We start from the raw sequence: 111,838 nt of genomic DNA, 5'->3' as shown, positions 1-111,838 counted from the left end.
GTATACCCCATCGTTCCTCGGCCATGCAAGGTGCGGTGGTGGATTTGATTACCCCCCAGGGGTATGCCGAGCAGGGGGAATGACTCGGCGCCGCAGGGTGAGGGGGTGATGGGAGTGCGGCGGCGAGCCGAGCGACCGCTGCGCTCCGGGGCGCGTCGGCTCGTTGGTAAGCGTGGTGCGAACGATCAGCGCGCCCCGGGGCCTCGCCCGTGTGAGCATCTGGCTCAGGCGCTGGTGACCCGTGTCAGACCATTCTGGCGTGGGTGACTAGCTCACGAGTGCGGTGACGAGTCGTTCGACGGCCGGACGCGGATCGGGCGTGCCCGGCCACGACATCATCAGCAGGTGGTGGCAGGTGCCAACGAGAGCAAGGGCCGCCGCGCCCGCGTCCACGCGGCTGGGTACCCGGCCGAGCTCCCGCTCCGCCTGGAGGTAGTCGGCGACGGTCTCCTCGATCGCCGCGAAGCCGGGGGCCCCGGCCTGGAAGGCCTCCCGGACCCGCAGTGAGGCGGCTGGCCGGGTCATGGCGAGGCCCGAAAGGGCAGGGCCGCCGGAGGCGAACAGAGCGAGGACGACGGCGTTCAGGTTCCCTGTCACCGTGCTCTGTCCGACGAGCCGGGGAAGGGCCCCGGCCCGCTCGGCGGTGCGCGCGAACCGGTCGAGGACGAGCTCGGCCACAAACTCGTCGAGGCCTGCGAAGTGCGTGTGAAGCAGCCCCTTGGCGCATCCCGCCTCCGTGGTGACGGCACGGCTGGTGAGGGCGCCCGGCCCGTCCCTCTCGACGACGCGTTCCGCCGCCGCGAACAGGCGCTCGCGCACGTCCGGGGTCGCCACTCCGCGCGGTGACATGAGCCTGCCCGTCCTCTCTGTCGTGTGTTGCGCCGTCCTTACGGACGGATCGTATGGGCATTGCCAGTATGGGCGCACGCCCATACTGTGTTGCATGCCAGTTTGGGCGTACGCCCATTCCCTATTTCACCTTGAGGAGACTTCATGCCGGAGATCGTCAACACCCAGCAGGCGCAAGCGTGGAACGGTTCCGAAGGTGACCACTGGGCTCGCCACCAAGACCGCTGGAACGCTGTCAACGAAGGCTTCAACGAGCCCCTGCTGACCGCCACCTCCATCACAGGCGACTGCCACACCCTCGACCTCGGTTGCGGTGCCGGCCAGACCACGCGCCTCGCCGCCCTTCGAGCCCCCGAGGGTCGTGCGCTCGGCCTGGACCTGTCCGCACCGATGCTCGCCGAGGCGCGCACGCGTGCGGCGGTCGAGGGAGTGGCCAACGTCTCCTTCGTCCAGGGCGACGCTCAGGTGCATCCCTTCGAGGAGGCCGCGTTCGACGCCGCCATCAGCCGTTACGGCGTGATGTTCTACACGGACCCCGAGAAGGCGTTCGCCAACATCGGACGCGCCCTGCGCCCCGGCGGCCGCCTCGCCTTCATCTGCCCCTCCGCCCCGGAGCTCAACGGCTGGGTGACGGCCATGACATCCCTGGAAGGCATCCTGCCGACGGGCGACTTCCGCACACCGGGCGACGGGCCCGGCATGTTCTCCTTGTCCGCACCGGAACGTGTCCGCTCCGTCCTCATCGCTGCCGGCTACACCGACATTACGGTCGACGAGGTGACGGCGTACGGCACCTGGGGCCAAGACGCCGCGGACGCTGCGGACTTTCTGCTGGCCACGGGCCCCGGGCGCCATCTCATGCAGCAGGCCGACCCGCCCACCCAGGCCCGCGCCCGCAAGGCGCTCACCGCCCACTTGGCCGCCCATGAGACGCCCGACGGTACGGTTCGCCTTCTGAGCACCTCCTGGCTGGTTACGGCGGAACGCCCACAGGGCTAGGCAGTCCTTCCGGCCTGTCGCGCTCGGCCGGGCGGCTGAGTGCCGTGACGTCGCGCGAACTTCGGATTAGGACGGCAGGACCGGGCGAGCGCCGCAGGTTGCGACGAGCGCGCGGGGGGTTCCGCTCGTCGTACCGTGCGCCTCCAGGGCAACGCCCGGTCCTTGCCGTTCGGACGTGGCTCCCGTGCCGCCGGGGCCGCGTCGCGTGCATCATCCTGGTGCAGCGCCGAACCCCAGCCAAGCGCCACAGGTTGCGTAAAGACGCGATGGCGCGATGACGCCACAGTTTCGGCCGACGGAAGGTTCTCGGGTTGCCGGTGATGTTGCAACGGGCGGCGTGGGGAGCCGATGCGGTATGGAGTATTGATCCGCCTCGCGTACCAGGGGTACCGCAGGCGACGGTAGGCCAGAACATCGATGGCGGCGCCTTCGGTCCGAGGGAGAGCGCGTTGAAGCGGAGAGGGCTCGGATCCGCGCCAGGGTGACCATCACGTGCCTCTGAGGTCAGGCCGAGCTGCGACCACGTCTCGCAGAAAGCTCCTCTTGGAGTAGAAGGTGCGCTCGGCTGTCCAGCCGCGGGTGCCGAGGTGGGAGCGGAGCCAGGCGTCGACGCGATGCATTTCGCTCAGGACCTCGTCGCGATCCTGTGGGAGCACGCTGCGAGAGCGCAGGTATTCCAGCTCACACTGAGAGAGGACGACCTCGGGTGCTGCGAGGAGGGCGCAGCGGTCGAGGAAGATCCCGTAGATGTGTCCCGTACGCATGGATTCGCATTGGATGTCGTAGCGGACTCGTTGGAAGGGCGGCATGGCTCGCACCTGGAGGCCCAGCTCGTCGCGCAGGTACGTCTCGAAACGGTCCGGTGAGACATCGATGCCGTGCACCAGCTCCTCGCGGCGGGCGAAGCTGTCCTCCTTGAAGTACTTCCGCTTGAGGACGTGCCCGGCGGTGACAGTGGGGATGAAAGAGGCGTAGCCGATCTCGGTGTCAGGGCCCGTCACGTTGAAGAGGTGGTTCTCCGTGTGGTGGATCTGGAACTCGTTCCGGAACTCCGGTCGGCAGTCTTCCAGCTCGCCGTCGCGCAGTGCCTTGAGCAATTCCATGGCCTCAGCCCAGATGTCGGGCGCGGGGTCGAGGGTGTACTTGAACTCCAGTTCAGTGCCCTCGAAGTGCTTGCGGAAGTATCGGCGGTGGTTGTTCAACGCCATGCTCGATGCGCGGTGCGCGTCGAGGACCGGACCCAACCAGTGCAGGGCCTCGACCGGGCCGTGGCCGATCGAGGTCTGGGAGGTCCGAAGGAAGCAGGCGTCTTCGGGATGGAACTGGATCTGTGCGTACGCGTCGTAGCCACCGCCGGAGGCTTCGGCCAGGTAGCACAGTGGCACCAGGCTGGGCGTCGGCTGTGTGCCGATCAGGTCGCGCAGGGCGGGGCCGGCGATGCCGTCCGGGAACAGGTCCTCTCCGTCGATCAAGGACGACCCGAGCCGGGTGCCGCTGCTGGTGAGGGCTACGGCGGAGCATGCTCCGAGGAGACCCCAGCGGACGATCACGGTGGTGGCCGGCCGGCAGACCTCCTGCGGAGGGACCTGGATGAGTACGAGGGGATCGTCCGGGCGCCGTGAGGCGGTCCGGTTGAGGTGGTGGACGCCACCGAGCACTACCCAGGAACGCGTGGCAGTTGTGCTGGAGTTCATGACCCGGGTGCCTTTCGTGAGGTGGCTGAGGCCCGCGGATTTGCTGTCTCGGGCCGAAGTACGGTCCGGCAGGACACGACCCGCTCCCGGGAGAGTGGCCCTGCGCCACGGGGGTGGAGGACCGGCCTAGGGTGGTGTGTGTGAGCCAAGGTGATGCTGTTCAGGTGGTCATGGACGAGGCTGTCGCGGATGCCCGCCTCGCCGCGTTGGAGTTTGATGACGCGCGTGCGTGGCTGGAGGAAGCCCGACAAGGTCCGATGGAGCCGCTGGCGGCCGAGGTCTGGGTCACCGACCCCGCCTCTGAGTACGTGCTGCTGGTCAAGCACCGTGTGCGTGGATGGGTACCGCCCGGTGGCAAGGTCGAGCCCGGCGAGACGCCGCGCGTCGCTGCGGCTCGAGAGCTGTTGGAGGAGACAGGACTGCGGGCAGCCCTGTTGGCGGAGCCAGCGGCTGTGGCGGTGCGGTCCTACCGAGCCGACTGGTCTCCCACCTTGGGCCTTTCCTACGCCGCCATCGTCGACCGTGCGGTCCCACTCGGAGGAGAACAGGGCCAGCCGGCCGCCTGGTTCCGTCTTGACGAGGAGTGGCAGAGCGTGTTTCCGGACGATCGGCACCGCATGCGCGCGCACGCCCGGCGTTTGGCTGCCAGGCTGGAGTTGGGCGCTCGCTGAGAGGGCCCCTCGTGCGTCGCTCACAGGACGGTGTCGACCTGAGCGAGGGCTGCCGCAGGGAGGGTGATCAGCCGGAGGGCGTGGAGAAAGTGGCACCACACCGGGGTGAGGCCCGGCAGCCGTTCGAACTCCTCTCCACTTACGTGGCCTTCGGCGTACGTGACCGTTCGAAGCGCGGCGCATTGGAGCTCGTCCGGGCGCATCCACCGAGGTGCCCGGACTTCCGCAGCCGAGGGGCGCAGGGCGCCTTCGGCTTCGGCCTGGAAGATCCACCATTGGTGCCCGACGGGCTCCGTCGCCGTGCGGCGGCACCGGTTCGGGCGCCACTGCGCCAGCAACGGGTGCAGCCGAGTGACGGTGAGGCCGATTTCCTCCGAGACCTCGTTCCGGGCGGCCTGCTCGGGGCTGCCGTGCTGGTCAACGTGGCCGGCGACCGGCGCCAGGCCCACTGGCGGCGTCATCCGTTCGAACAGCAACAGTCCGGCGGGGCCGGAGATCAGCACCCCGACGCTGGTGTGATCACAAGGGGTCTCTCCGAGCCTCGGCGAGGCCTGGGCCGGTGTCACGGCGCGTCCGCGGGCCGCTGGGCGACGACGACGAGCCAGCTCGTCACGGTCGGCGTGTCAGGGGTGGTCAGGGCATAGGCGGCCTCCAGGATCTCCATGCGCTGAGCATGGGTGAAGCCTCGGTCCGCCGGCCGGGCGAAGACGGGGATGGACAGCCACGCCTTCTTCTCGGCCATTGTGCTGTGCTGGGCGGTGACCTCGGAGTTGACGACCGTCAGCCCGGCGGCGGCCAGCTGGGCTGCGACCTGCTCCAGCGGCATCATCGGCGCCGAACGGGTGGCCGACGGTGGGGTGTAGCCGTGGTCCCGGGCGGCGACTTGGTTGATCAGGGTGTTGAGCGACGGACCTGTGCGCACGGCGTGTTCGTCGGGGTGCCGTACGCCGGCGAAGCCGCCGCCGATGTTGAAGGCGAACAGGCCGCCGGGCCGCAGGGCGCGTGCCACGGCGTCGAAGACGGCGGGGGTCTGGGTCTTCCAGATCGCCGAGTTGCACACGACCGCGTCCACCTCGCCGGTCGGCACATGGGCGGCGAGCTGCTCGGCCGGCGCCGTGATCCAGGACAACCGGTCGTCGGACAGCGTGCGCTTGCCGACACGCTGCATCGCGGCGGCGTTGTCCACGGAGAGGAGCCGCGCGCCGGCGGGGAGCTGGTCGAGGATCGCGCGGGCGGTTGCACCGGACCCGCCGCACAGGTCCACCACCAGGCGGGAGTCGGCCAGCCCGACCCGCCGGGCGAGGTCACTGCTGGTGGCGTTGTACATCGGGTGAGTACGGGTGAAGGCTTCGTACGCCAGGGCGTTGGCATCCTCGTCCCAGCCGAGGAGGGCGTCCTGGGGAGTCATAGCGCCTCGCTTTGCGGGCAGCGGCCGGGGCGATGCCGGGGCCGGGGAGGGAATCAGAAGAGGGCGGACTGGACGGCGGTGGCCGGCGAGGAGAACTGCGGGCCGAGGTTGATCCGGTGGCCCTTGAGGACACCCAGGTCCAGCAGATAGGGCAGGTCGTCGCCGTCGAGGGTGGCGAGGACCTGAGAGCCGACGCAGGCGAGCACGGTCAGGCCGTGCTCGCCCTCGCGCGGATCGTGCGGGTACAGGCCGAACTCGGTGTCGGGGGATCGGAGCAGGTCGCCTTCGCTCGGTGGCGTCCACGGCTGCGGCACGGCCGGGATGCTCATGTCGGCCAGAGCCTCGGCTGCCTGGCGAAGGTGCTGCTCATGGGCGGCGCGGGCCGGGGCGAGGTCGCGCTCCCCGGCCAGGGCCTTCAGCTTGGCTGCGGCCCGGACCGTCTGCGTCAGGCCGAGGCGGCGCGTGAGGGCGTCCTCGGCGAACCTCACCGTACGCCCGTCCGAGCACATGGTGAGGAAGGTCGCCACGAGGGCTCCCTGTTCGGCGAGGCGCGAGCGACCCCGTGGCTCGGCCGCAGTCCCGACCTTGGTGGTGCCGTCGGCGAACGTCGCCAGGTACAGCCAGTGCGGCTGGGCCATGTACGAGGCCAAGGCGGGAGGTACATGGCCGCCGGCGTGGAACTGATGGGCGAAGCGGAAGTCGTCTCGTGAGGTGCAGGTGACGCACTGGGCACCCGTCTCGGCCGGCGCTCGGTGGGGGCAGGCAACGGCTTCGACATGGAGGCGATCGACGAAGCGGTACCGGCCGGTGCACCACCGGCCGGTACCGGTGACTTGGTAGCCGAGGCGCCGGCCCATGATCCCGGCATACACCAAGGGCCCGTCGGGCATCGGGGCGAGCAGCAGTTGGGGTGCGCCGTTTGCCCAGGTGATGCCGTGGCATACGTGTGATCCGCTGGTGGGTACGGGCTGGTCCATGGTGGGATTCCTCGTCGGTCAGGGGCGTGATGGTTCAGACGGTCAGACGCAGCCGGCCGGCCAGTGCGCTCGCAGCCGCCTTGAAGACCTCGTCCCGGTCCAGGCCGGCGACGTCGAGCCACTCCCAGTCGCCGTACGCCGCCTTCTCGCGCATGTGGTCCAGGACGGTCTCCTGGTAGGCGATGAAGTCTTCGTCCGCTCCGCCGGAGTGTCCGGTCTCCAGGGAGGTGAACGACCCTTTGCGGGCGAGGGCTTCGCGGGCGCCGATGTCGAGGAAGAACACCAGGTCGGGCTCGGTCAGGTGCTCGAAGACCTGCTCGGTGAGTCGGTTGGGGACCTTGGGGTTGGCCGCGTACCGGGCGGCGATCTTGTGGGGGGAGTTGTCGAGGATGACGTGGGTGCCGGCGGCGAGCGCGGGCTGGACGAGGAGCTGATCCTGCAGGGCGTACCAGGAGGCGAGCGCCAGCAGCCAGTAGTGGTCGCCGCACGCCCGTGCGACGCGGGCGTCACGCCGGTAGACGAGCTCGTTGAGGCGGTCGAGGTAGGCCGACAGCTCCGAGGCGGCGGCCTGGGTGCTGTGCTTGCCGATGAGGATCGTCTCGTGGCCGGCCTCGTTCAGGCCCTGGTGCAGGCGGGCGGCGAGGGTGGACTTTCCGGCGCCGTCACCGCCGACGAAGGTGATCAGCCGTCCGGTGGGTCGGTCGGTCGGCGGGCTGGTGGTCATCGGGTTCCTTCCACGGAGCGGGCCGGGTGACCGGCCAGACGGAGGGTGATGATGGTGCGGATCCGGTCGACGAGGACGGCCCGGCGGCGCAGAACCTGCTCGTGGCGCTCGTTGGACAGGTCGGCCGGGTAGATCGAGGCCAGGTTGTTGGAGATGACGTGGAGGTAGCCGAAGCCGATCCCCGCCTGGTTGGCGGCGGCACCCATCGGACCGATCTCCGGGTCGACGAAGGCGTACGAGGGCGAGTGCCGCGCCAGCCAGTCGCGGTCCTCCAGCAGGATCGAGGGGGAGGAGACGTGCAAGCCACTGTGGACTCCGCCCTGGGAGGCGGCGAAGTCGCCGAAAAAGTCGTCCCAGCTCACCAGCGACCCGCGCAGCAGGCTCGTGTTGCCCGTCGCGAGCCAGGCGTTCGGCTCGATGGCGGGAGTCAGCGAGCCGACCTTCCCGACGTACACGACGTCCCCCGCTCCGAGCTCGGCGAGCCGTGCGACGACCTGGCCGGCCACGTCGCCCCAGATGCTGTGCAGGAAACCGAGATGGACCACCCGGCGGCCGGCGATGTCGCTGCGCTGCCAGGCGTAGCCGGGTCCGCGGGTCCAGACCCCTTCCTTGGGGGCGAGATGCTGCAGACCCCAGCCGACGATGACCAGGTCACCGTCGAGGGGCAGGGTGAGGGCATCGAGGGCTGCTCGGCACTCCTGCTGCTCGGGAGGCTGGTAGGTGACGACGTCGGCGGGACGGCCAGTCATGGCCAGGTAGGTGGCGATGATCAGCGCGTAGTGCTGGACGTAGTCGGCGCCCGGGTAGGCCCGCACGATCAACTCCCGCCCATAGGCCGTCGCCGTTGGACGCTCGATGTTGAAAAGCTTCCCGGTCTTCTCGTACCGCGAGATGATCGCCGTGCGGTCGTAGTCACCCACCACACGGATGCTGTCCCAGTTCTGGTCCTGGGCGAGGTGGTGGACCTTGAGCTGCAGGTAACGGAGCAGGCTGTCGGGCCCCATCGTGTGCTTGTGGAAGTCGATCGGGGCTGCGCGCAGCAGGCCGGGGGCGGGTTCGGCGAGTACGGAGGTCATCGGCGCTCCTCGGCGATCGTGACGGTGCTGCCGGCCGCCGCGCGGACGACGGCGATGTTCTGCCGGATCAGGCCGAACCGGCTCTCGGGAATCGGGCCGAGGTTCTCGACCCGAGGAGTGGAAGGCTTCTCGTACGGCCCTTCGGGCAGAAGGGCGATGCCCATCGCGCCGAGGATGACCGGTGCCGCGCCGTCCACGGAGGAGATCCACTCGTGCTCGCGCTGCTCGATCAGCTCCAGATGACCCGTACGGCCCAGGCCCAAGAGCCGGTAAACGAGTCGGTCGTCCACCAGGCCGCGGTCCTCCAGGTACGCGGTCGCCATCCACCGGTTTCGGCACAGCTGGCCCTCGGCGTCCGGACGGCGCGAGGCCGGCAACGCCACGGCCCCGACCCAGTCGCTCGTCACGAGGGCGTCATACGTGCGCCGCCAGTCCTCGTCGTCCGCAGCGTGCAGGACCGCGCACAGCCGGAAGTCCTCGCCGCACAGCTCCCGGATCTCCCGCGCGGCCCGCTCGCTCGCGTCCAGCGTCGCGGCACCGTCCCGCATCACGTCCGGCAGGATGATCTCCCGCGCGGACACCGCCCTCGCCGCCTGCACGAGCTCGGAGGCGGGCAGGGCGTACCCGAGGTCGAAGAGCCCGTTGTCGACGACGATCTCGGCACCGCGTTCGGCCTCCCGTGCGAAGAAGGCCCGGTACGACTCGTCCGCCAGGACCCACTGGGCGGCCACGTGATGGACCCGAGCGGGGGACTGGCCGACGAAGTGGTGCATGTGGCCGGCGGGGGCGATGACGGAGAAATCGATGCTCTTGGTCATCAGCACACCCTCCGCTGCCCGGCGGCCACGGTGAGGAACTGCTGGGAGAGGACCGGGTCCGTGACGAACCGGCCGCCGGCGTGCACCGTGGTGGTGCGGGCCTCTTCCATCCGCACCCCGCGCATGCTCATGCACAGGTGGAGGCCGCGGACGGCGACCGCGACGTCCTCGCGGCCGATCACACCGGCGAGGTGCTCGGCGATTTCGCGGGTGTAGCGTTCCTGGACTTGGAGCCGACCGGCGAAGTGCCGGGCGACGCGGCCGAACTTGGACAGTCCCACCACCTCGCCCTCCGCCAGATATCCAGCCGTGACCTGCAGGTTCATGGGGATCATGTGGTGTTCGCAGAGCGACCAGACGCTCATGCCGCCCACCACGACCAGCTGGCCCGCCAGGTGCGACTCGGTGAAGGAGGTGACCGCCGGCGCGCTGGCCGGGGCGAGGAAGTCGCTCCACCAGGCCGCGACCCGCTTCGGCGTCTCGGTCAGGCCCTCGCGCCGCGGGTCCTCGCCCAGCTCGACCAGGAGCTGGCCGATGAGGTCGGCGACCCGGCCGGTGTTGATGCCGGGCGCGGGCTGCCGGGGTACGGCCGGCGCCGCCGGGGTGACGGTGGTACTCGTCATGTGGGTCTCTCGCTTTCGCAGTTGAAAGGGGGAGTGGTTGGTTGCCTGGTCAGCGGCCCTTGGGATCGGCGAAGGCCAGGACGTGAAGCCGGGTGGTGAGGTGCCAGTGCCTGGCCGCGACCGCGTCCGCGAGTTCCCGGGTGGTCGACGTGATCGCCTCCGCGGTAGTGCCCTCCGGCATCACCCACACCGGCGCGAGACCGTGCCGGTCCACCAGTTCGGCGATCCGGTCGACGTCGGCGATGGAGGAGGCGACGAACTTGAACACGGCCCGCTCGGAGTCGACGAACGCCTGGAGCACGGAGGGCGCGATGCTCTTGGCCTCGTCCATCCCGAAGCTCGCCAGCTTGGGCGACACGTTGAACCTGACACCGTCGAGCAGCAATGCGGGGTCGGGCATGACCGTGCCGTTGGTCTCGAACTCGACCCGGCGGCCCTCCTGCAGCAACCGCCGGATCAGGGGGACCAGACCCCGCTGCTGGAGCAGCGGCTCGCCACCCGTGATGACGACCAGCTCGACCGGAGACGACATCACCCACGCCACGAGGTCCGCCACGGACTGCCTCGTCGACACCTCACGAGGGTCGTACTGGGACCAGTCCCACGTCTCCTTCGTGTCGCAGCACTCGCAGGTCAGGTTGCAGCGGGACAGGCGAATGAACAGAGCCGGGTGGCCGAGGCTCGGGCCCTCGCCCTGGAACGTGGGCACCTCGACCCCGAAGCGCTCGGCGACGATCAGCTGCGGCGCCGGAGCCTCGCGCGCCTCCGCTGTACGGGCGATCACGTGGTGGCCACGTCGAACCGGGCCCAGCTCCGCCGGGTCTCACGGACACGGACAGCGACCAAGCGCCCGGCGATCCCCGGCTGCACGTTCTGGATGAACCAGCCGGCCAGGTGCCGCGCCAGCAACTCGGACGTCGGCTCGAAGTCGAGGACCTCGTGCAGGTTCTGGTGGTCGAGCTCGGTGTTGAGGTACCGCTTGAACGGAGCGAGGTCACCGAAGTCCGTCACGAACCCCGGCTCCTGCAGGGCGGGCGCCGTGAGGATGATCTCGACCTCGTAGGTGTGGCCGTGCTGGCGGGAGCACTTGTGCTCAGGCGGGAGGCCGGGGAGCCGGTGGCCGGCCTCGAAGTCGAAGACCTTGCCGATGGTGAACCTGCCGGACGGCAGGGGAGCCGTGGAGCTTTTCACGGAGTCCCTTTCTCGTGATGGGCAGTGAGGCGGGCGCGCCAGGCGTACGCCCCCGGTCTTGGTGCGGTGCTCGCGACGCGCGAGGTTCGGGCCCGGACGCCGACGCGTCAGTGGTCGTCACAGATCTGGTGACCGGGCGGGCCGGCGGCCGGCGGACGCCTTTCACTCGCGCGGTGACGGGCATGTCCGGCTGCAAGCGGCGTTACGGAGGATCCGTGTCGAACGTGCAGGAGCGGTCTGACGGGCATGGCGTGAGCTGTTCCGGACGCTCGGTGCGCAGGCTTCCACGATGCGGCCTGAACTGATGGACCGTCATTGCGCTTGTGGAGTAGGAACATTGACCCCTTCGGTCAATGCCTGTCCCGGTGCCCCCCGGGCCTGGATAGTTGAGGGCATGGCGGAGCGGCGAAGGGGCGGACGGTGGGGAAAGTAACGCGCGAACGGCGTGCGGAGATCCAGCGTGAAGCGACCCGATTGCGGGCTCAGTCCCAGCGTGACGGCAACACCCAGGAGCGGACCGTCACCGTTCTGAGGGCGGCGCTCCCCGAGCTCACGGCGCTGGAGGCGTGGCGTCTGGCTCTGGGGTGGTCGCGGGCACAGGCGATCCGCGAGGTGGCGGAGGTCTACGTAGCGGACGGCCTGCTGCCGCCGAACCTGTCGCAGGCCCTGCTGTGCCGGTACGAGCACGGGCAGGCGCAGCCCGGCGACGAGTACAGAATCATGATCTCCCGGGCGTACGGGGCGCGGCCGGATCAACTCGGTCTTGAGACACGCCACCTGTGGTGCAGTACGTGCGCAGCCCCACTGCCACTCCACTACGGTCAGCGGCAGCGCGAGGATTCGAGCATCGACCGAAAGGAATCCATGACGACCGCGAGCGGGCTGCCCGCCATCCGTGAATCCGTGCAGTGGGCCGTCTTGGACGCGCCCGAGGGCTCTGCTTCGCTCGTCGCCCTGGCCGAGGCCGCCGTGGAGCACTACGCCCTCAACTACAGCAAGCACCCGCCGTCCACCCTCCACGACGAAGTCCGTGCGACCCGCAACCTGCTTTCCACGGTGGTCGCTGCCGCCGACCGGGAGACGGCCCGCGGCCTGCGCCGACAGGTCGGCTGGCTGTCGGCTCTCCTCGGGAACCTGGCCTACCACCTGGACGACCGCGCCGGAGCCCGCGCTCACCTGACCCTGGCGGGAGCCATCGGCCAGTCCACCGGCGAGGCGGCCCTCACCGCCTGGTCCAGCGGAGCCCTGGCCATGGTCGCCACCGCCCGCCGCGACTGGGAGCACGCCCGCGGGCACGCCGAGCACGGCCTCCAGCACGCCCCCGCCGGCCTGCGCCGCGCACAGCTCCTGGGCTGGGCCCTGCTGCCGACGCTCGCCGCACTCGGCCACGCCTCCCGCGCGGATGACGTCGTCAGCGAGAGCGACGAGATCATGCGCTCCGCCGACGAGCTCCCGGGCCGCTTCGGATATGACCGTGCCGAGCACCGCCTGCACGTCGCCGAGGCACACCTGACCCTGGAGCGCTACGACCGGGCCGCCGACGTAGCCCGCACGTCCATCGCGGCGGCCCCCGAACACACCCCGGGATGGGTGGCGGCCACCCTCGTCCTCGCCCTCGCCGAAGCCCGCGACGCCCCCGATGAAGCAGCCGGTCGCGCGCTCAACGTCCTGGACCTCATCCCGCCTGCGAGGCTGAGGGCCACCGCCCGCACTCGTCTTGCCCGCCTCACCCAGCTCCTCGACCCGGCGGCGAGCGGTGCGGGCGCCGAGCTGGCGGAGCGTCTGCGTGCTCTGCCGGCGCCGATTCGTACGGACGGCACCGCCGCGTAGCCACCTGCCAGGAATAGCCACCCGTTCCCGCGGTAAGAGCCTCGAACGGCCCTTCACTGGGCGCCCCTTTCCATGGCGGTCAGGCGGCGAACGGGAAACCGCCACAGCATCCACGCGGACAGCAGGAGGACGATCATTCCGGCGGAGGTGCCGACGGCGCAGGCCGGCGGGGCGGGAGGTGCGAACAGGGTTTTCACGGGGCGTCCTTCGGGGTGATGTGAGGCGTGGGCAATGAGGCGGTGCCGTACGCGATCCAGCCGTGTCGGAACGGCCGGCCAGGACGGCCGACGCGCAAGCGGGATCAGCTGATGGCGTTGGCTGTCGCGATCGACGGCCGCTCTTCGGCGGACAGATCCGGGGGCCATCGCGTCTCGGGGATCGTGGGCGGCTGCCTCAGCAGGGGGAAGCCCTCAGCGGGCCGCGGCTACCCCCGAAGTCGCGTTGCCGGTCCCGTCTGCGGCGTACGGGCGGTGAGGGGGCGGCCGTCGGGCTGGGCGAGCGGACTGTTCTGTCCCGCTGGACGGGGAGTGTGGGCCGAGGTTGACGTCGGCTCGTTCTCGCTCGACGGCTCCAGGAGCCCCCAGGCGTGGGCGAGACCGATCAGGTGCACCGAGTCGGTGGCGCCGGTCGTGAACAGGAGCGCCTCCGACTTCGTACGCAGGTCGGCGGGGGCGATCCTCGCGGCGAGCGCGATGTCGGCCTGCCGGGACCGCGTCGCGATGGCCCGAAGGAGCAGTGTCTCGTCCGCGGTGAGCGCTGGTGCCGGCCTTCCGGGCTCGGGCGCCGTCGCCTCGCCGCGTCCCAGCAAGGCGTGGACGATGACGGCCCGGCTCGCTCGGGGAGGCAGGCCGAGGTGCTGGCGGATGTCCTTCTGGTACGTGTGGACCGTCGAGGTCGACAGCCCCTCGGCGGCGGCGATGTCCGTGTTGGTGGCGCCCAGCACGAGGTGCTGGGCGATGCGGCGGAGCGAGGGGATCAGAGGCGGCGTCGGGGATGTCTCGGTCATGTGGATTCCAGGTGTCTGTCGGTGGGGTCGGCGCTCTGTCGGCGGCGGTTCGGGCCACCGCGAGGGCGGAAGTCGGTGCCGGCTTCGGTCAGGAGGGCGTGGACGAGGCCGTAGGAGCGGCGAGCGGCCTTGGCGAGGACGGGGATCGAGGCGCCGGCCCGGTACTGCGTGGCAAGCCACGTGCCGGCCGCCTCGCGCTCGACGGGGTCGGTAAGCCGGCGTCCGGAGGTGAGGCACTCGGGCGGTGGACTCGCGAAGGCGAATCCCTCCTTGGGCTCAAGGTGGGCGAGCAGCTCGGGGTGGGCTTCCAGCAGGGCGAGGGTCGCCAGACCCAGCCAGGCGTTGTGCCAGGGCCGAGTCCAGGAGGGAAACGGACCGGGAGCCACGGCGAGGAATCGGGCCCGGGCCCGGGCGAGGCTCGGGTGCTGTGACGTCTCACCCGAGAGCGCCCCGGTCAACGTCCGCAGGATTGAGCGCAGCCGGTCCTGCTGAGCGTCGAGTGCGGTGAGCGTACGGGCCTCGTGCCGGCGCCAGACATTGAGTGCGTCGGCCGCGGCGGCCACGACCTGTGCCCGATCGAGGGATACCTCGCGCGTGACGGCCATGGGCGCGTCACAGTTCCAAGGGAACACGGAGGCCGTTGCGGCACCCCCTCGGTCGGCGGAGACGTGGTCCTGCGCGGCGAGCTGATGAACGGCCTCGTCGGCGAGCGGGTAGTCGATTTCGAAGAGGCGCGCCACCACGCCGCTCTCGGGCATGCCACCCTGCAAGGCGTAGACCCCGGCGCGCACTTCGTCGGCCAGCCAGCGGACGAGTACCTCGAGCTGCCATTCAGCCGGGGCGAGCGGTTCGCGCGTACAGGCCCGGGGGACAGGCGGGCGGATCGTGTGCCGGTGTACGGGGACGAGGCCCGCGCGGTGGTGCTGGCCGGTGGGCGTCATACCGTCGCCGCCCTGGCGGGGAGCCGGCCGTTGCCCGCGCTGCGGGCCGTGGTGACGGCAAGGACGCCGTGGACGATCCCGACGTGGGAGAACGCCTGGGGGGAGTTGCCGAGCTGTCGGCCGGAGTAGGGGTCCCACTCCTCGGCGAGGAGTCCAAGGTCGCTGCGGATGCCCAGCAGGACGCCCAGGTGGATCTCGGCTTCGTCCATGCGGCCGATCGCGGCGAGCGCGGCGATCAGCCAGGCCAGGCAGATGACGAAGGTGCCCTCGTCCCCTGCCAGCCCGTCCACGCCCGGCTTCTGGCCGTCGGTGCGATAGCGCAGCAGGAACCCACCCTGCGTGGACAGCTCGCGCTGGACCGCCTCCACCGTGCCGACGATCCGCTTGTCCTCCGGGGGGAGGAAGCCGCAGGTCACGATCTGGAGCAGGGAGGCGTCCAGCTCCGTCGAACCGTACGACTGGGTGAAGGTGTTGCGCTCCTCGTCGTACCCGCGCTCGCAGACCTGCCGGTGGATCGCGTCACGCAGCTCGCGCCACTGCTCCAAGGGCCCCTGGGCGCGTCCCGACTCGATGAGCCGGACGGCCCGGTCCACCGCGACCCACCCCATCACCTTGGAGTGTACGAAGTGCCGGCGCGGCCCTCGGACCTCCCAGATCCCCTCGTCCGGCTGCTCCCACAGCTGCTCCAGGCACACAACCAGGTCGATGACGAGAGGGGCCACGACCGGCGCGAGCTCCGGATCGTGCTCCTGCGCCGTGTACAGGGCGCCGACGATCTCGCCGTACACGTCAAGCTGGAGCTGTCCGGCCGCGCCGTTCCCCGTACGCACGGGGACGGAACCCTCGAAGCCCGGCAGCCAGTCGAGTTCGGTCTCGGGCATCTCCCTGCCGCCGTCGACCCGGTAGATCGCCTGCATGGTCTCCGGCCGGCCTCCGATGACCGACTTCAGCCAGCCGACCCAGGCCCTCACCTCTTCCTTGTACCCGCAGGCCAGGAGGGCCTCGACCGTGAGGGCGGAGTCCCGAGGCCAGCAGTACCGGTAGTCCCACTGCCTGCTGCCGCCGATCTCCTCGGGCAGCGACGTCGTCGCCGCGGCCACGAAGGCACCGGTCGGTTGGTGTTGGAGGGCCTTCAGCGTGATCAGCGACCGCTCGACCGCGTCCCCGTGCGGGCCCGAGTAGGTGGACCGGCCCGCCCAGGCCACCCAGAAGTCCCCGGTGGCCTTCAGCAGCCCGGCCGGGGCCGGCGTCGGCGGCGGTTCGTCGTGCCCGCGCTGCCACGACAGGACGAAGGTGACTTCTTCACCTTCCGCCACGGTGAACTCGGACACGATGTCGGGACCGTCCACGCGGCACGGGGCCTGCGTGTCGAGCCACAGGTGCCCGTCGCCCTGGTCGGCGAGGGAGAGCCGGCCGGACGCGTGGACCTGCGGCCTGCCGGGATCCTGGCTGGGGCGGCCGTAGCCGGGGCGGGCTCGCAGTGTGGACCGCATGGGCACCCGGCCGCTGACGCCTCGGACGATCCGCACCAGACGGAGGGCATCATCGTCGTCCGTGACCGGCATGAAGTCCACGAGCTGAGCGGTGCCGTGGGGGGTGATCCAGGAGGACTCCAGGATGAGGGTGCCGTCGGTGTAGCGCCGCCGGTCGGCCGGTGCGGACGGCTGCCCGCTCGGTCCGGCGGGGCCGATACGCCAGAGACCGTGCTTCTCTGCGCCCAGCAGCGCGGCGAAGTACGCCAGCGAGTCGAAGCGCGGCCAGCACATCCAGCTGATGCTGCCGTCCCGGTCGACCAGCGCGCCTGAGCGTAGGTCGGAGACGTAGGCGAGGTCCTCGATGCGGCCGACCCGCGGTACGGGGCGGACGTCTTCCGCAGGGGTACGAGGGGAGGGGATGCCGATCACGCCGCCACCGCCGACGGCAGGACGCGGTGCGGGGCGACGATCTCGCCGTCGGGGAGCAGCTCTCCGGTGTCCTCGAAGAGCAGCACGCCGTTGCACAGCAGGCTCCACCCCTGCTCGGGGTGGTGTGCCGTGAGGCGAGCCGCCTCACGGTCGGGGGACACGGCGCTCGGGCACGTCGGCCGGTGTTTGCACATGGAGAGGTCCTTGGAGAAGGCCGAGCAAGCGGAAGGGACTTGCGGTGATGGGGACAAGGAGCAGGCGACAGCCAGGACGACGGTCAGGAGGCCGCCCGCGAGGAAGGAATCGGGCCCGCGCGTCGGTCGCGCGTCATGTTTCGTCCCCGCACACCACGTCGAGCACGGTGAGCAGAGCCAAGGCGAACAGCCGCAGGTACCGAAGCAGTTCCATGCCCTTCGGTCGCGCTTCGTGGAGGGCACGCAGACGAGCAATGTCGGCGGCGGGGGCCGAACGCAACGAGGTCAGGGCGATCACCTGCGGCGTGGCGCGCCGCAGCCGGACGACTAGCCGAGCCGCGTCCTCCTGGGAGATCGGCACCGGCTCCATGTCACACGGGGACCGCCGGAATCGGAGGAGCCGATGCCCGGGCCGAACACCGCGTCCGCTCGGCGGCGATGGCGACGACGGCAGCGTGCCGTCCAGGACCTCGTTGAGGACGGAGATCAGCCCGTCGTCGATGCCCTCGTGTGCTACGGACCTTGCGAGGGCACCCCGGAGCCTTTTCAAGGTGGCTGGGTCGCCACGGGCGATCAGCACGCGGACCCCTGCGGCTCGGTCGAGACGCGGGCCCAGGTGGTGTGGTTCTTGTTGCTGGTGCCCCAGGCGGTGGCCAGCTTCTCCACCAGGTGGAGCCCTCTACCTTCCGTCGCCTGCTCCCCGGCCCTCTTGAGCTTCGCCGGCTTCGAGCTGCTGTCGGTGACCTCGACCAGCAACTGGCCATCGCTGCGCTCGATGCGCAGGCCCACGGCCTGCGGGGCGTCGGCTCCGCCCCCGTGCTGGACGGCGTTCGTCATCAGCTCCGACACGATGAGGACCGTGTCGGCTGCCACGTCCGGGGGGATACCGTCCCAACGCTCCATGGCGCCGGCCGTGATCCGGCGCGACATTCCGATGTACGGCGGCGCGCTGGGCAGGAACACCTCGACGGTGTTCCACAGCGGTTCGGCGTGCGACGGCGGACGTCCGGGGGTTCGGGGGAAGTGCTCATGTGCCATAGGGGGCTCCTCAGGCGTACGAGGCGACGGTAGTGGTCGTCGTGAGCAGGGTGGGCACGGCTCAGTCCTTGGCCGCCGTGACGGCCGGTGGGTGGTCGCTATTCGGTTCGCCGTGTGGCGAGCAGCGGTAGGTGCGAGCCGTGACTGGCGGACTCGGCGGCCGGGAAGGGCAGCACTGCGAGACCCGCTCAGTTCCAGGGGATCGGGTGAGTTCGGGAAGAATCTCCGCGACGCAGTCGGCCAGGGGCTGGCGAGTGTCCAACACGCTCTTCGGATCCAGGACCGCGCAATGGCTGTCCCCAGGCGACTCGAAATCGGCTTGGTGCGCTCCGCACACATTCGATGACGTGCTGGCGGTGACCTATGTCGGCGGCGAGATGCCGGAGCGCTCGCACATCGCGGGAGTGCGTGAGTGGGTGAGCGTCGAGGACCACAGGGCAACGGGGTGCTGGTGGAGATTCCACACAGCAGCCTGCAGCAACCACTCGTAAAGACGGGAGGCCTGCTCACGAGACGCGGTGAGGGCCGTCGGGAACAGTACGGTTCGAAGTTCGGCGAGCAGGACGCCGTCGAGAGCGACCGCGAGATGCTCCGCCAGTTTCGACTTCTCCGTCCGCGGGCGACCGCCGATGGCGACGATCACGGCACCTCCATCGGTGTGCGGCGGAGGTCCGCGCGTTCGCGGTCCGCCTCTTCGGCCAGGCGAAGAAGGCCCATACGCCCTTGCCGACGACCTTGCCGTTGCGGGTCGCCGGGGCGGCCGTCCAGTGGTCTGCGATCGCGGAGACGAGCCGGAGACCTCGTCCGTCCTCCACGGTGGCGTGCGCATATGGTCTGTACGGGTGCCTCCGGCGAGTGGTCGGTCACCAGGATGCCGAGGGCGGCACCAGGCTTGACGGGGAGCGCGAGTCCGATCATCTCGGGTTCGCCGTGGTGCCGCGTGCGGCCATGAAGCACCGAGTTGGTGACCAGCTCGCTGGCCGCGAGGAGGACGCGGTCCGTCAGCTCGTCTTCTCGGGTGAAACCCCAGGCGCTGAGCTGGTCCTGGAGGAAAGGCCGTGACCGGGGCACGGCCTGTTCCGAGTTCGCGAGCCGGATCGTAGTCAGCTCCGCCTCGACGTCTTTCGCCAAGGCAGTGAGGAAGTGCCCGGTTTTCCACGTCGTCGTCATTGAGTGCACCCCCAATCCTGGATGGCGGGTGCCGCCGGCCGCTGTGCGGAGCGCGGTGGCGGCACCCGCGAGCTCACGGGCCAGGACGGTCAGGTGTCGTGGCCGGCGAGCGGCGTGTGTTCTCGGGGAGCCCGAGGAGGGCAAGAGTTGCCCCCGTGGACCAGGGGCGGCAACCGTCACGGTTCACGTAAACGTGACGTGCTTGCGTGACGCTTCACGTATTTCCAGGGCCGCACTCGGCGGAGCCGCGTTTTCTTGACACAGAGCGGACGGCATGTCAGTACGCTGGTCGGCGAGTTCGAAGGGAATCGACTTCATGCGACGTGGTTCTGGATCTCATGGTCCGTCCTGCGCAAAGCGGTTACGTGAGAGCGGTGCCGAACGCGGACACGCGGCCGACGAGATCGCCCGCACGATTCAGGCGCACTGCTCCGTCTCCCTCTTGCGCGCACAGCGTCTGGCCAGGGGCCTCACCCTGGCCGAGGCAGCGGAGCAGGTCCGCGAGCTCGTCTCTGACCTGGACAGGGCCCCCCGGGTCACCGTGGAACAGCTTCGGCTCTGGGAAACGGGAAGGCATCAACCGCGCCGCTCCACCGTGCTCGTGCTCGCCGCGTTCTACGGCTGCGCGCCCGGTGATCTGGGTCTGGAAGACACCGAGGCGGTCGCCGGCGTCGTCCTTCGGGCAGAGTCCTGGCACGGGCCCCGCGCCGAGGTCATCCCCGTGTCCTCCATCGGCGAGCGGGTCCCGACGGCTGGCGAGCACTTCTCGCACAGGGTCGACGCCGCGAGGCGTGCGGTAGACCGTACCCTCGCCTCTGCGACGGTCAACGCCAGCCAGTTGGACCACATCGATGAGATGGTCCTTTGGGCCAGCCAGGAGTACATCTCCACCCCGCCGGCCCTGATGCTCACCCGACTTCTGGACCTCCTTGCGGAGGTCGAGGGGCTGGCCGCATGCCGACAGCCGGCCGCCGTCCAGGTCCGGCTCTCTGAGCTGACGGCGATGCTCTCCACGTTGACTGCCGACGCGCTCATGAAGCTCGGCGACCTCGCACGGTCGCGATCTTGGTACGCCACAGCGCGTACCGCTGCGGACGACAGCGGAAACTCGGAGCTTCGAGCTCGCGTCAGGGCTCAGGCGGCGATGCTGCCCTTCTATTACGGTCCGGTCGCCAACGCGGTGAATCTGTGCCGGGAGGCCAGGGTGATCAGCAGCAGAGCACGGTCCAGTGCCACGCACGCCTTCGCGGCAGCAGCAGAGGCTCGGGCCCTGGCCAAGCTTGGCGCCGATGCCGAAGCTGAAGCCGCACTGCGCTATGCGACGAAGGTGTTCGAACAGTTCGGCGGAGATTCCGCGGACGATGCCTTCGCCTTTCCGGAGCGCCGCTACCTCCTCTACAAGAGCGGGACGCTGACCGCTCTCGGGCACACGCGCGCGGCCCGCCAAGTCCAGGAGCAGGCGCTCGTCCTCTACCGGGACCAGACAGGAATCGACCCCGCCCTCCTCCGGCTTGAAGCGGCCATCTGCTACGCGCGGGACCGAAGCCCCGGCGAAGCATGCCAGCTGGCCGGCAGGACCTTCCTACGAATGGACCCCGCCCACCGCACACCCATCGTGGAGGAAAGAGCCCGCGAGGTCGTAGAGGTCCTTCCGCCGGCGATACGGGCAAGCCGAGCGGCACGGGAGCTTCTTGAGATCATCGAGCTTCCGCAAGGCCGGATGTGACAGGACGGGCCCTCGTCGGGAAGCCTGTGCGACATGACAATCACGCCGGCCCCCGGTGGGTTCGACGAGTACGAGATGTACCAGGTACTAGAGCGCGCCTGCGCGAAGGTCGGCCTCGACGGCCGCGACGCACGCCTCCTTCGCGGGCACACCAATGCGGTCCTTCTCCTTGAGAAGGAGCAGGTTGTGGCCAAGATCGCTCGGAAGGGAACGGACGTCGAGAGCGTTGCGCGCACGGTCGCCTTCGTGCGATGGCTCGTCGAAGCAGGCTTTCCCACTGTCCCTCTTCACCCTTGCGAGCAGCCGCTCGTCGTCGATGGGCAGGCTGTCACCTTCTGGACCTACCTGCCGCAGCCCGAGCATCCGGTGGCGGCCGGGCAGCTGGCCGGGCCCCTCAAGACGCTCCACTCGCTGCCCCCACCTCCCCTTGCCCTTGCCGAGCACGACAACATTCGTGCGATCCGCCGCTCTCTGGCTGCGATCACATGTCTCCCTGCTGCGGCGATCCGCTACATGGAGGATGAGGCGGACCGCCTCGAAGGGGAACTGCGGGAAGTCCAGTTCGCCCTGAGCCCCGGGCTGATACAGGGCGATCCGCAGCACCGAAACGCGCTGCACACCCCCGATGGCTCTGCGGTCCTATGCGACTGGGACACGATCGCCCAAGGCCAGCCGGAATGGGACCTTGTTACCGTCGAAGTCCATTGCCGCCGATTCGGCTACGGTCAAGCCCACTACGAAGCGTTCGCGGACGCCTACGGGTGGGACGTCAGGAAATGCACTGGCTACTCGGTTTTGCGCGATATCCGAGAACTGCGCATGGTTACCACTAACGCCAGGAAAGTCCGACATGCTCCCGCGTCGTTGAGTGAGATCCAGCGGCGAGTCGACGGGCTAAGAAGGCGGGACGGACAGCTCCCCTGGAACATCCTCTAGGGGTTCCACCTGGACCCTCTGGCCGAAGGTGCCTCGCCCTCAACCTCGGCCCCCGCTACATCATCCTCGGAGCCCTCGACGCCCAGGCCGTCTGCCGAGCCGTTCACCCCGAGGACCACGCCAGCCGATACCCCCACACCGACGACTACCGCCTCCACGTAGCCGCCGGCTGTCCGTCTCCTCCGCGCCGACGCGAAGGAGACGGACAGCGGTCGATGGAAGGAGCGCCAGCCGATGGACCATGCGCTCGCGGCCGAGTTTCACCGCCGTGCCGAACAGGACCAGGCGGCCCGCCGTCGCGTGTTCGAGACCAGCGACGGACAGGACCTCGCCCGGATCGACGCGGGCAACACCCGCTGGCTCAAGGGGGTTGTCGCTCGGTTCGGTTGGCCGGGTATCACGCTCGTCGGCGAGCAGGGGGCCGACGAGGCGTGGCTTCTCGCCCAGCACGCGGATCGGGACCCCCACTTCCAGCGGCAGATCCTCGGTCTCCTGGAGGATGCCGTCGGTGTCGGGGACGCCCCTCCCCATCATCTCGCCTACCTCACCGACCGTGTTCTGGTCGCCGCTGGCGAGCCCCAGGTGTACGGGACCCAGTACACGCAGGACCCGGACGGTAGAAACCTGCGCCCCTATGCAGTGATTGATCCCGAACGGCTCGACACCCGGCGTGCTGCGGTTGGTCTTGAGCCGGCCGCGGAGTACGACCGCCGGATGCGCGCCAGCTATCCCCGGAAGGGCAGCTGACCTCAGCCACGGCCTCCGCCAGAGGCTCGCAGTTCCGAACTCCCGTTGCCGTAACTCTTCAGCTGCCCGTGAGCTGTATTCGCCTACGGCAGACATGAGATTCCGGTCTATGGCTGGAACTTCCGCCAACGGCATGTCAATCTTCAACGTCCCGCGAAGCGGTATTCACGGGCCGGGGCGTGCAGGAGAGAATGGAGTAGGGGGAGAGAGGGTGACTCGGGTTGGACCTCGACGCTCGTGGCCCCGTAGGCGTCATCTCGCAGAGTGTTGTTGCGCGGGCTTTCCGGTCGGCGCGGGGACGGACTTCTCTGCTCGGCAGTCACGCCGCTCAAGGGGCCGGCCATATATACCATCGAATCGCCGGTTAGGTGAACCGGCGATTCTGTAGACCATGGATCGTGTTCGCGCTGACAGTACCTGGCGGTGGAGTTGGCGAGAACCCGGTGCTGCCAGTCGGATGAGGCGGGCCACCGGTTCGAGGAGGTAAACGTCCACCCCAGCGGTGCTCGCGTTCGTCGAGATCGTGTCGGTGGGTTACCTCACGCTGAGGCGCTGCTCCGCGCCGCGAACCGAGGAACATCCATGGTGAAGGAAAAGTGTACGCACGCTGTCCGCGGCCCGTTGGTCAGGGTGCACTGGGCGCCGCGCTCCCTTACTGCGGCTGAACGGCGACGTTTGGCATCGTTGCTGTTCGGCGCGGATCCCGGTCGACGTGGTGGCCCTTCGCGATAGGGGTTGGCTTCTAGAGGTAGGCGGTTTCTCAGGCTGCTTGCAGCTCTGGGTAGACCCTCCAGTCAGGAGGTCGGGGGAATTCGAGAATGCGTAAGATTGTGCTGCCTAGGCGATCGCGGAAAATTCGCGTCGCTATCTATCTGCGGGTCTCCACAGTAAAACAGCTCAAGGGATACGGGCTTGAGGTTCAGCTCGACGAGTGCCTTGCCTGGCTGGACTACAAGCTGGGGAAGGGCTCGTACGTCTACGAGGTCTACACGGACGGAGGGGTCTCGGGAAAGCTGGCGCATCGACCGGACCTCGATGCGCTGAATGACGATCTGGCGGCGCTGCGCTACGACCTCGTGATTTTCGGCAAACTCGACCGTATCGGTCGGACCATGCGCGACATTCACCGCTGGGTCTACGACACGACGGACATAGAAGTAGTCGACGGGGTCAAGGTGCGCGTTGCGACCGCGGACGGTCGGATCGACAGCGAAGACGACATGTTCGGCATCCAGCTCAGCCTCTTGGCTTACATGGCTGAGCTGGAACACGCCATGATCCTCGACCGAACGATGGGCGGGCGTGAGAAGAAGCTCGCGCAGGGTGGATGGCCTGGAGGTGTCGCTCCTTTCTGGCTGGAGCTCCCAAAGAAGGGTGTGACCGGGCCCCCCACTCTTCGTGAGAAGGGAGTCCGCTTTCTCGAAGTATCGGCTCGGCTCCTGGCCGATGAGCTGCTCCGTGCCGAAGAAGCAGCCACTGCGCTTAACGCGTTGGGTTTTGAGACCGCGCGCGGGCTCCCCTGGACGGGTGCGAACCTCATTCGGACATGGATGCAGACGGCGTTGGACGGATACATCATCTACCGCAACGTCGACAGTGGGCGAGGCTCCGTGCGCCTCGGCCCCGACGGCAAACCGCTCTATGGAGAGACCGTTCGCATCCCCGTGCCCGTCCCATTGCCGGCCTCTCGCGTGCGGGACGTGAGGAGAGCGCTCGCCCGGCACTCGTTCACAAAGGAGAACCACAAGGACTACCTCCTGTCTCGGCGTGTCACCGCACTCTGTGGCGCCCACTACGTCGGCGCCCACCGCGAAGCGCGGGGCCGAACCGCCTACCGGTGCACGGGGCGCCGCTCCGACCCACCCTGCGACTGTCAGGAGATCCTCGCCGCGCCGCTGGAGGACGTCGTGTGGCGTGAGGTGGTGCGCACGCTGGGGGATCCGGAGAAGCTGAGGACCCTCGCTGAAGAGTGGCTTGGGGACCTGCCCGGTGAAGCGCAGTTGTACGAGGAGCGCCTTGCCGCTCTCGACGAGGAGCTGGAGCGAAGCCAGCGCTTGCGGAAGAAGAAGCTCGTGGCCTTGGCCGAAGTCCTGGCCACGGATGAAAGCGACGACGTCGAGACGGAATTGGAGATCAAGGCATCCATCGCAGAGGTGAAGGATGAACTTCAGAGCAAGGAGCGCCGGCTTCGTGATCTGAGGGCGGATGCGGCTGAGCGCCTCTTGGAGGTTCAGCAGCGGGAGGAGCGGGTTCACGAGGTCATCGATCAGGCCCTTGATGTGGCTCCCCGTCTCGCTGCTCTGGAATTCGCCGAGAGGTTGGATCTGCTTGATCTTGTCGACATCGAAGTCCGCGTCACCAGCCACGTTCCCGGAATGGTGCGAAATGCTGGTTGCCCCTTCGAGGGATGGCTCGAGGAGCGGGGGCAGCTCGTACCCCCAGAGCTGACGGACGATGAGTGGCAGCGGGTTGCAGCGTGCTTTCCGGTCCCCAAGAAGAAGACTCGCATCGTTCCGCCCCGGGTGGCGTTCGAGGCATCCCTCTACAAGGTGCGCCATGGGCTGCAGTGGAAGGACCTGCCCGAGGAGGTTCTGCAGGGCCACCGGCCTACCAGCATCTACCAGCGGGCCCTCGGGTATCTGAAGGACGGTTCCTGGGGAGCCGCGGTGCGCGCGCTGGGTGACTATGAAGGAACGTCGCTGCCGCCGCTGTACGTCCTTCCCGACCTCGACATCACCGGTTCCTTCGATCCTGCCCTCGCGACCCTCCCGGAACCGACTGTGAGCTGCGACGATGACGAGACGACATGTGAGGGGGTGGCGGAACGAAAATCAAGCTCTTCATGGCCTACCCCGGCGTCTTCTACAGCGACGACGGCCGGATCCTGCGGGCCATGCAGCGCGGCGCCGCCAACGGCGGGCTGATCATGATGCACGCGGAGAACGGCATCGCGATCGACGTCCTGGTCGAACAGGCCCTGGCCCGCGGCGAGACCGATCCGCGCCACCACGGCGAGGTCCGCAAGGCCCTCCTGGAGGCCGAGGCGACCCACCGCGCGATCCAGCTGGCCCGGGTGGCCGGCTCGCCGCTGTACGTCGTGCACGTGTCGGCCGAGGAGGCCGTGGCCGAGCTGGCCGCCGCCCGCGACAAGGGCCTGCCGGTCTTCGGGGAGACCTGCCCGCAGTATCTGTTCCTGTCGACGGACAACCTGGCCGAGCCGGGCTTCGAGGGCGCCAAGTACGTGTGCTCCACGCCGCTGCGGCCGCGCGAGCACCAGGCGGCGCTGTGGCGGGGCCTGCGGACCAACGACCTCCAGGTGGTGTCCACCGACCACTGCCCGTTCTGCTTCAAGGGGCAGAAGGAACTCGGCGTCGGCGACTTCTCGAAGATCCCCAACGGCCTGCCGGGCGTCGAGAACCGCATGGACCTGCTCCACCAGGCCGTCGTCGACGGCCACATCTCCCGGCGCCGCTGGATCGAGATCGCCTGCGCCACCCCGGCCCGCATGTTCGGCCTCTACCCGCAGAAGGGCACCATCGCCCCGGGCGCCGACGCGGACGTCGTCATCTACGACCCCCACACCACCCAGACCCTGTCGGCGGCCACCCACCACATGAACGTCGACTACTCCGCGTACGAGGGGAAGACGGTGACCGGCCAGGTCGAGACCGTCCTGTCGCGCGGCGAGGTCGTCATCGAGCGGCGCGAGTTCACCGGCCGCGCCGGGCACGGCAGCTTCATCCCCCGCTCCACCTGCCAGTACCTGAACTAGGAGGCCGCCCCTTGGACTTCGGACTCGTCCTGCAGACCGACCCGCCCGCCTCCCAGGTCGTCGGCCTGATGCGCCGGGCGGAGCGCAACGGCTTCCGCTACGGCTGGACCTTCGACTCCGCCGTGCTGTGGCAGGAACCCTTCGTCATCTACAGCCAGATCCTCGAGCACACCACCAAGCTCCACGTCGGCCCCATGGTCACCAACCCGGGTACCCGTACGTGGGAGGTCACCGCCTCCACCTTCGCCACCCTCAACGACATGTTCGGCAACCGGACCGTCTGCGGCATCGGCCGCGGGGACTCCGCGATGCGCGTCGCCGGCCGCAAGCCGAACACGCTCGCCCGGCTCGGCGAGGCCATCGACGTCATCCGCGACCTGGCGGAGGGCCGCGAGGCCGTCGTGGACGGCAATCCGGTCCGCATCCCGTGGGTGAAGGGCGGCAGGCTGCCGGTGTGGATGGCCGCCTACGGCCCGAAGGCGCTGGCCCTGGCCGGTCAGAAGGCCGACGGCTTCATCCTCCAGCTGGCCGACCCCTTCCTGACCGAGTGGATGGTCAAGGCCGTCCGGCAGGCGGCCACCGACGCCGGCCGGGACCCCGACGCCCTGACGATCTGCGTCGCCGCCCCGGCCTACGTCACGGCCGACGCCTCCCCGGAGGCGCTGGCCCACGCCCGCGACCAGTGCCGCTGGTTCGGCGGCATGGTCGGCAACCACGTCGCCGACCTGGTGGCCAGGTACGGCGAGCACTCCTCGATGGTGCCCGAGGAGCTGACGGCGTACATCAAGAACCGGCAGGGCTACGACTACAGCCACCACGGCCGCGCCGACAACCCCGACACCGCCTTCGTCCCCGACGAGATCGTCGACCGCTTCTGCCTCCTCGGCCCCGCCGAGGCCCACCTCGACAAGCTCCGCCGGCTCAGGGACCTGGGCGTCGACCAGTTCGCGGTCTACGACATGCACGACAACCGGGAGGGCACGATCGACGCCTACGGCTCCGACATCATCCCCGCGTTCCGCTGACGCGTCCGACGGCCGGGCGGGGGACCCGGCGGCCTTCGATCACGAACGGCGCGGGGACGACGGTGCTGTCAGCAGGTGTGGTCGACGAGGTCGAAGGACGCGTAGTGGTCGGCGGTGTAGTAGTCCTCCCGCTCGGCGCTGCCCGTGACGATGCGGCGGGCGCCGCGCGTCGGGGAGCCGGGGGTGATGACGGTGTACTCGTGGTAGTAGCCGGTGGTCCGGCTCGGCAGGATGCCTTCGCGGTTGGAGAAGACGCTGCCGTCCTGGCGGAAGGGGTAGGGGCCGCCGCTTCGGATGAGGCCGAGGGTGTCGTGCGCCTGGGCGGGAAGGTGGGAGGAGCAGATGCTGCCGACCCTCGAAGGGGCGGTGACCAGGACGCCGGCGGGGGGAGGGGCGGCCGCCGTGGCCGGCCCGGCGAACAGGGTGGACAGCAGCGCGGCGACGACCGGGAGGGTGAACCGTGGGGGGATTCGCATGCGCCGATGATGACGCGCGTAGACGTCGGTGCGTCAAGAACAACTCGGCAGCGTTCACCGGCCGTTGCCGCAGTCCACACTCACGCGGCGGGACGGTGAACGACTTGTGCGCACGCCGCCTCCGCCCGGCGCCGGCGGTCCTGACCTCCGGCGGGTGTCAGCCCGCCTTGCGGTAGGCGCCGGCGGGGCGGACCAGGGGCCGGCCGTACCGGGCGTTGATCGCGTCCAGCACCGGCTCGACCCGGTGGCGGGCCTCGCGGGCCGGGTCGAGGGAGAGCTGGGTGCCGGGACCCTCTTCCGCCGGGGCGAGGTCTTCGGCGGTGAGCACGAGGCGGCGGATGCGGGCGCGCTGGTAGGCCATGGCGTCCCAGATCCGCCACAGGGCGGTGCGCAGGTCGTCGGTGTGGGCCGAGGGGGCGGGCAGGCGACGGGTGCGCTCGACGTCGGCGCCGTCGGCGAGGCGCACGGTCAGGGTGAGGCCGCGGGCGATCTGCTCGCGGGCGCGGAGCCGTTCGGCGAGGGTGGCGACGAGGTCGAGGAGGGCCGCCCGCAGCAGGACGGGGTCGAGCACGTCGCGCTCGAAGGCGTGGCTCACGGTGGCGGCCGCGGGCAGGCGGCCGGGGGTGACGGTCCGGCGGTCGATCCCTCGCGCGCGGTCGCGCAGGAGTCTGCCCTGCTTGCCGACGAGCCGGCAGACGACGTCCTCGGGCTGCTCGGCGAGCGCGCCGACGGTGTGCAGGCCGTAGCGGCGCAGGGTCTCGGCGGTCGTGGCGCCGACCCCGTACAGGGCGGAGATGTCCAGCGGGGCGAGGAACCGCTGCTCCGCGCGCTCGTCGGGCAGCCACAGCACCCCGGACGGTCCGGTGCGGGCGGACGCGGTCGCGGCGGTCGCCCACGTGCTGGCGACGCCGATGTGGACGTCGATGCCCTGGAGCAGGGCGCGGACGCGGGTGCGCTGCGCGAGCGTGCCGGGGTCGGCGCGGTGGACGCGGAGCGTCCCGCCGATCTGGACGAGCGCCGCGGCCGGAGGGAGGGGCCGCACGACCGGGCTGACGTCCTCCAGGAGTGCGAGGAGCGCGCGGTGGGTCTCCGGCTCGACGTCCGGTCGGCACCGCACGTGCAGGATCACGGATGCGCTCACGCGGTCACCTTCTCCCCGCGTCCCCCACGCACCAGCGCCCGCAGCTCGACCCGCCCGGCCGGTCCCGCGCCGGGCGCCGCCCAGTGCGTGTGCCAGTGCAGCCGTGTGGACAGGCGCAGCAGGCGCCGCCGCAGCGCGGTGGTGCCGCCGGGGCCGGGCGCCGCGAGCGCGGCATAGGTGGCCGTCCACGCGGTCTGGGTGCGGACGAGGTCGAGGGGAAAGGGCTGGTGCTCCACCCTCCTATCAAAACACTTGTTCGATTTCTGGCGCCACCCGAGCCAGGGGTGACCCCGGCGGGTCAGCCCTTGCGGACCTCGTGCGGCGCGTGGCTGTCGTGCGCGTGCCCGCGCTCGACGGCGACGAAGGTCAGGCGGGAGTTGTCCACCAAGGGCGAGAGGTCCCCGTCGGCCACCCGGGTCGAGCCGGAGATCACCACCTCGCGGAGCGCGGGATGGGCCGCGAGGGGAGCGAGCGAGGCGATCTCGCCGCTGTTCTCGAGTTCCAGCCTCCGCAGCCGGGGAAGCCCGGCCACAAAATCGATCGCGTCGGTCTTCGTGGACAGAAGGGACACGTCCGTCAAGGCCGCTGCCCCGGACAGGAGTTCGGCACGGGCCAGACGCCCGTCGTAGAACCGGAGCTCGTCGAGACCTGGCAGGAGTGCGGCCCCCTTCGCATCGGTGACATGGTTCCGCACGGATTCGATGCGGAGGCTACGGAGGGCGGGCTTGTCGCCGAGTACGGAAAGGGACTCGCCCTTCCACCGGGTGATCACGAGGTCTTCGACGGACGTCAGCGCGTGGACGCTGCGGGCACCGGCCGGCCACGGGATCTCCAGCTCCCGGAGGTTCACGAGCCCGGACAGGTCCAGGGCCCGCGCGGCGGACGCGGGAAGGCGCAGCCGTTCGAGCCCCGTGCACCGGGCCACCGGGGAGAGGTCCGCGATCCCCTTCAGGACGCGGAGGCTGCGCAGCCCGGTGAGGCCGGGCAGGAAAGCGAGGTCGGGACCCGCCTTCCGGTCGGTGGGCGCCCCGACCACCAGGCCGTCGCAGGTGCCGTCCGCGAAGCGCTCGGCGTGGACGGGATCCCACGGCTCGTCGATCACGAACATCTCGGCCCGCCCGTCGGGCCGTCGGATGATCTTCAATTCGGCTTCCGGTTTCCTCGGGGCGGGCCGGGAGGCGGCCCGCACCCTGTCATCTTCGACGGCCGGCGTACGTCCGGGACAGCCGGGTCTCGCCGGCGCGGCCCCGCGGGGCGGTCAGGACCGCGCCGGCGCCCGCGGCGAGGGCGGGGCGGGCGCGGGCGGTGAGAGCAGTTCGGCCAGGCCCCGGCGGGTGGCGGCGATGACGACGCGGTCCTGGGGGCGCAGGACATGACCGGGATGGAGGTCCCACAGGAGCGAACGGTGGTCGCCGTCGTGGCCGGTGTGGGCGAGGTCGGGGGAGCGGGACTCCGGACCGGCGGTGTCGAGGGCGAGCACCCGCCAGGCGCCCGGACGGAAGGACTCGGCGACGGTGCGGCCTTCGAGCTGTGGGTTTCCGGCGACGAGGAGGGCGGCGAAGAGCAGGACCTTGCGCTCGACGGAGATGGCCCCGAGGATCTGGCGGCCCATCATGGCGCCCGCGAAGGCCGGGGCGGCGAGATGGGTGACGCTGCGGCTGCGGGTGACGGCATCCGGATGGGCGGAGCGCAGGGTGCGGTAGACGGCGGCCGCGAAGTCGTCGTCGTACAGCCGGAGCGCGACGCGCAGGTCGCTCCTGAGGGTCCGGGCGGCGAGCGTGGCCTCCAGATTGGTGGTGTCGGAGCTGGTCAGGGCGAGCAGGGCGTCGGCCCGGTGGACCCGGGCCGCGTCGAGGACGCCGTCCTCGGTGACGTCGCCGAGGACCACGGGGACGCCGAGGTCCCGGGCGAGGGGGATGCCGCGGGCGTCCGGGTCCTGTTCGACGCAGACGACGGGGATGTCCAGTTCCCGCAGCCGGGTGAGGACCCGTGCGCCGATCTTGCCGAGGCCGAGCAGCACGATGTGCCCGGAAAGACCGCGCGGCGGGCGGCGCAGCGCCCCGGCCGCGCGGAAGGTGCCCAGGGCCTCCAGCGCTCCGGCCATGAGCAGCGGCAGCAGGGCGAGACCGACCAGGCCGGAAAGGAGCTGGAGGACCTGCCGGGCGGGCGTCTCCTCCAGGGCCGGATCGTTGATCGAGAACAGGTCGAGCAGGGTCAGGTAGGCGGCGTGCACGGGGTCGGCGTCGGTCAGCGCGGCCGTGGTCACGGTCAGCGCCAGGACCGCGGCGACGATGCCGGCGAGCGACCAGCGCAGACGGGCTGAGAACACCTCCCCGAGCGGGACACCGCCCCGGGTGAGCCGACGGGACGGCAGGACGGGGCCACTCCGGCGGAGGGCTTCGAGGACGACCGTGCCGCGGCCCGCCGAGCCCCGTACGGCCCGGTCGTCCGGCAGCAGCTCCGGGCCCTGGGCGCCGCTCGCCTCGGAGCCCTCGCTGCCGGCCGGGTCCGCGGTGGTCGAGGACAGCAGCGCCAGGGTGCACAGGCCGGGGTCCGCCACCTCGCCTCGCCTCGGCGCCGGGCGTTCGGCGGCGCGCAGCAGCAGCCCGTCGGCCTGGACGACCCTGCTGGTGTCGGCGAGGGCGGTGGCCACGAGCGCCGGTGCCGCGGTGTCGGCGTCGGAGAGCACGGTCGTGGACGCCTCCAGGGCCGCCCGGTCCGCGCCCGGCACGGCCACCAGGGCCGCCTGGTCGAGGAGTTCCTCCAGGTGGCGGCCGAGCTTGCGGTTGTACATCCGCACGACCAGCCGCAGCGCCGGGTTGAGCCTGCGCGCGGCGAGCGCGGCCCGCAGGTTCGTCTCGTCGTCCTCGTACAGCAGCGCCAGCGCCGCCGCCCGGTCCGCGCCGGCCCGCAGCAGTGCCTCCCGCGTGGGCGCCGGTGCGGCCATCTCGTGCGGGGGCTGTCCGCCGCCCGGGTCCGCGCCCGGGGCCGCGACCTGGTCCGCGGGCGCACCGGCGGTGACGAGGAGGACGACGCGCCGGCGGTAGACCTCGCGCAGCTCGGCCGCGAGCCGGCGCGCCAGCCCGTCGTCCCCGCAGACCACCATGTGCCCGCCGTCCAGCGGCCCTTCCTGGCGCGGCAGTGCCGTCATGCTTCCCCCCGTGGGTGCCGCCTCGGATCACGTGGCGGCCCTGTGTGCCCGCCGCGTCTGCGGCGCTGTGGTCCGCCGTCACGATGAGGGTTCCACACGCGGGCACCCCTGTTCACTGCCGGTTCCCGGCAGTCCTGACGCCTCCTCGATGCCGCGCGCTCTCCAGGCCGCAGGCGGCGGGCACGACCGGACCCCGGTTCAGGTGCCAACGGGCCGGCGGCCGGGCGCCGTTCAGGGCGCCCGGCGCGGCGGTCGTGCCGCGCGGCTCGGTGGTGCGGCGATGGTCTCGCCCGGCTCGGCACGTAGTCCGGCGGCCGAACGCGATGACCGGCCGGGCGGGCGACCTCGGCCCGCCGGTCGGCGAGCGCGCGGGGTTCGTCGGGACCGTTCGAGGACTGCACGGAACCGTCCCGCCCCGTAGGATCGTGCGCTGGTGAGCCGGGAAGTCCGGTCGGCACCGCCTTCCGTCCGCCCACGAGGAAAATCCGGCCGTGCCCCTCTCCCTGATGCTGATCGCCCTCTTCGCCCTCGCCTTCCTGATCTTCGACCTCGTGCTGTGCGTCCGGGTGTGGTGGATGACCGAACTGCCCCTGTGGCGCCGGATCCTGCCCGCGACCCTGCTGTGCGCGGCCGTGGCGGCGAGCATCGGGCGCGCCTGGGGCGTCACCGCCGTCGCCGAAGCCGTGGCCTTCCCGCTGAACGCCGCCACGGCGCTGCTCGGGATGTTCGAGCTGGACCGGCAGCGGGCCCGGCGGGCAGCCGCCGAAGGACCGGCCGAGGGGGCGACGTGAGCACAGGAGCCGACCGCGCTCTGCCCGTCGGCCGCGCCCGGCGCGGCCGTAAGGAGCCTCAGGGAGCGGGGAGATGAGGGAGGAGCGAGACGTGGAGGAGTACGAAGGTCTGCTCGCGGACGTCGCGGCGACCGGCCGGCGGCTGAGCCGGGACGAGGTGGAGCGGCGCAGGGAGTCCGGGGAGCAGGCCGCCCGCGAGGGCCGCGCCCTGCGCGCGTCGATCGGCCATCACCTGGCGGCGGTCCGGGCCGCCTGGCCCGAGCAGCCGCTGTCGCGGCGGGCCACCCTGGACCTGCTCGCCGTCGTCGAGCAGTCCGTCGACGCCTTCGCCGGAGGATTCGAACGGGCCCAGCGCCTGGCGGTGCGTCAGGAGGAGGCCGAGCGACGCGAGTTCATCGACGACCTGCTGTACGGCCGCAGCGACCTCGGGCGGATAGCCGAGCGCGCCGAGCGCTTCGGCCTCAGGCTCTCGCAGGCCCACGCGGTGGCCGTCGCGCGCGGTCCGCAGTCCTACGGCGAGGCCGACCCGGTGCCGCAGCGGGTGGAGCGGTCCCTCCTGGGGAGGTTCGGCGACCGGCACGTCCTGCTCACCACCAAGGGCGGCCGGATCGTGTGCGTCGCCCCGGGCGACCAGGCCGACGTCCTCACGTACTTCGCGAAGCAGTCCTTCGCCGCCACGGGCGGCGGCCAGGTGGCGATCGGCCGGCCCCAGCCCGGTCCGCGCGGTGTCGTCCACTCGTACGAGGAAGCCCTCGGCGCCCTGGATCTCGCCGACCGCCTCGACCTCGACGCGCCCGTCCTGTACGCGGCCGATCTGCTCGTCTATCCGGTGCTGACCCGGGACCGGCAGGCCATGGAGGACCTCGTCCACAGTGTCCTCGGCCCCTTGACGTCGGCCCGCGGCGGCGCGGAACCGCTCCTGGACACCCTGACCGCGTACTTCGACAGCGGATGCGTCACCACGCAGGCCGCCCGCCACCTCAACCTGTCGGTGCGGGCCGTCACCTACCGCCTGGACCGCATCCACCGCCTCACCGGCACCGACCCCACCGACCCCGCGAGCCGCTACACCCTCCAGACCGCCACCATCGGCGCCCGCCTCCTCGGCTGGCCAGGAAAGAGCCTCTGAGCGGGCCCGCCGCCGGCCGGGCTGAGGCCCCCGCCTCGCGCCCTCGGGCCCCGCTCCGCACCCCTCCGAGGGAGGACGGTGACGCTTTCGTCACCGGGTCGGGTATGTCCGGCGGGCGCCCGATCGCCTTGAATGGTGGACGTAGGCGAACGACGCGCGGACGCGAACGACGCGCGCGAACGCGAACGAAGCGACGGGAAGGGCGGATCGTCATGGGGCGCGTCACGAGGAAGCGGCGGTGGACCGCGGTGGTCGTCGCGGGGGCGGCGGTGGCGGTGGCGGGGCTGCTGTGGTTCAAGCCCTGGGCGCTGTGGGTCGACGAGACGGTGAACGAGGCGCTGCCCTCGGCGGAGGCGACACCGAGGGCACCGCGGACCGGCGCGCCCTCCGTCCCGGCCGCTCCGTCACCGGCCGGTCCCGTCACCGTCGCTCAGGGCCGCTTCATCAGCCACGAGCACGCCACGACGGGCGTGGTGAAGGTCGTCCGGCTCGCGGACGGGTCCCATACGCTCCGGATCGAGGGCCTCGACACCAGCAACGGCCCCGATCTGCGCGTCTGGTTGAGCGACGCGCCGGTGAAGGAGGGCACGGCGGGCTGGGGCGTCTTCGACGACGGCGAGTACGTCGACCTCGCCGGACTGAAGGGAAACAAGGGCGACCAGAACTACCCGCTGCCGGCGGATGTCGACTGGTCGGCGTACCCGAGCGTCAGCATCTGGTGCGACCGGTTCGACGTCTCCTTCGGAGCGGCGGCGCTCGCCCGCGCCTGAGGCCCGGGGCGGGTGGGAGTGGCCGGGCCGGGCCGGGCCGGGAGGCGGCGGGCCGGTCCGGGAGGCGGCGGGCCGGACGGGGCAGGGCGCCCCGCGGGAACAGGTTCTTGCTCACCGTCCCCCGGCCGTCCGGAGGGCCGGCGCCGTCCGCCGCCGACCGTCCCGTCCGCCGGGTGCGGGCCAGTGCCCGCGCACGTAGGGTGCCGCTCAGGAGCACCCGTAGCGGAGCCCGTAGGCACCCCGTACGCCTCCCGTACGCAGCCCGGACCCCTCCCCGGCGTCCCGCTCCGAAGGTCCCGAGCGAGTACCGGAGGACCCCGTGCCCGACCAGGCCGACAGCCGCCTCACCGTCGTCGTGATCACCCACAACCGCCGGGACCAGCTGCTCGCGACCCTGGACCGGCTGAGCCGGCTGCCCGAGCGGCCCCCGGTGATCGTGGTCGACAACGCGTCGGCGGACGGCACGCCCGAGGCCGTGTCCCGGCACCACCCCGACGTCGTCGTGCTCACCCCGGGCCGCAACCTCGGCGCGCCCGGCCGCACCCTCGGCGTGCGCCGGGCCCGCACGCCGTACGTGGCCTTCAGCGACGACGACTCCTGGTGGGAGCCGGGGTCCCTGGCGCGGGCCGCCGACCTGCTGGACCGGCACCGACGGGTCGGCCTCATCGCGGCCGGCGTGCGGGCCGGGCCCGGCGGCGCGGACGACCCGCTCAACGACGTCCTGGCCCGTTCCCCGCTGGGTCACGACGACGGCCTGCCCGGGCCGCGCGTGCTGGGCTACCTGGCCTGCGCCGCGGTCGCGCGCAGGGAGGCGTACCTCGCGGCGGGCGGCTACCACCCGTTGTTGTTCATCGGCGGCGAGGAGACCCTCCTCGCGTACGACATCACCGCCCGCGGCTGGGACGTGTGCCACTGCCCCGAGGTGGTGGCCGTGCACCACCCGGTCGGCGGCGTCCGCCCCGGCCGCCCCGCCGCCCAGCGCCGCAACGGCGTCGTCACCGCCTGGCTCCGCCGCCCCCTCCCCGTCGCCCTGCGCCGCACCGGAGAACTCGCCGCCGACGCCTGGAGCGACCCGGAGGCACGGCAGGCGCTGCGCGGGGTGCTGACCCGGCTCCCGGCGGCCCTCCGCGACCGGCGCCCGCTGCCCGCCCCCGTGGAGGACGCGGCACGCCGCGTCGACGCGAGCACCCGCACGCGGTGAGCACCGCCCGCCCGGCGCGGGCTGTCGGCTGACGGCCGCACCTGCCCGGGGACGGCTCAACCGGGGGCGGGCCCCCGGTCACCGTCACCCCGTGGCGCCCCCTCACGGCCCGCCCCCGCCCCCTCCCGTGACCGGAGCGGCCACGGCCAGCACCAGGAGCGTGGCGTCGAGGGCGGACAGGGCCAGGAGGGCGAGGAAGGGCACGCGGCCGCGCAGCAGAGCGGGCGGCCCGGCCGAGGCGGTGAGGCAGACCGCGAGGGTCACGCCGATGAGGCCGGCTCCGGCGGGCGACACGCGGCCCGTCGGACCGGCCGTGAGCAGCACGCAGGCGGCGAGGGCCAGGACGGCGGCCGACACCACGGACCCGCGCCGCCCCACGCGCTGCGGCAGCCCCCGCACCCCGGCCGCGAGGTCGTCGTCGAGGTCCGGCAGGACGTTGGCGAAGTGGGCACCGGTCCCGAGCAGCGCCGCCGCGACGGTCAGCCACGGGGGCGGCCACGGCCGGCCCGGGAGCGTCAGGGTCAGAAAGGCGGGCAGCAGCCCGAAGGCGAGGGCGTACGGCAGCCAGGACAGGACCGTCCGCTTGAGCCACAGGTTGTACGCCCAGCCGGCGGCGACGCAGCAGAGGTGCACCACACCGGCCCCCAGCCCGCAGGCCAGCGACAGCGGGACGCAGACGAGCAGGGCCACGCAGGCTGCCGTGCCCACCGTGCCCGGCCGCGCGGCGCCCGTGGCCAGCGGCTTGTCACGGCGGCCCGCGGCCCGGTCGCGCCGCAGGTCGAGCCGGTCGTTGCACCAGCCGATCGACAGCTGGCCCGCGACGACCGCGGCCACCGCGCCGGCCGCGGAAGCCGGGCCGAGGCCGAACGCGGCGGCCAGCAGCCCCGCGAGGACGGTCACCGTCGCCGTCGGCGCCGGGTGACTCGCCTTCAGCAGACCGACCACCGCCCCGGGCCCCGCCGACCGGGTGGCCGCGGCGGCGGCGAGGGGGCGGGGGCCTTCGTCCGTGGTGGGGCGCACCCGCTCCACGCTAGGCGACGGCGCGCCCACGACCGCCGGGTTGAGCGCGTCGGCGCCCCTCCGTCCCTATGTTGGAGCAATGACCCGCGTCCTCGCGGTGAGCACGGCCTCCCCGCCGCACCGCTACCCGCAGCACGAGACCACCGGAGACCTGGTCCGCGGCCTGCCGCCCGCACCGGCCCGGGGTCTCGCGCGTTGGCCGCACGCGGAGACCGGTGGGGAGGGCCGCCCGCTCGCCGTGCCGCTCGACCGTCACCGCGAGCTCTCCGGGCACGACCTCGAACCCGGGGACGTCACGGCAGGGATCTGCCGGCGCGGTGGCCCCGAGATCCTGGACGTGCCCGCCGCCGGACCCGGCCTGCCGCCCGCACCGGCCCGGGGTCTCGCGCGCCGGCCGCACGCGGAGACCGGTGGGGAGGGCCGCCCTCTCGCCGTGTCGCTCGACCGTCGCCGCGAGCTCTCCGTGCACGACCTCGAACCGGGGGACGTGACGGCATGGATCTGCCGGCGCGGCGGCCCCGAGATCCTGGACGTGCCCGCCGCCGGACCCGGCCTGCCGGCGCCCGAGACTGGACGCGGAACTCGCGGCGAGCCGCCGCGCCCTGGCCGGCCACGGCGGCCTGCCGTCCGCGTCGGTGCCGCGGATCCCGGCGGACACGCGGACCGGCCCGCCGCCGCCCGGATCGGCGGGCCCGATGCCCGCCTCCGGGCCCGGCACCTCGTCCGAGCGCGTCGTCCTGACCTGGTGAGGCTGCCGTGACCGAGACCGTGACCCTCACGGCGTACACCGTCCTCGTCCTGCTGGTCGTCGCCGAACGCTTCGTCGAGCTCGCCGTGGCGCGGCGCAACGGCGCCTGGAGCCGGGAGCGGGGCGCCCGCGAGTACGGTGCCGGGCACTACCCGGTCATGGTCGCGCTGCACGGCGCGCTCCTCCTCGGCTGCCTCGTCGAACCCTGGGCGGCCGACCGGCCGTTCCTGCCGCTGCTCGGCTGGCCCGCGCTCGCCCTCACGCTCGCCGCGCAGGCCCTGCGCTGGTGGTGCGTCGGCACGCTCGGGCCCCGCTGGCACACCCGGGTGCTGATCGTCCCCGGCCTTCCCCTCGTCGCCGCCGGCCCCTACCGCTACCTCCGCCACCCGAACTACGTCGCGGTGGTGGCCGAGGGCGCCGCCTTGCCCCTGGTCCACACCGCCTGGCTGACCGCCCTGGCGTTCTCCCTCCTGAACGCGGCCCTGATCGCCGTCCGCGTCCGCTGCGAGAACACCGCGCTGGCGCCGTCCCGCGCGCTTCCCGCCACCGGTGCCGCGCCGTGATCGACCTCCTCGTCGTCGGCGGCGGTCCCGCGGGACTGGCCACCGCCATCCACGCGGCCCGGCGCGGCTTCGACGTGATGGTCGCCGAACCCCGGCCCGCGCCCATCGACAAGGCGTGCGGCGAGGGGCTGATGCCGGCGGCGGTACGCGCCCTGGGCGCCCTCGACGTACGGGTGCCCGGCCGGCACCTCCGGGGCATCCGCTACGCCGACGCCGACGGCGGCCACAGCGCGGAAGCCCCCTTCCGCGCCGGGCACGGCCTCGGCGTGCGCCGCACGGTGCTGCACCAGGCACTCGCCGCCCGGGCCGCCGAGCTCGGGGTCCCGGTCGTCCCGCACCGCGTCCGCCGGGTGGCCCAGTCCGACACGTACGTGACCGCCGACGGGATCACCGCCCGCTATCTGGTGGCGGCCGACGGACTGCACTCGCCCACCCGGCGCGCGCTCGGCCTGGGCGTGCGGCCCGCCGCCGGACGGCGCCCCGCGCTCCGGTACGGCCTGCGGCGCCACTACGCCGTCGAGCCGTGGACCGACCTGGTCGAGGTGCACTGGTCCGCCCACTGCGAGGCGTACGTCACTCCGCTCGGACCACGGCAGCTCGGCGTCGCCGTCCTCACCTCCCGCCACCTGCCCTTCGACGACCAGCTGGCCCATTTCCCCGCGCTGGCCGGCCGGCTGCGCGCGGCCGAAAGGACACCGGTCAGGGGCGCCGGGCCGCTGCGTCAGCAGGCCCGCACTCGGGTGGCCGGCCGGGTGCTGTTCGCCGGGGACGCCGCCGGGTACGTCGACGCGCTGACCGGTGAGGGCCTCACCCTCGCCCTGACGGCGGCGGACACCCTCGTACGCTGTCTCGCCGAGGGCCGCCCGGAGGCGTACGAACCGGCCTGGTGCCGTCTGACCCGCAGCTACCGGCTCCTGACGCGATCCCTGCTCTGGGTCCGCAGCCAGCCCCCGCTGGCGCCTCTGATCACACCGGCCGCCGCCCGGTTCCCCGGCCTCTTCCGGAGCGCCGTGAACCTGCTGGCCTGACCGCTGCCGGACCGGGGCGGAGGACGCGCCCCCACCGGCAGCGGCCGGAGCAGGGTGTCGGGCGTGGTGGCCGCCCGTGCCGCCCGGGAACTCCTCACCGGCGCCGTACCGGCGGGAGTCCACCACATCGAGCGGCTGCCCTCCCTCGCGGACCTTCCCGGACGGCTCGCCCCCGACGGGGGCACCGCCCCGCGTGCCGGCCGGGCACCGGCGCGGACCCGAGGCGCCTCGGTCGTCGACGGCAGCGGGGGCACCGCGGCCGTGGCCACGGTGCCCCCGAGCGGAGCCCCTCCGGTCAGCGCGGTGCGCTCACCGGCCCTGCCGGATCCAGACCGCGGTCCGGATCCGGGCCACGGCCCTGGACCGGATCACGGTCCCGCACCGGGCCGTCGTCCCGAGCCGGATCCTGGCCCCCGCGTTCCGGTGCGTCCCCGCCGTGCCGCTCCGCCCAGGCCTCCAGGGCGGACCGGCAGGCGTGGTCCAGGTGGTGCGCCCCCGAGAGGTCGAGGACGACCCGGCGGTCCCCGGGCAGGGCCTCCAGGCTGTCGAGTATCTGCGGCAGCTTCAGGAAGGTGACGGTCCCGAGGATCCTCACCCGCACCGTCCCCGCCCCGTCGTCGGTGTGCTCCACGCGGAGGTGCGAGGCCTCCCAGGCGGCCTTCGCCACCGACAGCACGAGGCCGATCACCACCCCCTCGAACATGCCGACCGCGACGATCGCGACCGCCGTCACGACCAGGACCAGCGCCTCGCCGCGGTGGGCGCGCCACAGGGTCGCCACCCTCTTGAACGGGATCAGCTTCCAGCCGGCGTGGACGAGGATCCCGGCGAGGGCGGCGAGCGGGATGTACGCGAGGACGGCGGGCAGCAGGGCGGCGAAGAGCAGCAGCCACAGCCCGTGGAGGACGCGGGACGCCTTGGTGCGCGCGCCCGCCTCGACGTTGGCGGAGCTGCGCACGATCACCGCGGTCAGCGGCAGGGCGCCGAGCAGCCCGCTCAGGGCGTTGCCCGTGCCCTGGGCGACGAGCTCCTTGTCGTAGTCGGTACGCGGCCCGGGGTGCATCTGGTCGACGGCCGCCGCGCAGAACAGCGACTCAGCGGAGGCGATCAGCGTGAAGGCGAGGACGGTGCCGAGCACGGCCGGGTTCGCGAGCGAGGAGAAGGCGTCCGCGCCCGGCAGCCGCACGGCGTCGAAGACCCCGCTCACCTGGATGGTCGCCACCGGCAGGTCCGCCAGCGCGGTGACCAGGGCGGCCAGGGCGACCGCCGCCAGTGCGCCGGGAACCGCCCGCGCCCGGCGGGGCAGCCGGCGCCAGAGCACCACGACGAGGACGGTGCCGGCCGCGACGGCGAGGGAGGAAAGGGCCGTCGTGTTGCCGACGGCCTCCACCAGAGCGGCCGGCAGGCCCACGAGCTTGTCGATACCGGAGGCGGGAGCCGGGACGCCGGCCGCCGCGTAGAGCTGTCCGGCGATGATGACGAGACCGATGCCGGCGAGCATTCCCTCGACGACGGAGAGGGAGATGGCCCGGAACCAGCGTCCCCAGCGCAGGAGGCCCACGGCGACCTGGAGGAGACCGGAGAGCAGCACGATCACGCCCAGGGCGGGCAGCCCGAAGGCGCGGACCGCTTCCAGGACGAGGACCGTGAGGCCGGCGGCGGGGCCCGAGACCTGAAGGCTGCTGCCGCGCATCATGCCGGTGACCACACCGCCGACGATGCCGGTGATCAGGCCGAGCTCGGCGGGCACGCCGGAGGCGACGGCCACGCCGATGCACAGCGGAAGGGCGACGAGGAAGACGACGAGCGAGGCGGCGAAGTCCTGCCGCAGAGCGGGGAGGCGGCGGACGGAGGAGGGAAGCGACATACGGATCCGCCCCCTCACAGGGTCTCGAAGGAGTCGGTCTCGGGGCGGTACTCGTGCACGGCCCCGGTGTGCACCTCGTAGTACCAGCCGCGCAGCCGCAGCCGGTCGTCCGCCAGGCGCCGCTCGACGCAGGGGTAGGAGCGCAGGCGGAGCAGCTGGGCGAGGACATGGCCGCGGACGGCGTCGGCGACGGCCGGGTCGTCGGGGCGTCCGGCGGCGCCCTCCGGTACGGCGTGGGCGAGCCAGTCGCGCACGGCCGGCACGGCGCTGAGGTCGTCGCCGCGGACGAGGGCGCCCACGGCGCCGCAGTGGGAGTGGCCGCAGACGACGACGTCCCGGACGCCGAGGACTTCGACCGCGTACTCGATGGTGGCGGCTTCCCCGGTGGGGCCGCCGTTGTCGTACGGGGGCACGATGTTGCCCGCCGTGCGCAGCTCGAAGAGCTGCCCGGGCCGGGCTCCGGTGATGAGGGCGGGGACGACCCGGGAGTCGGAGCAGGTGATGAACAGGACGGCCGGGGACTGTCCCGCGGCCAGCGGGGCGAACTCCTCAGGGCGCTGTCCGAATCGGCGGGCGTTGTCGATGAGGGGCTGCATGGATGTTTCCTCCTGGCGCGCCCTGGGGGCGCGTCGGGCTGACAGGTCGGCGCATGGACGTTTCGCCTGTCAGCACAGGAACACCTGGAGCACGGCCGGGCCGGTGGCGGTGGCGGGTCTCGGCCGGCCGTCGGGGAGGCCCCGCGGCCCGGCCGGGGTATCGGTGCGGGGCGCCGCGGGGACGGCCGCCGCGGGCGGCCCCGGCGGGCCGGCCGGTGCGAGCGCGGCACGGCGCCGGTCACGGTGGAGGGCGCTCCCGCAGGGCGTCTCCAGCTCGCCGTCCCCGCGGTGACGGATCTCCTGCGCCGAGCCCGGCCCGGCGCCGAGCTGCTGGACGTGAGGCGGCATGGGCCTGCTGCCCCCGGCCGGGTCGGCCGGCGCCGCGACGGCGCAGGCACCGCAGAGGAGGGTGAGGACGAGCGCGAGGAGGAGGGCCGGGGCCGCGCGCGCGGCCGAGGACACCCGCACGAGGGCGGTCGCCGGCATGGGGCCTCCCTCCGTCGTACCGTCACCGATTTCCCCAAGACACGTTCAAGGGCTGGTCAATGGAGAGTAATGCGGCCAGGTGAACAAAGGCCCTCAACACCCCTACGTGCGAAGGGTTTTCGAATGGAATCAGCCGCAGATTGACGCGAACGGGTGCGGGGACCGGAGGAAGCGGAGGGTCGTGCCGCAGCGCCCGCGCACGGGGGCCGGCTCGTCAGGGCCCCCAGCCGGGACGGCCCGGACCGCGCACGGCCCGAGAGGTCGGGGAGCGCCCTCGGTCATACCGGAGGGTGAGTGACCGCCGTCGATCTTTACCCCTCCGGCCCGATGGCATAGCCTGCCACGACGCGGAACGGCTCGAGCACAACAGAAGGCGGTCGTCGATGTCCGGCACGGAATCCTCCGACTACACCCAGCGGCTGGCGCGGCTGGAGAGCTCGGGGATCAAGCGGCTGCTGCCCACCCAGGCGCCGTACCGCTGGAACCTGAAGCGGCTCGCCCTCGGCCGTGTGCTCGACGTCGGCTGCGGCATCGGCCGCAACCTGCTGAACTGCGGCCCCGAGAGCGTGGGCGTCGACCACAACGCGACCTCCGTCGCCACCTGCCGTGAGCGCGGCCTCACCGCGTACACGCCCGACGAGCTCGCCCGCGCCGAGGACTGCGGCCCCGGGTCCTTCGACAGCCTGCTGTGCGCGCACGTCCTGGAGCACATGGACGAGGAGCTCGGGAACTCGATCCTGGCGCAGTACCTGCCGCTGGTGAAGCCGGGCGGTTCGGTCGTCCTGATCTGTCCGCAGGAGGCCGGTTACAAGACCGATGCCACGCATGTGCGGTTCGTCGACTTCGACGGCCTGCGCGCCCACGCCGAGAAGGCCGGCCTGACGGTGGAGCGCACCTACTCGTTCCCGTTCGCCCGGTCGGTCGGCAAGGCCTTCCCGTACAACGAGTTCATCCTGGTCGCCCGCACCCCGGCCGCCTGAGCCCCTTCCCCCGGCCGGAGCCGGGGGCCTCAGGGCATGGGCGCCGGACCCCAGCCGGGCACGTGCGCCGCCGCTGAGCGCTCCCAGGCGGCCACGCCCCCGGCGACCGGCCAGGCACGGGTGATCTCCGGAGCCCGTTCGATCGCCCGCAGGGTGTCCGCGAGCCGGCGGCTCGCCACGGAGGCCTTCACCCCGGCCAGCGGATCGTCCTCCTCCAGCGCCGCCGCCCGGGACTCGTACTCCTTGATCGGCCGGGCCGAGCACATCGCCACATAGGCGGCGTCGACCCGCCGCGCCAGCATGAGGACCTCCGGCCGGCCGCCCTCCGCGAGGGCCGCGACCAACCGGTCGTGCCCGTCGAGGACGACCGGCGAGTTCAGCCCGCTGACCCACCACAGCAGTACGGGCGGCAGCACGCCCTCCCGGTACTGGCGGCGGTACGCCTTCACCCGGGCCGCGTCCGGCGCGGACAGGGCCCGCAGCGGCAGCAGGTCGCGGGCGTCCTCCTCCGGATCGCCGTACCCGAACCAGGTGAGGTGCCCCCGGTCGGGATCGTGCGCGAGCAGCTTGGCCCAGTTGCCGTCCGCGAACCAGCCCGGAGCCGGCACGTCCAGATTCCAGTCGCCCTCGTGCAGCGGCCCCTCGGCGGCCCCGCGCAGCTGTGCCGCCGCACGCGCGGCCCACCGCTCCCTCCAGGCGTCCGAACCGGCCGCGGCGAACCGGGCGACGGCCCGCGCCGTGTCCGCCCGCCCCGGCGCCAGCGGCGAGCGGTACGCCCCGGTGCGCGCGTAGTGCACCCCGTGATGGCTCGCCCGCTGGCGCGCGAACAGCACGGGCCGGCCACCCTGCACCAGCATCAGCCGCCCGCCGTCCGCGCACTCCGTCCGAAGCCCCGGCCGCACCGGGTGGTCGATCCGCATGGCAGGAGCCTAAGGGGGCCGCTACGGCACCCGCGCCGTCCACTCACGGGTCGCGAACTTGGTCTCCGCCAGCTCCTTCGCCAGCGCCAGCTCCTCCTCCGTGACCCGGCCCTCCGTCAGGCCGTAGCGGCCGCGGAAGGAGGCGATCATGCGGTCGATGACGGCCTCGCGCGGCAGACCGGTCTGGCGCCGCAGCGGATCCACCCTCTTCTCGGCGCTCGCGGTGCCCTTGTCGGACAGCTTCTCCCGGCCGATCCGCAGCACCTCCGTCATCTTGCCGGCGTCGATGTCGTACGCCATGGTCACGTGGTGCAGCACCGCGCCGTCGCCGCCGACCATGCGCTTCTGGGCGGCGCCCGCGATCTTCCCGGCCTCGGTGGCGATGTCGTTCAGCGGCTGGTACCAGGCCCGGATGCCCATGTCGCCGAGCGCGCCGAGCACCCAGTCGTCGAGGTACGCGTAGCTGTCGGTGAAGGAGAGCCCCTGCACCAGGGCGTCGGGGACCGACAGCGAGTACGTGATGGTGTTGCCCGGCTCGATGAACATGGCGCCGCCGCCGCTGATCCGGCGGACCACCTCGATGCCGTGCCGCCCGGCCGCCTCCGCGTCCACCTCGTTGCGCAGCGACTGGAAGCTGCCGATCACCACGGCGGGGGAGGCCCACTCCCAGACGCGCAGCGTCGGCGGCCGGCGGCCGGCCGCCACCTGTGCCGTGAGGACCTCGTCGAGCGCCATGTGCAGGGCCGGCGGCTGCGGCGGCTCGTGGATCAGCTGCCAGTCGTAGTCGGTCCAGTCCGTGGCGTGGGCGAGGGCCCGGCGGACCGCGACGCCGATGCCCTCCGTCGACAGGCCGAACATCTCCGTGCCCGGCGGCAGCGCCCGGTCGATGCGGGCCGCCAGGCCCGCGGCGTCCGTGTCGGCCGGAGCGCCCTCCAGGGCCCGGTCGATCGCCTCGATCGCCTCGTCCGGCTCCAGGAAGAAGTCGCCCGCGACCCGGACCCGGCGCAGCACGCCGTCCTCCACGTCGAGGTCGACGACGACCAGCTTGCCGCCCGGGACCTTGTACTCGCCGTGCACGGACCCTCCCTGGACCCGGTCACCCGCCTGACAGGGGTGAACCCGGTCAAAGGCTACTCGCGGGCCGCGGTCGTCCGCCGGTTGTCCACAGGTCGCCGCGAGGCCGCCGGAATGTCAGCCCGGTGTGCTTGGCTGGTCACATGAGCGGACACACCGACGTCACCGACTTCCTCGACCATGTCCTCGCCGGCGGCACGACCGAGGTGGAGGAGGCGGTCCGCAAGGCCGCCGCCGCCGAGATCATGCCGCGCTTCCGCCGGCTCGGCGCCGACGAGGTCGTCGAGAAGAACGGGCCCCACGACCTCGTCACCATCGCCGACCGGGCCGCCGAGGCCCATCTGACGACCTCCCTCACCGCCCTGCTGCCCGGCTCCGTGGTCGTCGGCGAGGAGGCCGTGCACGCCGACCCGGCGGTCTACGAGGCGATCAAGGGCGACGCGCCGGTGTGGATCGTCGACCCGGTCGACGGCACCCGCCAGTTCGTCCGCGGCGAGCCCGGCTTCTGCACGCTCGTGGCCCTCGCCCGCCGCGGCGAGGTCCTCGCCTCCTGGACCTACGCCCCGGCCCTCGACGAGCTGGCCGTCGCCGTGCGCGGCCGCGGCGCCACGCTGAACGGGGCGGCGATACGGTCCGGAGCGCCCGCTCCCGGAGCGGTCCTGGAGGTCGCCACCTCCCACCCCGACTACACCACCCCGGACCAGAAGCGCGCCCTGCTCGGCCTGCGTGCCGACGGTGTCCGCCCCCGCCCCTGCGGCTCGGCGGGCCTGGAGTACCTGGCCGTGGCCAGGGGCCGGCTCGACGGAGTCGCCTTCAGCTGGGAGTACGCCTGGGACCACGCCGCCGGACTGCTCCTGGTCGTGGAGGCGGGCGGGGCCGACCTCACCCTCACCGGTGAGCCCTTCCGCATCACCGGAGGCAACACCCTGCCGTTCGTCTCGGCCCGCGACGCGGCGACCGCCGCCAGGATCCGGTCACTGCTCGGGGGCCGGTAAGTCCCCTGCGGGGCCGCGAAATATGCTGAGATCCTTGGCCATCGGCTGACGAAGGAGTCCGAAGGTGCCGTCGATGCTCGATGCCGTCGTCGTGGGGGCGGGCCCCAACGGACTGACCGCAGCCGTGGAGCTCGCCCGACGCGGCTTCTCCGTCGCCGTGTTCGAGGCGAAGCCGACCGTCGGCGGCGGTGCCCGCACCGAGGAGCTCACGCTGCCCGGCTTCCGGCACGACCCCTGCTCCGCCGTGCACCCGCTGGGTGTCGCCTCGCCCGTCTTCCGCACCATGCCGCTGGACCGCCACGGCCTGGAGTGGCTGCACCCGGACCTGCCCATGGCGCACCCGTGGGACGACGGCACCGCCGCCGTCCTCTCCCGCTCCGTCGCCGAGACCGCCGCGTCCTTCGGGCCGCGCGACGCCGGCACGTACCGGCGTCTCGTCGAGCCGTTCCTGCCCCGTTGGGAGAGCCTCTTCCGGGACTTCATGCAGCTGCCGCTCACCGCGCTGCCCCGCGACCCGGTCACCCTCGCCCGCTTCGGCCTCACCGGACTGCCGCCGTCCACCTGGCTGATGCGCCGCTTCCGCGACGAGAAGGCGCAGGCGCTGTTCGCCGGGCTCGTCGGCCACGTCATCGCCCCGCTCGGCGGCGTGGCCACCGGAGCCGTGGGCCTGGTCTTCGCGCTCGCCGCCCACGCGGCCGGCTGGCCGCTGCCCCGGGGCGGCTCCCAGTCGATCTCCGACGCCCTCGCCGCGTACCTGAAGGAGCTCGGCGGCACCGTCCACACCGACTTCGAGGTCAAACGTCTCGATGACCTGCCGCCGGCCCGCGCCTACGTCTTCGACACCTCGCCGACCGCCCTCGCCCGGATCGCCGGCCTCGGGTCGTTCTACGACGGCTACCGCTACGGCGCCAGCGCCTTCAAGATCGACTACGCGCTGTCCGGCCCCGTGCCCTGGACCGCCGAGGCGGCCCGCCGGGCCGGCACCGTCCAGATCGGCCCCACCCGGGGCGAGATCGCCACCGCCCTGAACCAGGCGTCCTCCGGCACGGCCCCCGACACCCCGTTCCTCATCACCGCCCAGCCCAGCCTGGTCGACCCCGGCCGCGCCCCCGACGGCAAGCACGTCTTCTGGGCCTACGGCCACGTCCCCAACGGCTGGCGCGGTGACCTCACCGAGGCGATCGAGCGTCAGATCGAGCGCTTCGCCCCCGGCTTCCGCGACCTGGTCCTCGCCCGCGCCACCGCCGGCCCGCCCGAACTCGCCGCCCACAACGCCAACTACGTCGGCGGCGACATCGCCTGCGGCGCCGCCCGCGGCCTCCAGCTGCTCCTGCGCCCCAGGCTGTCCCTCTTCCCGTACAGCACCCCGCATCCGGCCGTCTTCCTCTGCTCCTCCGCCACCCCGCCGGGACCCGGCGTCCACGGCATGTCCGGACACAACGCGGCCAAGGCCGTCTGGCGGCGGCTGGGCCGCCCCGGCCGGAAAACAGCGGTGCCGGGTCCGGGCGGCACCGCGAGGATGAGGGCATGACCACCCGACCCGAGATCGTCCTCGTCCACGGCGACATCACCGCGCAGGACACCGACGTCATCGTCAACGCCGCCAACTCCTCGCTCCTCGGGGGCGGCGGGGTCGACGGCGCCATTCACCGCCGGGGCGGCCCCGCCATCCTCGCCGAGTGCCGCAGGTTGCGCGCCGGGCACCTCGGCCGCGGCCTGCCGACCGGCCGCGCCGTCGCCACCACCGCGGGCGACCTCGCGGCCCGCTGGGTCGTCCACACCGTCGGCCCGGTCCACAGCCGCGAGGAGGACCGCTCCGACCTGCTCGCCTCCGGCTACCGGGAGTCCCTGCGCCTGGCCGCCGAACTGGGCGCCGAGACGGTCGCCTTCCCCGCGATCTCCACCGGCGTCTACGGCTGGCCCATGGACGACGGGGCCCGCATCGCGATCCGCACCGTACGGGAGGCAGCCACCGCCCCGGTGCGGGAGGTGCGGTTCGTGCTCTTCGACCGGGCCGCGTACGAGACCTTCGCAGCGGCGCTGGGGTGAGCGCGGGGACAGGGGCGTAGGGGCCGGGGTGCGCCACCCCGCGCCCGCACGCCGCCCGGGACGGCCACCACCCCGCGCCCGCACGCCGCCCGGGACGGCCACCCCGTGGGTCATCCCGCCACCGGGACCGCCCCCCGGGCACGACCGGCCGCCGCGAGCGCCGCTCCGACGGCCGAGGCGGCCGAGGCCGTCGCGGCCGCGACCGGGGCGAGGTTCGCGCCGGTGGGCACCACGGCGGCGAGGGCGGCCACCACCCGGCCGCCGGGCCCCCGCCCCGGCAGCGCGACACAGTCGGCCCCTCCCTCCGGGACCGCGTCCGCGAGGCCGGGCACCCGCGTTCCCCGGTCCACGAACGGCCCGCGCTCGCGGCTCTCCAGGGCCCGGCCCGGCGCCGTACCGGGCGCGAACGAGGTCCCCTCACGGACCGTCACGGCTCCCGGCGCCCGCCCGGGGACGCAGGCGACGGCGAGCACGCGGCCGCCGTGCGGCACGGCGAGGACCACACAGGCCCCCGTCGCGGCCCTCAGCCGGTGCAGCGGAAGCCGGGCCGCGTCCCTCAGCCCCGGATACGGCTGCCAGGACTCACCGAGCCGGAACAGCTGGGGCCCCAGCACGTACCTGCGGCCGCGCCGCTCGACGGCGCCCACCGGCCCCAGCTGGTCCAGCAGGCGGTGCGCGGTCCCCTTGGGGACCCCGCACGCCGCCGCGAGCTCCGTCAGTCCTGCCTCCCCGCCCCGCCGCCGCAGCGCGTCGAGCAGGGCGAACGCCCCTTCGAGGACGCCTCTGCCCGCCGCCGCCGTCTCCGTTGTCGTCTTCGCCATGCAGCGCAGTCTGCGGACGGCGCCGCCCGCCGCGGTATCCCAGGAATCTGGGGAAGGGCCAGTCGTTTATCAGACGTTCAGCGGGCTGGAGGACGCTGGGGCCACCACCTCGGACGGGACGGGGCGGAGGGACACCGGGAGGTCGCATGGACCGTCTTGTCGCGGACTGGCGAAGAGACCGCGCCCGTGGCCGGGGACACGGCCACGGGCGTACCGGCGGAGGCACCCTCACGGGCGCCGTCGACCGCGCCCTCGGACGCGCCCTCGGGGGAGGGCCCGCGTCCGAGGGCGGTCCCGTCGCCGTCCTGGAGGCCGCCGCCGCGGCCCTGGCCGACGTCGTCCCGTACGAGCTCTGGGCCGGCGTGCTGCTCGACCCGGTCACCCTCCTCAACGTCGGCGGCTGCTATCGCCACGGTCTCGGTGCCGAGTGGATGCCACGGCTCCTCGACATCGAGTACCGCGAGGGAGACGCCCTGCTGATGCCGGCCCTGGCCCGGCAGCCGTGCCCCGTCGGCACGCTGAACACGGCCCTCGACGGCCGCCTCGACCGCAGCGCCCGCTACCGGGACATCTACCGCCCGCTCGGCCTCGCCGACGAGATGCGGGTGCTGCTGCGCGACGCCGGCCGCGTGTGGGGCGCGCTGGTGCTCGTACGGTCGGAGGACCGGCCGCCGTTCTCCGCGACCGAGACGGCCGCGGCCGCCCGGCTCTCCGGCCCGCTGGGGCGCGCCCTGCGGGACTCGCTGACCGAGCGGCCCGCCGCCCCCGGCCTCGACGCCCGCGCGCTGGTGGTGCTCACCTCGCGCTACGAGACCGTCACGGAGTCCGCGACGGCCGCCGCCTGGTACGCCGAACTGGCCGAGACCCCCGCGCGCGGCACGGGCCTGCCGGCCGCCGCGTACGGTGCCGCCGCCGCGGCCCTGAGCAGCCCGACCGGCGGCAGCCGCGTGTGCGTCCCGACCCGCTCCGGCGGCTGGGCCGCCATCGAGGCATGGCGCCTGGAGACGGGCGACGGCGCCCAGGTCGCCCTGTCCCTGGGGCCCGCGTCACCCCCGGACCGGGTCGCCGCGCTGATGGAGGCGTACGCGCTCAGTCCCCGCGAGTGCCAGGTCCTCGCCCAGGTCGTCAGCGGCGCGCCCACGACCGAGATCGCGGCGCGGCTCGCCCTCTCGCCGTTCACCGTGCAGGACCACCTCAAGTCGGTGTTCGCGAAGACCGGCGTCCGGTCACGCCGCGAGCTGGTCGCCCAGGTCTTCTTCTCCCACTACCTGCCGGACATGCCCCTCGCCGGGACCGGGGCGGGAGCCGCGGCGGGGACCGGCGGGGCAGAGGTCAGGGCAGCGGGCGGATGAGCGCGGCGTGACGCGGACAGGGGCGGTGGCGGCCCCGCCAGGACGGCGGGCCCGCGGCCGTGCCCCCGTGCCGCGGCCGCCGAGGGCCCGGGTGGCCCCCTAGCGCGGGGCCCGCGGCCCCGCCCGCAAGGCCACCGACCGGCGAGGTCCCTGTCGTTTTCTCGCCAGCCCGAGCCCCGCCGAGCCCCCATCCTTGAGGCATGCACACCGAAACCGAGCGCTGTGTGCGGGCCGTCCGGTCGAAGGACGCCCGCTTCGACGGCGTGTTCTTCACGGCCGTCCGCACCACCCGGATCTACTGCCGGCCCAGCTGCCCGGTCGTACCGCCCAAGCCCGAGAACATGGAGTTCCACCCCACCGCCGCCTCCTGCCAGCGGGCCGGCTTCCGCGCCTGCAAGCGGTGCCGGCCCGACACCAGCCCCGGTTCGCCGCACTGGAACGTGCGGGCCGACACCGTCGCCCGCGCCATGCGACTGATCCAGGACGGTGTCGTCGACCGGGAGGGCGTCCCCGGCCTCGCCGCCCGGCTCGGCTACTCCGCCCGGCAGGTCGAGCGTCAGCTCCTGGCCGAACTCGGCGCCGGGCCGCTCGCCCTCGCCCGCGCCCAGCGCGCCCAGACCGCCCGGCTGCTCGTCGAGACCACCCCGATGCCCATGGCCGAGATCGCCTTCGCGGCCGGCTTCGCCTCCATCCGCACCTTCAACGACACCGTCCGCGAGGTGTTCGCCCTCACCCCCGGCGAACTGCGCGCCCGCGCCACGAGGCACCGCGCCACCGGAGCCCGCGATGCCACCGAGCCGGCATCCGCACCGCCCGGCGCGATCACCCTCCGGCTGCCGTTCCGCGCCCCCCTCGACCCCTCCAACCTCTTCGGACACCTCGCCGCCACCGCCGTCCCCGGCGTGGAGGAGTGGCGCGACGGCGCCTACCGCCGGACCCTGAGCCTCCCCTACGGGCACGGCATCGTCGCCCTCGCGCCGCGCCCCGACCACGTGCTGTGCCGGCTCTCCCTCACCGACCCGCGCGACCTCACCCACGCCATCAGCCGCTGCCGCCGGCTCCTCGACCTGGACGCCGACCCCGTCGCCGTCGACGAGCAGCTGCGCACCGACCCGCTGCTCGCGCCGCTGGTCGACGCGGCGCCCGGACGGCGGGTGCCGCGCACCGTCGACGCCGCCGAGTTCGCCGTACGGGCCGTGCTCGGCCAGCAGGTGTCCACGGCCGCCGCCCGCACCCACGCGGCACGGCTGGTCACCGCGCACGGCGTCCCCGTCGAGGACCCCGAGGGCGGCCTCACCCACCTCTTCCCGAGCCCGGCCGCCCTCGCCGGCCTCGACCCCGAGGCCCTCGCCCTGCCCCGCAGCCGCCGCACGACCCTGCTCACCCTGGTCGGCGCGCTCGCCGACGGAAGCCTCGCCCTCGGCCCGGAGAGCGACTGGACCGAGGCCCGCGAACGCCTCCTCGCCCTGCCCGGGTTCGGCCCGTGGACCACCGAGGTCATCGCCATGCGGGCGCTCGGCGACCCCGACGCCTTCCTCCCCGGCGACCTCGGCGTCCGCCGCGCCGCCCAGGGCCTCGGCCTGCCCGCCACCCCCGCCGCGCTCACCGCCCGCGCCGCGCAGTGGCGGCCCTGGCGGGCCTACGCGGTCCAGTACCTCTGGGCCACCGACGCCCACCCCATCAACCACCTCCCCGCGTAAGGAAGCCGAACCCCGTGCCCACCGTCCAGCACACGGTCGTGGACAGCCCCTACGACGCGCTGACCCTCGTCGCCGTCGACGGCGTCCTCAGCCGCATCCACATGACCGACCAGCGCCACCGCCCGCCCGAAGAGACCTTCGGCGAACGCGACCCGCGCCCCTTCACCGAGGCGGTGCGCCAGCTCGACGCCTACTTCGCGGGCGAACTCACCGCCTTCGACCTGCCGTTGAAGCTCATCGGCACCCCGTTCCAGCTGCGCGTCTGGGAGCAGCTGCGACTCATCCCGTACGGGGAGACCCGGACGTACGGCGAACTCGCCGAGGCCCTCGGCAACCCCGGCGCCTCCCGCGCGGTCGGCCTCGCCAACGGGAAGAACCCGGTCAGCATCGTCGTTCCCTGCCACCGGGTGATCGGGACGAGCGGCAGCCTCACCGGCTACGGCGGCGGCCTCGACCGCAAGAAGCGCCTGCTGGCCTTCGAGTCGGGCGCGTCCCCCGACGCCCTGTTCTAGGGGACGCGGCTCCTACCGCAGGGTCTCCAGGAGCGCGGGCAGCGCCGTGCCGATCGGCTCGCGTACGACCTGGTCCGCGAGCGGGTCGTACGGGGTGGGCTCGGCGTTCACGATGACGAGCCGGGCGCCCTGCTCGGCGGCCATGCCCGCGAGGGAGGCGGCCGGCTGCACCTGGAGGCTGGAGCCGACCGCGATGAAGACCTCCGCGGCCTTCGCGATCGACATGGCCTGCCCGAGCACCACCGGGTCGAGCCGCTGCCCGAACATCACGGTCGCCGCCTTCAGGATGCCGCCGCAGCCGAGGCAGGCCGGGTCGGCCTCGCCGGACCGCACCCGGTCCAGCGCCTCGGCCATCGACGACCGGGCACGGCAGGCCGTGCACACCACCGACCGCGCCGAGCCGTGCAGTTCGAGCACCTTGCGCTCCGGCACCCCGGCGGCCTGGTGCAGGCCGTCCACGTTCTGGGTGATCACCCGCAGCGCGTGGCTGCTCTGCTCGAACGCGGCGATGGCATGGTGCGCCGCGTTCGGCCCGGCGTTCAGGACCTCGCTGTCGAGCCGCATCCGCCACGAGCGGCGGCGGACCTCGGGGTCGGCCATGTACGGCCCGTAGGTGACGAGCCGCTCGGCCTCCGGGTCACGCCGCCACAGCCCGTTCGGCCCCCGGTAGTCGGGGATGCCCGAGTCCGTGGAGATGCCGGCACCGGTGAAGATCGCGACCATCGTCATGTGGCGAGCGTAGGCAGTCCCCGAGCTCTCCCGCGAGGCGATTTCCCGGTGCTAGGTTGCCCGCATGGCCAAGGTCAACGTCTCCCTCGACGCCGAACTCGTCGTCGAGGTCATGGTCCTCGCCGGCATCGGCAACCCCCAGGACGCCGTCGAGGCGGTCGTCCGCGACTACATCGCCCGCGGCCACCGCACCGAGGCCCGCACCGCCTCCCGCGACGAGCCGGTGCGCGGCGGCCTCATCCCGCAGGAGCCGCAGCAGGGCTGAACGCCCGGCGCACCCACGGCGCGGTGACGAGGACGAACAGCCCGAAGGCGAGCAGCCGTCCGAGTCCGCCCCGCTCCGCGGGCGAGCCGTCGAGCAGCACGAACACGGCGTAGGCGTTGGCCGTCAGGTCCGTCGCCAGGACGGCCAGGACCAGATCGACGCCGGCCCGCCGGCCCCGCAGCAGCAGGACCGCGGCCGGCGGGTCGACGAGCGCGAGCGACGACCAGTACAGGTCGAGCCAGGCGGGCGCGAAGTCCCGGTGGGCGAACGGCCCCTCGGTGAGCAGGTCGACCGTGTGCGTGACCGTGCCGACCAGCAGGCCGGCCGCCCACACGGCCACCACGAGCCGCACGGCGGCCCGGTTCATCGTGCGGCGCGGCCGTTCTCCAGCTCCACCGGGCCCCGGCCGTGCTCCAGGACGTCGAGGGCGGCGAGGACGCGGGGGCCGAGCGAGCCGGGCAGGTGGGCGAGGACCTCGTCGGGGCGCACCAGCTTCCAGGAGACCAGCTCCTCCTCCTGGAGCCGGATCGACGCCAGCTGCTCGTCCGACAGCACCCCGCCGTCGTACAGGTACGCCACCAGCGGCGGGCGGCCGGGGCCGTGCGACCAGTCCACCGCGAGCAGCGCTCCCGGCTCGACGTCCAGGCCGATCTCCTCGGCCGTCTCGCGGCGGGCGCCCTGGCGGGGCGTCTCGCCCTCGTCCGACTCGATGGTGCCGCCCGGCAGCGCCCAGCCCTCCCGGTAGTTCGGCTCGACGATGAGCACCCGGCCGGACGCGTCCCGGAAGAGGGCGGCCGCACCGGCCAGGACCCGGGGCAGGCCCGCCAGATACGTGGCGAAGTCAGAGGTCGTCATCCCGTCAGCGTAGCCAGCCGGACCGTCCGCTCGGCCAGCTCGCTGATCCGCGCGTGGTCGAAGCCGGCGACGGCGCTGCGCACCCGGTCCCGCAGCGGCTGCGACCACTGCGGCGGGATCGCCGCGGCGCCGCACAGCACCCCGGCGACCGAACCGGCCGTCGCCCCGTTGGAGTCGGTGTCCAGGCCGCCGCGCACCGTCAGCGTCACCGTGCGGGTGAAGTCGCCCTCCCCGTACAGGAGCCCGGCGGTCAGCACCGCCGCGTTGGGCACCGTGTGGATCCAGCCGAGGGAGCCGTTCTCCTTCGCGAGTTCGGCGAGCGCGTCGGACCACCCGACGCCCGCCTCGTACAGCGCCGTCGTGTGCCGTACCGTCCGGGCGAGCCGGCTGCTCGCCGGGATCCGCTCCAGGGCGGCCCGCAGCGCGGAGCGCACGTCCGGGGCGGTGAACGCGGCGGCGATCAGCGCCGCCGCCCACATCGCCCCGTACACCCCGTTGCCCGTGTGCGACAGCGCCGCGTCCCGGCGGGCCAGCGAGGCCGCCCGGCGCGGGTCGCCCGGTGAGGTCCAGCCGTAGACGTCCGCCCTGATCAGCGCGCCGATCCACTCCTGGTACGGATTGTCGTACGTGGCGGTCAACGGCGGCTTGAGGCCGTTGGCCAGATTGCGGTAGGCCACCCGCTCCGCCGTGAAGGTCTGCAGATAGGGCAGCCGCAGCAGCCAGTGCTCGCCCACCTGCTCGGTGGTGAAGGCGAAGCCGCGGGTCTCCAGCAGGTGCAGCCCCAGGATCGTGTAGTCGATGTCGTCGTCCCGGCAGCTGCCGTTGATCCGGCCGCGCACGCACTGCGGCCACTCCGGCCGCAGCTCGAAGCCGTCGGCTCCGGCGGCCGGCGGCGGGGGCAGATAGTCGGTGAGCGGCAGGGCGTCGGTCAGCCGCAGGTAGGCGTCGATCCGCTCGGACGTCCAGTGGTCACCGCTCTCGACGGGCTTGCCGAGCATGTTCCCGGCGATCCGCCCCGTCCAGCCGCCGAGGATCCGGTCGGCGAGTTCACTGTGCTTGAGCAGGCCCATGCCTCCGGTGTACCGAATGCGGGGCGCGGGCGCGCGCCGACGCACCCGCCCGGCGGCGCGCGCCCGGCCCGTCAGCCTCGCCCCCGCTTCCGGCCCTCACCCGGCCTTCCTGCCGCCCCGGCCTTCACCCGGCCTCCCGTCGCCTCGGCCCTTCCGCCCGGCCGTCCCCCTCGCCCGCCGCCCCGGCCCTCACCCGGCCTCCCCGTCGCCCCGGCCCTCACCGCCGGCGTCGCCGCCGAGACGGGACTTCGCCGCCCGGCGCAGCCGGTGGTGGCGCGAGGCGCCCCGCACGGTGTCCGCGTCGCCCACCATCGCCCGCACCGCGTCCCGCACCCCGTGCGGCGCGCCGTGCCGGGACGGGCCCGCGCCCGGGTCCGCGCGGAGCTCCTTCAGGAGCGCCCAGCACAGCCCCAGCATCACGAGCACGAAGGGCAGCGCGACCAGGATGGTCGCCGTCTGGAGCGCGTTCAGACCGCCCGCCACCAGCAGCACGGCGGCGACCGCGGCCATCAGGACGCCCCAGGCGACCACCAGCCAGGTCGGCGGATGCAGCGCGCCCCGGCTGGTCAGCGAGCCCATCACCAGCGAGGCCGAGTCGGCGCTGGTCACGAAGTACGTCATGACCAGCAGCATCGCCACGTACGAGGTGACCGTCCCGATCGGCAGCGCGTCCAGCATCGCGAAGAGCGACGCCTCCGCCCCGTCCCGCACCGCGCCCGCCAGGTCGGCGGCGCCCGTGGAGTCCAGCCGGATCGCGGTGCCGCCCATCACGCAGAACCAGATCACCGTGGCGCCGGAGGGCACGAGCAGCACCCCGACGAGGAACTCGCGGACCGTCCGGCCGCGCGAGATCCGGGCGATGAACGTGCCGACGAACGGCGCCCAGGACAGCCACCAGGCCCAGTAGAAGATCGTCCAGGCGCCGAGCCAGGCCCGGTCCGAGAACGCGCCCGTGCGGCTCGCCATCGGCAGCAGCTGGTGCAGGTAGCCGCCGACCGAGGCCGGGACGGTGTCGAGGACGTACACGGTCGGACCGAGCAGGAACACGAAGAGCATCAGAGCGGCGGCGAGCACGATGTTCAGCGTGGACAGCCACTTCACGCCCTTGTGCAGCCCGGAGAAGGCGGACAGCACGAAGGCCGCCGAGAGCGACACGATGATGACCAGCTCGGTGGTGGTGGACGGCTCCACGCCCACGGTGAGGTTCAGGCCCTCCGCCACCTGGAGCGCGCCCAGGCCCAGGCTGGTCGCGGTGCCGAAGACGGTCGCGAACACCGCCAGCAGGTCGATCGTCCTGCCCGGCCAGGACCGTGCCCTGCGCTCGCCCATCAGCGGCACGAACGCGGCGCTCAGCGTGTTGCCGCGGCCCTTGCGGAAGCCCGCGTAGGCGAGGGCGAGACCGGCGATGCCGTAGATCGCCCACGGGGTGAGCGTCCAGTGGAAGAAGGAGTACTCCAGGGCGGTACGCGCCGCGGCGCCGGACCGGGGCGGCACGCCGGTCGCCGGCGGCGGGTCCAGATAGTGCTGGAGCGGCTCCCCGACCCCGTAGAACATCAGCCCGATGCCCATCCCCGCGCTGAACATCATCGCGATCCACGCCAGGTTCGTGAACTCCGGCTCCGAGTCGTCCGCGCCGAGCCGGATCCGCCCGAAGCGGCTGAGCGCGATCACCACGCACAGCACCAGGAAGGCGTCGGCGGCCGTCACGAACAGCCAGGCGAAATCGGACAGGACCCAGTCCAGGGCCGAGGAGGAGGCGTCGTCGAAGGAGTCCCCGCCGAGCGCCGCCCATCCCACCACCGCCACGACGGCCGCCATCCCGATGCCGATGACCTTGGTGTCGGGGCGGCCCTCGGCGGGACGGGGGCCCGTGCCGGGGAGGTGATCGATCGGTTCCGTGCTCATGCGGCCCCACTATGGGGCGGAATATCGCCTTATCCGGGGGTGGCACGCCGTCTTGCGCTACGGATAGGGTCGGCCTCGGCGCGACTGCCTGTTCGAAAGCAAGGGATGCAAGGTGACGGACGGAGCAGTAACTGAGGTCGCACGCGTGCTCGTCGCGGCCGACAAGTTCAAGGGTTCGCTCACGGCCGTACAGGTCGCGGAGCGGGTCACAGCAGGACTGCGACGGGTCGTCCCGGAGCTCGAGGTGGAGACGCTGCCCGTCGCGGACGGCGGCGACGGCACCGTCGCGGCGGCCGTCGCGGCCGGATTCGAACGGCGCGAGGTCACCGTGACCGGGCCGGTCGGCGAGCCCGTCACGGCGGCGTTCGCGCTGCGCGGGACCACGGCCGTTGTGGAGATGGCGGAGGCGTCCGGCCTCCAGCTCCTGCCGGCCGAGGACCTCGCCCCCCTCACCGCGACCACCTACGGCTCCGGCGAGCTGCTGCGCGCGGCCCTCGACGCCGGCGCCACCACGATCGTCTTCGGCGTCGGCGGCAGCGCCACCACCGACGGCGGCGCCGGCATGCTCGCCGCGCTCGGCGCCCGCTTCCTCGACGCCTCGGGCGAGCCCGTCGGCCCCGGCGGCGCGGCTCTCGCCGAGCTGGCCTCCGCCGACCTGTCGGGCGTCGACCCGCGCTTCGCCGACGTCGACCTCGTCCTCGCCAGCGACGTGGACAACCCGCTCACCGGCCCGAAGGGCTGCGCGGCGGTGTACGGCCCGCAGAAGGGCGCCTCACCCGAGGACGTCGAGACCCTGGACGCGGCCCTCGGGCACTACGCGCGGATCCTGGAGGAGGCGATCGGCCCCAAGGCCGCCGAGCTCGCCGCCTCCCCGGGCGCGGGCGGCGCCGGCGGCATCGGCTACGGCGCCCTGCTCATCGGCGCGAGCTTCCGCCCCGGCATCGAGCTCATGCTGGAGGTCCTCGGCTTCGCCCCGGCCCTGGAGCGCGCCACCCTGGTCATCACCGGCGAGGGCTCCCTCGACGAGCAGACCCTCCACGGCAAGGCCCCGGCGGGCGTCGCCGCGGCCGCCCGCGCGGCCGGCAAGGAGGTCGTCGCCGTCTGCGGCCGCCTCGCCCTCCCGCAGGAGAGCCTCGGCGCCGCCGGCATCCGCCGCGCCTACCCGCTCAGCGACCTGGAGCCGGACCCGGCCAAGTCCATCCCCAACGCGGGCCCGCTCCTGGAAGAGGTCTCGGCGAACATCGCCCGCGATTTCCTGAGCTGACCCCGACGCCCTCCGGGTCGCCCCCGACGCGCTCCCCGGGCCGGCCCCGACGCGACCCCCAAGGCCGATCCCGATGCGGCCTCAGGGCCGCGGCCGGCCCGGGGGTGCGTCCGGCCCGGAGGCCGGGGAGCCCGGAGGCCGGGGAGCCCGGGGGCTCGGCGTCCCGGGGCCGGCGTCCGGCGTCAGGGAGCCCTGGAGCCCGACGACCGCCCGCGTCGCGCTACGGCCGGGAGACCTCCCGCTCCGGCCTGCCCGTGTCCCGGTCGAGGCGGACGGTCGTCACGCCGCCGTCGCCGGTCGTGAAGCTCAGGGTGTCCGGATCCGACCAGGTGACGTCGACGAGCGCGTGGGCCGGATCATCGCCGTTGAAGGAGCCGGCGGGCCAGTGGTGGGCGGTGAGGGGCGGGCCGTCGACGACCGAGACCCGCCACAGCGGGTCGATCATCGCGGAGCCGCGCTCCACCACGAGGTGACGTTGCGCGTGGTGCGGGGCGGCCCGGCGGTCGGTCTCCTCCCAGTCACCGCTCAGGAGCGGGAACAGCAGCAGGCGGAAGCCCAGCACCCCGGCCGCCGCCACCCCGCACAGGAAGACCGCCGTCACCCGTATCGCGTTCCGGCGGATCGCCAGCCAGGCACCGGTGCCCAGCAGCAGCGAGGCCGTCAGGGCCCACGGCCACCGGTACTCGAACGCGGAGACCAGGACCAGGAGCCGGGTGGAGTCGGCTGCCCGGGAACCGAGCGGATGAGCCGCCACCGCCAGCAGGCCGGCCGTCAGGAGCAGCCCCCCGAGGCGCCGGGCGCCCCGGCTCGTACGGGTGTTCGTCATCGTCGTCACCCGGGCATCCTGCCAGCCCCGGCCACCCCGGGGATCACCCCGCCGAGGTCAGGCGGAAGGCGTCCAGGGCCAGCGTCATCTCCGTGAGGTCCCGGGGCCGGGACAGCGACCTCGACGTCAGCTGCTCCAGGCGGCGCAGGCGGTTGAAGACCGTGTTGCGGTGGCAGTACAGCCGCCCCGCCGCACGGCCCGCCGAACCCTCGCAGTCCAGCCACACGTCCAGCGTCTCCAGGAGCACCGCCCGGTCCGCCGGATCCAGTTCGAGCAGACCGCCGAGGACGTCGTGCACGAGCAGGCCCGCCATCTCCGGCTGGCTCACCACCAGCGCGCCCGGCATCCGCCGGTCCAGCCGCACGATCTCGTGCGAGTCCGGCGGGCACGTGCGCAGGGCCAGCTCCGCCAGCCGCCGCGCCCGCCCCAGCTCCGCGAGCCCGGTCACCACCGGACTGATCCCGCCCGGACCCGGGCAGCGGCCCTGCAACAGGTCCGACAGCGCGTCCAGGTCGGTGCCGTCGGCGAGGGAGGCCACCCCGATCTCGCAGTGCGCCCGCATCCGCCACAGGAACCGCACCCCCGCCCCCCGCACCCGCCGGTGGAACGGCTCCGGCACCTCGCGCCGGTCCTGCCGCAGCACCACCACCGCGTACCGGCCGTGCTCCGGCAGGTCCAGGCCCGCCGCCGCCCGCGCCACCACCTCCGCGGCCTGCGGGCGGTCGCCGAGCAACTCGTCGAGGAGCGCCGCCAGCTGTTCGTCGGTCCGCCGCCGCAGCTCCAGCTCCGTCGCCCGGTACGCCTCCGAGGCCGTGTCCGCCTGCGTGTCCACCGCCTGCCACACCATCGTGGCCGCCTGCGTCAGCGCCCTCAGCTCCCCGGGCCGGGCCGCCGCGCCCTCGATCAGCGCGTCCCACACCAGATGCCCGGCGTGCCGGTAGGCGTGCACGACGAGCTCCAGCGGCATGCCCTGTTCGGCCCGCCGCCGGCCCATCTCGTCCGCGTGTTCCAGATCCCGCCGGGGCGAGTCGCGCGGCGCCGAGATCATCTCGATCCCGATCCGCATCGCCTCGTGCGCCTCCTGCCAGTGCTGGTCGTACGGCACGATCCGGCCGTACGCCGGCTCGTACTCGTGCAGCTCCCTCAGATGCTCGTCCACCAGCTCCGGCAGCCGTTCGAGGAGTGCCGTGCACGCCTGTGCCAGCAGCTTCCAGTCATCGCCGGTCCGCGGTCTGCGCCGTCCCATGTCCGGAGGATGCCATCCCTCCGCCCCTTCCCACAGGCCCCTGACACGCACCGTTGTGCGCGTGCACAACCCGCCGCCGGGCCCGCTGGTCAACGGCAGCGTTTCGGCCGCCCGACGTGGACGGGCGGCCCGGCCCGGTGCTGGGGTGAGCGCCACGCGACACGGAAGGGGAACCATGGGAGGTACCGCACTCGCCCTGGAGGTCACGGACCTGACGGCGGGATACGGGCCGGTACGCGCCTTGCGCGAGGTGTCGGTCGAGGTGCCCGAGGGCGCGGTCGTCACCGTCCTCGGCGGCAACGGCGCCGGCAAGTCCACCCTGCTGCGGGCGATCTCCCGCACGCTGCCGTTCCACGGCGGCGCGGTCACCGGCGGCACCGTCCGCTTCGGCGGCCGACCGCTCGACGGGCTCGCGACGGACCGGGTGGTGGCCGCCGGGGTGTCCCAGGTCCCCGAGGGCCGGCAGGTCTTCGCCCGGATGACGGTCGAGGACAACCTGCGCGCCGGGACGCTCGGCGCGCGCGGCGACCGGGCCGCGAAGGCGGCGGCCCTCAGGCGGGTCCACGAGCTGTTCCCCGTGCTCGCCGAGCGCGCCCGACAGCAGGCGGGCCTGCTGTCGGGCGGGGAGCAGCAGATGCTGGCCGTCGGCCGGGCCCTGATGGCGTCCCCGCGGCTGCTCCTGCTCGACGAACCCTCGCTCGGGCTCGCTCCGCTGATGGCCGCCCGCATCGCCGACACCGTCCGGGAGATCAACGCGCAGGGCACGGCGGTGCTGCTCGTCGAGCAGAACGCGGCCCTCGCCCTGCGGCTCGCCTCCCGCGCGTACGTCCTGGAGGTCGGCCGGGTCACCCTCTCCGGTCCGGCCGCGGAACTCGCCGCCTCGGACGAGATCCGGCGCCGCTACCTGGGCGTCGCCGACGAGGACGAACCCACCGGACGCCCGGACCCGGACGGGAACGCCACGAAGCCCGCCCGCCGCCCGGCGCTGGCCCGCTGGGAGGAGACCCGATGAGCCGCAGCCCGCTCCCGCTTCCGCGTTCGGCCCGGGACCCGGGTCCCGCCCGCCGCCCGGCGCCGGCCCGCGGGGAGGAGACCCGATGAGCCGCACCCCGCTCCCGCGCCCCGGCCGGGACCCGGAGCCGGATCCCGCCGGCGCCGCCCCGGCGCCGGGCGGGAACACCGGCCCCGGCGAGGGCGCCGCCCCCGCGGCCACCGCCCCGACCGACGTCCCCGCCCTCGACGTCCGCGACGTCACCGTCCGCTTCGCCGGGCTCACCGCCCTCGACGGTGTCTCCTTCACCGTGCGGCCCGGCACCGTGCACGCCGTCATCGGACCGAACGGCGCCGGCAAGTCCACCTGCTTCAACGTGCTCTCGGGCGTCTACCGGGCCACCTCCGGCTCCGTGCGCTTCGGCGACCACGAACTGACCGGCCTGCCCCCGCACCGGATCGCCGGCCTGGGCGTCGCCCGGATCTTCCAGAACCTCGCGCTGCCGCCCCGCGCCACCGTCGAGGACAGCCTGATGCTCGGTCGGCACCGGCTCACCCGGACCGGCTTCCTCGGTGCCGGGCTCCGGCTGCCCTCCGCCGCCCGCGAGGAGGCCCGGCACCGGGCCAGGGTCCGCGAGATCGCCGCCTTCGTCGGCCTGGAGGAGGACCTGGCACGCCCCGCGGGCTCCCTCCCGTACGGCCGGCAGAAGCTCGCCGAACTCGCCCGCGCCCTGTGCATGGAGCCCAGGCTGCTGCTCCTCGACGAGCCCGTCGCCGGGATGACCGCCGACGAACGGCGCCGCACCGCCGCCGTCATCGCCGGCGTCCGCGACAGCCTCGGCATCTCCATCGTCCTGGTCGAACACGACATGGGGGTGGTGATGCGGCTCGCCGACGCCGTCACCGTCCTCGACTTCGGCCGCCGCATCGCCGACGGCACCCCCGCCGACGTCCAGAACGACCCGGCCGTCGTCCGCGCCTATCTCGGAGAGGAGGACGCCGAGTGAGCACCTTCGCCGAACTCCTCGTCAACGGCGTCTCACTGGGGTCGATCTACGCCCTCATCGCCCTCGGGTTCGTCGTCATCTTCCGCGCCACGGAGGTCGTCAACTTCGCCCACGCCTCGCTGCTGCTCGCCGGCGGCTACCTCACCGCCGTCCTCCACGACGACCTCGGCTTCTGGCCCGCGCTCGCCGTCGGCGTCGCCGGCGCGGCCCTGGTCGGCGCGGCCGTCGAGTTCCTGGTGATGCGCCGCTACCGGGGCGCCGACCACAGCGTCCTCGCCATCGTCACCATCGGCGTCGACATCCTGCTGACCACCGAGCTCACCCGCCGGATCGGCACCGACGTGCTCGCCCTCGGCGACCCGTGGGGCGACACCGTCGTCACCATCGGCCCGGTGACGGTCGCGCAGACCCGGATCGCCGCGTTCCTCGCCGCCGGACTGCTCATCACCGCCTTCCTGCTGGCCTTCCGCTACACGTCCTGGGGCGTGGCCATGCGGGCCGCCGCGGAGAACCGGGAGACGGCCGCCCTGATGGGCATCCGCCTCGGCCGGGTCTCGCTCGGCGCCTGGGCGGTCGCGGGCGCGCTCGCCGCCGTCGCCGCCCTGTTCCTCACCGTCTTCCCGACCCCCGGCCTGGAGCGCTCGACCTCGCTGGCCGCGCTCAAGGCCTTTCCCGCGGCCATCCTCGGCGGCCTCGACTCCACCACCGGCGCCCTCGTCGGCGGCCTCCTCGTCGGCGTCACCGAGTCCCTGGCCACCGGCTACCAGGGCGACCTGACCTTCCTGGGCCGCGGGATCGGCGACCTCGCCCCGTACCTCGTCATGGTCGCGGTGCTGCTTGTCCGCCCGGCCGGGCTCTTCGGCACCAAGGAGCTGGCCCGTGTCTGAGACGACGCTCACCGCCCGCCGCACCGCCGTCCTCGCCCGCCCGAGGCTCTGGACGGGGGCCGCCGCCGGCCTGGTCCTGCTCGCCCTGCCCTTCTATCTGGACCGCTTCTGGCTGCAGGCCGGTCTCTTCGCCATGGCCGCCGCCATCGGCGCCATCGGGATCAACCTGCTGACCGGCGCCACCGGGCAGCTCTCCATGGGCCACGCCTTCTTCCTCGCCGTCGGCGCGTACGGCTACTGCGCCTTCGCGGGCGACGGCTCCGACGGTCTGACCGGCCTCGGGCTGCCCGGCTGGCTCGCCGTGGTGCTGGCCGTCGCCCTCGCGGGCCTGGCGGGCGGGGTGTTCTCGCCGATCGCGGGCCGGCTGCGCGGCGCGTACCTCGGCATCGCCACCCTCGCGCTGATCTTCATCGGCCAGCACGTGCTGTTCAACGCCCACGACCTGACCGGCGGCTACAACGGCCGCGCCGTCCCGCCGCTGCACCTGTTCGGCCTCACCTTCGACGACAGCGAGCTGCTCGTCGCGTCGGTGCCGTTCGGCTCCGCCGAGAAGCTCTGGTACCTGGGCCTCGTGCTGCTCCTCGCGGGCGCCCTCTTCGCGCGGGGCGTGCTGCGGGGCAGGCCGGGACGGGCCATGAACGCCATCCGGGACCACCGGATCGCGGCCGGGGTGATGGGCATCCCGGTGGCCCGCCACCGGGCCGCCGTGTTCGTCCTGTCCTCCATGTACGCGGGCCTGGCGGGCGTGGTGCTCGCCCTGGTCTTCCAGCGCACCGTGCCGGAGTACTTCGGCATGATGCTCTCCCTCGAATACCTGGCCATGATCGTCATCGGCGGTCTCGGTTCGGTCGCCGGTGCGGTCGTCGGAGGCGTGTTCGTCTCCCTGCTGCCGCAGCTCCTCAACCGGTACAGCGACGTCCTTCCCCTGGTCTCCGCCCCCGGGACGGGCGGGATCGCACCGGGGGAGGCCGCCCGCTACCTCTATGGCGCCGCCGTCGTCGCGGTGGTGCTCTTCCTGCCCGGCGGCCTGGTCCGGCCGGCCGCCCGGCGCACACCGTCCACCTCTGGGGAGGAACGATGAACCACCGACGACAGGCCGTGCGGGGCCTGACCGCGGCCCTCGCGGCACTGGTCGCGCTGACCGCCGCCGGCTGCAGCTCCAAGGCGAAGGGCGGCGACGGCGAGGGCACCGGCGCGGGCGGGGTGAAGGCCGGCAAGGGCGTCACCGACAAGGCGATCACCCTCGGCGCGCTCACCGACATGACCGGCGTGTACGCCACCCTCGGCAAGAGCGTCACCCAGGCCCAGCAGCTGTACGTGAAGCAGGTCAACGCGGCCGGCGGGATCTGCGGCCGGCAGTTGGAGCTGACGGTCCGCGACCACGGCTACGACCCGCAGAAGGCGCTCGCCGCCTACACCGAGCTGGAGCCGAAGGTCGTCGGCTACCCGCAGTTCATCGGCTCGCCCTTCGTCGCCGCCGTCAAGGGGCGCGTCGACGGCCTGGACAAGGGCCTGGTCCTGCCGCAGGCCTGGTCCGCCTCGCTGCTCGGCTCGCCCTACATCCGCGTCCTCGGCTCCACGTACGACGTGGAGACCATCAACGCGGTCGACTTCCTGGTGAAGGAGAAGGGCCTGAAGGCGGGGGACCGGATCGGCCACGTGTACTTCGAGGGCGACTACGGCGAGAACGCGCTCGCGGGCGCCGAGCACGCCGCCGGGAAGGCGGGCCTCGAGGTCGTCGAGCAGAAGATCAAGCCCACCGACAACGACATGTCGGCGCAGGTCGCGGCCCTGAAGCAGGCCGGGGTCAAGGCCGTCGTCCTCAGCGCGGGCCCGCGCCAGGCCGCCTCCCTCGTCGGCGTCGCGGCGGCCACCGGCCTGAAGGTGCCGGTCGTCGGCAACAACTCGGCGTTCTCGCCGCAGCTGCTCGGCACCCAGGCCGGTCCCGCCCTGCAGAAGATGTACTGGGTGGCCTCCCCGAGCCTCCCGATCGGGGCGGACACCCCGGTCGCGAAGAAGCTGGTCGCCGACTACAAGGCGGCCTACCCGGGCGACAGCCTCGACAACGGCATCGTGGCCGGCTGGACCGCCGCGAGCGTCTTCGGCGAGGCCCTGAAGAAGGCCTGCGCCGAGAAGGACCTGACCCGTGAGGGCATCGACAAGGCACTGCTGACGATGACCTCGTACGACGCGGGCTTCGGCATGACCCACGACTTCGGCGACCCGAAGGCGCCCTCGTCGCGCGAGTCGGTCATCCTCCAGCCGGACGCCTCCGTGCCCGGCGGCATGCGGACGGTCCGGCAGCCGTTCACCGCCGAGGCGGCGGCCTCCTACGCGCCCTGACCTCCGCCGACCGCCCCGGGGACAGGCCGTCACCCGCCGGAAACAACGGAATGTGAAGCTCGGGCCATGAACGATCTCTTCACGGTCCGCCCCGCCGCCCCCGACGATCCCCGCGTCCCGGCCCTCCTGGCCGCGTACCACCTCAGCACCGAGGCCGAGAAGGGACAGCCCGTCGACACCGTCGACGGGCTGCCGGCCGTCTACCGCACCGAGGTGCTCGACCCCGGGGCCGCCTTCGCCGACGACACCCTGCTCCTGGCCGGGGCGCCGGGCGAGCCGGCGGCCGGCCTCGTGGTGCTCACCGCGCGGGCCGAGATCAAGCGGCTGTGGGTGGAGCCCGCCGCCCGGGGGAGAGGCGCGGCACGGGCCCTGACGGCCGAGGCCCTGCGCCGCGCCGAGGCAGCCGGCGCCCGCCGCGTACGCCTGTCGGTGTGGACCTGGCGGGAGGGCGCCCTCGCCCTGTACCGGCGGCTCGGCTTCCGGACGGTCCGGCCCTGGGACGACCGGCCCGGCCTGCTGTGCCTGGAGAAGCCTCTGGACCGCGTCCTGCGGCTCTCCCCGGCCGACATCCGCTCCCGGGCCGCCGACGGCCTCGCCGCGCTCCTGTGCGACGCGGTCGAAGGCGGCGCCTCCGTCGGCTTCCTGGCGCCCCTGGAACCCGCCGAGGCGGCCGCCTGGTGGCGCACCGCCGCCGAGGACGCCGAGCGGGGCGTACGGGAGGTCTGGGCGGCCCTCGGGCCCGCCGACGAGGTCCTGGGCGCCGTCACCCTCGTCCGCGACGGCAAGGCGAACGGGCGGCACCGGGGGGAGATCGCCCGCCTGGTGGTCCACGGCTCCGCCCGCGGCCGGGGACTCGGCGCCCGGCTCCTCGCCACGGCGGAGGCGCACGCGGCGGCTCAGGGCCTCACCCTGCTCGTCCTGGACACCGAGACCGACAGCCCCGCCGAGCGGCTGTACCGGGCGGCCGGCTGGACCGCTGCCGGGGTGATCCCGGACTTCGCCGCCGCCCCCGACGGCACCCTGCGCCCCACCACGCTGTACTACAAGCGCCTGGTCTGACCGTGCGGGGCACGCGGGCGCGCGAGAAGGGCCCCGGACGCGGTCCGCGTCCGGGGCCCTTCCCCGTATGTCTGCCCTGTCAGGCCGCTACGGCAGCTGCGCCGCCTGCGCCTGCCGCGCCTCCCGGCTCTCGCGCCGGTTGTCACGGAAGGTGTTCACGCGCCGGGCCGTCGCGAAGAGGGGGATCACGGCGCCCAGCACCACCTGCAGCGCGCAGCCGGTCTGGAGCAGCAGCTGACCGCCGGGGGCGTCGAACGCCCAGGCCGCCAGCATGGCCATCGCTCCCACGATCCAGCTGAGCATCGCCACCGCGAGGACACCCCGCGGCTTCGGGTACTCCACCCGGCTCACCATCAGCCACGCCGTGCCGATGATCGCCAGCAGGGTCGGGATGAACGGCAGCTCCAGCAGGACGATCGAGACGACCGTCAGCGCGCCGAACGGGCTCGGCATGCCCTGGAACATGCCGTCCTTCATCGTCACGCAGGAGAACCGCGCGAGTCTGAGCACCACCGCGAGCAGGACCACGATCGCGGCCACCGCCGAGACCTTCTGGTGCGCGTCGTCCGCGACCATGCCGTACACGAGCACGAAGTACGCCGGGGCCAGGCCGAAGCTGATCAGGTCCGACAGGTTGTCCAGCTCGGCACCCATCGGCGAGCTGCGGAGCTTGCGCGCCACGATGCCGTCGAACAGGTCGAAGATCGCCGCGCCCAGCATCAGGATCACGGCGGTGGCGGCCGAGTGGCGCGCCATGCCGGTCTCCACACCGCTGCCGGTGAGGTGCGGGATGAGGATGCCGGTGGTGGTGAAGTACACCGCCATGAATCCGCAGGTGGCGTTACCGAGCGTGAGGGCGTCCGCTATGGACAGCCTCAGCGACAGCGGCATCTCCTCGGCCTCTTCGGCCGCCTCCGCCTCCGCGTCGGCGACCCAGTCGGCCGCCCGTGTGTCGGGATCAATCACGGTCAATGCGAGTCACCCCCGCGGTCGTGGGCTGCCCCACCTCGACGGCGACCTCGACACCCTCCGGGAGGTAGATGTCGACCCGCGAGCCGAAGCGGATCAGACCGATCCGGTCACCCTGCTCGACCTTCGTCCCCTGCGGGATATACGGCACGATCCGCCGGGCGACGGCGCCCGCGATCTGCACCATCTCGATGTCACCGAGCTCGGTGTCGAAGTGCCAGACAACGCGCTCGTTGTTCTCGCTCTCCTTGTTGAACGCCGGCACGAACCCACCGGGCACGTGCTCCACGGACGTCACCGTGCCGGCCAGCGGCGCGCGGTTGACGTGGACGTTCAGCGGGCTCATGAAGATGGCGACACGGGTGCGCCCGTCCTTCCACGGCATGATGCTCTGCACCACACCGTCGGCGGGCGAGATGACCCGGCCCTGAGCGATCTCGCGCTCGGGGTCGCGGAAGAACCACAGCATGCCGGCCGCGAGAGCGGTGGCCGGCACGGCGATCGCCGCGGCACGCTTCGACTTCCGGGCGCGCGCGAGGCTGAGCGCCGCGGTGGCGACGGTCGGCAGAAGCCACGGCGATGCTCCGCGTGCGATGCTGACGCCCTTGAGGCTGTCGCGGTGTGCAGAGGTTTGGCTGTGGGGCATGGATGACCTTCGTAGCGGATGATGCCGCACTGGCGGGGGACGGCGGCTTTCCGGCGATGCTATCGGTTGCGGGCCGCAACTGGGCAAGCCAGAAGCCGAGTCGGCGGCCGGAAGACGAACACAGGGTGTGATCTTCTTCGCGGCCGAACCGACCCAAATGCGACAATCAACCCTGGAATCGGTACTCCTCGAGCAGCCGACGACCAATGATCATTTTCTGGATCTCGGCGGTACCTTCGCCGATGAGCAGCATCGGCGCCTCACGGTAGAGACGCTCGATCTCGTACTCCTTGGAGAATCCGTAACCACCGTGGATGCGGAAGGCATCCTCCACGACCTCCTTGCAGTACTCGGAGGCGAGGTACTTCGCCATCCCTGCCTCAAGGTCGTTTCGTTCCCCGGAGTCCTTTTTGCGTGCTGCGTTCACCATCATGGCATGAGCGGCCTCGACCTTGGTAGCCATCTCGGCCAGCTTGAACTGAATCGCCTGGTGCTGGGCGATCGGCTTGCCGAAGGTGTGACGCTGCTGCGCGTACTGGACGCCCAGCTCGAAGGCACGCTGAGCGACGCCGCAGCCACGCGCCGCGACGTTCACGCGGCCGACCTCCACGCCGTCCATCATCTGGTAGAAGCCCCGCCCGGTGACCCCGCCGAGCACCCGATCGGCGGGAACGCGCAGGCCGTCCATGATGAGCTCGGTCGTGTCGACGCCCTTGTAGCCCATCTTCTCGATCTTGCCGGGAATGGTGAGGCCCGGACGGACCTCCCCGAAACCGGGCTCCTTCTCGACGAGGAAGGTCGTCATCGACTTGTGCGGGGCGGTCCCCTCGGGGTGTCCTTCGTCACTTCGGACGAGAACGGCCACCAGCGTTGACGTACCACCGTTCGTCAGCCACATCTTCTGGCCGTTCAGGACGTACTCGTCGCCGTCCTTCACCGCCTTGGACGTGATCGCCGACACGTCCGAGCCGAGCCCCGGCTCCGACATCGAGAACGCGCCACGCACCTCGCCGGCCGCCATCCGCGGCAGGAAGTGGTCCTTCTGCTCCTGGGTGCCGTGCTGCTTCAGCATGTACGCCACGATGAAGTGCGTGTTGATGATGCCGGACACCGACATCCAGCCGCGCGCGATCTCCTCCACGCACAGCGCGTAGGTGAGCAGCGACTCACCCAGGCCCCCGTACTCCTCGGGGATCATCAGGCCGAAGACGCCGAGCTCCTTGAGCCCGTCCACGATCTGCTGCGGGTACTCGTCACGGTGCTCCAGCTCCGTGGCGACCGGGATGATCTCCTTGTCCACGAAGTCGCGGACCGTGGAGAGGATCTCCTGCTGGACGTCGGTCAGACCGTGCGTCTGGGCGAGTCGCGCCATGACTACTTCCCCTGCTCGTTGAGGACCGGGCGGCCGGGCTGCTCGCCGCCGCGCGCTTCGATGTACTCGGCCGTCGGGACCATGACCTTGCGGCGGAAGACGCACACCAGGGTGCCGTCCTGCTTGTAGCCCTTGGTCTCGACGTAGACGATGCCGCGGTCGCTCTTCGACTTCGACGGCGTCTTGTCGAGCACGGTCGTCTCGCCGTAGATGGTGTCGCCGTGGAAGGTCGGCGCCACGTGCCGCAGCGACTCGATCTCCAGGTTGGCGATCGCCTTTCCGGAGACGTCCGGCACGGACATGCCGAGCAGCAGCGAGTAGATGTAGTTGCCGACGACGACGTTCTTCTTGAAGTCCGTCGTGTTCTCCGCGTAGTTCACGTCCATGTGCAGCGGATGGTGGTTCATCGTCAGCAGACAGAAGAGGTGGTCGTCGTACTCGGTGACCGTCTTTCCGGGCCAGTGCTTGTAGACGGCGCCGATCTCGAACTCTTCGTAGGTGCGGCCGAACTGCATCGGAATCAGGCCTCCGGGATCTCGAACTTGCTGGTGCGCTGCATTCCGGCGGCCCGGCCCTTGCCCGAGATGACCAGCGCCATCTTGCGGGAGGCCTCGTCGATCATCTCGTCGCCGAGCATCGCCGAGCCCTTCTTCCCGCCGGCCTCGGACGTGTAGTAGTCGTACGCGTCGAGGATCAGCTCGGCGTGGTCGAAGTCCTCCTGCGACGGCGAGAAGATCTCGTTCGCGGCGGCGACCTGGTCCGGGTGCAGCACCCACTTGCCGTCGAAGCCGAGCGCGGCGGCCCGCTGCGCGACCGCGCGGTAGCCCTCCTGGTTGCGGATCTGGAGGTAGGGGCCGTCGATCGCCTGGAGGTTGTTGGCGCGGGCGGCCATCAGGATGCTCATCAGGATGTGGTGGTACGCGTCCGCCGGGTAGCCGGGCGGCTGCTCGCCGACGACCAGGGACTTCATGTTGATGGAGGCCATGAAGTCGGCCGGGCCGAAGATGATCGTCTCCACGCGCTGCGAGGCCTGCGCGATCGCGTTCACGTTGACGAGGCCCTGCGCGTTCTCGATCTGCGCCTCGATGCCGATCTTGCCGACCTCGAAGCCCATCGTCTTCTCGATCTGCGTCAGCAGCAGGTCGAGGGCGACGATCTGCTCCGCGTTCTGCACCTTCGGCAGCATGATGCAGTCGAGGTTCTGGCCGGCGCCCTCGACGACCGTGACCACGTCCCGGTAGGTCCAGTGGGTCGTCCAGTCGTTGACGCGCACGACGCGGGTCTTGCCCGTCCAGTCGCCCTCGTTCAGGAACTTCACGATGGTGTGCCGGGCCTCCGGCTTGGCCAGCGGCGCGCAGGCGTCCTCCAGGTCGAGGAAGACCTGGTCCGCGGCGAGACCCTGGGCCTTCTCCAGGAAGCGCGGGTTGGAGCCGGGGACCGCCAGGCACGAGCGGCGGGGGCGCAGGCGGTTCACGGGGCTGGTCATGCGGGGACCTCCGTACTTTCGAGGGGGCTGAGCTTGTTGGCTTTGCGGATCTCGTCGACGATACGGCCGATGATCCCGGTGATGCCGAAGTCCTTCGGCGTGAAGACGGCGGCCACACCCGCCGCCCGCAGCTCCTCGGCGTCGGCGTTCGGGATGATCCCGCCGACGACGACCGGGATGTCGGCCGCGCCCGCGTCCTTCAGCCGGTCGAGGACGTCCGGCACCAGCTGGGCGTGCGAGCCGGACAGGATCGACAGGCCGACCGCGTGCACGTCCTCCTCCAGGGCCGCGTCCACGATCTGCTCGGGCGTCAGCCGGATGCCCTGGTAGACCACCTCGAAGCCGGCGTCACGGGCCCGCACGGCGATCTGCTCGGCACCGTTGGAGTGCCCGTCGAGGCCCGGCTTGCCGACCAGGAAGCGGAGCTTGCCCACTCCCATGTCCTGGGCCGTCCGGTCCACCTTGCGGCGCACCTCGGCCAGCGGGGAGCCCGCCTCGGCCGGCACCGCCACCGGGGCGGAGGAGACGCCGGTCGGGGCGCGGAACTCGCCGAAGACCTCGCGCAGCGCCCCGGCCCACTCGCCGGTCGTGACACCCGCCCGGGCGCACTCGAGGGTGGCCTCCATGAGGTTCCCGCTGCCCTTGGCGGCCTCCTTGAGGCGCTCCAGGGCCTTGCAGGGCCTCGGGTGGTTGAACGGCGGCTGGTAGCGGGTGTCCCGCCACTCCTGGAGGGCGGCCACCACCCGCGCCTCGACGGCCGGGTCGACCGTCTGGATCGCGGTGTCGAGGTCCGCGGTCAGCGGGTTCGGCTCGGTCGTCTCGAAGATGTTGACGCCGACGATCTTCTCCTCGCCCGACTCGATCCGGGCGCGCCGCTCGGCGTGCGAGGAGACCAGCTGCGCCTTGAGGTAGCCGGACTCGACGGCGGCCATCGCGCCGCCCATCTCCTGGATCCGCTCGATCTCCGCCATGCAGTCGGTGACCAGGGCGTCCACCTTGGCCTCGATGACGTGCGAGCCGGCGAAGATGTCCTCGTACTCCAGCAGGTCGGACTCGTGGGCGAGGACCTGCTGGATGCGCAGCGACCACTGCTGGTCCCAGGGCCGGGGCAGGCCGAGCGCCTCGTTCCAGGCGGGCAGCTGCACGGCCCGCGCGCGGGCGTCCTTGGAGAGCGTGACGGCCAGCATCTCCAGGACGATCCGCTGGACGTTGTTCTCCGGCTGGGCCTCGGTCAGGCCGAGCGAGTTGACCTGCACGCCGTAGCGGAACCGGCGCTGACGGGGGTCCTCGATGCCGTAGCGCTCGCGGGTGATCGTGTCCCAGATGCGGCCGAAGGCGCGCATCTTGCACATCTCCTCGATGAAGCGGACGCCGGCGTTCACGAAGAACGAGATCCGGGCGACGACCTCGCCGAACCGCTCCTCGGGGACCTGCCCCGAGGCGCGGACGGCGTCGAGGACGGCGATGGCCGTGGACATCGCGTACGCGATCTCCTGGACCGGAGTGGCCCCCGCCTCCTGCAGGTGGTAGCTGCAGATGTTGATCGGGTTCCACTTCGGCATGTGGTTCACCGTGTAGGCGATCATGTCCGTCGTCAGGCGCAGCGACGGCCCCGGCGGGAAGACGTGCGTCCCCCGCGACAGGTACTCCTTCACGATGTCGTTCTGGGTGGTGCCCTGGAGCTTGGTGATGTCCGCGCCCTGCTCCTCGGCGACCACCTGGTAGAGCGCCAGCAGCCACATCGCGGTGGCGTTGATGGTCATCGAGGTGTTCATCTGCTCCAGGGGGATGTCCTGGAACAGCCGCCGCATGTCACCGAGGTGCGAGACGGGGACCCCGACCCGGCCGACCTCGCCGCGGGCGAGGATGTGGTCGGGGTCGTAGCCGGTCTGCGTGGGCAGGTCGAACGCGACCGAGAGGCCGGTCTGGCCCTTGGCGAGGTTCCGCCGGTAGAGCTCGTTCGACGCCTCGGCGGTCGAGTGGCCGGCGTACGTCCGCATGAGCCACGGCCGGTCCTTTTCCTTGCGTGCCTGCGGCTGACGCTCTGTCATCTGTGGTCCCGGGGGTCAGACGTTACGGAAGCGGTTGATGGCGTCGATGTGCTTCGCGCGCATCTCCGGGTCGCGGACGCCGAGGCCCTCCTCCGGGGCGAGGGCCAGCACGCCCACCTTGCCCTGGTGCAGGTTGCGGTGGACGTCGTACGCGGCCTGACCGGTGTCCTCCAGCGAGTACACCTTCGACAGCGTCGGGTGGATCTTGCCCTTGGCGATCAGGCGGTTGGCCTCCCACGCCTCGCGGTAGTTCGCGAAGTGCGAGCCGATGATGCGCTTCAGGGACATCCACAGGTAGCGGTTGTCGTACTGGTGCATGTAGCCCGAGGTCGAGGCGCAGGTGGTGATGGTGCCGCCCTTGCGGGTGACGTAGACCGAGGCGCCGAAGGTCTCGCGGCCCGGGTGCTCGAAGACGATGTCGATGTCCTCGCCGCCGGTCAGCTCGCGGATCTTCGACCCGAAGCGCTTCCACTCCTTCGGGTCCTGGGTCTGCTCGTCCTTCCAGAACCTGTAGCCCTCGGCGTTGCGGTCGATGACCGCCTCGGCGCCCATCGAGCGGCAGATGTCGGCCTTCTCGGGGGAGGAGACGACACAGATCGGGTTGGCGCCGCCGGCAAGCGCGAACTGGGTGGCGTACGAGCCGAGGCCGCCGCTCGCGCCCCAGATGAGCACGTTGTCGCCCTGCTTCATGCCGGCGCCGTTGCGCGAGACCAGCTGGCGGTACGCGGTCGAGTTCACCAGACCCGGCGCCGCGGCCTCCTCCCAGCTGAGGTGGTCGGGCTTCGGCATCAGCTGGTTGGACTTCACGAGGGCGATCTCGGCGAGACCGCCGAAGTTGGTCTCGAAGCCCCAGATGCGCTGCTCGGGGTCGAGCATCGTGTCGTTGTGGCCGTCCGAGGACTCCAGCTCGACCGAGAGGCAGTGCGCGACGACCTCGTCGCCGGGCTTCCACGAGTTCACGCCGGGGCCGGTGCGCAGGACGACGCCCGCGAGGTCGGAGCCGATGATGTGGTACGGCAGGTCGTGGCGCTTGGTGAGCTCGGAGAGGCGGCCGTAGCGCTCCAGGAAGCCGAAGGTCGACACCGGCTCGAAGATCGAGGTCCAGACCGAGTTGTAGTTCACGGAGCTGGCCATGACGGCGACCAGGGCCTCGCCCGGGCCGAGCTCGGGCAGCGGGACGTCGTCCAGGTGGAGCGACTTGCGGGGGTCCTTGTCGCGGCTGGCGAGCCCGGTGAACATCTCGGTCTCGTCCTTGTGGACGGTGACGGCGCGGTACGACTCGGGGAGCTTGATGTTGGCGAAGTCGGCCGAGGTGGACTCGGGCGACTGGATCGCGTCCAGGATGTCCTTCACGGGATGCCTCCGGCGGTGCGGCGCCCACGGGGCGCGCTGAGGGTTGCGTCGGGGTTGCTGGTGTGGAGGTGTGCCGTCGGTTCGGCGCGGTGGTGCTGTGGCGGCGCCGTGGTGTGGCGCGAGGTTGCCTGTGACGCAGGCGCCCGGGCGCACAAGCAGGATCGCTTGTGGGGACAGCCGGCGCGCGAGGAGTCCTCGGCGCGCCGGCCGCCCGGACGACATCAACGTATGGCACGCCGTGTCACCTGACAAGGCACTGCGTGCCAACAATTTCACTCAGATGCAATCTGCCCGCCACAGATGAGCGATGATCGATCGAAGGGCCCCGGAAAACCCGTCTGACCAGGGGCGATTCGGGCGGGGCCGTGCGTCGGCGACGTGACGAACGGCTCAGCGGGCGCGGGGCGGGGGCGGCGCGGACGGCTTGCGCGCGGGGCCCGGCGCGCGGGGGGCTGGTGCCGGGGGCACGGGGTGCCGTACGGGTGAAGGGGGGCGGGCCGGGCGCTCGGGGCCCGGCCGGGACTCGCGGGTGTGGCCGAGGGGCCGAGTGGCCGTGTGGCGGGCCGGCGGGTGGCCGGGTGGCCGGGGGCCCGCCAGGGGCGCCGCGGCGGGCCGACGCGGCCCCGGCCGCGGGGGTCAGCGCTTCTTGAGGGCTTCCTCGATGGTGCGGACGACCTCGTCCAGCGGGGCGTCCGAGCGCATCACCGTGACCACGACGTCGGTCCCGGGGGAGACCGAGGCGACCGCCGCCGGTTCCTCGGCGGCGGCCCCGGCCGCGGCGGCGACGGTGCCCGTCTTGCGGCCGGCGCCTATGCCCGAGCCGAACGTCTCCCGGACGATGGCGAAGGCGTGGTCGAGCTGGGCCTCCACGTCCCCCTGGCCGCCCGCCCGCAGCCAGCGGCGCAGGACGTGGTTGTGGGCGGTGACCACGGCCGAGGCCGCCACCTCGGCGAGCAGCGGGTCGTCGTTGCCGTCGTGGTGGTCGCGCTCGTCGAAGTGGCCCAGCAGATAGCGGGTGAAGAGGCGCTCGTAGCGGGCCACCGAGGCGATCTCGCGCTCGCGCAGCGTCGGCACCTCGCGGGTCAGCCGGTACCGCTCGACGGAGACCGCGGGCGAACCCGCGTACATCTTCATGACTTCCTTGATGCCCCGGCACACCGTGTCGAGGGGGTGCTCGTGCGGCGGCGCCGCGTTCAGGACCGCCTCCGCCCGGACCAGGGTGTCGTCGTGGTCCGGGAAGATCGCCTCTTCCTTGGAACGGAAGTGGCGGAAGAAGGTCCGGCGGGCCACCCCGGCCGCCGCCGCGATCTCGTCGACGGTCGTGGCCTCGTAGCCCTTGGTGGCGAACAGCTCCATGGCCGCCGCGGCCAGTTCCCGGCGCATTTTCAGCCGCTGCGCGGCGGCACGGGTCCCCGCCGCGCTCTCCTGGGCGTCGGACGTGGACGTGGCACGGGGTGTCTTCGCGGCCTTGGACATGTCCCGAACGTACTGCATCGGAGCGGGAGTGTGCCCAGGTGGGGCAGGGGAGGCGGCCCCGGCGCCGGCCGCGCCGGACCGGCTGAGCAGCCCTCCCCACCCCCCGCGGGGCCCGGCCCCGGCCTCAGCGCCGGGCATATTCGCGGAAGCCGCGCCCCGTCTTGCGGCCGAGGCAGCCCGCGGCCACCAGGTGCTCCAGGAGCGGCGCCGGGGCGAGACCCGGGTCGCGGAACTCGCGGTGCAGCACCTTCTCGATGGCGAGCGAGACGTCCAGGCCGACCACGTCGAGGAGCTCGAACGGCCCCATCGGGTAGCCGCCGCCCAGCTTCATCGCCGCGTCGATGTCGTCCAGGGAGGCGTAGTGCTCCTGGACCATCTTGATCGCGTTGTTCAGGTACGGGAACAGCAGGGCGTTGACGATGAAGCCGGCCCGGTCGCCGCAGTCCACCGGGTGCTTCCTGATCTTCGCGGTGACCTCGCGGACGGTGGCGTGGACGTCGTCGGCGGTCAGCACCGTACGGACGATCTCCACCAGCTTCATCGCCGGCGCCGGGTTGAAGAAGTGCATGCCGATGACGTCCTGCGGCCGCGAGGTGGCCCGGGCGCAGGCGACCACCGGGAGCGAGGAGGTCGTGGTGGCGAGCACCGCGCCCGGCTTGCAGATCTTGTCGAGGCGGGCGAACAGGTCCTGCTTGATTTCCAGGTCCTCGGCGACCGCCTCGACGGCCAGGTCGACGTCGGCGAAGGCGTCGAGCGAGCCGGCCGGGACGATCCGGGCCAGCGTCTCGTCCCGCGCCTCGCCGGTCATCCGGCCCTTGTCGACGGAACGGGCCAGGGACTTCGCGATCCGCGCCTTGGCGGTGTCGGCCTTCTCCTGCGAGCGGGCGGCGAGGACGACGTCGTAACCGGCCTTGGCGAAGACCTCGGCGATGCCGGAGGCCATGGTGCCGGAACCGGCCACGCCCACCGAGCGCACCTCGCGGCCCTGGGCGGTCGCCGCGGCCTCCAGCGGGGTGAGCGCGTCGCGGACGACGACGGACGAGCCGGGGGCCTCGTACGTGTAGAAGCCGCGGCCGGACTTGCGGCCGGTCAGTCCCGCCTCGCTGAGCTGCTTGAGGATGGGGGCGGGGGCGTGCAGCCGGTCGTGCGAGGCCGCGTACATGGCCTCCAGGACCGTGCGGGCGGTGTCGATGCCGATCAGGTCGAGCAGGGCGAGCGGACCCATCGGCAGGCCGCAGCCGAGCCGCATCGCGGCGTCGATGTCCTCCCGGGAGGCGTACTTGGACTCGTACATGGCGGCGGCCTGGTTCAGGTAGCCGAAGAGCAGGCCGTCGGCGACGAAACCGGGCCGGTCGCCGACCGCGACGGTCTCCTTGCCGAGCTCCTGGGCCAGACGGGTGACGGCGTCGACGGCCTGCGGGGCGGTCAGCACCGAGGAGACGACCTCCACCAGCTTCATCGCCTGGACCGGCGCGAAGAAGTGCAGCCCGAGCACGCGCTCGGGGTGCGCGGAGTCGGCGGCGAGCCGGGTGACCGAGAGGGCGTTGGTGCCGGTGGCCAGGATCGTCCCGGGCCGGACGATCCCGTCCAGGGCCCGGAAGACCTCCTGCTTCGTCTCGTACGACTCGGGCACGACCTCGATGACGAGGTCGGCGTCGGCGGCCGCCTGGAGGTCGGAGTAGGTGCGGAAGCGGGCGAGGACGTCCTGCCGCTCCTCCTCGGTGATCCGCTCGCGGGCCACCGAGCGGGCGGTGGAGGTCTCCAGGGCGGCGACGGCCCGGGCCGCCGCGCTCTCGCTGATGTCGATGCCGATGACCTCGCGGCCGGCCCGCGCGAGGACATCGGCGATACCCGTGCCCATGGTGCCGAGACCGACGACGGCGATGGTGGAGAGAGGGGTGTCCATCAGGGGACTCCTGGGAGGAAGAGTGACGACTGAAGGCAGAAGGCGGTGCCGCGGCGCGATGCCACGGCGGTGCTGTCCTGCGGCGGTGCGGTCCTGCGTGCCGCTGCGTGCACGTCGTGCGCGGCGGTGCGGTGCTGCCGTGCGGAGCAGGCCGCGAATGGCCCCGTCGGAAGCGGGCACGCGTCGCGCGGAAGCGCGATGAGGGAAAAGGCGACGGACTCTGTCCCGGAGTCACGCCGAAAACTGCCGAACCGAACAACTCTCACGACGGCTGCGTCACCAGGCCGTTGCGAGAAGCGGGGGGTGACCCGCTCACCTGAGATTAACCGGTGAGTAACGAGCGCGCCAGTCCCGGGAAGTTGAACCGAATGTGATCTGGATCGCGGATAGGCTCCGCCTCATGAATTTCGCCGAGGACCCCGAATTCTGCTCGATGATCGATCGATTGCGAGAAGAGATCCGGAATAGCGGGGAAGAACCTTCCGCGGTTTTCGAACAACTCCTCGGACCACTCGGCACGGAAGAACTCCACCACCTCCTCACCGTCCCCGGTCAGCCGCTCTGGGCCCGCGAGATCGCCGCCTTCCGGCTCGGCCTCGCCGGCGATCCCCGCGCCTTCGAGACCCTCGTCCTCCTCCTCAACCACCGCGACCCGGAACGCTGCGTCGCCGCCGCCCACGCCCTCGCCCGGCTCGCGGATCCGCGCACCGCGCGCGCCGCGGCCGCGCTCGCCACCAACGAACTCCGCGTCGCCTACGCCCTCTTGCCCGTCCGCCTGCTGGCCCAGCTGCGCGCCCCGGAGAGCGTGCCCGCCCTCGTCACCGTCCTGGAGCGCCGCCTCGCGGCCGACGACCCGCACTGGCGCGTCGGACTGGCCTGCGTGGAGGGCCTCGGCACCCTCGCCGACCCGCGGGCCCGGCCGGTGCTGGAGGCGGCCCTGCCGCACCCGCGACTGGGGGGAGCGGCGCGGGAGGCGCTGGGGCGGCTCGACGCGTAGACGGGTCCGGGGCGGCTCGGCGGGCGGACGGGTACGGCGCTTCCCTCACCCCTGTACGCAGCGGAGCGCGAGCCCCGGGCAGGCGCGACGCCCCGGGCCTGGCGGCGGCACGGGGCGTCGGGGGAGCGGGGACAGGGGGACGGGGGGCCGGCCCGGCTCCGGAGCGGGGCCGGAGCCGAGTCCGGGGTCAGGCCGCCGTCTCCGCCGTCTCTGCCGTCTGCGCCGTCTGCGCCCGGGTCGGGCGCGGGGCCTCCTGGCGGACGACGCGCCGGCGCCGGGAGGGCATGCCCGCCGTCGGGTTGGCGACGCCCCAGGCCGCGCCCTTGCAGATCAGTTCCTTGTAGAGGGCGGCCACGCGGCCCGTCAGGGCCCGCTCCACCGCCCGGTCGTCGGCCGTGACGAACTGGATCAGGCCCTCCTTGCGGCCGAGCGACACGCACTGCTGGAAGTAGCGGATCGAGACGTGGGGCACCTTCGTCCCGGCGAGGCGGGCGGCGATGGCGTCGGCCGCCTGCCAGGCCATGGGGACGCCCGAGGCGCAGGACATGCGCAGCGGCTTGCCGTTCGGGCCGATCGCCATGGCCGCGTCGCCGACCGCGTACACCTCCGGGTGGGAGACCGAGCGCATCGTGCCGTCGACCACGATCTGACCGCCGTCGGTCAGTTCCAGCGAGGTGGCCCGGGCGACCGGGTGGACCGCGAAGCCGGTGGTCCAGACGGTGGCGTCGGAGGGGAGGCGCAGGCCGTCGGCCGTCGTCACGCCGTCCGCCGCCACGGCGGTGACCGAGGTGTGCTCGTGGACCGTGATGCCGAGACCGTCCACGACCTTGCGAAGGTGGGTGCGGCCCTTCGCCGACAGCCAGTCGCCCAGGGTGCCGCGGACCGCGAGGGCGACGTCGAGGTCCGGGCGGGCCTCGGCGATCTCGGTCGCCGCCTCCAGGCCGGTCAGACCGCCGCCGACCACGAGCACGGGCCGTCCGGCGCCCAGGGCGGCCAGCCGGTGGCGCAGGCGCAGGGCGCCCGGGCGGCCGGCGACGTCGTGGGCGTGCTCCGCGACGCCGGGGACGCCGCCGTCGTTCCAGCCGCTGCCGAGGGCGTAGACCAGGGTGTCGTACGCCAGTTCCTCCCGCTCCGACCCGTGCGCGGCGATGACCGTCACCGTCCTGCGGTCCACGTCCACGGCGTCGGCCTTCGCGAGCTTCAGCTCCACGCACGTGCCGGCGAACATCTCGTCGAACGGCCGGGGTGCGAGGTCCTGTCCGGCCGCCACCTGGTGCAGCCGCACGCGCTCGACGAAGTCGGGCTCGGGGTTGACGAGGGTGATGGTGACGTCCTCGCGGTGCAGCCGCCGGGCGAGACGGCCGGCCGCGACGGCTCCGGTGTAGCCGGCTCCGAGGACGACGATGCGGTGCTGCATGTCCTGCTCCTGTCTGCGAGGGTTCCGCCGCTGTCGTGTGCGGTTTCGCCCCTTGAACCGGGTAGCCCGGCGTTTCCTGACAGGATCAGGATGTGAAGCACGTCACACTGGCCGGTGGCTCGGTCAGAGGGTGCAGAGCGGGGCCTCCTCGTGCCCCTCCGCGGCCCACCGCTCCGTCGCGCGGACCAGCTTGTCGGGGTTGACCTGGCTGCGCACCGCGGCGATGGTGCCGTCCTCGGTGACCTCCAGGCACGTGATGCCGACCACCCGGCCGTCGACGACCGCCACCACGGCGGGCTCGCCGTTGGCGGTCGCGGCGTAGATCCCGGGCGCGCCGCCGACGTAGGCCCGCTTGGCTTCGCTGGGCTTGAACAGGCCGCGCAGGAAGGTGGCGACCGCCTTCGCGCCCTCGAACGCCTTCGCGCGCGCCGGGACCTTTCCGCCGCCGTCGCCGATCGAGACGGCGTCCTGCGTGAGCAGGCGTACGAGGGGTTCGGTGCGGCCGCTGGTCGCCGCGGCCAGGAACTCCTCGACGATCCTGCGGGCGGCCGCCTCGTCGATCTCGGTGCGCGCCTTGCCGTCCGCGACGTGCTTCTTGGCCCGGTGGTAGATCTGCTGGCTGGCGGACTCCGTGATGTCGAGGATCTCGGCGATCTCCCGGTGCGGGTAGTCGAACGCCTCGCGCAGCACGTACACGGCCCGCTCGTTGGGTGACAGGCGCTCCAGCAGGACCAGGACGGCGTACGACACCGACTCGCGCTGCTCGGCGGTGTCGGCGGGGCCGAGCATCGGGTCCCCGGCGAGCAGCGGCTCGGGGAGCCACTGCCCGACGTACGTCTCGCGCCGCACGCGGGCCGAAGTCAGCTGGTTGAGGCAGAAGTTGGTGAGGACCTTCGTCAGCCAGGCCTCGGGCACCTCGATCCGCTCGACGTCGGCGGCCTGCCAGCGCAGGTACGTCTCCTGCACGGCGTCCTCCGCCTCGCTCGCCGAGCCGAGCAGCCGGTAGGCGATGGCCTCCAGCCGGGGCCTGGCGGCCTCGAACCGGTCGACGTCACTCGTGATCAGGACCATGCACGCGATCCTAGCGGCCCGGGCGGAACCGGTCAGCGGGCCGTCGGCCGCCGGCCCGCTGACCGCTGCGGGCACCACCGATGTCCCGGCGGCGTGAAGGCCGGCCGCGCTCCGCGGGCCCGCGAGGTCTCCGGTGGTTCGCGTGTTCGTCCGTCCGGTCCTCTCCGCATGCGCTCCCGAAGGGGGCGGGCGGACCATGTGCTCATGTCGCACCAAGACCCGCAGCCCGGCTGGGGCGGCCCGCCGGCCGGTCAGGGAGGGCCGCCCCCGCCACGCAGGAGCAGCGCCGGAAAGATCATCGGCTTCTCGTGTCTCGGCGTGCTCGCGCTGGTCGTCGTGTTGGTCATCGCCGTCATGGCCACCGGCGGGGGCGACGACGAGCCGGACCGGACCCCGACGAGCCCCGCCGCGACGCGGGAGACGCCGGCCTCCCAGCGGCCACAGGAGGAAGGGCCCGAAGGAGACGTGAAGATCTCCGCGTGCGCCGTGGACTCGGCCACGCGGTGGGCGAGCGCGGAACTGCTGATCACCAACCGGTCCAGCAAGTCCAGCAACTACATCGTTCAGGTCGAGTTCGTCGATGCCTCCGGCCGGCGCCTGGACGAGGCGACCGCGGCGACGAACAACGTGGCCCCCGGGCAGCAGTCGAAGGTGACTGCCCAGGGACTGACGCAGATCACGGCCAAGATCACCTGCCGGATCACGGACGTGACCCGCTATGCGTCGTGAACCCCGCCCGATGGCGTCCGGTGGTGCCCGGACGCGGCCCGGACCGTCCCGATCGAGGGTGAGCGCATGAACGAGGAGCAGCCGGTCGTCGTCGTCATGCCACCCGATCCGTCGGACGGCGGGCGAACGGTCCGGATCGACGGCACCCCCGTCGGCCGCGGCTTCCGGTTCGAGGACCTGATCGAGTTTCTCCGGCGGGCCGGCTGGTTGGAGGAGTCGGGCTGGCCCCCGATCGAATGGCGCGGCGGCGGCCCCGAGGTGTGGGCGACCGAACCCCCCGCGTGACGACCGGCCGGCGCGTCGTCCGCACCACCGCTCGGCCGCGGGCGGGAGGACCGCCCGGCGTCCCGTGTTAGACGGTGCCCCGGTCCTCGGGTATGAGCGCGAACGCCTCGATCTCGACGAGGAGTTCCGGCCGCGCGAGGGCGGCCACCTGTACCGCCGAGCTGGCCGGCAGCGGGAGTGGGCCGAAGGCGGCGTCACGGGCCTCGCGGATGGCGGGCAGGTGCGTCATGTCCGTGACGAAGTAGGTCAGCTTCACGACGTCCCCGAAGTCCGCCCCCGCCGAGGCCAGGCAGTGGCCGAGGTTCTCGAAGACCCGGTGGGCCTGGGCCGCCGGGTCGCCGGCGCCGACGACGGCGCCCGAGGCGTCCAGGGCGATCTGGCCGGACACGGCCACGAAGCGGCCGGTGCCCCACACGACATGGCTGTACTGCGGGCTCGGGGCAAGGCCCTCCGGGGCGGACACATGGGTCAGGTGCGTGCTCATGGCTGACATCCTGACCCATGCCACTGACAGTCCGGCCGGCCCCCCGCTCCCCTGTGGACACGCACGGCCGGGCCCGGCCCCGGGGCGGGACCGGGCGGGGCCCTTCAGCGCGCGTGGCCGAGAAGGCCGTGCAGCGTGGCACCGGCCGACGGGGCCGCGCCCCGCACCGAGGCGGTCCTCGCCGGCTTGGGCGACTCGCCGGTCGTGGCCGGCTTCCGCCCGGCCTCGGGCTTGGCCTTGGGCTCGGGCTTCGGCTCCGGCGTCGTCTCGCAGACCGCGTCCGCCTCCGCGCCCGCCTCCCCGCGCGGCACCTCACCGGTGGCGAGGTAGGCGGCGAGGTGCTCGTCCATGCAGTCGTTGCCGGCCAGCGTGACCCCGTGGTTGCCGCCGCCCTGCTCGACGACCAGGCTGGAGCCGCGCACCATCCGGTGCAGCGCGACCCCGCCCTCGTACGGCGTGGCGGCGTCGTCCGTGGCCTGGAGGATCAGCACCGGCGGCACCCGGTCGTTGGTGACGTCCGGCGGCGTCAGCGAGCCGACCGGCCAGAAGGCACAGGGCGCGTTGTACCAGGCGTTGTTCCAGGTGGAGAACGGGGCCTTGGCGTGCACGTCCCAGTTGTCCTTGCGCCACACGTTCCAGTCGCGCGGCCAGGCGGCGTCCCGGCACTGGACGCTCGTGTAGACCGAGTAGCCGTTCTCGCCGGCGCTGTCCGCGGCGCCGTGGGCCTCGTACGCCTTCAGCAGCGGTGCGCTGTCGCGGTCGTTGACGTACGCGGCGAAGGCCGCCGCGAGCCGGGGCCAGTAGCCGTTGTAGTAACCGCCCGGCAGGAAGGTGTCCTCCAGCTCGCCCGGGCCGACCTTGCCGCCCGCCGGAGCGGCCCGCAGCTCCTCCCGCATCCGGTACCAGGCGGCCTCGACGACCGCGGGGTCGGTGCCGAGACGGTAGTCGGCGTCGTGGCGGGCCACCCAGGCCGTGAAGTCCTTGTGGCGGGTGTCGAAGGCGTAGTCCTGGGCGATGTTGTCCTCGTACCAGACGCCGTGCGGGTTGACGACGGAGTCCAGGGCGAAGCGGCGCACCCGGTCGGGGAAGAGCCGCGCGTACACGGCGCCGAGGTAGGTGCCGTAGGAGTAGCCGAGGTAGTTCACCTTCGGCGCGCCGAGCGCGGCGCGGACGGCGTCCAGGTCGCGGGCGGTGGAGACGGTGTCGATGTACGGCAGGACGTCGGCGTACTTCTCGCCGCAGGCCTTGGCGAAGGCCCTGGCACGCTCGACGCCCGCCCGCTCGCCCTCGGCGCCACTCGGCACAGAATCGGGGCGAACCGGGTCGAAGTGACCGGGGCGGCAGTTCAGCGCCGGTTCGCTCTTGCCGACGCCGCGCGGGTCGAAGCCGATCACGTCGTACTGCGCGGCGACCTCCGCGGGCAGCGCGGCCGCCACGTAACCGGCCATCCCGCGTCCGCTGCCGCCGGGGCCGCCGGGGTTCACCAGGAGCGGGCCTTGGTGCTTCTTCGCCGTGTGCGGGACCCGGGTCAGGGCCAGGGTGAGGGTCCGTCCGGTGGGGTCGTCGTGGTTCAGCGGCACCTTCAGCGTCGAGCACTGGAGCTTCGGGTACGCCTTGGTGCCGCAGTCCTTCCAGTCGAGCGGGCTGACGGGGCGGGCGGCCGGTTCCGGCCCGGCGGCGGGGGAGGCCTCCGCGGACGCGGGCAGGACGGTGACCGTCCCGGCGACCAGCGCCCCAGCGGCGATCAGCATTCCTGCGCGTGGGTTCATAGGGCGTGCGTGCCCCGCGCGCGGTGCGAAAGGACCTTTTCCGGCGAGAGTTGACCCGTTCGGAGGATGTGACGGGGCGTCACGGGACCGGCCGGGCCGGGCGGCGCCGGTCGCGCCGGCGGTGGACGGCTCGGAGCGGCTCAGAGCAGGGTGAGCTGCTCGGCCTCCGGCACGCGCGCGTGGTGGTCGGGTACGGGAGTCGCGCGGTGCGCGCCGCGCCCGCCGGGCCCGATGCCGAACTCGGCGGCCAGCTCGTGCACCTGGCGGGTGATCCGGCGCTGGTACCAGGTGGGGGCGTAGGCGCCGGCCGCGTACATCCGCTCGTAACGCCCGACGAGGTCCGGGTGGTGGCGGCGCAGCCAGGTGAAGAACCACTCCCGGGCGCCGGGCCGCAGGTGCAGCACGAGCGGGGTGACCGAGGTCGCGCCGGCCTCGGCGACGGCGCGGACCGTGGCGCGCAGCTGCTCGGGCCGGTCGCCGAGGAAGGGGACCACCGGGGCCATCAGGACCCCGCAGCCGATGCCGTGGCCGGCGAGCGTCCGTACGACGTCCAGGCGCCGCTCCGGGGACGGCGTGCCGGGCTCGACGGTGCGCCACAGTTCCTGGTCGGTGAAGCCGACGGAGACGGAGACGCCGACCTCGGTGACCTCGGCGGCCTGCCGCAGCAGTTCCAGGTCGCGCAGGATCAGGGTGCCCTTGGTGAGGATCGAGAACGGATTGGCGTGGTCCCGCAGGGCCTGGAGGATGCCCGGCATCAGTCGGTAGCGCCCCTCCGCCCGCTGGTAGCAGTCGACATTGGTGCCCATGGCGATGTGGGCGCCCTGCCAGCGGCGCGAGGCGAGCTGCCCGCGCAGCAGCTCCGGCGCGTTCACCTTGACGACGATCTGCGAGTCGAAGCCGATCCCGGTGTCGAGATCGAGATAGCTGTGGGTCTTGCGGGCGAAGCAGTACACGCACGCGTGCGTGCAGCCGCGGTACGGGTTGACCGTCCATTCGAACGGCATGCGGGAGGCGCCCGGCACCCGGTTCACGATCGAGCGGGCCCGGACCTCGTGGAAGGTGATTCCGCGGAACTCGGGCGTGTCGAAGGTGCGCGTGGTGACCGCGTCCCTGCCGAACAGCGCGATGTCGGCGGGGACGGCGGGAGTGTCGGCCAGATGGTCCCAGCGCATGGTCGCCTCCTCGATGACGGGTGGTCCCAGATTAGAACACATGTTCCCTTGATCGCCGCAACCCGGATTTTGGGCCCCGGCGCCCAGGTGGTTGGCTTGGGGCACATCCCCGAGACACCAAGCTGGAGGAAGTGCAATGGCGCAGGTCGAGGCCACGACGGAGCGGATCATCGCCGCCGACGCGGAGACGGTGTTCGACACCCTCGCCGACTACAGCGGCACGCGCGGAAAGCTGCTCCCCGAGCACTTCAGCGAGTACGAGGTCCGGGAGGGCGGCGACGGCGAGGGCACGCTGGTCCACTGGAAGCTCCAGGCCACCAGCAAGCGCGTCCGCGACTGCCTCCTGGAGGTCACCGAGCCCACCGACGGACAGCTCGTCGAGAAGGACCGCAACTCCTCCATGGTCACCACCTGGACCGTCACCCCGGCCGGCGAGGGCAGGTCCAAGGCCGTCGTCACCACCGTCTGGAACGGAGCCGGAGGCATCGGCGGCTTCTTCGAGCGCACCTTCGCCCCCAAGGGCCTCGCCCGCATCTACGACGCGGTGCTCGCCAACCTCGCCGCCGAGGTCGAGAAGTAGTCCGCTCGCCCGACGAGCGACCACCGGAAGTAGCCTCGGGAAACCGGAACCCGGAAGTAACGCCCGGACCCGTCACCGATTCGAGTGGTTTCCCCGCGACCCCCGCAAGAGCGCCCGGCGCACCCAGGGGTCGCGGGCCCTTCTGTATACGCCCTGGTGAGCGCCCCAAGTGCGCCGCCCCCCAGGGGCGTTCGCCCTCCCTCGCCCCACGTTCCCTCCGTACCGCCCGACTTGCTCCCGCTTCGCGCCCAATGCGAAGAATGGCGCGCGCAGACGCCGGAAGCAGACGCCGGGACGAGGGGAGCAGCACGTGGGTGCGATCACGGCCGTGAAGGCCGCCGAGGCCGTCCGGGACGGCGAGGCCGCCGCCGAGGACGGCGAGGGCCGGGCGGCACTCCCCGCCCCGGACCGGACCGGCGGCACCCTGTCCCCCGCCCCACCGGACCACGGCCTCGACCCGCGCCGCGTCCGGCTCGTCTTCTGCGGGCTCATGCTCGCGCTGCTCCTCGCCGCGCTGGAGCAAATGATCGTCGCCACCGCCCTCCCGAAGATCGTCGGCGAACTCCAGGGCCTGGACCGCATGTCCTGGGCGATCACCGCCTACCTGCTGACCGCCACCATCGGCCTGCCGGTCTACGGAAAGCTCGGCGACCTCCTCGGCCGCAAGAACGTCTTCCTCTTCGCGATCGTCGTCTTCGTCATCGGCTCCGGCCTGGCCGGCTGGTCACGCACCATGGACCAGCTCATCGCCTTCCGCGCCCTCCAGGGCGCCGGCGCCGGCGGACTCATGATCGGCGTCCAGGCGATCATCGCCGACATCGTCCCCTCCCGGGAACGCGGCCGCTACATGGGGCTGATCGGCGCCGCCTTCGGACTCGCCTCCGTCGCGGGACCACTGCTCGGCGGCTTCTTCACCGACCACGTCTCCTGGCGCTGGTGCTTCTACTTCAACGTGCCCTTCGGCCTCGTCACCCTCGTCGTCGTCGCCGTCGTCCTCGAACTCCCCAAGCCCGCCGCCCGCGCCCGCTTCGACGTGCTCGGCGCCGTGCTGCTCGCCGCCGCCTCCACCTGCCTGGTGCTGCTCACCAGCTGGGGCGGCACCGAACACGCGTGGGGCTCCCGGGTCATCCTCGGGCTCGCCTGCGGCGCCGCCGCCGCGACCGTGCTCTTCCTCGTCGTCGAGCGCTTCGCCCCCGAACCCCTCATCCCGCTGCGCCTGTTCGGCGACTCCGTCTTCACCGTCACCAGCCTCGTCGGCGCGGTCGTCGGCATCGCCCTCTTCGGCGCGGCCAGCTACCTGCCCACCTTCCTGCAGATGGTCGAGGGCGCCACCGCCACCGAATCCGGCCTGCTGATGCTGCCGCTCATGGGCGGCATCGTCGTTGCGTCGATCGTCTCCGGCCACCTCATCACCCGCACCGGCCACTACAAGGTCTACCCGGTCCTCGGCGGCGCCGTCTCCACCTTCGGCATGTGGCTGCTCTCCCGGACGGACGCCGACACCCCGCGCCTGACGCACAGCCTCTGGCAGGCCGTGCTCGGCGTCGGCATCGGCCTCGTCATGCCGGTCCTGGTGCTCGCCGTCCAGAACTCCGTACGCCCGGCCGACCTCGGCACCGCCACCAGCGCCCACAACTACTTCCGCCAGATCGGCGGCAGTGTCGGCGCCGCCGTGTTCGGCACCCTCTTCGCCGCCCGCCTCGACGACGCCCTGGCCGAACGGCTGCCCCGGGACGGCGCCGCCGCGCCGGTGCCGGCCGACTCGATCACCCCGCAGACGGTCCACGCGCTCCCGCCCGCCCTGCGCGACGCGTACGTCCACGCCTACGCGGACGCGATGCCCCGGATCTTCCTCTATCTCGTGCCGGTCCTCGCGCTCGGCCTGGTCCTCGCCTTCCTTCTCAAGGAGAAACCGCTGGTGTCCCACCACACTCCCGCCACCGCGGCACCCGCCCCCGAGGCCGCGGCGAGCGCCGTTCCGCACGCGCGGCCCGCGGCCGTCCCCACCGCTGCCCCGCCGCCCGCCGGTGTGCCCGTCTGCGGCTCCGTCCGGCACCACGACGGAAGTTGCGTGCCCCGCGCCGCCCTCACCCTCATCGACGTCCAGGGCCGGCAGATCGGCCGTGGCGCGAGCGGCGACGACGGCCGGTACGCGCTGAGCGTGCCCGGCTCCGGCGCGTACGTCCTGATCGCCGCCGCCGGCGGCCACCAGCCGCAGGCCGTCTCCGTCACCGTGGGGGAGCGGCCGGTCGAACTGGACGTCGTCCTGGGCGGCGCGGGCCGCCTGGCCGGAACCGTCCACACCGCCGACGGCACCCCCGTCCGCGACGCGGCCGTCACCCTCACCGACGTCCGTGGCGAGGTCGTCGCCTCCACCCGCAGCGGGCGCGAGGGGGGTTACGTGATCGGCGAGCTGGTCGCCGGTGAGTACACCCTGGCCGCCAGCGCCCCCGCCTTCCGCCCGGCCGCCCTCCCGGTCAGCGTGCAGTCCTCCCGCGAGACCCGCCAGGACATCGAGCTCGCGGGCGGAGCGGTCCTGCGCGGAACGGTACGGGCGAGCGGCGGGCGACCCGTCGAGGACGCCCGCGTCACGCTGCTCGACGCGGCGGGCAACGTCGTCGACACCCTCACCACGGGGCCCGACGGCACGTTCCGCTTCGTGGACCTCTCCTCCGGCGAGTACACGGTCATCGCCTCCGGCTACCCCCCGGTCGCCACGGTCCTCCACCTCGCGGGCGGCGGCCGCACGGAGCGCGACCTGCACCTGGGCCACGAGGACTGAGGCGGGGCGGCGGGGCGGGCGGACGGGGTCGCCGCGGGCTGGCTCGCCCCATGCCGCTGCCGCCTCGCGGCCGGGCTCGCCCGGCTTCCGGGCTTCCGTCCAGCCGTCGCCCGCCGTCGCCCTCCGGCCGTCGCGCGGCCCCAGCGCGACCCCGGGCTTCCGTTCAGCCGTCGCCCGGCCTCGGTCCGGTCGCCGTCGCCCTCCGGCCGTCGCGCGGCCCTGCCCGGCCTCGGGCTTCCGTCCAGCCGTCGCCCGGCCTGGGTCCGGTCGCCCTCCGGCCCCAGCACGGCGCCAGCCCGGCCTCGTCCGGTGGCCGTCCGGCCGTCGTGCGACGCCGGCACCGGCCGCACCGCCGTCGCCTCAGGACGTGGTGGTCGCCTTGCGCAGGGCGTCGATGCAGGCGCCGATCGCCTCCTGCAGCGCCTCCAGGCGCTGGAGCATGTCCTCCTCGACGACGTCCTCCTCCAGGACCTCGTCGAGCGTCAGCTCCTCGAAGACCTTCGTCGCCTTCTGCAGACTGTTGTAGAACTTCGTCCGGCGTTCCTGGACCCGCAGCGCCGGGTCCGCGTCGACCGTCCGGGCGACCATCGACCGCACCGTGTCGTACGCCTCGCCGGCCCACTCGCCGGCCTCCTCCGAGTCGTCGAGCTCGTCGATGAGCGACAGGTGCCGCTCGGCCTCCGCGCGCAGCTCGGGCGGGGCCTCGACGGTCTGGCCCGCGGGCGTGCGGATCCGGCCGCCCTCGGCGATCTGCCGTACGTACTCGATCCGGTCGGCGGCCTTCGCCTCCTGCGCGACCGCCTTCTTCAGCTCACCGGTACGCGCGATGGCCCGCGCCATCTCGGTCTGCAGCGCCGGGTCCTCCTTCATCCGGTCCAGCAGGGCGCCACGCGCCGCCTCGGCCGTCTGGGGATCGGCGAGGATCGCGGCCCGCAGCGCGGTCGGGTTCTCGGCGACCTCCAGCGCCTTGGTCGGCTTGATGCCCTCCGCCTCGGCCGCCGCTGTGATCGCGTGGCCGCGCACGGACGTGGCGCTGGAGCGGGAGGAGTAGTACGAGAGCCAGACGTCGGCCTCGGGGAGCTCGACGTCCTCGCCGGGCGCCAGGGCCTCGAACTGCGGCACCAGGCCGTCGTCCGCGGCCATGTCCCACGCCTTGTAGTAGCGCATGACCCGCTCGGGCGAGCAGCCGGCCAGCTCCGCGAAAACCTTCGCCGACACCTTCTCCGAGCCCTCCGCCGGCTGACCGCCCGGCCGGACGCTCCGCGCCACCTTCAGCGCGAACGCCCAGCCGCCCGTCCTCGCGTACACCCCGAAGTCGCGGGCGTCGCGGACCACGGCCTCCGCGACGGCCTCGGCGGCGGGTTCGATCCAGGTGTCGGTCTCGACCGGAGCGAGCGGGGTGGTCACCGAGAGTCTCCTCAGGGAGTGAGCGGGGCGGGAATGTGCGCCGGTAAGCCTATACGCGACCGATGAAAGGATTCGCCCGAATCCCCGGGCCGCGATACGCGGCCGAACCACCGTCACCGGTCCATGCCTTCGACACTTATCCACAGGGGTGGTGGGGCCCCTGGCCCGGCGCGTACGGTGCCAGACATGAAGATCCTGATCAGCGCCGACATGGAAGGCGCCACCGGTGTGACCTGGCCCGCCGACGTGCTGCCCGGCACCCCGCAGTGGGAGCGGTGCCGGTCCATGTTCACCTCCGACGTGAACGCGGCGGTGCTCGGCTTCTTCGACGGCGGCGCCGACGAGGTCCTGATCAACGAGGCGCACTGGACCATGCGCAATCTCCTCCTGGAGCGGCTCGACGAGCGGGCCGAGATGATCACCGGGCGTCACAAGTCGCTGTCCATGGTGGAGGGGGTCCAGCACGGCGACGTCGACGGCATCGCCTTCGTGGGCTACCACACCGGAGCGGGCGCCGAGGGAGTCCTCGCCCACACCTATCTCGCCAACTCCATCACCGGCGTCTGGCTCAACGGAGTGCGCGCGAGCGAGGGACTGCTCAACGCGCACGTGGTAGCCGAGTTCGGCGTGCCGGTCGTCCTCGTCACCGGTGACGACCTGACCTGCGAGGACGCCCTCGGCTACGCACCGGAGGCGCGCAAGGTCGCCGTCAAGGACCACGTCTCGCGCTACGCCGCCGTGTGCCGCACGCCCGCCCGCACGGCAGCCGAGATCCGGGCGGCGGCCAAGGAAGCGGCCTCGCTCGCCGTGCGGCACGAGCCGGTCAGCGGCGGGCCGTTCACGGTGGAGCTGGAGTTCGACGCCGAGCACCTGGCCGCCGCCGCGACGGTGGTCCCGGGCACGGGACGGAGTGGCGAGAGACGCGTCGCCTACACCAGCGAGACGATGTACGAGGCAATTCGCACGTTCAAGGCGGTCACCACGATCGCGTCCGCCGCTGTGGAGGAGCAGTATGGCTGAGGAGGACCGGGGTCCTGACGGTGCGGCACTCGACGAGGTCGTCACCTTCACCTCCGAACTGATCAGGATCGACACCACCAACCGCGGCGGCGGCGACTGCCGCGAGCGGCCCGCCGCCGAGTACGTGGCGGAGCGCCTCGCCGGTGCCGGTCTCGAGCCCACGCTCCTGGAGCGCACCCCCGGCCGCACCAACGTCGTCGCCCGGATCCCCGGCACCGACCCCACGGCCGACGCGCTGCTCGTCCACGGTCACCTCGACGTCGTCCCGGCGGAGGCCGCCGACTGGACCGTGCACCCCTTCTCGGGCGAGGTCCGCGACGGGGTCGTGTGGGGACGGGGCGCCGTCGACATGAAGAACATGGACGCGATGGTGCTCGCCGTCGTCCGCTCCTGGGCCCGCCAGGGCGTCCGGCCGCGCCGCGACGTCGTCATCGCCTACACCGCCGACGAGGAGGCGAGCGCCGAGGACGGCTCCGGCTTCCTCGCCGACCGGCACGCCGCCCTCTTCGAGGGCTGCACGGAGGGCATCAGCGAGTCCGGCGCGTTCAGCTTCCACCCCGACCCCGGCACCACGATCTACCCGATCGCGGCCGGCGAGCGCGGCACCGCCTGGCTCAAGCTCACCGCGCACGGCAGGGCCGGCCACGGCTCCAAGGTCAACACGGCCAACGCCGTCACGCGCCTCGCCGCGGCCGTCGCCCGCATCGGCGACCACCAGTGGCCGGTCCGGCTCACCCCGACCGTGCGGGCGGCGCTCAGGGAACTGGCCGCGCTCTACGGGATCGAGGCCCACGTCGACGCCCCCGACTTCGACACCGACGCCCTCCTGGAGAAGCTGGGCCCGGCCGCCGCCCTGGTCCAGCCCACCGTCCGCAACAGCGCCAACCCGACGATGCTGGACGCCGGTTACAAGGTCAACGTGATCCCGGGGCACGCCGTCGCCTACGTCGACGGCCGGATGCTGCCCGGCGGCGAGGAGGAGTTCGCCGAGACGATGGACCGGCTCACCGGTCCCGACGTGGAGTGGGAGTTCCACCACCGCGAGGTGCCCCTGGAGGCGCCCGTCGACTCGCCGACCTTCGCCAAGCTGCGCGCCGCGGTCGAGCGCTTCGACCCGGACGGGCACGTCATCCCCTTCTCCATGTCCGGCGGCACCGACGCCAAGCAGTTCTCCCGCCTCGGCATCACCGGCTACGGCTTCTCCCCGCTGAAGCTGCCCCCCGAGCTCGACTACGGGGCGCTGTTCCACGGCGTCGACGAACGGGTCCCGGTCGACGCCCTCCACTTCGGCGTCCGCGTCCTCGACCACTACCTGCGGACCGCCTGACCCGCCACCCGGTCCGTACGACCACCCGGCCCGCACCGGCACGAACCGCACCAGCACCATCCGCTCAAGGGGGGACCCGATGACACCCACGGCCGCCTACGGCAGCTGGCCGTCACCGATCGGCGCCGCGCTCACCGCCGCACACGACGGGCGACCCGAATACCTCGGCGTCGTCGGCGACGAGGTGTGGTGGACCGCCCCGCGCCCCGCCGAGGGCGGCCGGCGCGCCCTGGTGCGCCTCCGCCCCGACGGTACGGAGGAATCCGTGCTGCCCTCGCCGTGGAACGTGCGCAGCCGGGTCATCGAGTACGGCGGCCGGCCCTGGGCCGGCACGGTGCGGGCGGACGGCTCGACGTTCCTCGTCTTCTGCCACCTCCCCGACCAGCGGCTCTACGCCTACGAGCCCGACGCCCCCGACGGCGCGGGGCCCCGGCCGCTCACCCCCGTCTCCACCACCGGCGACGGACTGCGCTGGGCCGACCCGGTGCTCCGCCCCGAGCGGGGCGAGGTCTGGTGCGTCCTGGAGGAGTCCACCGGACCGGCGCCCAGCGACGTGCGCCGGGTGATCGCGGCCGTGCCCCTGGACGGCTCCGCCGCCGAGGACCGCTCCCGGGTGCGCGAACTCTCCGACGGACGCCACCGCTTCGTCACCGGCCCCCGGCTCTCGCCCGACGGACGGCGCGCCGCCTGGATCGCCTGGGACCACCCCCGCATGCCCTGGGACGGCACCGAGGTCCTGCTCGCCGACGTCACCGAGGACGGCCGTCTCGCCGGCCCCCGCACCGTCGCCGGCGGCCCCGAGGAGTCGGTGCCGCAGGTCGGCTGGACCCCCGACGGCCGACTGCTCCACCTCAGCGACCGCACCGGCTGGTGGAACCTCTACCGCGGCGCCGAGGACGGCGAGCCGGTCGCGCTCTGTCCGCGCCCCGAGGAGTTCGGCGGAGCGCTCTGGCGGATCGGCCTCACCTGGTTCCAGCCGCTCGACAACGGACTGGTCGCCGTCGTCCACGGCAAGGGCGCCACCGCCCTCGGGATACTCGACCCCGAGACCGGCGAGCTGGTCGACGCCGCCGGCCCGTGGACCGAGTGGGCCGCCACCCTCGCCGTCCACGGCACCCGCGTCGTCGGTGTCGCCGCCAGCCCCCGCAGTGCCTACGAGGTCGTGGAGCTGGACACCCGCACCGGCCGCACCCGGGTCATCGGCTCCCCGCACCGGGACCCGGTCGACCCCGCGTACTACCCCGAACCCCAGATCCGCACCTTCACCGGGCCCGACGACCGTGAGATCCACGCCCACGTCTACCCGCCGCACAACCCCGACCGCGCCGCTCCCGGCGGACACCTCCCGCCCTACGTGATCTGGGCGCACGGCGGCCCCACCGGGCACGCCCCGCTCGTGCTCGACCTGGAGATCGCCTACTTCACCTCCCGGGGCATCGGCGTCGCCGAGGTCAACTACGGCGGCTCCACGGGCTACGGCCGCGACTACCGCGAGCGGCTGCGCGAACAGTGGGGCGTCGTCGACGTCGAGGACTGCGCCGCCGTCGCCCGTGCCCTCGCCGACGAGGGCACGGCCGACCCGGCCCGCCTCGCCATCCGCGGCGGCAGCGCCGGCGGCTGGACCGCAGCCGCCTCCCTCGTCCACACCGACCTCTACGCCTGCGGCACGATCATCTACCCCATCCTGGACCCGGCCGCCTGGGCCGACGGCGAGACCCACGACTTCGAGTCGCAGTACCCGCGCTCGCTGATCGGCCCGCTCGACGAGGTGCCCGCCCGCTACCGGGAACGCTCCCCGCTGGAGCACGTCGACCGGATCTCCGCGCCCTTCCTGCTGCTCCAGGGCCTCGACGACGTGATCTGCCCGCCCGCCCAGGCCGAGAGGTTCCTCGCCAAGACGGCCGGCCGGGGCGTCCCGCACGCCTACCTCGCCTTCGAGGGGGAGGGGCACGGCTTCCGCAGGGCCGACACGGTGAAGCGCGCCCTCGAAGCGGAACTCGCCCTGTACGTCAGGACCTTCGGACTCGACCGGTTCGACGTGCCCGCCCTGGAGATGAGGAAATGACCACGCTGCCCGTGCGGCCCCGCAGGCTGCGCCCCGGTGACCGGGTGGCCGTCGTCGCGCCCAGCGGCCCCGTCCCCGAGGAGCGGCTGCGGGCCGGACTCGACATCCTGCGCGCCTGGGGCCTCGACCCGGTCGTGGCGCCCCACGTCCTCGACGCCCACCCCGCCCTCGGTCACCTGGCCGGCAGGGACGAGGACCGCGCCCGCGACCTGACCGAGGCGTGGTGCGACCCGGACGTCGCGGCGGTGTTCTGCGCCCGCGGCGGCTACGGCGCCCAGCGCATGGTCGACCTGCTCGACTGGACGGCGATACGGGCCGCGGGACCCAAGGTGCTCGTCGGATACAGCGACATCACCGCCCTCCACGAGGCGTTCGCCGTCCGCCTCGGCCTCGCCACCCTGCACGGCCCGATGATCGCCGCCGGAGCCTTCCTCAAGGACGCCCGCACCCAGGAGTCCCTGCGCGCCACCCTCTTCGAGCCGGAGTCGGTACAGACCCTCGCCCCGGAGACGGCCCGGACGCTGGTCCCGGGCCGGGCGCGCGGCACCACCCTCGGCGGCTGCGTCAGCCTCCTGGCCGCCGACCTCGGCACCCCGCACGCCCGGCCCTCCGCCCGGGGCGGGCTGCTGCTCCTGGAGGACGTGGGGGAGGAGCCGTACCGCCTCGACCGGATCCTCACCCAACTGCTGCGCTCCGGCTGGCTGGACGGCGTCGCCGGGATCGGCCTCGGCTCCTGGGAGGAGTGCGGCCCGTACGAGGAGGTCCGCGCCGTCCTCGCCGACCGGCTCGGCGGGCTCGGCGTGCCGGTCGTGGAGGAGATGGGCTTCGGGCACCACGAGAGCGCGCCGACCGTGCCGTTCGGGACACCGGCGGTCCTGGACGCGGAGGCGGGGACGCTCACCCTCGACGTACCGGCCCTGAGCTGAGGCCCGCCCGACCGCTCCCACTCCGCCGCGCCACGCAGGCCCCGCCGCCTCCGCCGCGCCACGCCGGCCCCGTTCCCTTCACTGAATCTCCGTCAACAACCTTCGTCCTGCGCGTTGACGACCCTCTGGCGCGCGTCACACCATGGGCCCGGCACGTACCTACCGGTAGGTACGTCGATCGCGCGTCCTCGGTGTGGAGGTTCCCGTGTCCCCAGCCCTGCCCGCCCTGCCCGGATCCCGCAAGCTCCTCGCGCTCACGGCCGGGGCCGTGCTGGCCGCGCCGCTCGCCTTCACCGCGCCTGCCGCCCGGGCCGCCGACACCGCCACGGACGGCGCCACCAGCACGTACACCGTCACCCCGCTGCGCTTCACCGTCCAGGCGGGCGGCCGTACCTGCGCCGTCGACGCCGACCTCTACCGCCCCGACGGCGTCGACGCCGCGCACCCCGCGCCCGCCGTCCTCGCCACCAACGGCTTCGGCGGCAGCAAGAACGACGGCTCCACCGACGCCATCGGCAAGGCCGTCGCCGCCCGCGGCTACGTCGGACTCGTCTACTCCGGCCTCGGCTTCGGCAGGAGCGGATGCCTCATCTCCCTCGACGACCCGCGCATCGACGGCCAGGCCGCCGCCCGGCTCCTCGACTTCCTCGCCGGCACCCGCGCCGCCGACGACGGCACCCGCGTCGACTTCGTCACCAAGGACGGCGCGGACGACCCCCGGGCCGGCATGATCGGCGGCTCCTACGGAGGCGCGATCCAGCTCGCCACCGCCGCCACCGACCCCCGCCTCGACGCCCTCGTCCCGCTCATCACCTGGAACGACCTCGCCTACTCCCTCGCCCCCAACAGCGCCGACCGGGACACCCCCGGCGTCTTCAAATGGCAGTGGGCCAACGGTTTCTACCTCATGGGCGAGGGCCAGCCCCTGCTCGTGCCCTCCCTCGACCCCAGCCGCGTCAACTCCCTCGCCTGCCTCCACTTCGTCACCGACGCCTGCGACACCGTCCGCCTGCTCAACTCCGGCAGCTACCCGCAGGCCGACACGGACAAGATGCTCGCCTTCGCCCGCAGCGTCTCCCCGGTCTCCTACCTCGACCGCGTCAAGGCCCCCACCCTCCTCGTCCAGGGCCAGGCCGACAGCCTGTTCAACCTCAACGAGGCACAGGACACCTACGACAAGCTCCAGCGCCAAGGCGTCGAGACCAAGATGATCTGGCAGTCCTGGGGCCACAGCGGCGGGCAGAAGCCCGGCGAACTCGACCTCGGCTCGGGCGACCTGGAGAGCAGCTACGTCGGGCGGCGCGTCCTCGCCTGGTTCCAGCGTCACCTGCGCGGCGACCGCACGGTCGACACCGGCGCCGAGTTCGCCTACCACCGCGACTGGCAGAGCGGCTACGGCACCGCCCCGACCGTGCCCGCCCTCAGTCAGAGGCTCTACCTCTCCGGCGACGGCAAACTCGTGGACAACCGCGCCAAGGTCGCCCGGGGCTCCCGCTCGTACGCCAACTGGCTGGTACCCACCAGCCACTCCGAGTCCTCGTTGGCCGGCCTGATCGGACTGCCCGACCCCGCGCCGTACGACGTCGCCGGCACCCACCTCGGCTGGACCTCCGCCCCGCTCACCGCCCCCGCCGACCTCGTCGGCGCGCCCCGCGCCACCCTGAAGGTGGTCTCCCCGCGCACCGAACGCGTCCAGCACTCCGGCGACGCCGCCGACAAGCTGGTCCTCTTCGCCAAGCTGTACGACGTGGCTCCCGACGGCACGAAGACCCTCGTCAACCGGCTCGTCGCGCCCGTCCGCGTACCGGACGTCACCCGCCCCTTCACCGTCGAACTCCCCGGCATCGTCCACCGCTACGAAACCGGCCACCGCCTGGAGTTCGTGATCGCGGCCAGTGACACCGCCTACTCCGGGAACCGGGGCATCAAACCGGTGACCGTCGTCAGCGCCCCCGAGGACACCGGGACACTGGAACTGCCCCTCGTCCGGGGACGGGTCGGCTAAGCCGTTTATTGTGGATCACTCCAGGGATCGGGACGATGGTGGCCATGGTCTCTGATGAAACACCTACCAGTCCCGCGAATCGCGGCCCGAGCGACCTCATCGCGTGCCCCTGCTGCTTCCAGCGAACGTTGGAGGAACGGGCAAACTTCGAGATCTGTCCAGAGTGCGGCTGGGAGGACGACGGGCAGGACGACGTGGACGCTCACATCGTCCGGGGCGGTCCCAACGGCCGGCTGAGCCTGGCGCAGGCCCGGTTGGACTACCTGGAGGAAGCGGCCGAGGGAATCGATGAGTCCATGACGCGCGGTGGTGAAGGGCTGTGGTTGTCGGAAGCACGGCGCCAGGTTCCGGACGTGGCTGATTAGGACAGGGTTCAGCAGCCCAAGTTTTCGTTGTCAGGTCATGCCGTTGACCGATGTGCAATGGGCACGGATCGAACCGCTACTTCCGGACCGGACGCCGAAACGGGGTGGCCGGTGGAGGGACCATCGCCAAGTGATCGACGCGATCGCCTACAAGTTCCAGACCGGCATCCAGTGGGTCCATCTGCCAGAGGGGTACGGCAACTGGCGAGGCGTCTACAACCGGCTACGGATGTGGGCCGTCGACGGCACGTGGGAGCGGGTCTTCACCGCGCTCATCGCGCAGGCCGACGCCGAAGAAGACCTCCACTGGGCCGTCTCGGTCGATCCACCATCGTGCGCGCTCACCAGCACGCGGTCGGGGCCCGCAAAAAGGGGCCCCGGCCGGCGAGCCGAACGACCACGCCATCGGCCGGTCCCGCGGCGGGCTGACCACGAAGATCCATCTCGCCGCCGACACACATTGCCGGCCCCTCGCCTTTGTCCTCACAGCCGGACAGGCTGGTGACGCACCCGCCTTCGAGCATGTCATGGCGCGCTTGCGTGTTCCCCGCCGACGCGGCCGACCCCGCACCAGGCCGGACGTAGTCCTGGCCGACAACGCGTACTTGTCACGCGCCATCCGCGAACACTTGCGCAAGCGCGGTGTCCGCGCAGTGATCCCGATCCCGGCCGATCAACGTGGCCACCGGCTTCGTCGCGGAAGCCGCGGCGGCAGGCCACCGGCATTCGACCGCGAGGCATACAAGCAGCGCAACACAGTCGAACGCTGCATCAACCGCCTGAAACAGTGGCGCGGAATTGCCACCCGCTACGAGAAGACAGCAACGATCTACCTGGCCGGACTCCACATCGCGGGCATCTTCCTCTGGTCAGCCCGATGATCCAAACGAAAGGGCCTGGCGGCGGGCCGCCGCACCCGGTGCGAGCCGGGTGCGGCCGGCGGCAGCGCCGTTCCTAGCCGGCGACGAGGGGCGCGAGGGCCGCGTAACCCGGGCGGACCAGCTCGTCGATCAGGCGGCGGCGCTCCGGCAGCGGCAGGAAGGCGGCCTCCAGGGCGGCGACCGTGAACTCCTCGAAGACCTCCGGGCCGTAGCCGAAGGCGTCCACCATGTGCTGGAACTCCTCGCTCATGGTGGTGCCGGAGACCAGCCGGTTGTCCGTGTTGAGGGTGATCCGGAAGCCCAGGCGGCGCAGCTCGTCGATGGGGTGCGAGGCGTAGTCCTTCGCCGCGCCCGTCTGCAGGTTGGACGTCGGGCAGACCTCCAGCGCGATGCGGTTGTCCCGCACGTACGCGGCGAGCCGGCCCAGCGTGCCGTCCTCGGCGATGTCGTCGGTGATCCGCACGCCGTGCCCGATCCGCTCGGTGCCGCAGACCTGCACGGCCTCGTGGATCGACTCGGCGCCGACGGCCTCGCCCGCGTGGATCGTGAAGTGGCAGTTCTCGCGCTTCAGGTGCTGGAAGGCGGCCAAGTGGCGGGCCGGCGGGTTGCCGATCTCGCCGCCGGCGATGTCGAAGCCCGCCACGCCGTTGTCGCGGTGGGCCACCGTCAGCCGCGCGATCTCCAGCGAGCGGTCGGTGTGCCGCATGCCGGTGAGCAGCGTACGGACGGTGATCCGGCCGCCGGTGCGGCGCTCGCCCTCGCGGAAGCCCTCGTTCACGGCCTCGACGACCTCGTCGAGGGTGAGTCCGCCCTCCAGGTGCTGCTCGGGGGCGTAGCGGATCTCGGCGTAGACGACCCCGTCGGCGGCCAGGTCCTCGGCGCACTCGGCCGCGATCCGCGTGAGCGCCTCGCGGGTCTGCATCACCGCACAGGTGTGGGCGAAGGTCTCCAGATACCGCTCCAGCGAACCGGAGTCGGCGGCCTCCCGGAACCACACGGCCAGCTCGGCCGGGTCCTCGGTGGGCAGCCCGGTGTACCCGCAGGCCCGCGCGAGCTCCACGATCGTGGCGGGCCGCAGCCCGCCGTCCAGGTGGTCGTGGAGGACGGCCTTGGGGGCCCGCCGGATCCAGTCGGCGACGGCGGGGGAGGAGGCGGCAGCAGCAGGGGCGGCAGGGTTGTCAGACAAGTGCATGGCGGGGAAGTGTACGCCACTCGGGCGCGGAGGTGGTGTGACGGTGGCGACAGGGGGCCGCGGGTACGCGGGGGCCGGGTCGGGCGCCGGGTGGGCCGGGGGGTGCGGGGGGTGCGGGGGCGAGGCCGCGGATCTAGGCGGCTCGGGGGCGGGGCGGAGTGGGTCGGAGTGGGAGTTCGAAGGGCCGACCCGGAGCGGATCGGGGGACTCGGTGGCCCGGTGGTCGGTCCGGTGACCGATCCGGCCGGCCCGGGGCCGCGGCGGCCGGCGCCTCAGTTCGTCTGCAGGACCGGCAGGGCGGGCGCACCCGTCGGCAGCATGTGCTTCGCGGCGAGCACGGGGGTCCCGTCGACCCGTACCACCTGGGTGACCAGCACCGCGGGCGTGTCCGCCGACCGGCCCAGCTGCTCACCCCTGCGGCGCCCGAGCAAGGTCGCCGTCACGGCACTGTGCGCGGCCAGCGGCACGCCCCGCGAGGCCCCCGTGAGCACCGCCAGCATCGAGGTGCGCTCCGGTGCCGTCTCGGTGCGCAGCGCCTCGGCGAAGGCCGGGTGGGCCCGGTCCAGGACCCCGTCGTCGGCGGCCCACTCGTGGCTCAGGGCGGCGGGCCCCGCCTCCCCGGCCAGCACGGACTCCCAGAACCGCAGCTCGGCCCCGGCCGGGGCCAGCAGATGCTGGGTGGTGAAGTCGGTGGGCTCCTCGACGGACCGCAGCAGACCCCGCACCCGCAGGGGTGCGCCGGCCCCGAGCAGCTCCTCCAGGGCCTGCACGTGTTCGAAGCCGCGCCGCGGCGGGTGCGCGTTCACCGTGCGGCCCACCCCTCGGCGCACGGTCAGCAGCCCGTCCTCCTGGAGCAACAGCAGCGCCTCGCGCAGCGCGGGGCGGCTCACGCCCAGTTCGCCCGCGAGCTTCGGTTCCGACGGCAGCGTGGATCCCGGCGGGTAGGTGCCGTCGTGAATGGCGTCCGCGATCCGTTCGTAGAGCGCCACGACGGGTCGGCGCTGCTGTCCGCCGGCTGCCAAGGATCCTCCTCGTGCTGGTGCCCGGGTACGGTGCCGGGACCCACCGTATCGGCCCGGTGTTGTCTGACAAGTCACTCGTACGGTCCGTCCATCGCCCCCTGATGTCGCGCGCCGGACCATCCTGGGGGGACGCACGACGCAGGGAGGCGGGCCGGTCATGAGTCCCAGGGAAACATCGAGCCGCTACGGGGCCGCCGGGAGGCGCGGGTGAGGCGGGCGGCGGTCGTCGGCGCCGCTGCCGCCCTCGCGCTGTGGGCCGTGGCCGTCAGCTCGACGCCCGCCGACGCCGACACCGGCACCAGCACCGACCCGAGGCCGGACACGGACACACCCGCGGGCATGGACACGCTCACGGGCACGGATGCGGACGTGGATGCGGACGTGGAGGCGGACGTGGATGCGGACGCGGTGGCGGACGAGGACGGCGGCCCGGGCGCCCGGAGCGGGGCCCGGGGGATGCCCGTCCTCCTCGGCGCCAGCCTGTGGCGCGTCTTCACCGCGCTGGCCCCGCGCACCCGCCTCGACGTCCACGACGTGAGCGGCGACGACCGCCGTGTCCTCTGGCCCCCGAACTGGCGCGTCTGCACCCAGCACCCCGCCGCGGGCGCCGAGCGCGGCCCGCGGGGCCGGGTCGTGGTCGGTGTGGTGAAGAAGGGCGAGACCTGCCCCGCACGGGTGACATCGGCCCGCCGCTGATCACGGGCGACGGGCACCCGAGCCGGCACACCCGGGCGGGCACCCGAGCCGGCGCACCGGGCGGAACACCCGAGCCGGCACACCAGGGCGGGCGCACCAGGGCGGGCGCACCCGGGCGGGCCGCACCAGGGCGGGAGCACCCGGGCGGGAACCCGAGCCGGCGCGCCGGGCGGCCCCACCCGGGCGGGCCGCACCAGGGCGGGAGCACCCGGGCGGCCCCACCCGGGCCGGCGCCGAGTCAGCCCACCGCTGTGCTCTCAGGCCGCCCCACCGCTGACCTCAGGGCGGCCGACGGCCGGGTCGGCGTCCACCAGGGCCTCCGGTCCACCCCGCCCTCCGGTCCGCTCAGCGGTCCGGTCACCCGGCCTTCCGGTTCGCTCGACGGTCCCGCCCACCCGGCCTTCCGGTCCGCCCGCCCTCGCCCCGCTAGCCTGATCCCATGTCCGACGATCTTGGTCCGTACCTCGCCGCGGGGCCGCGGGTCGGCCTGCGGCCGTTCCGTCTTGACGACGGCGAGGAGTTCACCGCCCGGGCCCGCGAGAGCCGCGCGCTGCACGAGCCCTGGCTCTTCCCGCCGCGGACGTCCGAGGCGTACGCCGCCTACGCCCGGCAGCTCCTGGACGACCCGGCGAGGGCCGGGTTCCTCGTCTGCGAGCGCGACAGCGGCGGGATCGCCGGGTTCGTGAACATCAACAACATCGTCCGGGGCGCCTTCCTCTCGGGCGCGCTCGGCTACGGCGCCTTCGCGCACGCCGCCGGGCGCGGGCTGCTCTCGGAGGGCCTCGGGCTCGTCCTCGCGTACGCCTTCGGGCCGCTCGGACTGCACCGCCTGGAGGCCAACATCCAGCCCCTCAACACCGCTTCCCGCGCCCTGGTCCGCCGGGCCGGCTTCCGCCTCGAAGGGTTCTCGCCCGCGATGCTGTTCATCGACGGGGCGTGGCGGGACCACGAGCGCTGGGCGACGACCGCCGATCAGCGGCCGGACGCCCGGCCGGGCCCCTCGCGCGCGTAGTCGGGGACCGGCCCGTCGTCACCGCTTGTAGTTGATCTTCATGGTGTCCATGTCGGTGACCGTGGACTTCAGTCCGCCGAAGCCGTGGCCGAGCTCCTTCAGCGCCGTCTCCACCCGGTCCTCCGCGATCGCCGCCGCCATGTCCTCGCCGTCCGCCGCGTCGGAGACGACGACCAGGCGGTACGAGAAGTGCTTCAGCGTCCGGTCGTAGGCGAGCGAGCCCTCCTCCGTGAACTGCATCGCCGACAGGCCGTGCGCGTCCACCTCCGCGAGCAACCGGCTTCGGCTCTCCTGTGACAGTCCGTCGAACGTGCCCCGGACGATCACCCGGTAGGTGTGCTGCTCGCTCATCGCTTCCCGTGCCTTTCCCGGTACCGGCCCCCGCCGTACCCGGCACCCCACCCTACGGCGGCTGGTGCGGACCGCAACGGAGTTTCCCGCCTCCGACGGCCGGGTCGCGCGGGCCGGGCGGTTGTCCACCCTCTGGCCAGCGGTGGTTCCCGCGTGTTCCATGGTCGGCATGACGACCGTACGACGTGCCGTACTCACCCTGCCCGCGGCGCCGTTGGGCCCGGACAACCCCCTGCCCGCCCTGCACCTCCTCGGCGGCCCCGGAACCCCCGCGGTCGCCGAGCACGAGCGGGACGGACTGCCCCGCGACATGGCCCGGCAGCTCGGTCACGCCCCGCTGCGGACCGTGTTGCCCGCCCGGGTCCGCGACGGCTACGGACGCGAGCGCACCCCGACCGAAATCGACGCCCTCGTGATCGAGAACGACCTGCTGCGCGTCACCGTGCTGCCGGGCCTCGGCGGGCGTGTCCACTCCATGGTCCACAAGCCGACGGGCCGTGAACTCCTCTACCGCAACCCCGTGTTCCAGCCCGCCGCCTTCGCCCTCAACGGCGCCTGGTTCTCCGGGGGCATCGAGTGGAACGTCGGAGCCCGCGGCCACGGCATCCTGTCCTGCGCCCCGCTGCACGCGGCGGTCGTCCCCGCGCCCGACGGCGGCACGATGCTCCGGCTCTGGGAGTGGGAGCGGCTCCGCGACCTGCCGTTCCAGGTCGACCTGTGGCTGCCGGACGGCGCCGGACACCTGTGCGTCGGGGTACGGATCCGCAACCCGCACGAGCGGGCCGTGCCCTGCTCGTGGTGGTCCAACACCGCCGTCCCCGAGGACCGCCGGATCCTCGCCCCGGCCGACACCGCGTGGCAGTCCGGTTACGCGCACGCCCCCGCCCCGGCGCAGGCCCCCGCCCCGGCGCACGCCGACACCCGGGCGCCTGCCGGCACCCCGGCGCACGCCCCCGCTCCGGCCCACGCCGACACCCGGGCGCCTGTCGACGGCCCTGAGCGCGCCCACCTTTCCGCGCCCGTCGCCCCTTCCGCGCCCGCCCTGCGCCGGGTGCCGGTGCCCCGTACCGAAGACGGCGTCGACCGCACGTACCCCCTGGAGAGCACCCACGCCGCCGACTACTTCTACGCGCTGCCGGACGGGCAGCGGCGCTGGATCGCGGCCCTCGACGCCGACGGAAGCGGCCTCGTGCAGACCTCCACGGACCGGCTGCTCGGGCGCAAGCTGTTCCTGTGGGGGACGGGCCGCGGCGGCCGGCGCTGGCAGGAGTGGCTCACCGAGCCCGGCACCCCCGGGTACGCCGAGATCCAGGCCGGACTCGCCCGCACCCAGCTGGAACACCCCACCCTGGAGGCGGGGGAGGAGATCTCCTGGCTGGAGGTGTACGCGCCGCTGACCGCCGACCAGGCCGCCGTCCACGGCACCGACTGGGCGGCGGCCCGCGCGGCCGTCGAGGACGCACTCGAACGGGCGCTGCCGCGCGCCGAGGTCGACACGGCGTACGAGCGGTGGCGCGCCGCCGCCGACACCGAACCGGGCCCGCCGCTGGCCACCGGGTCCGGCTGGGGAGCGCTCGAAGTACTGCGCGGGGGCCACGACGTGCCGGGCACGCCCTTCGACCCGGCCCTCATCGGCGAGGAACAGCGGCCGTGGGCCACGCTGCTGAGCACCGGCGCCCTCCCGCACCCCGGCCCGGAGCCCGGGGCAGCGCCCTGGCCGACCCCGGTGTCCGACGCCTGGCGGGACATGCTGGAGACCGCCCCGGCCGACCCCGTCACCGAGTACCACCTGGGCGTCGCCCAGTGGGCGGCCGGCGATCTGGCGCAGGCGGTACGCAGCTGGGAGCGCGGCCTGAAGAACGCGGCCGAGCGCTGGCCGCTGCTCTACTGCCTGGCCGTGGCCGACCGCGAGGGCGGCCACCCCGGGCGGGCGGCCGAGCGGTACGAGGAGGCTTTCGACGACCAGGAGGGCGGCGACCCGGTCGTCACCGCCGCCCTCGGCCGCGAGACGGTCACCGCCCTCCTCGACGCGGGCCGCCCCGCCCGCGCCCGGGCCGTCCTGTCCCGCCTCCCGGCCGACGTCCTGGCCCGGGGAGCCTTCCGATTCCTGGAGGTCCGGCTGCTCCTCGCGGAGGGCCGCAGGGCCGAGGCCCGCGCCGTCTTCGACACGGGCTTCGAGGTCGCGGACCTCCGCGAGGGCGCCGAGGAGCTGGGCGAGCTGTGGGCCCGGCTCACTGACGGACACACCGACGAACCGCTCCCGGACGCCTACGAGTTCCGGATGCGTCCCCACTGACCGGCGGACGGAGGACGGGGGGGAAGGCTGCGGAGACGACGGAAGCCAGGGCAGGCGGGGGAAGAGGGCGGAAGTCAGGGCAGACGGGGGAAGGGGCGGAAGTCAGGGCAGGCGGGGGAAGGGGCGGAAGTCAGGGCAGGCGGGGGGGGGCGGGGGGCGGACGACAGGCGAGAAGGTGACTTCGCGCCGGTCGTCAGACCCGGCACAGGATCTCGCCGTGCGGCACCATGAACCAGGCGTCGTCCTCCTCGCCCCAGGTGCGCCATGCGCCGGCGAGGGACGCCAGGTCCTCGTGGGTGGCATGGCCGCCGTCGACGGCCAGGCGGGCGTAGACCGACTCGGTGGTGCGGTCCGCCCAGAGGCCGCTCCACCAGGCGCGTTCCTCCGGCGTGGCGAAGCACCAGGCGGAGGCGGAGGCGGTGACGTCGGTGAAGCCGGCGCGGCGGGCCCACGACAGCAGGCGGCGGCCCGCGTCCGGCTCGCCGCCGTTCGCCCGGGCGACCCGGCGGTAGAGGGACTGCCACGCGTCCAGGCCGGGGGTCGCGGGGAACCAGGTGAAGGCCCCGTAGTCGCTGTCCCGGGCGGCCACCACTCCGCCCGGACGGCACACCCGGCGCATCTCGCGCAGCGCCTGGACGGGATCGCCCACGTGCTGGAGCACCTGATGGGCGTGGACGACGTCGAAGGAGTCGTCGGGGAAGTCCAGGGCGTGGACGTCGGCGACGGCGAACTCCACGTTGTCCAGGCCGCGTTCGGACGCCGTCGCCCGGGCCTTCACCAGGACGTCCTCGGCCGCGTCCACTCCGGTCACCCGACCCGGCGCGACCCGCGCGGCCAGGTCCGCGGTGATCGTGCCGGGCCCGCACCCCACGTCGAGGACGTCCAGGCCGGTCCGCAGCTCCGGGAGCAGGTACCCGGCGGAGTTCTCGGCGGTGCGCCAACTGTGCGACCGCAGGACGGACTCGTGGTGGCCGTGCGTGTAGACGGCGGTCTCGTGCGACATGACCGGACTCCCTTGGGTGAGTGGGTGTGATCACGGTACGCCGTTCCACCCGCATGGTGAGACCCCTATCTCGACATGTGGTCAGTGCCGCCGAAACGCCGTGTTCCGGAGGGGGATTCACCTCCCGTCGTACGGTGGCTCCGCCCCCTACCGACGCCACTCCCACCGTCGTTCCCTCTCGTGGAACACCTCCGTCGGCGCCAGCCCCGCCGCCGTCGCCACCGCCGCCGAGGCGTGGTGCTCCGGATGCACATGCGCCACGAGCCGCGGCACTCCCCGCTCGCGCAGCCAATCGGTCAGCACCACCGCCGCCTCGCGGGCGAGTCCGTGCCCCTGCCAGGGCGTGCCCACCACCCAGGCGACCTCGGCCCCGTCGGACGTCACCGTTGCCTGCACCGTCCCCACCGCCGGCCCGGTCGTGGTTACCGCCGTCGCCGTCCCGGTCGTTCCCGTCGTCCCCCGTGCCCCCGTCGTCGTCCCGGTCGCCCCCCGTGCCCCCGTCGTCGCCCCGGTCGTTCCCGTCGCCCCCCGTGCCCCCGTCGTCGTCCCTGCCGTCCCCGCCACCGGTCCGGCCGTCCCGCCCACCCCGACCGTCCCTGCCGACCCGTCGGCCCCGGCGCGCAGCCGCAGTGTCCAGTTGCACCAGGACGTCCCCGGGTCCGGGGAGCCGGCGAGAAGCCGCCGGTAGCGGGCGCTGAGCTCGGGTTCGGGGAGCGGAGTGCCACCGATGAAGGCGTGCAGGGCGTGGTCGGCGAGGGCCTGGGCCAGCTCGGCGGCGTGGTCGAGCCGCAGCGGCTCCAGGTCCAGGCGGGCGCCGCGCAGCGGGACGGCGGCGATCCGGTGCGCCTCGGGTGCGTTCATCCGTCCAGTCTCCCCGGCGCCTTCCACACCAGGGCCCCGGCCCACTTCGCGGCGAAGGGCCGCCCCCGTACCCCATCGGCGTAGCCCTCCGGCCTGGGCGTCCGGCACCCGTCACCCTCGCACGAGCGGCGAACTCCGCTGAACGTCCGTATAAAGGGCTCTGGGGGGCAGAAGGCTCCGGGGCGCCCATGCCGGACGCCCCGGTGACGGCGCGGGCGCGAGGAGGGCCGGGACATGCGGCGGGACGTGCGGCGGACGGCCCCTGAGGGCCGCGGCCCGGTGCGCTACGGGCCGCCTGCGCCGGAGCCCGGCCTTCCCGTGCTGCCCGGACTGACCGCCCTCGTCGCCGCCGCGGCCGACCGGCCCGCCCCCGAGCCCCCCGGCGGCGGACCCGTCCTGCGCGAGGCCGCCGCCGGCTACTGGTGGCGGCGCGGACTGCGCACCCATGCCGAGGACGTCGTCGCCGCCCCCGGCGCCCCGCCGCTGCTGCTCGCCCTCATCGCCGCGCACGGCGGCGACCTCCTGCTGCCCCGTCCCAGCCCCGCCTGGTGGAGCCCGCAGGCCCGGCTCCTGGGCCGCCCCGCCTACCACGTGCCCACGCCCGCCGAGTGCGGCGGCGTACCCGACCCGTTCGCCCTCCTCGAGACGGTCCGCCGGGTCCGCGCCGAAGGCGGCGACCCCCGCCTGCTGCTGCTGTCCGTCGCCGACGACCCCACCGCCACCGTCGCTCCGCCCGAACTCGTCCGCGAGGCGTGCGAGGCCGCCGTCGCCGAGGGCCTGCACATCATCAGCGACGAGACGTGGCGCGACACCCTGCACCGTCCCGAGGAGACGGTGCTGCTCAGCCCCGCCGAGATGTGCCCGGACGACGTCACCGTCCTCACCGACCTGTCCGGCGCCCTCGTCCCCGCCGCCTGGCCCTGCGCCGTCGCGCGCTTCCCGCCCACCGCCGCCGCCCGCCCCGGAGGCCACGGCGACCGCCGGCCCCGCACCCTCGACGTCCTCACGGCGCTCGGCGCCCTCGTGCCCGGTCCCTTCGCCCCCGCCGCCGCCCACGCACTCGACGAACCCGAGGACGTCACCGTACGGGCCCGGCTCACCGCCCACCTGCACGGGCGGGTGGCCGCCGCCGTCCACCACGCGGTGCTCGCGGTCGGCGCCCTCGCCCGGCCCCCGGAGGCCGGCCGCCACCTCTACGCCGACCTCGGTCCGCTGCGCGCCGGGCTCGCCGCCCGCGGCGTCACCGACTCCCTGGAACTGGAGAACCACCTCACCGAACGGCTCGGCACCCCGGTCCCCGGCGGCCACCGCTTCGGTGACGAACTGGGCGCACTGCGCGTCCGTTTCGACACCGCGGCCTTCCTGGGCCCCACCGAGGAAGAGAGGATCATGGCCCTCACGGCATCGCGCCCCGAGGAACTGCCCCACGTGAGCGACGCGTTGAGCTCCTTCGGAGCCGCCCTCGACGAGCTGGCCCGGTGACGATGACGATGACGAGGGTGAGCGACCGCTTTGAGGGCAACAGCAGCATCAACGGCAGCAACAGCGAGGCAGCAGCAGCGACAACGACAGCGATGACGGCCACGACGACGGCAGCGACAGCAACGACGGCCACGACGACAGCAATGACGGCAACAACGACGGCAACAACGACGGCAATGACGACGGTAGTGACGACGGCCGACCCCACCGGCGGTCGGCCGAACAGACGGAGGCCGCAGAGATGACGGAACAGACGGCACAGCCGCCCCGGGCCCCACACTCCGCCCGCACGCCCCACGCCCCGCACCCCGCGCCCCCGCTCCAGCCCCTCGGCCGGCTGCGCCACGACTGGCCGCGCAGCTTCGCCGACCGGCTGACCGCGCCGCTGCCCGGCGTCCGCGCCATGGCCCGGCTCGCCCGGGAGGGCGCCGTGCGCCCCGGTCCGGAAGGGCTGAGGGACATCCCGTCGCTGCCGTTCGCCCCCGGTCCGCTGCCCGAGGCGGGGCCCGACACCCTCGCGGTCACCTGGGCCGGACACGCCAGCTGGGTGCTGCGGATCGGCGGGCTCACCGTCCTCACCGACCCCGTCTGGTCCCGTCGCATCCTCGGCACCCCGGCCCGGATCACCCCCGTCGGCGTCCGCTGGGAGGACCTGCCCCGGATCGACGCCGTCGTCATCAGCCACAACCACTTCGACCACCTCGACGCCCCCACCCTCAGGCGCCTGCCCCGCCACACCCCCGTCTTCGTCCCGGCCGGGCTCGGCCGCTGGTTCACCCGCCGCCGCTTCACCCGCGTCACCGAGCTCGACTGGTGGGAGGCGTGCCAACTCGGCGACGTGCGCTTCGAGTTCGTTCCCGCCCATCACTGGTCCAAGCGCACCCTGTTCGACACCTGCCGCTCCCTGTGGGGCGGCTGGGTGCTCACCGACCGCGCCGGGCGCCGGACGTACTTCGCCGGCGACACCGGCTACGGCCACTGGTTCGGCGAGATCGGCCGCCGCCACCCCGGCATCGATCTGGCCCTGCTCCCCATCGGTGCCTACGACCCCCGCTGGTGGCTCAGCGACGTCCACATCGACCCCGAGGAAGCCGTCCGGGCCTTCCAGGACCTCGGGGCACGCCGGATGGCCCCCATGCACTGGGCCACCTTCGTGCTGTCCTCCGAGCCCGTCCTCGAACCACTCACCCGTGTCCGGGCCGCCTGGGAGACGGCCGGGCTGCCCCGCGAGGACCTGTGGGACCTCCCGGTCGGCGCCTCACGGGTGCTCGTCCCCTGACAGTGCCTCACGGGTCCTCGTCCCCTGACGCACCTCACAACGGGCTCGTTCCCTGACGGTGCCTCACGCGGGCTCGTCCCCTGAAGCGCCTCACGGGTGCTCGTCGGTGCCTCATGCGTGCTCGCCCCTGACGGTGCCTCACGCGTGCTCGCCCCCTGACGGCGCCGACGGGCCCGGGCGGGGGCCGCGCAGCCGCCGCCACAGCGACGGCACGCCGCTGACCAGGACGGTGAGCAGCACCGCCGCCACCACGCCCTGCCACGGCTCCGGGAAGAGCGAGCCGCCGAGGATGCCGATGAGCTGGTACGTCGCCGCCCACGCCAGGCACGCGGGCAGATCGCCGCGCGCGAAGCGCCGCAGCGGCATCCCGGCCAGCAGGCAGGCCAGCATCACCGGGATCCGTCCCGCCGGCACGAGGCGCGACAGCACCAGCACCGACACCCGGTGGCTCTCGAGCCGCTCCTGCGCGCGGGCGAGGTGCTCGGGAGCGGCCCGGCCGCGCAGCGCCGCCAGTCCGCGCGAGCCGTTGCGGGACCTGACGCCCCGCCGGCCCAGCCAGTAGAGCGCCAGGTCACCCAGGAACGCGCCGGACGACGCCGCCAGGAAGACGAAGAGCAGCGCGAACGGCGACGTCTGGTGGAAGGCCACCACCGCGGCGGAACTCACGATCGCGCCGGTCGGCACGACGGGCACCAGCGCGCCGAGCGCCACCAGCACGAACAGGGACGGGTAGCCGACGGCCTGCTGCGTCGACTCCGGCGGCAGCTCCCGCACCGCTGCCAGGAGCCGGTCGATCACCGGGCGCCCTCCGTGCGCGCGGCGGACCCCGGCCTCATCGCGCCACCTCCGGCCGGACCCGTTCGCCGTGCGCGAGCAGATGGACGGCCACCTTCGGCGCGAGCCGGGAGGCGTGCCGGACGAACTCGTCCCCGGGGGAGTGGAACTCGTGCGGGCGGACCGCGTCCATG

General features: G+C 73.0%; 107 protein-coding genes and 2 pseudogenes (1 of these 109 only partly in view). 48 read left to right on the top strand and 61 right to left on the bottom strand.

The genetic code is table 11. The features are described 5' to 3' along the window. Positions 1-267: 267 nt before the first annotated feature. Entirely contained in the window at positions 268-849 is a 582-nt protein-coding gene (locus ABD954_RS05315; RefSeq protein ID WP_345484592.1) for a TetR/AcrR family transcriptional regulator, read from the bottom strand. Positions 850-993: 144 nt separating this feature from the next. On the opposite strand from ABD954_RS05315, the gene ABD954_RS05310 reads away from it, so the two are divergent. Further along, positions 994-1,848, top strand: a complete 855-nt coding sequence (locus ABD954_RS05310; RefSeq protein ID WP_345484591.1) for a class I SAM-dependent methyltransferase — start codon at positions 994-996, stop codon at positions 1,846-1,848. 488 nt (positions 1,849-2,336) lie between these two features. On the opposite strand, the gene ABD954_RS05305 is transcribed toward ABD954_RS05310, so the two are convergent. Beyond that, positions 2,337-3,542 carry a hypothetical protein gene (locus ABD954_RS05305; RefSeq protein ID WP_345484590.1) on the bottom strand — a complete coding sequence of 402 codons (1,206 nt, stop codon included), beginning with the start codon at positions 3,540-3,542 and terminating at the stop codon, positions 2,337-2,339. Between the two features lie 140 nt (positions 3,543-3,682). On the opposite strand from ABD954_RS05305, the gene ABD954_RS05300 reads away from it, so the two are divergent. Beyond that, complete coding sequence (locus ABD954_RS05300) at positions 3,683-4,213, top strand: NUDIX hydrolase (RefSeq protein WP_345484589.1); 531 nt, start codon at positions 3,683-3,685, stop codon at positions 4,211-4,213. 20 nt (positions 4,214-4,233) lie between these two features. Here the strand turns inward: ABD954_RS05300 and ABD954_RS05295 are convergent, their stop codons facing one another. Genes ABD954_RS05295 through ABD954_RS05255 form a run of 9 tightly spaced genes read right to left on the bottom strand, consistent with a single transcriptional unit; the run spans position 4,234 to position 11,030 of the window. Further along, positions 4,234-4,779 (bottom strand): NUDIX domain-containing protein, encoded by a 546-nt coding sequence (locus tag ABD954_RS05295; protein WP_345484588.1) that lies wholly within the window; start codon positions 4,777-4,779, stop codon positions 4,234-4,236. Continuing rightward, on the bottom strand, positions 4,776-5,621 hold the full coding sequence (locus tag ABD954_RS05290; protein WP_345484587.1) for a class I SAM-dependent methyltransferase: 846 nt from the start codon (positions 5,619-5,621) through the stop codon (positions 4,776-4,778). The genes ABD954_RS05295 and ABD954_RS05290 overlap by 4 nt, the downstream gene beginning before the upstream one ends. 53 nt (positions 5,622-5,674) lie before the next feature. Continuing rightward, complete coding sequence (locus ABD954_RS05285; protein WP_345484585.1) at positions 5,675-6,598, bottom strand: DUF2797 domain-containing protein; 924 nt, start codon at positions 6,596-6,598, stop codon at positions 5,675-5,677. Between the two features lie 34 nt (positions 6,599-6,632). Beyond that, positions 6,633-7,322 carry a dTMP kinase gene (locus tag ABD954_RS05280; RefSeq protein WP_345484584.1) on the bottom strand — a complete coding sequence of 230 codons (690 nt, stop codon included), beginning with the start codon at positions 7,320-7,322 and terminating at the stop codon, positions 6,633-6,635. Next, the gene (locus ABD954_RS05275) at positions 7,319-8,398 is read right to left on the bottom strand and encodes a hypothetical protein (protein ID WP_345484583.1); all 1,080 of its coding nucleotides are present in this window, start codon (positions 8,396-8,398) and stop codon (positions 7,319-7,321) included. Before ABD954_RS05275 ends, ABD954_RS05280 begins: the two co-directional genes overlap by 4 nt. After that, positions 8,395-9,216 (bottom strand): hypothetical protein, encoded by an 822-nt coding sequence (locus tag ABD954_RS05270; protein WP_345484582.1) that lies wholly within the window; start codon positions 9,214-9,216, stop codon positions 8,395-8,397. The genes ABD954_RS05275 and ABD954_RS05270 overlap by 4 nt, the downstream gene beginning before the upstream one ends. Further along, entirely contained in the window at positions 9,216-9,839 is a 624-nt protein-coding gene (gene folE / locus ABD954_RS05265) for a GTP cyclohydrolase I (RefSeq protein ID WP_345484581.1), read from the bottom strand. The genes ABD954_RS05270 and folE overlap by 1 nt, the downstream gene beginning before the upstream one ends. Before the next feature lie 49 nt (positions 9,840-9,888). Next, complete coding sequence (locus tag ABD954_RS05260; protein WP_345484580.1) at positions 9,889-10,623, bottom strand: 7-carboxy-7-deazaguanine synthase QueE; 735 nt, start codon at positions 10,621-10,623, stop codon at positions 9,889-9,891. Next, entirely contained in the window at positions 10,620-11,030 is a 411-nt protein-coding gene (locus tag ABD954_RS05255) for a 6-pyruvoyl trahydropterin synthase family protein (protein ID WP_345484579.1), read from the bottom strand. The genes ABD954_RS05260 and ABD954_RS05255 overlap by 4 nt, the downstream gene beginning before the upstream one ends. A gap of 420 nt (positions 11,031-11,450) precedes the next feature. Here ABD954_RS05255 and ABD954_RS05250 point away from each other — a divergent pair, with 420 nt between their 5' ends. After that, positions 11,451-12,860: an NsdA family TPR-like regulatory protein gene (locus tag ABD954_RS05250; protein ID WP_486389279.1), complete on the top strand. Its 1,410-nt coding sequence runs from the start codon at positions 11,451-11,453 to the stop codon at positions 12,858-12,860. Between the two features lie 53 nt (positions 12,861-12,913). Here the strand turns inward: ABD954_RS05250 and ABD954_RS05245 are convergent, their stop codons facing one another. The 9 genes from ABD954_RS05245 to ABD954_RS05205 all read right to left on the bottom strand — a co-directional run bounded on the left by ABD954_RS05245 (position 12,914) and on the right by ABD954_RS05205 (position 19,113). Continuing rightward, positions 12,914-13,057: a hypothetical protein gene (locus ABD954_RS05245; protein ID WP_345484577.1), complete on the bottom strand. Its 144-nt coding sequence runs from the start codon at positions 13,055-13,057 to the stop codon at positions 12,914-12,916. Positions 13,058-13,284: 227 nt separating this feature from the next. Then, positions 13,285-13,866, bottom strand: a complete 582-nt coding sequence (locus ABD954_RS05240; protein WP_345484576.1) for a LuxR C-terminal-related transcriptional regulator — start codon at positions 13,864-13,866, stop codon at positions 13,285-13,287. Then, positions 13,863-14,807: a helix-turn-helix domain-containing protein gene (locus ABD954_RS05235; protein ID WP_345484575.1), complete on the bottom strand. Its 945-nt coding sequence runs from the start codon at positions 14,805-14,807 to the stop codon at positions 13,863-13,865. Before ABD954_RS05235 ends, ABD954_RS05240 begins: the two co-directional genes overlap by 4 nt. Beyond that, positions 14,804-16,711, bottom strand: a complete 1,908-nt coding sequence (locus tag ABD954_RS05230; RefSeq protein ID WP_345484574.1) for a glycoside hydrolase family 15 protein — start codon at positions 16,709-16,711, stop codon at positions 14,804-14,806. Before ABD954_RS05230 ends, ABD954_RS05235 begins: the two co-directional genes overlap by 4 nt. Next, entirely contained in the window at positions 16,708-16,905 is a 198-nt protein-coding gene (locus tag ABD954_RS05225) for a DUF5999 family protein (RefSeq protein ID WP_345484573.1), read from the bottom strand. Before ABD954_RS05225 ends, ABD954_RS05230 begins: the two co-directional genes overlap by 4 nt. Before the next feature lie 133 nt (positions 16,906-17,038). Beyond that, positions 17,039-17,485, bottom strand: a complete 447-nt coding sequence (locus ABD954_RS05220; protein ID WP_345484572.1) for a hypothetical protein — start codon at positions 17,483-17,485, stop codon at positions 17,039-17,041. Beyond that, positions 17,479-17,943 carry an ATP-binding protein gene (locus ABD954_RS05215; protein ID WP_345484571.1) on the bottom strand — a complete coding sequence of 155 codons (465 nt, stop codon included), beginning with the start codon at positions 17,941-17,943 and terminating at the stop codon, positions 17,479-17,481. Before ABD954_RS05215 ends, ABD954_RS05220 begins: the two co-directional genes overlap by 7 nt. Positions 17,944-18,304: 361 nt before the next feature. Beyond that, positions 18,305-18,586 carry a hypothetical protein gene (locus ABD954_RS05210; RefSeq protein ID WP_345484570.1) on the bottom strand — a complete coding sequence of 94 codons (282 nt, stop codon included), beginning with the start codon at positions 18,584-18,586 and terminating at the stop codon, positions 18,305-18,307. After that, positions 18,583-19,113, bottom strand: coding sequence for an ATP-binding protein (locus ABD954_RS05205; RefSeq protein ID WP_345484569.1), 531 nt, complete (start codon positions 19,111-19,113; stop codon positions 18,583-18,585). Before ABD954_RS05205 ends, ABD954_RS05210 begins: the two co-directional genes overlap by 4 nt. A gap of 274 nt (positions 19,114-19,387) precedes the next feature. Between ABD954_RS05205 and ABD954_RS05200 the strand changes: the two genes are divergently transcribed. From ABD954_RS05200 to ABD954_RS05175, 6 genes and pseudogenes are all read left to right on the top strand, one after another. Then, on the top strand, positions 19,388-20,839 hold the full coding sequence (locus tag ABD954_RS05200; protein WP_345484568.1) for a helix-turn-helix domain-containing protein: 1,452 nt from the start codon (positions 19,388-19,390) through the stop codon (positions 20,837-20,839). 33 nt (positions 20,840-20,872) lie between these two features. After that, complete coding sequence (locus ABD954_RS05195) at positions 20,873-21,775, top strand: phosphotransferase family protein (protein WP_345484567.1); 903 nt, start codon at positions 20,873-20,875, stop codon at positions 21,773-21,775. A 234-nt stretch (positions 21,776-22,009) separates the two neighbouring features. After that, a complete protein-coding gene (locus ABD954_RS05190) occupies positions 22,010-22,522 on the top strand; it encodes a DUF6624 domain-containing protein (protein WP_345484566.1) in 513 nt (170 codons plus the stop codon). Positions 22,523-23,340: 818 nt separating this feature from the next. Beyond that, positions 23,341-25,446 (top strand): recombinase family protein, encoded by a 2,106-nt coding sequence (locus tag ABD954_RS05185; protein WP_382746120.1) that lies wholly within the window; start codon positions 23,341-23,343, stop codon positions 25,444-25,446. Further along, positions 25,341-26,294, top strand: a pseudogene (locus ABD954_RS05180) (amidohydrolase family protein); the annotation flags it as partial. The gene ABD954_RS05185 and the pseudogene ABD954_RS05180, both read left to right, overlap by 106 nt. 11 nt (positions 26,295-26,305) lie before the next feature. Then, entirely contained in the window at positions 26,306-27,319 is a 1,014-nt protein-coding gene (locus tag ABD954_RS05175) for a TIGR03842 family LLM class F420-dependent oxidoreductase (protein WP_345484565.1), read from the top strand. A 68-nt stretch (positions 27,320-27,387) separates the two neighbouring features. Here ABD954_RS05175 and ABD954_RS05170 read toward each other — a convergent pair whose 3' ends face one another. The 5 genes from ABD954_RS05170 to ABD954_RS05150 all read right to left on the bottom strand — a co-directional run bounded on the left by ABD954_RS05170 (position 27,388) and on the right by ABD954_RS05150 (position 32,087). After that, positions 27,388-27,795 (bottom strand): guanyl-specific ribonuclease, encoded by a 408-nt coding sequence (locus tag ABD954_RS05170; RefSeq protein WP_345484564.1) that lies wholly within the window; start codon positions 27,793-27,795, stop codon positions 27,388-27,390. A gap of 157 nt (positions 27,796-27,952) precedes the next feature. Then, positions 27,953-28,936 (bottom strand): DNA polymerase Y family protein, encoded by a 984-nt coding sequence (locus ABD954_RS05165; RefSeq protein ID WP_345484563.1) that lies wholly within the window; start codon positions 28,934-28,936, stop codon positions 27,953-27,955. Then, entirely contained in the window at positions 28,933-29,172 is a 240-nt protein-coding gene (locus tag ABD954_RS05160) for a hypothetical protein (protein WP_345484562.1), read from the bottom strand. Before ABD954_RS05160 ends, ABD954_RS05165 begins: the two co-directional genes overlap by 4 nt. Positions 29,173-29,234: 62 nt before the next feature. Then, complete coding sequence (locus ABD954_RS05155) at positions 29,235-30,080, bottom strand: leucine-rich repeat domain-containing protein (protein WP_345484561.1); 846 nt, start codon at positions 30,078-30,080, stop codon at positions 29,235-29,237. A gap of 114 nt (positions 30,081-30,194) precedes the next feature. Continuing rightward, positions 30,195-32,087, bottom strand: coding sequence for a potassium channel family protein (locus tag ABD954_RS05150; protein ID WP_382746121.1), 1,893 nt, complete (start codon positions 32,085-32,087; stop codon positions 30,195-30,197). A 491-nt stretch (positions 32,088-32,578) separates the two neighbouring features. On the opposite strand from ABD954_RS05150, the gene ABD954_RS05145 reads away from it, so the two are divergent. From ABD954_RS05145 to ABD954_RS05130, 4 genes are all read left to right on the top strand, one after another. Further along, positions 32,579-32,878, top strand: coding sequence for a hypothetical protein (locus tag ABD954_RS05145; protein ID WP_345484560.1), 300 nt, complete (start codon positions 32,579-32,581; stop codon positions 32,876-32,878). Between the two features lie 73 nt (positions 32,879-32,951). Beyond that, positions 32,952-34,007 (top strand): PucR family transcriptional regulator, encoded by a 1,056-nt coding sequence (locus tag ABD954_RS05140; RefSeq protein WP_345484559.1) that lies wholly within the window; start codon positions 32,952-32,954, stop codon positions 34,005-34,007. A 212-nt stretch (positions 34,008-34,219) separates the two neighbouring features. Beyond that, complete coding sequence (locus ABD954_RS05135; RefSeq protein ID WP_345484558.1) at positions 34,220-34,777, top strand: DM13 domain-containing protein; 558 nt, start codon at positions 34,220-34,222, stop codon at positions 34,775-34,777. 319 nt (positions 34,778-35,096) lie between these two features. Further along, positions 35,097-35,978 (top strand): glycosyltransferase, encoded by an 882-nt coding sequence (locus ABD954_RS05130; RefSeq protein WP_345484557.1) that lies wholly within the window; start codon positions 35,097-35,099, stop codon positions 35,976-35,978. A 102-nt stretch (positions 35,979-36,080) separates the two neighbouring features. On the opposite strand, the gene ABD954_RS05125 is transcribed toward ABD954_RS05130, so the two are convergent. Continuing rightward, on the bottom strand, positions 36,081-36,998 hold the full coding sequence (locus ABD954_RS05125; RefSeq protein WP_345484556.1) for a UbiA family prenyltransferase: 918 nt from the start codon (positions 36,996-36,998) through the stop codon (positions 36,081-36,083). A gap of 79 nt (positions 36,999-37,077) precedes the next feature. On the opposite strand from ABD954_RS05125, the gene ABD954_RS05120 reads away from it, so the two are divergent. Genes ABD954_RS05120 through ABD954_RS05110 form a run of 3 tightly spaced genes read left to right on the top strand, consistent with a single transcriptional unit; the run spans position 37,078 to position 39,337 of the window. Continuing rightward, the gene (locus ABD954_RS05120) at positions 37,078-37,758 is read left to right on the top strand and encodes a hypothetical protein (protein ID WP_345484555.1); all 681 of its coding nucleotides are present in this window, start codon (positions 37,078-37,080) and stop codon (positions 37,756-37,758) included. Next, positions 37,755-38,309, top strand: a complete 555-nt coding sequence (locus tag ABD954_RS05115; protein ID WP_345484554.1) for an isoprenylcysteine carboxyl methyltransferase family protein — start codon at positions 37,755-37,757, stop codon at positions 38,307-38,309. The genes ABD954_RS05120 and ABD954_RS05115 overlap by 4 nt, the downstream gene beginning before the upstream one ends. Beyond that, a complete protein-coding gene (locus ABD954_RS05110; protein ID WP_345484553.1) occupies positions 38,306-39,337 on the top strand; it encodes an NAD(P)/FAD-dependent oxidoreductase in 1,032 nt (343 codons plus the stop codon). The genes ABD954_RS05115 and ABD954_RS05110 overlap by 4 nt, the downstream gene beginning before the upstream one ends. Before the next feature lie 295 nt (positions 39,338-39,632). Here the strand turns inward: ABD954_RS05110 and ABD954_RS05105 are convergent, their stop codons facing one another. The 3 genes from ABD954_RS05105 to ABD954_RS05095 form a co-directional block, all read right to left on the bottom strand. Next, entirely contained in the window at positions 39,633-41,204 is a 1,572-nt protein-coding gene (locus ABD954_RS05105; protein ID WP_345484552.1) for a SulP family inorganic anion transporter, read from the bottom strand. A 14-nt stretch (positions 41,205-41,218) separates the two neighbouring features. Further along, complete coding sequence (locus tag ABD954_RS05100) at positions 41,219-41,800, bottom strand: carbonic anhydrase (RefSeq protein WP_345484551.1); 582 nt, start codon at positions 41,798-41,800, stop codon at positions 41,219-41,221. 69 nt (positions 41,801-41,869) lie between these two features. Then, positions 41,870-42,286, bottom strand: a complete 417-nt coding sequence (locus ABD954_RS05095) for a hypothetical protein (RefSeq protein ID WP_345484550.1) — start codon at positions 42,284-42,286, stop codon at positions 41,870-41,872. A 383-nt stretch (positions 42,287-42,669) separates the two neighbouring features. Between ABD954_RS05095 and ABD954_RS05090 the strand changes: the two genes are divergently transcribed. Then, complete coding sequence (locus ABD954_RS05090) at positions 42,670-43,266, top strand: class I SAM-dependent methyltransferase (protein ID WP_345484549.1); 597 nt, start codon at positions 42,670-42,672, stop codon at positions 43,264-43,266. A gap of 29 nt (positions 43,267-43,295) precedes the next feature. On the opposite strand, the gene ABD954_RS05085 is transcribed toward ABD954_RS05090, so the two are convergent. Both ABD954_RS05085 and lplAB read right to left on the bottom strand, forming a co-directional pair. After that, entirely contained in the window at positions 43,296-44,186 is an 891-nt protein-coding gene (locus ABD954_RS05085; protein ID WP_345484548.1) for a hypothetical protein, read from the bottom strand. 21 nt (positions 44,187-44,207) lie between these two features. Then, the gene (gene lplAB / locus ABD954_RS05080) at positions 44,208-45,263 is read right to left on the bottom strand and encodes a lipoate-protein ligase LplAB (protein WP_345484547.1); all 1,056 of its coding nucleotides are present in this window, start codon (positions 45,261-45,263) and stop codon (positions 44,208-44,210) included. Between the two features lie 140 nt (positions 45,264-45,403). Here lplAB and ABD954_RS05075 point away from each other — a divergent pair, with 140 nt between their 5' ends. The 3 genes from ABD954_RS05075 (at position 45,404) to ABD954_RS05065 (ending at position 48,304) form a co-directional block, all read left to right on the top strand. Next, positions 45,404-46,255 carry an inositol monophosphatase family protein gene (locus ABD954_RS05075; RefSeq protein ID WP_345484546.1) on the top strand — a complete coding sequence of 284 codons (852 nt, stop codon included), beginning with the start codon at positions 45,404-45,406 and terminating at the stop codon, positions 46,253-46,255. Between the two features lie 64 nt (positions 46,256-46,319). Beyond that, positions 46,320-47,786, top strand: a complete 1,467-nt coding sequence (locus tag ABD954_RS05070; RefSeq protein ID WP_345484545.1) for a phytoene desaturase family protein — start codon at positions 46,320-46,322, stop codon at positions 47,784-47,786. Further along, positions 47,783-48,304 carry an O-acetyl-ADP-ribose deacetylase gene (locus tag ABD954_RS05065; RefSeq protein ID WP_345484544.1) on the top strand — a complete coding sequence of 174 codons (522 nt, stop codon included), beginning with the start codon at positions 47,783-47,785 and terminating at the stop codon, positions 48,302-48,304. Before ABD954_RS05070 ends, ABD954_RS05065 begins: the two co-directional genes overlap by 4 nt. Positions 48,305-48,414: 110 nt before the next feature. On the opposite strand, the gene ABD954_RS05060 is transcribed toward ABD954_RS05065, so the two are convergent. After that, positions 48,415-49,125, bottom strand: coding sequence for an IclR family transcriptional regulator (locus tag ABD954_RS05060; protein ID WP_345484543.1), 711 nt, complete (start codon positions 49,123-49,125; stop codon positions 48,415-48,417). Positions 49,126-49,271: 146 nt separating this feature from the next. Here ABD954_RS05060 and ABD954_RS05055 point away from each other — a divergent pair, with 146 nt between their 5' ends. The 3 genes from ABD954_RS05055 to ABD954_RS05045 all read left to right on the top strand — a co-directional run bounded on the left by ABD954_RS05055 (position 49,272) and on the right by ABD954_RS05045 (position 52,689). Continuing rightward, positions 49,272-50,477 (top strand): helix-turn-helix transcriptional regulator, encoded by a 1,206-nt coding sequence (locus ABD954_RS05055; RefSeq protein ID WP_345484542.1) that lies wholly within the window; start codon positions 49,272-49,274, stop codon positions 50,475-50,477. Between the two features lie 200 nt (positions 50,478-50,677). Then, on the top strand, positions 50,678-52,177 hold the full coding sequence (locus ABD954_RS05050; RefSeq protein ID WP_345484541.1) for an AlkA N-terminal domain-containing protein: 1,500 nt from the start codon (positions 50,678-50,680) through the stop codon (positions 52,175-52,177). Between the two features lie 14 nt (positions 52,178-52,191). Next, a complete protein-coding gene (locus ABD954_RS05045) occupies positions 52,192-52,689 on the top strand; it encodes a methylated-DNA--[protein]-cysteine S-methyltransferase (protein ID WP_345484540.1) in 498 nt (165 codons plus the stop codon). Between the two features lie 12 nt (positions 52,690-52,701). Here the strand turns inward: ABD954_RS05045 and ABD954_RS05040 are convergent, their stop codons facing one another. After that, the gene (locus ABD954_RS05040) at positions 52,702-53,418 is read right to left on the bottom strand and encodes an SIR2 family NAD-dependent protein deacylase (protein WP_345484539.1); all 717 of its coding nucleotides are present in this window, start codon (positions 53,416-53,418) and stop codon (positions 52,702-52,704) included. Positions 53,419-53,482: 64 nt separating this feature from the next. Here ABD954_RS05040 and ABD954_RS05035 point away from each other — a divergent pair, with 64 nt between their 5' ends. Beyond that, the gene (locus tag ABD954_RS05035; RefSeq protein ID WP_345484538.1) at positions 53,483-53,683 is read left to right on the top strand and encodes a DUF2191 domain-containing protein; all 201 of its coding nucleotides are present in this window, start codon (positions 53,483-53,485) and stop codon (positions 53,681-53,683) included. Here the strand turns inward: ABD954_RS05035 and ABD954_RS05030 are convergent. The 4 genes from ABD954_RS05030 to ABD954_RS05015 all read right to left on the bottom strand — a co-directional run bounded on the left by ABD954_RS05030 (position 53,655) and on the right by ABD954_RS05015 (position 57,513). Further along, positions 53,655-54,050 (bottom strand): hypothetical protein, encoded by a 396-nt coding sequence (locus ABD954_RS05030; RefSeq protein ID WP_345484537.1) that lies wholly within the window; start codon positions 54,048-54,050, stop codon positions 53,655-53,657. The two genes, ABD954_RS05035 and ABD954_RS05030, sit on opposite strands and share 29 nt — an antisense overlap. Further along, positions 54,047-54,538, bottom strand: a complete 492-nt coding sequence (locus ABD954_RS05025; protein ID WP_345484536.1) for an NUDIX domain-containing protein — start codon at positions 54,536-54,538, stop codon at positions 54,047-54,049. Before ABD954_RS05025 ends, ABD954_RS05030 begins: the two co-directional genes overlap by 4 nt. Next, the gene (locus ABD954_RS05020; RefSeq protein ID WP_345484535.1) at positions 54,535-55,608 is read right to left on the bottom strand and encodes an ADP-ribosylglycohydrolase family protein; all 1,074 of its coding nucleotides are present in this window, start codon (positions 55,606-55,608) and stop codon (positions 54,535-54,537) included. Before ABD954_RS05020 ends, ABD954_RS05025 begins: the two co-directional genes overlap by 4 nt. 189 nt (positions 55,609-55,797) lie before the next feature. Continuing rightward, the gene (locus ABD954_RS05015) at positions 55,798-57,513 is read right to left on the bottom strand and encodes a BCCT family transporter (RefSeq protein WP_345484534.1); all 1,716 of its coding nucleotides are present in this window, start codon (positions 57,511-57,513) and stop codon (positions 55,798-55,800) included. A 112-nt stretch (positions 57,514-57,625) separates the two neighbouring features. Here ABD954_RS05015 and ABD954_RS05010 point away from each other — a divergent pair, with 112 nt between their 5' ends. Then, positions 57,626-58,777, top strand: coding sequence for a glycerate kinase (locus ABD954_RS05010; protein WP_345484533.1), 1,152 nt, complete (start codon positions 57,626-57,628; stop codon positions 58,775-58,777). Positions 58,778-58,997: 220 nt separating this feature from the next. Here the strand turns inward: ABD954_RS05010 and ABD954_RS05005 are convergent, their stop codons facing one another. Further along, entirely contained in the window at positions 58,998-59,612 is a 615-nt protein-coding gene (locus tag ABD954_RS05005) for a hypothetical protein (protein WP_345484532.1), read from the bottom strand. 34 nt (positions 59,613-59,646) lie between these two features. Then, on the bottom strand, positions 59,647-60,849 hold the full coding sequence (locus tag ABD954_RS05000) for a PucR family transcriptional regulator (RefSeq protein WP_345484531.1): 1,203 nt from the start codon (positions 60,847-60,849) through the stop codon (positions 59,647-59,649). Between the two features lie 175 nt (positions 60,850-61,024). Between ABD954_RS05000 and ABD954_RS04995 the strand changes: the two genes are divergently transcribed. The 6 genes from ABD954_RS04995 (at position 61,025) to ABD954_RS04970 (ending at position 67,135) form a co-directional block, all read left to right on the top strand. After that, entirely contained in the window at positions 61,025-61,861 is an 837-nt protein-coding gene (locus ABD954_RS04995; protein ID WP_345484530.1) for an ABC transporter ATP-binding protein, read from the top strand. Positions 61,862-61,946: 85 nt separating this feature from the next. Beyond that, positions 61,947-62,846 (top strand): ABC transporter ATP-binding protein, encoded by a 900-nt coding sequence (locus ABD954_RS04990; RefSeq protein ID WP_345484529.1) that lies wholly within the window; start codon positions 61,947-61,949, stop codon positions 62,844-62,846. Next, on the top strand, positions 62,843-63,733 hold the full coding sequence (locus ABD954_RS04985; protein WP_345484528.1) for a branched-chain amino acid ABC transporter permease: 891 nt from the start codon (positions 62,843-62,845) through the stop codon (positions 63,731-63,733). The genes ABD954_RS04990 and ABD954_RS04985 overlap by 4 nt, the downstream gene beginning before the upstream one ends. After that, positions 63,726-64,814, top strand: coding sequence for a branched-chain amino acid ABC transporter permease (locus tag ABD954_RS04980; protein WP_345484527.1), 1,089 nt, complete (start codon positions 63,726-63,728; stop codon positions 64,812-64,814). Before ABD954_RS04985 ends, ABD954_RS04980 begins: the two co-directional genes overlap by 8 nt. Then, positions 64,811-66,076, top strand: coding sequence for an ABC transporter substrate-binding protein (locus tag ABD954_RS04975; protein WP_345484526.1), 1,266 nt, complete (start codon positions 64,811-64,813; stop codon positions 66,074-66,076). Before ABD954_RS04980 ends, ABD954_RS04975 begins: the two co-directional genes overlap by 4 nt. A 66-nt stretch (positions 66,077-66,142) precedes the next feature. Beyond that, the gene (locus ABD954_RS04970; protein WP_345484525.1) at positions 66,143-67,135 is read left to right on the top strand and encodes a GNAT family N-acetyltransferase; all 993 of its coding nucleotides are present in this window, start codon (positions 66,143-66,145) and stop codon (positions 67,133-67,135) included. Between the two features lie 87 nt (positions 67,136-67,222). On the opposite strand, the gene pssA is transcribed toward ABD954_RS04970, so the two are convergent. The 9 genes from pssA to ABD954_RS04925 all read right to left on the bottom strand — a co-directional run bounded on the left by pssA (position 67,223) and on the right by ABD954_RS04925 (position 78,394). Next, on the bottom strand, positions 67,223-68,101 hold the full coding sequence (gene pssA / locus ABD954_RS04965) for a CDP-diacylglycerol--serine O-phosphatidyltransferase (protein ID WP_345491973.1): 879 nt from the start codon (positions 68,099-68,101) through the stop codon (positions 67,223-67,225). Beyond that, on the bottom strand, positions 68,094-68,750 hold the full coding sequence (locus ABD954_RS04960; protein WP_345484524.1) for a phosphatidylserine decarboxylase: 657 nt from the start codon (positions 68,748-68,750) through the stop codon (positions 68,094-68,096). The genes pssA and ABD954_RS04960 overlap by 8 nt, the downstream gene beginning before the upstream one ends. A gap of 166 nt (positions 68,751-68,916) precedes the next feature. Next, positions 68,917-70,122 carry an acyl-CoA dehydrogenase family protein gene (locus tag ABD954_RS04955; protein ID WP_345484523.1) on the bottom strand — a complete coding sequence of 402 codons (1,206 nt, stop codon included), beginning with the start codon at positions 70,120-70,122 and terminating at the stop codon, positions 68,917-68,919. A 2-nt stretch (positions 70,123-70,124) separates the two neighbouring features. Further along, the gene (locus ABD954_RS04950) at positions 70,125-70,637 is read right to left on the bottom strand and encodes a MaoC family dehydratase (RefSeq protein ID WP_345484522.1); all 513 of its coding nucleotides are present in this window, start codon (positions 70,635-70,637) and stop codon (positions 70,125-70,127) included. 5 nt (positions 70,638-70,642) lie between these two features. Continuing rightward, positions 70,643-71,608 carry an HpcH/HpaI aldolase/citrate lyase family protein gene (locus tag ABD954_RS04945; protein WP_345484521.1) on the bottom strand — a complete coding sequence of 322 codons (966 nt, stop codon included), beginning with the start codon at positions 71,606-71,608 and terminating at the stop codon, positions 70,643-70,645. After that, entirely contained in the window at positions 71,605-73,659 is a 2,055-nt protein-coding gene (locus tag ABD954_RS04940) for a protein meaA (RefSeq protein ID WP_345484520.1), read from the bottom strand. Before ABD954_RS04940 ends, ABD954_RS04945 begins: the two co-directional genes overlap by 4 nt. Before the next feature lie 15 nt (positions 73,660-73,674). Further along, positions 73,675-75,012 carry a crotonyl-CoA carboxylase/reductase gene (gene ccrA, locus ABD954_RS04935; protein ID WP_345484519.1) on the bottom strand — a complete coding sequence of 446 codons (1,338 nt, stop codon included), beginning with the start codon at positions 75,010-75,012 and terminating at the stop codon, positions 73,675-73,677. A 636-nt stretch (positions 75,013-75,648) separates the two neighbouring features. Further along, positions 75,649-76,506 carry a TetR family transcriptional regulator gene (locus ABD954_RS04930; RefSeq protein ID WP_345484518.1) on the bottom strand — a complete coding sequence of 286 codons (858 nt, stop codon included), beginning with the start codon at positions 76,504-76,506 and terminating at the stop codon, positions 75,649-75,651. 106 nt (positions 76,507-76,612) lie between these two features. After that, complete coding sequence (locus ABD954_RS04925; RefSeq protein WP_345484517.1) at positions 76,613-78,394, bottom strand: 3-hydroxyacyl-CoA dehydrogenase family protein; 1,782 nt, start codon at positions 78,392-78,394, stop codon at positions 76,613-76,615. Between the two features lie 400 nt (positions 78,395-78,794). Between ABD954_RS04925 and ABD954_RS04920 the strand changes: the two genes are divergently transcribed. Continuing rightward, complete coding sequence (locus ABD954_RS04920; RefSeq protein ID WP_345484516.1) at positions 78,795-79,391, top strand: HEAT repeat domain-containing protein; 597 nt, start codon at positions 78,795-78,797, stop codon at positions 79,389-79,391. 187 nt (positions 79,392-79,578) lie between these two features. Here ABD954_RS04920 and ABD954_RS04915 read toward each other — a convergent pair whose 3' ends face one another. Both ABD954_RS04915 and sigJ read right to left on the bottom strand, forming a co-directional pair. Then, on the bottom strand, positions 79,579-80,808 hold the full coding sequence (locus ABD954_RS04915) for an NAD(P)/FAD-dependent oxidoreductase (protein WP_345484515.1): 1,230 nt from the start codon (positions 80,806-80,808) through the stop codon (positions 79,579-79,581). 123 nt (positions 80,809-80,931) lie between these two features. Next, positions 80,932-81,879 carry an RNA polymerase sigma factor SigJ gene (sigJ, locus tag ABD954_RS04910; protein ID WP_345484514.1) on the bottom strand — a complete coding sequence of 316 codons (948 nt, stop codon included), beginning with the start codon at positions 81,877-81,879 and terminating at the stop codon, positions 80,932-80,934. Positions 81,880-82,083: 204 nt separating this feature from the next. On the opposite strand from sigJ, the gene ABD954_RS04905 reads away from it, so the two are divergent. Together ABD954_RS04905 and ABD954_RS04900 are read left to right on the top strand one after the other, a co-directional pair. Further along, positions 82,084-82,608, top strand: coding sequence for an FxLYD domain-containing protein (locus tag ABD954_RS04905; protein ID WP_345484513.1), 525 nt, complete (start codon positions 82,084-82,086; stop codon positions 82,606-82,608). A 66-nt stretch (positions 82,609-82,674) separates the two neighbouring features. After that, on the top strand, positions 82,675-82,893 hold the full coding sequence (locus ABD954_RS04900; RefSeq protein ID WP_345484512.1) for a hypothetical protein: 219 nt from the start codon (positions 82,675-82,677) through the stop codon (positions 82,891-82,893). A gap of 67 nt (positions 82,894-82,960) precedes the next feature. Here ABD954_RS04900 and ABD954_RS04895 read toward each other — a convergent pair whose 3' ends face one another. From ABD954_RS04895 to ABD954_RS04885, 3 genes are all read right to left on the bottom strand, one after another. Next, entirely contained in the window at positions 82,961-83,377 is a 417-nt protein-coding gene (locus ABD954_RS04895) for a RidA family protein (protein WP_345484511.1), read from the bottom strand. Between the two features lie 104 nt (positions 83,378-83,481). Further along, positions 83,482-85,146: an alpha/beta hydrolase gene (locus tag ABD954_RS04890; protein ID WP_345484510.1), complete on the bottom strand. Its 1,665-nt coding sequence runs from the start codon at positions 85,144-85,146 to the stop codon at positions 83,482-83,484. 140 nt (positions 85,147-85,286) lie between these two features. After that, positions 85,287-86,318 (bottom strand): Rv2578c family radical SAM protein, encoded by a 1,032-nt coding sequence (locus tag ABD954_RS04885; protein WP_345484509.1) that lies wholly within the window; start codon positions 86,316-86,318, stop codon positions 85,287-85,289. A 136-nt stretch (positions 86,319-86,454) separates the two neighbouring features. Between ABD954_RS04885 and ABD954_RS04880 the strand changes: the two genes are divergently transcribed. Next, positions 86,455-86,898 (top strand): SRPBCC family protein, encoded by a 444-nt coding sequence (locus ABD954_RS04880; RefSeq protein WP_345484508.1) that lies wholly within the window; start codon positions 86,455-86,457, stop codon positions 86,896-86,898. Positions 86,899-87,322: 424 nt separating this feature from the next. Further along, positions 87,323-89,680 carry an MFS transporter gene (locus tag ABD954_RS04875; protein ID WP_345491971.1) on the top strand — a complete coding sequence of 786 codons (2,358 nt, stop codon included), beginning with the start codon at positions 87,323-87,325 and terminating at the stop codon, positions 89,678-89,680. A 360-nt stretch (positions 89,681-90,040) separates the two neighbouring features. Here the strand turns inward: ABD954_RS04875 and ABD954_RS04870 are convergent, their stop codons facing one another. Further along, positions 90,041-91,087: a hypothetical protein gene (locus tag ABD954_RS04870; protein WP_345484507.1), complete on the bottom strand. Its 1,047-nt coding sequence runs from the start codon at positions 91,085-91,087 to the stop codon at positions 90,041-90,043. Between the two features lie 186 nt (positions 91,088-91,273). Between ABD954_RS04870 and ABD954_RS04865 the strand changes: the two genes are divergently transcribed. The 7 genes and pseudogenes from ABD954_RS04865 (at position 91,274) to ABD954_RS04835 (ending at position 99,676) form a co-directional block, all read left to right on the top strand. Further along, positions 91,274-92,107 carry a M55 family metallopeptidase gene (locus ABD954_RS04865; protein WP_345484506.1) on the top strand — a complete coding sequence of 278 codons (834 nt, stop codon included), beginning with the start codon at positions 91,274-91,276 and terminating at the stop codon, positions 92,105-92,107. After that, positions 92,100-93,434 (top strand): M20/M25/M40 family metallo-hydrolase, encoded by a 1,335-nt coding sequence (locus tag ABD954_RS04860; protein WP_345484505.1) that lies wholly within the window; start codon positions 92,100-92,102, stop codon positions 93,432-93,434. Before ABD954_RS04865 ends, ABD954_RS04860 begins: the two co-directional genes overlap by 8 nt. A gap of 79 nt (positions 93,435-93,513) precedes the next feature. Beyond that, on the top strand, positions 93,514-95,499 hold the full coding sequence (locus ABD954_RS04855; RefSeq protein WP_345484504.1) for a prolyl oligopeptidase family serine peptidase: 1,986 nt from the start codon (positions 93,514-93,516) through the stop codon (positions 95,497-95,499). Continuing rightward, a complete protein-coding gene (locus ABD954_RS04850) occupies positions 95,496-96,425 on the top strand; it encodes a S66 peptidase family protein (protein ID WP_345484503.1) in 930 nt (309 codons plus the stop codon). The genes ABD954_RS04855 and ABD954_RS04850 overlap by 4 nt, the downstream gene beginning before the upstream one ends. Before the next feature lie 193 nt (positions 96,426-96,618). Then, entirely contained in the window at positions 96,619-98,430 is a 1,812-nt protein-coding gene (locus tag ABD954_RS04845; protein WP_382746122.1) for a CocE/NonD family hydrolase, read from the top strand. Positions 98,431-98,465: 35 nt separating this feature from the next. After that, positions 98,466-98,795: a CPCC family cysteine-rich protein gene (locus ABD954_RS04840; protein ID WP_345484501.1), complete on the top strand. Its 330-nt coding sequence runs from the start codon at positions 98,466-98,468 to the stop codon at positions 98,793-98,795. Between the two features lie 37 nt (positions 98,796-98,832). Beyond that, positions 98,833-99,676: pseudogene (locus ABD954_RS04835) on the top strand (IS5 family transposase). Between the two features lie 73 nt (positions 99,677-99,749). Here ABD954_RS04835 and ABD954_RS04830 read toward each other — a convergent pair. Then, positions 99,750-100,868 (bottom strand): adenosine deaminase, encoded by a 1,119-nt coding sequence (locus ABD954_RS04830; protein ID WP_345484500.1) that lies wholly within the window; start codon positions 100,866-100,868, stop codon positions 99,750-99,752. Between the two features lie 272 nt (positions 100,869-101,140). Next, positions 101,141-101,890: a GntR family transcriptional regulator gene (locus ABD954_RS04825; protein WP_345484499.1), complete on the bottom strand. Its 750-nt coding sequence runs from the start codon at positions 101,888-101,890 to the stop codon at positions 101,141-101,143. A gap of 207 nt (positions 101,891-102,097) precedes the next feature. Between ABD954_RS04825 and ABD954_RS04820 the strand changes: the two genes are divergently transcribed. Then, positions 102,098-102,586 carry a hypothetical protein gene (locus ABD954_RS04820; RefSeq protein ID WP_345484498.1) on the top strand — a complete coding sequence of 163 codons (489 nt, stop codon included), beginning with the start codon at positions 102,098-102,100 and terminating at the stop codon, positions 102,584-102,586. A 439-nt stretch (positions 102,587-103,025) separates the two neighbouring features. Further along, complete coding sequence (locus ABD954_RS04815) at positions 103,026-103,598, top strand: GNAT family N-acetyltransferase (protein ID WP_345484497.1); 573 nt, start codon at positions 103,026-103,028, stop codon at positions 103,596-103,598. A gap of 18 nt (positions 103,599-103,616) precedes the next feature. On the opposite strand, the gene ABD954_RS04810 is transcribed toward ABD954_RS04815, so the two are convergent. Further along, the gene (locus ABD954_RS04810; protein WP_345484496.1) at positions 103,617-103,949 is read right to left on the bottom strand and encodes a DUF6204 family protein; all 333 of its coding nucleotides are present in this window, start codon (positions 103,947-103,949) and stop codon (positions 103,617-103,619) included. A gap of 169 nt (positions 103,950-104,118) precedes the next feature. On the opposite strand from ABD954_RS04810, the gene ABD954_RS04805 reads away from it, so the two are divergent. Continuing rightward, positions 104,119-106,245 carry a DUF5107 domain-containing protein gene (locus ABD954_RS04805; RefSeq protein WP_382746123.1) on the top strand — a complete coding sequence of 709 codons (2,127 nt, stop codon included), beginning with the start codon at positions 104,119-104,121 and terminating at the stop codon, positions 106,243-106,245. Positions 106,246-106,438: 193 nt separating this feature from the next. Here the strand turns inward: ABD954_RS04805 and ABD954_RS04800 are convergent, their stop codons facing one another. Then, positions 106,439-107,248, bottom strand: a complete 810-nt coding sequence (locus tag ABD954_RS04800) for a methyltransferase domain-containing protein (RefSeq protein ID WP_345484495.1) — start codon at positions 107,246-107,248, stop codon at positions 106,439-106,441. 147 nt (positions 107,249-107,395) lie between these two features. Beyond that, positions 107,396-108,109 (bottom strand): GNAT family N-acetyltransferase, encoded by a 714-nt coding sequence (locus ABD954_RS04795; protein WP_345484494.1) that lies wholly within the window; start codon positions 108,107-108,109, stop codon positions 107,396-107,398. Between the two features lie 234 nt (positions 108,110-108,343). Between ABD954_RS04795 and ABD954_RS04790 the strand changes: the two genes are divergently transcribed. Next, entirely contained in the window at positions 108,344-109,591 is a 1,248-nt protein-coding gene (locus tag ABD954_RS04790) for an aminotransferase class I/II-fold pyridoxal phosphate-dependent enzyme (RefSeq protein WP_345484493.1), read from the top strand. Between the two features lie 241 nt (positions 109,592-109,832). Then, on the top strand, positions 109,833-110,870 hold the full coding sequence (locus ABD954_RS04785; RefSeq protein ID WP_345484492.1) for an MBL fold metallo-hydrolase: 1,038 nt from the start codon (positions 109,833-109,835) through the stop codon (positions 110,868-110,870). Positions 110,871-111,008: 138 nt separating this feature from the next. On the opposite strand, the gene ABD954_RS04780 is transcribed toward ABD954_RS04785, so the two are convergent. Together ABD954_RS04780 and ABD954_RS04775 are read right to left on the bottom strand one after the other, a co-directional pair. Further along, complete coding sequence (locus ABD954_RS04780) at positions 111,009-111,668, bottom strand: DedA family protein (protein WP_345484491.1); 660 nt, start codon at positions 111,666-111,668, stop codon at positions 111,009-111,011. A gap of 34 nt (positions 111,669-111,702) precedes the next feature. Beyond that, on the bottom strand, positions 111,703-111,838 hold the final stretch of the coding sequence (locus ABD954_RS04775; protein ID WP_345484490.1) for an MBL fold metallo-hydrolase. 638 nt of this gene lie beyond the right edge of the window; the window shows 136 of its 774 coding nt (coding positions 639-774); the start codon falls outside the window, past its right edge; its stop codon occupies positions 111,703-111,705.

It is taken from the genome of Streptomyces roseoviridis, assembly GCF_039535235.1.
Lineage (GTDB): Bacteria > Actinomycetota > Actinomycetes > Streptomycetales > Streptomycetaceae > Streptomyces > Streptomyces roseoviridis.
This window is presented reverse-complemented; position numbering and strand designations above follow the sequence as displayed.

What these genes read in the sequence shown, in the direction of transcription:
- ABD954_RS04855 (WP_345484504.1), top strand. Translation starts at nt 93,514, where the DNA reads ATGACACCCACGGCCGCCTACGGCAGCTGGCCGTCACCGATCGGCGCC.
- ABD954_RS04915 (WP_345484515.1), bottom strand. Translation starts at nt 80,808, where the DNA reads ATGCAGCACCGCATCGTCGTCCTCGGAGCCGGCTACACCGGAGCCGTC.
- ABD954_RS05215 (WP_345484571.1), bottom strand. Translation starts at nt 17,943, where the DNA reads ATGGCACATGAGCACTTCCCCCGAACCCCCGGACGTCCGCCGTCGCAC.
- folE (WP_345484581.1), bottom strand. Translation starts at nt 9,839, where the DNA reads ATGACGAGTACCACCGTCACCCCGGCGGCGCCGGCCGTACCCCGGCAG.
- ABD954_RS05240 (WP_345484576.1), bottom strand. Translation starts at nt 13,866, where the DNA reads ATGACCGAGACATCCCCGACGCCGCCTCTGATCCCCTCGCTCCGCCGC.
- ABD954_RS05030 (WP_345484537.1), bottom strand. Translation starts at nt 54,050, where the DNA reads ATGAACCGGGCCGCCGTGCGGCTCGTGGTGGCCGTGTGGGCGGCCGGC.
- ABD954_RS05065 (WP_345484544.1), top strand. Translation starts at nt 47,783, where the DNA reads ATGACCACCCGACCCGAGATCGTCCTCGTCCACGGCGACATCACCGCG.
- ABD954_RS05090 (WP_345484549.1), top strand. Translation starts at nt 42,670, where the DNA reads ATGTCCGGCACGGAATCCTCCGACTACACCCAGCGGCTGGCGCGGCTG.
- ABD954_RS05305 (WP_345484590.1), bottom strand. Translation starts at nt 3,542, where the DNA reads ATGAACTCCAGCACAACTGCCACGCGTTCCTGGGTAGTGCTCGGTGGC.
- ABD954_RS05150 (WP_382746121.1), bottom strand. Translation starts at nt 32,087, where the DNA reads ATGACGGCACTGCCGCGCCAGGAAGGGCCGCTGGACGGCGGGCACATG.
- ABD954_RS04880 (WP_345484508.1), top strand. Translation starts at nt 86,455, where the DNA reads ATGGCGCAGGTCGAGGCCACGACGGAGCGGATCATCGCCGCCGACGCG.
- ABD954_RS05095 (WP_345484550.1), bottom strand. Translation starts at nt 42,286, where the DNA reads ATGCCGGCGACCGCCCTCGTGCGGGTGTCCTCGGCCGCGCGCGCGGCC.
- ABD954_RS05085 (WP_345484548.1), bottom strand. Translation starts at nt 44,186, where the DNA reads ATGCGGATCGACCACCCGGTGCGGCCGGGGCTTCGGACGGAGTGCGCG.
- ABD954_RS04955 (WP_345484523.1), bottom strand. Translation starts at nt 70,122, where the DNA reads ATGGCGCGACTCGCCCAGACGCACGGTCTGACCGACGTCCAGCAGGAG.
- ABD954_RS04815 (WP_345484497.1), top strand. Translation starts at nt 103,026, where the DNA reads ATGTCCGACGATCTTGGTCCGTACCTCGCCGCGGGGCCGCGGGTCGGC.
- ABD954_RS04970 (WP_345484525.1), top strand. Translation starts at nt 66,143, where the DNA reads ATGAACGATCTCTTCACGGTCCGCCCCGCCGCCCCCGACGATCCCCGC.
- ABD954_RS05015 (WP_345484534.1), bottom strand. Translation starts at nt 57,513, where the DNA reads ATGAGCACGGAACCGATCGATCACCTCCCCGGCACGGGCCCCCGTCCC.
- ABD954_RS05055 (WP_345484542.1), top strand. Translation starts at nt 49,272, where the DNA reads ATGGACCGTCTTGTCGCGGACTGGCGAAGAGACCGCGCCCGTGGCCGG.
- ABD954_RS04920 (WP_345484516.1), top strand. Translation starts at nt 78,795, where the DNA reads ATGAATTTCGCCGAGGACCCCGAATTCTGCTCGATGATCGATCGATTG.
- ABD954_RS04990 (WP_345484529.1), top strand. Translation starts at nt 61,947, where the DNA reads ATGAGCCGCACCCCGCTCCCGCGCCCCGGCCGGGACCCGGAGCCGGAT.
- ABD954_RS04860 (WP_345484505.1), top strand. Translation starts at nt 92,100, where the DNA reads ATGGCTGAGGAGGACCGGGGTCCTGACGGTGCGGCACTCGACGAGGTC.
- ABD954_RS04885 (WP_345484509.1), bottom strand. Translation starts at nt 86,318, where the DNA reads ATGCGCTGGGACCATCTGGCCGACACTCCCGCCGTCCCCGCCGACATC.
- ABD954_RS05205 (WP_345484569.1), bottom strand. Translation starts at nt 19,113, where the DNA reads ATGACGACGACGTGGAAAACCGGGCACTTCCTCACTGCCTTGGCGAAA.
- ABD954_RS04850 (WP_345484503.1), top strand. Translation starts at nt 95,496, where the DNA reads ATGACCACGCTGCCCGTGCGGCCCCGCAGGCTGCGCCCCGGTGACCGG.
- ABD954_RS04930 (WP_345484518.1), bottom strand. Translation starts at nt 76,506, where the DNA reads ATGCAGTACGTTCGGGACATGTCCAAGGCCGCGAAGACACCCCGTGCC.
- ABD954_RS05195 (WP_345484567.1), top strand. Translation starts at nt 20,873, where the DNA reads ATGACAATCACGCCGGCCCCCGGTGGGTTCGACGAGTACGAGATGTAC.
- ABD954_RS04905 (WP_345484513.1), top strand. Translation starts at nt 82,084, where the DNA reads ATGTCGCACCAAGACCCGCAGCCCGGCTGGGGCGGCCCGCCGGCCGGT.
- ABD954_RS05000 (WP_345484531.1), bottom strand. Translation starts at nt 60,849, where the DNA reads ATGGGACGGCGCAGACCGCGGACCGGCGATGACTGGAAGCTGCTGGCA.
- sigJ (WP_345484514.1), bottom strand. Translation starts at nt 81,879, where the DNA reads ATGGTCCTGATCACGAGTGACGTCGACCGGTTCGAGGCCGCCAGGCCC.
- ABD954_RS04805 (WP_382746123.1), top strand. Translation starts at nt 104,119, where the DNA reads ATGACGACCGTACGACGTGCCGTACTCACCCTGCCCGCGGCGCCGTTG.
- ABD954_RS05285 (WP_345484585.1), bottom strand. Translation starts at nt 6,598, where the DNA reads ATGGACCAGCCCGTACCCACCAGCGGATCACACGTATGCCACGGCATC.
- ABD954_RS05135 (WP_345484558.1), top strand. Translation starts at nt 34,220, where the DNA reads ATGGGGCGCGTCACGAGGAAGCGGCGGTGGACCGCGGTGGTCGTCGCG.
- ABD954_RS05105 (WP_345484552.1), bottom strand. Translation starts at nt 41,204, where the DNA reads ATGTCGCTTCCCTCCTCCGTCCGCCGCCTCCCCGCTCTGCGGCAGGAC.
- ABD954_RS05100 (WP_345484551.1), bottom strand. Translation starts at nt 41,800, where the DNA reads ATGCAGCCCCTCATCGACAACGCCCGCCGATTCGGACAGCGCCCTGAG.
- ABD954_RS05040 (WP_345484539.1), bottom strand. Translation starts at nt 53,418, where the DNA reads ATGACGATGGTCGCGATCTTCACCGGTGCCGGCATCTCCACGGACTCG.
- ABD954_RS05315 (WP_345484592.1), bottom strand. Translation starts at nt 849, where the DNA reads ATGTCACCGCGCGGAGTGGCGACCCCGGACGTGCGCGAGCGCCTGTTC.
- ABD954_RS05035 (WP_345484538.1), top strand. Translation starts at nt 53,483, where the DNA reads ATGGCCAAGGTCAACGTCTCCCTCGACGCCGAACTCGTCGTCGAGGTC.
- ABD954_RS04975 (WP_345484526.1), top strand. Translation starts at nt 64,811, where the DNA reads ATGAACCACCGACGACAGGCCGTGCGGGGCCTGACCGCGGCCCTCGCG.
- ABD954_RS04925 (WP_345484517.1), bottom strand. Translation starts at nt 78,394, where the DNA reads ATGGACACCCCTCTCTCCACCATCGCCGTCGTCGGTCTCGGCACCATG.
- ABD954_RS05060 (WP_345484543.1), bottom strand. Translation starts at nt 49,125, where the DNA reads ATGGCGAAGACGACAACGGAGACGGCGGCGGCGGGCAGAGGCGTCCTC.
- ABD954_RS05275 (WP_345484583.1), bottom strand. Translation starts at nt 8,398, where the DNA reads ATGACCTCCGTACTCGCCGAACCCGCCCCCGGCCTGCTGCGCGCAGCC.
- ABD954_RS04830 (WP_345484500.1), bottom strand. Translation starts at nt 100,868, where the DNA reads ATGCACTTGTCTGACAACCCTGCCGCCCCTGCTGCTGCCGCCTCCTCC.
- ABD954_RS04795 (WP_345484494.1), bottom strand. Translation starts at nt 108,109, where the DNA reads ATGAACGCACCCGAGGCGCACCGGATCGCCGCCGTCCCGCTGCGCGGC.
- ABD954_RS04800 (WP_345484495.1), bottom strand. Translation starts at nt 107,248, where the DNA reads ATGTCGCACGAGACCGCCGTCTACACGCACGGCCACCACGAGTCCGTC.
- ABD954_RS05280 (WP_345484584.1), bottom strand. Translation starts at nt 7,322, where the DNA reads ATGACCACCAGCCCGCCGACCGACCGACCCACCGGACGGCTGATCACC.
- ABD954_RS04865 (WP_345484506.1), top strand. Translation starts at nt 91,274, where the DNA reads ATGAAGATCCTGATCAGCGCCGACATGGAAGGCGCCACCGGTGTGACC.
- ABD954_RS04995 (WP_345484530.1), top strand. Translation starts at nt 61,025, where the DNA reads ATGGGAGGTACCGCACTCGCCCTGGAGGTCACGGACCTGACGGCGGGA.
- ABD954_RS05225 (WP_345484573.1), bottom strand. Translation starts at nt 16,905, where the DNA reads ATGTGCAAACACCGGCCGACGTGCCCGAGCGCCGTGTCCCCCGACCGT.
- ABD954_RS05190 (WP_345484566.1), top strand. Translation starts at nt 22,010, where the DNA reads ATGGACCATGCGCTCGCGGCCGAGTTTCACCGCCGTGCCGAACAGGAC.
- ABD954_RS05290 (WP_345484587.1), bottom strand. Translation starts at nt 5,621, where the DNA reads ATGACTCCCCAGGACGCCCTCCTCGGCTGGGACGAGGATGCCAACGCC.
- ABD954_RS04960 (WP_345484524.1), bottom strand. Translation starts at nt 68,750, where the DNA reads ATGCCCCACAGCCAAACCTCTGCACACCGCGACAGCCTCAAGGGCGTC.
- ABD954_RS05120 (WP_345484555.1), top strand. Translation starts at nt 37,078, where the DNA reads ATGACCCGCGTCCTCGCGGTGAGCACGGCCTCCCCGCCGCACCGCTAC.
- ABD954_RS05310 (WP_345484591.1), top strand. Translation starts at nt 994, where the DNA reads ATGCCGGAGATCGTCAACACCCAGCAGGCGCAAGCGTGGAACGGTTCC.
- ABD954_RS05075 (WP_345484546.1), top strand. Translation starts at nt 45,404, where the DNA reads ATGAGCGGACACACCGACGTCACCGACTTCCTCGACCATGTCCTCGCC.
- ABD954_RS05140 (WP_345484559.1), top strand. Translation starts at nt 32,952, where the DNA reads ATGAGGGAGGAGCGAGACGTGGAGGAGTACGAAGGTCTGCTCGCGGAC.
- ABD954_RS05170 (WP_345484564.1), bottom strand. Translation starts at nt 27,795, where the DNA reads ATGCGAATCCCCCCACGGTTCACCCTCCCGGTCGTCGCCGCGCTGCTG.
- ABD954_RS04790 (WP_345484493.1), top strand. Translation starts at nt 108,344, where the DNA reads ATGCGGCGGGACGTGCGGCGGACGGCCCCTGAGGGCCGCGGCCCGGTG.
- ABD954_RS05235 (WP_345484575.1), bottom strand. Translation starts at nt 14,807, where the DNA reads ATGACGCCCACCGGCCAGCACCACCGCGCGGGCCTCGTCCCCGTACAC.
- ABD954_RS04840 (WP_345484501.1), top strand. Translation starts at nt 98,466, where the DNA reads ATGGTGGCCATGGTCTCTGATGAAACACCTACCAGTCCCGCGAATCGC.
- ABD954_RS04810 (WP_345484496.1), bottom strand. Translation starts at nt 103,949, where the DNA reads ATGAGCGAGCAGCACACCTACCGGGTGATCGTCCGGGGCACGTTCGAC.
- ABD954_RS04890 (WP_345484510.1), bottom strand. Translation starts at nt 85,146, where the DNA reads ATGAACCCACGCGCAGGAATGCTGATCGCCGCTGGGGCGCTGGTCGCC.
- ABD954_RS05020 (WP_345484535.1), bottom strand. Translation starts at nt 55,608, where the DNA reads ATGGGCCTGCTCAAGCACAGTGAACTCGCCGACCGGATCCTCGGCGGC.
- ABD954_RS04945 (WP_345484521.1), bottom strand. Translation starts at nt 71,608, where the DNA reads ATGACCAGCCCCGTGAACCGCCTGCGCCCCCGCCGCTCGTGCCTGGCG.
- ABD954_RS04785 (WP_345484492.1), top strand. Translation starts at nt 109,833, where the DNA reads ATGACGGAACAGACGGCACAGCCGCCCCGGGCCCCACACTCCGCCCGC.
- ABD954_RS04900 (WP_345484512.1), top strand. Translation starts at nt 82,675, where the DNA reads ATGAACGAGGAGCAGCCGGTCGTCGTCGTCATGCCACCCGATCCGTCG.
- ABD954_RS05050 (WP_345484541.1), top strand. Translation starts at nt 50,678, where the DNA reads ATGCACACCGAAACCGAGCGCTGTGTGCGGGCCGTCCGGTCGAAGGAC.
- ABD954_RS04940 (WP_345484520.1), bottom strand. Translation starts at nt 73,659, where the DNA reads ATGACAGAGCGTCAGCCGCAGGCACGCAAGGAAAAGGACCGGCCGTGG.
- ABD954_RS05200 (WP_345484568.1), top strand. Translation starts at nt 19,388, where the DNA reads ATGTCAGTACGCTGGTCGGCGAGTTCGAAGGGAATCGACTTCATGCGA.
- ABD954_RS05025 (WP_345484536.1), bottom strand. Translation starts at nt 54,538, where the DNA reads ATGACGACCTCTGACTTCGCCACGTATCTGGCGGGCCTGCCCCGGGTC.
- ABD954_RS04950 (WP_345484522.1), bottom strand. Translation starts at nt 70,637, where the DNA reads ATGCAGTTCGGCCGCACCTACGAAGAGTTCGAGATCGGCGCCGTCTAC.
- ABD954_RS05270 (WP_345484582.1), bottom strand. Translation starts at nt 9,216, where the DNA reads ATGACCAAGAGCATCGATTTCTCCGTCATCGCCCCCGCCGGCCACATG.
- ABD954_RS05185 (WP_382746120.1), top strand. Translation starts at nt 23,341, where the DNA reads ATGCGTAAGATTGTGCTGCCTAGGCGATCGCGGAAAATTCGCGTCGCT.
- ABD954_RS04895 (WP_345484511.1), bottom strand. Translation starts at nt 83,377, where the DNA reads ATGAGCACGCACCTGACCCATGTGTCCGCCCCGGAGGGCCTTGCCCCG.